At 42.1% G+C, this 115343-nt stretch carries 114 protein-coding genes and 3 tRNA genes (1 of these 117 running past the window's edge); 90 read left to right on the top strand and 27 right to left on the bottom strand.

Translation table 11 applies throughout. The features are described from left to right. The 8 genes from B5F18_RS05925 to B5F18_RS12405 form a co-directional block, all read left to right on the top strand. Positions 1 to 1087, top strand: the 3' portion of a protein-coding gene (locus B5F18_RS05925) for a beta-glucoside-specific PTS transporter subunit IIABC (protein WP_087156749.1). 818 nt of this gene lie to the left of the window's left edge; the window shows 1087 of its 1905 coding nt (coding positions 819-1905); its start codon lies off the left edge, out of view; its stop codon occupies positions 1085 to 1087. A gap of 13 nt (positions 1088 to 1100) precedes the next feature. After that, positions 1101 to 2561, top strand: coding sequence for a glycoside hydrolase family 1 protein (locus tag B5F18_RS05920; protein WP_087156748.1), 1461 nt, complete (start codon positions 1101 to 1103; stop codon positions 2559 to 2561). 174 nt (positions 2562 to 2735) lie between these two features. After that, on the top strand, positions 2736 to 3329 hold the full coding sequence (locus B5F18_RS05915) for an Ltp family lipoprotein (protein ID WP_087156747.1): 594 nt from the start codon (positions 2736 to 2738) through the stop codon (positions 3327 to 3329). Between the two features lie 290 nt (positions 3330 to 3619). Further along, positions 3620 to 3991, top strand: a complete 372-nt coding sequence (locus tag B5F18_RS05910) for a GntR family transcriptional regulator (protein ID WP_087156746.1) — start codon at positions 3620 to 3622, stop codon at positions 3989 to 3991. Between the two features lie 5 nt (positions 3992 to 3996). Continuing rightward, positions 3997 to 4848: an ATP-binding cassette domain-containing protein gene (locus B5F18_RS05905; protein ID WP_087156745.1), complete on the top strand. Its 852-nt coding sequence runs from the start codon at positions 3997 to 3999 to the stop codon at positions 4846 to 4848. Then, entirely contained in the window at positions 4845 to 5501 is a 657-nt protein-coding gene (locus tag B5F18_RS05900; RefSeq protein ID WP_087156744.1) for an ABC-2 transporter permease, read from the top strand. The genes B5F18_RS05905 and B5F18_RS05900 overlap by 4 nt, the downstream gene beginning before the upstream one ends. Positions 5502 to 5684: 183 nt before the next feature. Next, the gene (locus B5F18_RS05895; RefSeq protein ID WP_087156743.1) at positions 5685 to 5870 is read left to right on the top strand and encodes a DUF4177 domain-containing protein; all 186 of its coding nucleotides are present in this window, start codon (positions 5685 to 5687) and stop codon (positions 5868 to 5870) included. Positions 5871 to 6138: 268 nt separating this feature from the next. Continuing rightward, complete coding sequence (locus B5F18_RS12405; protein ID WP_143468376.1) at positions 6139 to 6411, top strand: hypothetical protein; 273 nt, start codon at positions 6139 to 6141, stop codon at positions 6409 to 6411. A 277-nt stretch (positions 6412 to 6688) separates the two neighbouring features. Here B5F18_RS12405 and B5F18_RS05885 read toward each other — a convergent pair whose 3' ends face one another. Continuing rightward, a complete protein-coding gene (locus tag B5F18_RS05885; protein ID WP_087156741.1) occupies positions 6689 to 7258 on the bottom strand; it encodes a cyclophilin-like fold protein in 570 nt (189 codons plus the stop codon). A gap of 194 nt (positions 7259 to 7452) precedes the next feature. Then, positions 7453 to 8013: a sugar O-acetyltransferase gene (locus tag B5F18_RS05880; RefSeq protein WP_087156740.1), complete on the bottom strand. Its 561-nt coding sequence runs from the start codon at positions 8011 to 8013 to the stop codon at positions 7453 to 7455. 183 nt (positions 8014 to 8196) lie between these two features. Between B5F18_RS05880 and B5F18_RS05875 the strand changes: the two genes are divergently transcribed. The 8 genes from B5F18_RS05875 (at position 8197) to B5F18_RS05840 (ending at position 19249) form a co-directional block, all read left to right on the top strand. Then, on the top strand, positions 8197 to 9069 hold the full coding sequence (locus B5F18_RS05875; protein ID WP_087156739.1) for a LysR family transcriptional regulator: 873 nt from the start codon (positions 8197 to 8199) through the stop codon (positions 9067 to 9069). Positions 9070 to 9196: 127 nt separating this feature from the next. Then, complete coding sequence (locus tag B5F18_RS05870; RefSeq protein WP_087156738.1) at positions 9197 to 9388, top strand: hypothetical protein; 192 nt, start codon at positions 9197 to 9199, stop codon at positions 9386 to 9388. Between the two features lie 436 nt (positions 9389 to 9824). Next, positions 9825 to 10232 (top strand): DUF2935 domain-containing protein, encoded by a 408-nt coding sequence (locus B5F18_RS05865; protein WP_162607547.1) that lies wholly within the window; start codon positions 9825 to 9827, stop codon positions 10230 to 10232. Between the two features lie 3 nt (positions 10233 to 10235). Continuing rightward, complete coding sequence (locus B5F18_RS13060) at positions 10236 to 10343, top strand: DUF2935 domain-containing protein (protein ID WP_087156781.1); 108 nt, start codon at positions 10236 to 10238, stop codon at positions 10341 to 10343. Between the two features lie 180 nt (positions 10344 to 10523). Then, positions 10524 to 12296 carry a DUF4091 domain-containing protein gene (locus tag B5F18_RS05855; RefSeq protein WP_162607546.1) on the top strand — a complete coding sequence of 591 codons (1773 nt, stop codon included), beginning with the start codon at positions 10524 to 10526 and terminating at the stop codon, positions 12294 to 12296. Positions 12297 to 12439: 143 nt separating this feature from the next. After that, complete coding sequence (locus B5F18_RS05850; RefSeq protein ID WP_087156735.1) at positions 12440 to 13309, top strand: DegV family protein; 870 nt, start codon at positions 12440 to 12442, stop codon at positions 13307 to 13309. Positions 13310 to 13469: 160 nt separating this feature from the next. Continuing rightward, positions 13470 to 14453, top strand: a complete 984-nt coding sequence (locus tag B5F18_RS05845; protein WP_087156734.1) for a DnaJ C-terminal domain-containing protein — start codon at positions 13470 to 13472, stop codon at positions 14451 to 14453. 317 nt (positions 14454 to 14770) lie between these two features. Then, positions 14771 to 19249 carry a glycoside hydrolase family 97 N-terminal domain-containing protein gene (locus B5F18_RS05840; protein ID WP_162607545.1) on the top strand — a complete coding sequence of 1493 codons (4479 nt, stop codon included), beginning with the start codon at positions 14771 to 14773 and terminating at the stop codon, positions 19247 to 19249. Between the two features lie 111 nt (positions 19250 to 19360). Here the strand turns inward: B5F18_RS05840 and B5F18_RS05835 are convergent, their stop codons facing one another. Next, positions 19361 to 20308 carry an L-lactate dehydrogenase gene (locus B5F18_RS05835; protein ID WP_087156732.1) on the bottom strand — a complete coding sequence of 316 codons (948 nt, stop codon included), beginning with the start codon at positions 20306 to 20308 and terminating at the stop codon, positions 19361 to 19363. A gap of 261 nt (positions 20309 to 20569) precedes the next feature. Here B5F18_RS05835 and efp point away from each other — a divergent pair, with 261 nt between their 5' ends. Both efp and B5F18_RS05825 read left to right on the top strand, forming a co-directional pair. Then, a complete protein-coding gene (gene efp / locus B5F18_RS05830) occupies positions 20570 to 21127 on the top strand; it encodes an elongation factor P (protein WP_087156731.1) in 558 nt (185 codons plus the stop codon). Positions 21128 to 21320: 193 nt separating this feature from the next. Next, entirely contained in the window at positions 21321 to 22199 is an 879-nt protein-coding gene (locus tag B5F18_RS05825) for a DUF5688 family protein (protein ID WP_242955813.1), read from the top strand. A gap of 125 nt (positions 22200 to 22324) precedes the next feature. Here B5F18_RS05825 and B5F18_RS05820 read toward each other — a convergent pair. Further along, positions 22325 to 22396: transfer RNA gene (locus tag B5F18_RS05820), tRNA-Arg, on the bottom strand. 151 nt (positions 22397 to 22547) lie between these two features. Here B5F18_RS05820 and B5F18_RS05815 point away from each other — a divergent pair. Together B5F18_RS05815 and B5F18_RS05810 are read left to right on the top strand one after the other, a co-directional pair. Next, positions 22548 to 23282, top strand: a complete 735-nt coding sequence (locus B5F18_RS05815; RefSeq protein WP_087156729.1) for an AzlC family ABC transporter permease — start codon at positions 22548 to 22550, stop codon at positions 23280 to 23282. Next, positions 23270 to 23605: a branched-chain amino acid transporter permease gene (locus B5F18_RS05810; protein ID WP_087156728.1), complete on the top strand. Its 336-nt coding sequence runs from the start codon at positions 23270 to 23272 to the stop codon at positions 23603 to 23605. The genes B5F18_RS05815 and B5F18_RS05810 overlap by 13 nt, the downstream gene beginning before the upstream one ends. Positions 23606 to 23665: 60 nt before the next feature. Here the strand turns inward: B5F18_RS05810 and B5F18_RS05805 are convergent, their stop codons facing one another. The 4 genes from B5F18_RS05805 to B5F18_RS05790 all read right to left on the bottom strand — a co-directional run bounded on the left by B5F18_RS05805 (position 23666) and on the right by B5F18_RS05790 (position 26587). Then, a complete protein-coding gene (locus B5F18_RS05805) occupies positions 23666 to 24493 on the bottom strand; it encodes a hypothetical protein (RefSeq protein WP_087156727.1) in 828 nt (275 codons plus the stop codon). After that, complete coding sequence (locus tag B5F18_RS05800; RefSeq protein WP_087156726.1) at positions 24487 to 25185, bottom strand: ABC transporter ATP-binding protein; 699 nt, start codon at positions 25183 to 25185, stop codon at positions 24487 to 24489. The genes B5F18_RS05805 and B5F18_RS05800 overlap by 7 nt, the downstream gene beginning before the upstream one ends. Beyond that, positions 25185 to 25553 (bottom strand): GntR family transcriptional regulator, encoded by a 369-nt coding sequence (locus tag B5F18_RS05795; RefSeq protein WP_087156725.1) that lies wholly within the window; start codon positions 25551 to 25553, stop codon positions 25185 to 25187. Before B5F18_RS05795 ends, B5F18_RS05800 begins: the two co-directional genes overlap by 1 nt. 125 nt (positions 25554 to 25678) lie before the next feature. After that, positions 25679 to 26587 (bottom strand): deoxyribonuclease IV, encoded by a 909-nt coding sequence (locus B5F18_RS05790; protein WP_087156724.1) that lies wholly within the window; start codon positions 26585 to 26587, stop codon positions 25679 to 25681. A gap of 181 nt (positions 26588 to 26768) precedes the next feature. Here B5F18_RS05790 and argS point away from each other — a divergent pair, with 181 nt between their 5' ends. Further along, positions 26769 to 28532, top strand: coding sequence for an arginine--tRNA ligase (argS, locus tag B5F18_RS05785; RefSeq protein ID WP_087156723.1), 1764 nt, complete (start codon positions 26769 to 26771; stop codon positions 28530 to 28532). Between the two features lie 4 nt (positions 28533 to 28536). Further along, positions 28537 to 29682: an alanyl-tRNA editing protein gene (locus B5F18_RS05780; protein ID WP_087156722.1), complete on the top strand. Its 1146-nt coding sequence runs from the start codon at positions 28537 to 28539 to the stop codon at positions 29680 to 29682. 68 nt (positions 29683 to 29750) lie between these two features. Here B5F18_RS05780 and B5F18_RS05775 read toward each other — a convergent pair whose 3' ends face one another. Then, a complete protein-coding gene (locus B5F18_RS05775) occupies positions 29751 to 30239 on the bottom strand; it encodes a prolyl-tRNA synthetase associated domain-containing protein (RefSeq protein WP_087156721.1) in 489 nt (162 codons plus the stop codon). Between the two features lie 164 nt (positions 30240 to 30403). On the opposite strand from B5F18_RS05775, the gene B5F18_RS05770 reads away from it, so the two are divergent. The 18 genes from B5F18_RS05770 (at position 30404) to rseP (ending at position 53296) form a co-directional block, all read left to right on the top strand. Beyond that, entirely contained in the window at positions 30404 to 31270 is an 867-nt protein-coding gene (locus B5F18_RS05770; protein ID WP_087156720.1) for a CPBP family intramembrane glutamic endopeptidase, read from the top strand. Between the two features lie 185 nt (positions 31271 to 31455). Beyond that, entirely contained in the window at positions 31456 to 32562 is a 1107-nt protein-coding gene (locus B5F18_RS05765) for a C40 family peptidase (RefSeq protein WP_087156719.1), read from the top strand. A 249-nt stretch (positions 32563 to 32811) separates the two neighbouring features. Beyond that, positions 32812 to 33573, top strand: a complete 762-nt coding sequence (rpsB, locus tag B5F18_RS05760) for a 30S ribosomal protein S2 (protein WP_162607544.1) — start codon at positions 32812 to 32814, stop codon at positions 33571 to 33573. 106 nt (positions 33574 to 33679) lie between these two features. Further along, complete coding sequence (tsf, locus tag B5F18_RS05755) at positions 33680 to 34600, top strand: translation elongation factor Ts (protein ID WP_087156717.1); 921 nt, start codon at positions 33680 to 33682, stop codon at positions 34598 to 34600. Positions 34601 to 34758: 158 nt separating this feature from the next. Next, on the top strand, positions 34759 to 35010 hold the full coding sequence (locus B5F18_RS05750; RefSeq protein WP_087156716.1) for a hypothetical protein: 252 nt from the start codon (positions 34759 to 34761) through the stop codon (positions 35008 to 35010). A gap of 158 nt (positions 35011 to 35168) precedes the next feature. After that, positions 35169 to 40355, top strand: coding sequence for an alpha-N-acetylglucosaminidase TIM-barrel domain-containing protein (locus tag B5F18_RS05745; RefSeq protein WP_087156715.1), 5187 nt, complete (start codon positions 35169 to 35171; stop codon positions 40353 to 40355). A 96-nt stretch (positions 40356 to 40451) separates the two neighbouring features. Continuing rightward, complete coding sequence (locus B5F18_RS05740) at positions 40452 to 41018, top strand: CDP-alcohol phosphatidyltransferase family protein (protein WP_087156714.1); 567 nt, start codon at positions 40452 to 40454, stop codon at positions 41016 to 41018. 62 nt (positions 41019 to 41080) lie between these two features. Then, on the top strand, positions 41081 to 41716 hold the full coding sequence (locus B5F18_RS05735; RefSeq protein WP_087156713.1) for a histidine phosphatase family protein: 636 nt from the start codon (positions 41081 to 41083) through the stop codon (positions 41714 to 41716). 1 nt (position 41717) lies between these two features. Then, a complete protein-coding gene (gene fliB, locus B5F18_RS05730; RefSeq protein WP_087156712.1) occupies positions 41718 to 42839 on the top strand; it encodes a flagellin lysine-N-methylase in 1122 nt (373 codons plus the stop codon). Between the two features lie 17 nt (positions 42840 to 42856). Beyond that, positions 42857 to 44149, top strand: a complete 1293-nt coding sequence (locus tag B5F18_RS05725; RefSeq protein ID WP_087156711.1) for a homoserine dehydrogenase — start codon at positions 42857 to 42859, stop codon at positions 44147 to 44149. Positions 44150 to 44249: 100 nt separating this feature from the next. Next, positions 44250 to 46178 carry a C69 family dipeptidase gene (locus B5F18_RS05720; protein WP_162607543.1) on the top strand — a complete coding sequence of 643 codons (1929 nt, stop codon included), beginning with the start codon at positions 44250 to 44252 and terminating at the stop codon, positions 46176 to 46178. A 343-nt stretch (positions 46179 to 46521) separates the two neighbouring features. Then, positions 46522 to 48105: a ClC family H(+)/Cl(-) exchange transporter gene (locus tag B5F18_RS05715; protein WP_087156709.1), complete on the top strand. Its 1584-nt coding sequence runs from the start codon at positions 46522 to 46524 to the stop codon at positions 48103 to 48105. Positions 48106 to 48207: 102 nt separating this feature from the next. Beyond that, positions 48208 to 48903, top strand: coding sequence for a UMP kinase (gene pyrH / locus B5F18_RS05710; protein WP_087156708.1), 696 nt, complete (start codon positions 48208 to 48210; stop codon positions 48901 to 48903). A gap of 19 nt (positions 48904 to 48922) precedes the next feature. Beyond that, a complete protein-coding gene (gene frr / locus B5F18_RS05705; protein WP_087156707.1) occupies positions 48923 to 49474 on the top strand; it encodes a ribosome recycling factor in 552 nt (183 codons plus the stop codon). A gap of 117 nt (positions 49475 to 49591) precedes the next feature. Further along, the gene (locus B5F18_RS05700; protein ID WP_087156706.1) at positions 49592 to 50299 is read left to right on the top strand and encodes an isoprenyl transferase; all 708 of its coding nucleotides are present in this window, start codon (positions 49592 to 49594) and stop codon (positions 50297 to 50299) included. A 1-nt stretch (position 50300) separates the two neighbouring features. After that, the gene (locus B5F18_RS05695; RefSeq protein ID WP_087156705.1) at positions 50301 to 51101 is read left to right on the top strand and encodes a phosphatidate cytidylyltransferase; all 801 of its coding nucleotides are present in this window, start codon (positions 50301 to 50303) and stop codon (positions 51099 to 51101) included. Positions 51102 to 51115: 14 nt separating this feature from the next. After that, positions 51116 to 52258, top strand: a complete 1143-nt coding sequence (dxr, locus tag B5F18_RS05690; protein ID WP_087156704.1) for a 1-deoxy-D-xylulose-5-phosphate reductoisomerase — start codon at positions 51116 to 51118, stop codon at positions 52256 to 52258. A 3-nt stretch (positions 52259 to 52261) separates the two neighbouring features. Beyond that, on the top strand, positions 52262 to 53296 hold the full coding sequence (rseP, locus tag B5F18_RS05685; protein WP_087156780.1) for an RIP metalloprotease RseP: 1035 nt from the start codon (positions 52262 to 52264) through the stop codon (positions 53294 to 53296). 48 nt (positions 53297 to 53344) lie between these two features. On the opposite strand, the gene B5F18_RS12495 is transcribed toward rseP, so the two are convergent. Continuing rightward, positions 53345 to 53485 carry a hypothetical protein gene (locus B5F18_RS12495; protein ID WP_162607542.1) on the bottom strand — a complete coding sequence of 47 codons (141 nt, stop codon included), beginning with the start codon at positions 53483 to 53485 and terminating at the stop codon, positions 53345 to 53347. Positions 53486 to 53797: 312 nt separating this feature from the next. On the opposite strand from B5F18_RS12495, the gene B5F18_RS05680 reads away from it, so the two are divergent. Beyond that, positions 53798 to 53882 (top strand) — tRNA-Ser (locus B5F18_RS05680). A gap of 67 nt (positions 53883 to 53949) precedes the next feature. Here the strand turns inward: B5F18_RS05680 and B5F18_RS05675 are convergent. From B5F18_RS05675 to B5F18_RS05665, 3 genes are all read right to left on the bottom strand, one after another. Next, positions 53950 to 54162 (bottom strand): hypothetical protein, encoded by a 213-nt coding sequence (locus B5F18_RS05675; protein ID WP_143468375.1) that lies wholly within the window; start codon positions 54160 to 54162, stop codon positions 53950 to 53952. A gap of 184 nt (positions 54163 to 54346) precedes the next feature. Next, positions 54347 to 55327 carry a GH25 family lysozyme gene (locus B5F18_RS05670; RefSeq protein WP_162607541.1) on the bottom strand — a complete coding sequence of 327 codons (981 nt, stop codon included), beginning with the start codon at positions 55325 to 55327 and terminating at the stop codon, positions 54347 to 54349. A 114-nt stretch (positions 55328 to 55441) separates the two neighbouring features. Continuing rightward, entirely contained in the window at positions 55442 to 56704 is a 1263-nt protein-coding gene (locus B5F18_RS05665) for a peptidoglycan-binding protein (RefSeq protein ID WP_087156701.1), read from the bottom strand. Positions 56705 to 56804: 100 nt separating this feature from the next. Between B5F18_RS05665 and B5F18_RS05660 the strand changes: the two genes are divergently transcribed. From B5F18_RS05660 to B5F18_RS05635, 6 genes are all read left to right on the top strand, one after another. Beyond that, positions 56805 to 58019 (top strand): transglutaminase domain-containing protein, encoded by a 1215-nt coding sequence (locus B5F18_RS05660; RefSeq protein ID WP_087156700.1) that lies wholly within the window; start codon positions 56805 to 56807, stop codon positions 58017 to 58019. 250 nt (positions 58020 to 58269) lie between these two features. After that, positions 58270 to 61470 carry a carbamoyl-phosphate synthase large subunit gene (gene carB, locus B5F18_RS05655; protein ID WP_087156699.1) on the top strand — a complete coding sequence of 1067 codons (3201 nt, stop codon included), beginning with the start codon at positions 58270 to 58272 and terminating at the stop codon, positions 61468 to 61470. Positions 61471 to 61555: 85 nt separating this feature from the next. Continuing rightward, the gene (locus B5F18_RS05650; protein ID WP_087156698.1) at positions 61556 to 62227 is read left to right on the top strand and encodes a response regulator transcription factor; all 672 of its coding nucleotides are present in this window, start codon (positions 61556 to 61558) and stop codon (positions 62225 to 62227) included. A gap of 17 nt (positions 62228 to 62244) precedes the next feature. Then, complete coding sequence (locus B5F18_RS05645) at positions 62245 to 63240, top strand: sensor histidine kinase (protein ID WP_242955812.1); 996 nt, start codon at positions 62245 to 62247, stop codon at positions 63238 to 63240. A gap of 119 nt (positions 63241 to 63359) precedes the next feature. Next, complete coding sequence (locus B5F18_RS05640) at positions 63360 to 64127, top strand: ABC transporter ATP-binding protein (RefSeq protein ID WP_087156697.1); 768 nt, start codon at positions 63360 to 63362, stop codon at positions 64125 to 64127. Next, a complete protein-coding gene (locus B5F18_RS05635; protein WP_087156696.1) occupies positions 64120 to 66096 on the top strand; it encodes an ABC transporter permease in 1977 nt (658 codons plus the stop codon). Before B5F18_RS05640 ends, B5F18_RS05635 begins: the two co-directional genes overlap by 8 nt. Positions 66097 to 66174: 78 nt before the next feature. Here B5F18_RS05635 and B5F18_RS05630 read toward each other — a convergent pair whose 3' ends face one another. Beyond that, positions 66175 to 67272, bottom strand: a complete 1098-nt coding sequence (locus B5F18_RS05630) for a pyridoxal phosphate-dependent aminotransferase (RefSeq protein ID WP_087156695.1) — start codon at positions 67270 to 67272, stop codon at positions 66175 to 66177. A 129-nt stretch (positions 67273 to 67401) separates the two neighbouring features. Between B5F18_RS05630 and B5F18_RS05625 the strand changes: the two genes are divergently transcribed. The 12 genes from B5F18_RS05625 (at position 67402) to B5F18_RS05570 (ending at position 80829) form a co-directional block, all read left to right on the top strand. Further along, positions 67402 to 70674 carry a DUF5717 family protein gene (locus B5F18_RS05625; protein WP_087156694.1) on the top strand — a complete coding sequence of 1091 codons (3273 nt, stop codon included), beginning with the start codon at positions 67402 to 67404 and terminating at the stop codon, positions 70672 to 70674. A gap of 20 nt (positions 70675 to 70694) precedes the next feature. Continuing rightward, entirely contained in the window at positions 70695 to 71978 is a 1284-nt protein-coding gene (locus B5F18_RS05620) for a DUF5716 family protein (RefSeq protein WP_087156693.1), read from the top strand. Beyond that, the gene (locus B5F18_RS05615) at positions 71953 to 72744 is read left to right on the top strand and encodes a hypothetical protein (RefSeq protein WP_087156692.1); all 792 of its coding nucleotides are present in this window, start codon (positions 71953 to 71955) and stop codon (positions 72742 to 72744) included. Before B5F18_RS05620 ends, B5F18_RS05615 begins: the two co-directional genes overlap by 26 nt. A 71-nt stretch (positions 72745 to 72815) precedes the next feature. Further along, entirely contained in the window at positions 72816 to 73610 is a 795-nt protein-coding gene (locus tag B5F18_RS05610; protein ID WP_087156691.1) for an amino acid ABC transporter substrate-binding protein, read from the top strand. A gap of 57 nt (positions 73611 to 73667) precedes the next feature. Next, complete coding sequence (locus B5F18_RS05605) at positions 73668 to 74318, top strand: amino acid ABC transporter permease (protein WP_087156778.1); 651 nt, start codon at positions 73668 to 73670, stop codon at positions 74316 to 74318. Positions 74319 to 74328: 10 nt separating this feature from the next. After that, positions 74329 to 75012: an amino acid ABC transporter ATP-binding protein gene (locus B5F18_RS05600; RefSeq protein ID WP_087156690.1), complete on the top strand. Its 684-nt coding sequence runs from the start codon at positions 74329 to 74331 to the stop codon at positions 75010 to 75012. Between the two features lie 197 nt (positions 75013 to 75209). Beyond that, complete coding sequence (gene purF / locus B5F18_RS05595; RefSeq protein ID WP_087156689.1) at positions 75210 to 76619, top strand: amidophosphoribosyltransferase; 1410 nt, start codon at positions 75210 to 75212, stop codon at positions 76617 to 76619. Between the two features lie 19 nt (positions 76620 to 76638). Next, on the top strand, positions 76639 to 78069 hold the full coding sequence (purB, locus tag B5F18_RS05590) for an adenylosuccinate lyase (protein WP_330394114.1): 1431 nt from the start codon (positions 76639 to 76641) through the stop codon (positions 78067 to 78069). Between the two features lie 179 nt (positions 78070 to 78248). Beyond that, positions 78249 to 79013, top strand: coding sequence for a threonine/serine exporter family protein (locus tag B5F18_RS05585; RefSeq protein WP_087156688.1), 765 nt, complete (start codon positions 78249 to 78251; stop codon positions 79011 to 79013). Positions 79014 to 79029: 16 nt separating this feature from the next. Next, positions 79030 to 79482, top strand: a complete 453-nt coding sequence (locus tag B5F18_RS05580) for a threonine/serine exporter family protein (RefSeq protein WP_242955811.1) — start codon at positions 79030 to 79032, stop codon at positions 79480 to 79482. A 58-nt stretch (positions 79483 to 79540) separates the two neighbouring features. Next, on the top strand, positions 79541 to 80383 hold the full coding sequence (locus tag B5F18_RS05575; protein WP_087156687.1) for a threonine/serine exporter family protein: 843 nt from the start codon (positions 79541 to 79543) through the stop codon (positions 80381 to 80383). Beyond that, the gene (locus B5F18_RS05570; protein ID WP_087156686.1) at positions 80380 to 80829 is read left to right on the top strand and encodes a threonine/serine exporter family protein; all 450 of its coding nucleotides are present in this window, start codon (positions 80380 to 80382) and stop codon (positions 80827 to 80829) included. Before B5F18_RS05575 ends, B5F18_RS05570 begins: the two co-directional genes overlap by 4 nt. A 43-nt stretch (positions 80830 to 80872) precedes the next feature. On the opposite strand, the gene B5F18_RS05565 is transcribed toward B5F18_RS05570, so the two are convergent. After that, positions 80873 to 82225, bottom strand: coding sequence for an MATE family efflux transporter (locus tag B5F18_RS05565; RefSeq protein WP_087156685.1), 1353 nt, complete (start codon positions 82223 to 82225; stop codon positions 80873 to 80875). Between the two features lie 184 nt (positions 82226 to 82409). Here B5F18_RS05565 and B5F18_RS05560 point away from each other — a divergent pair, with 184 nt between their 5' ends. The 3 genes from B5F18_RS05560 (at position 82410) to B5F18_RS05550 (ending at position 86692) form a co-directional block, all read left to right on the top strand. Continuing rightward, the gene (locus B5F18_RS05560) at positions 82410 to 83177 is read left to right on the top strand and encodes an SIR2 family NAD-dependent protein deacylase (RefSeq protein ID WP_087156684.1); all 768 of its coding nucleotides are present in this window, start codon (positions 82410 to 82412) and stop codon (positions 83175 to 83177) included. A gap of 162 nt (positions 83178 to 83339) precedes the next feature. After that, positions 83340 to 84791, top strand: coding sequence for a glutamate--tRNA ligase (gene gltX, locus B5F18_RS05555; RefSeq protein ID WP_087156775.1), 1452 nt, complete (start codon positions 83340 to 83342; stop codon positions 84789 to 84791). Positions 84792 to 84865: 74 nt separating this feature from the next. Beyond that, a complete protein-coding gene (locus B5F18_RS05550; protein ID WP_087156683.1) occupies positions 84866 to 86692 on the top strand; it encodes an ATP-dependent helicase in 1827 nt (608 codons plus the stop codon). Here the strand turns inward: B5F18_RS05550 and B5F18_RS05545 are convergent. Continuing rightward, entirely contained in the window at positions 86678 to 87007 is a 330-nt protein-coding gene (locus B5F18_RS05545) for a DUF1292 domain-containing protein (protein ID WP_087156682.1), read from the bottom strand. The genes B5F18_RS05550 and B5F18_RS05545 overlap by 15 nt on opposite strands. Before the next feature lie 161 nt (positions 87008 to 87168). On the opposite strand from B5F18_RS05545, the gene B5F18_RS05540 reads away from it, so the two are divergent. The 4 genes from B5F18_RS05540 to B5F18_RS05525 all read left to right on the top strand — a co-directional run bounded on the left by B5F18_RS05540 (position 87169) and on the right by B5F18_RS05525 (position 91183). Next, positions 87169 to 88161, top strand: coding sequence for a sugar ABC transporter substrate-binding protein (locus B5F18_RS05540; RefSeq protein ID WP_087156681.1), 993 nt, complete (start codon positions 87169 to 87171; stop codon positions 88159 to 88161). A 101-nt stretch (positions 88162 to 88262) separates the two neighbouring features. Continuing rightward, a complete protein-coding gene (locus B5F18_RS05535; RefSeq protein WP_087156680.1) occupies positions 88263 to 89954 on the top strand; it encodes an alpha-amylase family glycosyl hydrolase in 1692 nt (563 codons plus the stop codon). Then, positions 89951 to 90595 (top strand): TraX family protein, encoded by a 645-nt coding sequence (locus B5F18_RS05530; protein ID WP_087156679.1) that lies wholly within the window; start codon positions 89951 to 89953, stop codon positions 90593 to 90595. The genes B5F18_RS05535 and B5F18_RS05530 overlap by 4 nt, the downstream gene beginning before the upstream one ends. Before the next feature lie 30 nt (positions 90596 to 90625). Next, positions 90626 to 91183: a DUF5662 family protein gene (locus tag B5F18_RS05525; protein WP_087156678.1), complete on the top strand. Its 558-nt coding sequence runs from the start codon at positions 90626 to 90628 to the stop codon at positions 91181 to 91183. Between the two features lie 41 nt (positions 91184 to 91224). Here B5F18_RS05525 and B5F18_RS05520 read toward each other — a convergent pair whose 3' ends face one another. Together B5F18_RS05520 and B5F18_RS05515 are read right to left on the bottom strand one after the other, a co-directional pair. Then, positions 91225 to 91707, bottom strand: a complete 483-nt coding sequence (locus tag B5F18_RS05520) for an S-ribosylhomocysteine lyase (protein ID WP_087156677.1) — start codon at positions 91705 to 91707, stop codon at positions 91225 to 91227. Between the two features lie 23 nt (positions 91708 to 91730). Further along, a complete protein-coding gene (locus tag B5F18_RS05515; protein WP_087156676.1) occupies positions 91731 to 93362 on the bottom strand; it encodes an ABC-F family ATP-binding cassette domain-containing protein in 1632 nt (543 codons plus the stop codon). A 201-nt stretch (positions 93363 to 93563) separates the two neighbouring features. Between B5F18_RS05515 and B5F18_RS05510 the strand changes: the two genes are divergently transcribed. Next, on the top strand, positions 93564 to 94421 hold the full coding sequence (locus B5F18_RS05510; RefSeq protein ID WP_087156675.1) for a patatin-like phospholipase family protein: 858 nt from the start codon (positions 93564 to 93566) through the stop codon (positions 94419 to 94421). Here B5F18_RS05510 and B5F18_RS05505 read toward each other — a convergent pair. Next, positions 94418 to 95170 carry a tRNA pseudouridine synthase A gene (locus tag B5F18_RS05505; RefSeq protein WP_087156674.1) on the bottom strand — a complete coding sequence of 251 codons (753 nt, stop codon included), beginning with the start codon at positions 95168 to 95170 and terminating at the stop codon, positions 94418 to 94420. The two genes, B5F18_RS05510 and B5F18_RS05505, sit on opposite strands and share 4 nt — an antisense overlap. A 127-nt stretch (positions 95171 to 95297) precedes the next feature. Here B5F18_RS05505 and B5F18_RS05500 point away from each other — a divergent pair, with 127 nt between their 5' ends. Further along, positions 95298 to 95771, top strand: coding sequence for an acyl-CoA thioesterase (locus tag B5F18_RS05500; RefSeq protein ID WP_087156673.1), 474 nt, complete (start codon positions 95298 to 95300; stop codon positions 95769 to 95771). Between the two features lie 18 nt (positions 95772 to 95789). Here B5F18_RS05500 and B5F18_RS05495 read toward each other — a convergent pair whose 3' ends face one another. Continuing rightward, positions 95790 to 96080, bottom strand: coding sequence for a hypothetical protein (locus tag B5F18_RS05495; RefSeq protein WP_087156672.1), 291 nt, complete (start codon positions 96078 to 96080; stop codon positions 95790 to 95792). Beyond that, the gene (locus tag B5F18_RS05490; RefSeq protein ID WP_087156671.1) at positions 96025 to 96540 is read right to left on the bottom strand and encodes a hypothetical protein; all 516 of its coding nucleotides are present in this window, start codon (positions 96538 to 96540) and stop codon (positions 96025 to 96027) included. The genes B5F18_RS05495 and B5F18_RS05490 overlap by 56 nt, the downstream gene beginning before the upstream one ends. 105 nt (positions 96541 to 96645) lie before the next feature. Between B5F18_RS05490 and B5F18_RS12585 the strand changes: the two genes are divergently transcribed. Further along, a complete protein-coding gene (locus B5F18_RS12585; RefSeq protein WP_204217080.1) occupies positions 96646 to 96807 on the top strand; it encodes a hypothetical protein in 162 nt (53 codons plus the stop codon). Positions 96808 to 96889: 82 nt separating this feature from the next. On the opposite strand, the gene B5F18_RS05485 is transcribed toward B5F18_RS12585, so the two are convergent. Continuing rightward, positions 96890 to 97114: a chorion class high-cysteine HCB protein 13 gene (locus B5F18_RS05485; RefSeq protein WP_087156670.1), complete on the bottom strand. Its 225-nt coding sequence runs from the start codon at positions 97112 to 97114 to the stop codon at positions 96890 to 96892. A gap of 100 nt (positions 97115 to 97214) precedes the next feature. After that, positions 97215 to 98582, bottom strand: a complete 1368-nt coding sequence (locus tag B5F18_RS05480) for a sodium-dependent transporter (protein WP_087156669.1) — start codon at positions 98580 to 98582, stop codon at positions 97215 to 97217. 141 nt (positions 98583 to 98723) lie between these two features. Between B5F18_RS05480 and B5F18_RS05475 the strand changes: the two genes are divergently transcribed. The 18 genes from B5F18_RS05475 (at position 98724) to B5F18_RS05390 (ending at position 110867) form a co-directional block, all read left to right on the top strand. Further along, the gene (locus B5F18_RS05475) at positions 98724 to 99644 is read left to right on the top strand and encodes a S8 family peptidase (protein ID WP_087156774.1); all 921 of its coding nucleotides are present in this window, start codon (positions 98724 to 98726) and stop codon (positions 99642 to 99644) included. A gap of 65 nt (positions 99645 to 99709) precedes the next feature. Then, positions 99710 to 100054, top strand: coding sequence for a YlxM family DNA-binding protein (gene ylxM / locus B5F18_RS05470; protein ID WP_087156668.1), 345 nt, complete (start codon positions 99710 to 99712; stop codon positions 100052 to 100054). Positions 100055 to 100057: 3 nt separating this feature from the next. Continuing rightward, positions 100058 to 101404, top strand: coding sequence for a signal recognition particle protein (gene ffh / locus B5F18_RS05465; protein ID WP_087156667.1), 1347 nt, complete (start codon positions 100058 to 100060; stop codon positions 101402 to 101404). Positions 101405 to 101438: 34 nt separating this feature from the next. Continuing rightward, positions 101439 to 101684: a 30S ribosomal protein S16 gene (rpsP, locus tag B5F18_RS05460; RefSeq protein WP_087156666.1), complete on the top strand. Its 246-nt coding sequence runs from the start codon at positions 101439 to 101441 to the stop codon at positions 101682 to 101684. A 23-nt stretch (positions 101685 to 101707) separates the two neighbouring features. Further along, the gene (locus B5F18_RS05455; protein WP_087156665.1) at positions 101708 to 101938 is read left to right on the top strand and encodes a KH domain-containing protein; all 231 of its coding nucleotides are present in this window, start codon (positions 101708 to 101710) and stop codon (positions 101936 to 101938) included. 104 nt (positions 101939 to 102042) lie between these two features. Beyond that, a complete protein-coding gene (rimM, locus tag B5F18_RS05450) occupies positions 102043 to 102549 on the top strand; it encodes a ribosome maturation factor RimM (RefSeq protein WP_087156664.1) in 507 nt (168 codons plus the stop codon). After that, complete coding sequence (gene trmD, locus B5F18_RS05445) at positions 102549 to 103346, top strand: tRNA (guanosine(37)-N1)-methyltransferase TrmD (RefSeq protein WP_087156663.1); 798 nt, start codon at positions 102549 to 102551, stop codon at positions 103344 to 103346. The genes rimM and trmD overlap by 1 nt, the downstream gene beginning before the upstream one ends. Positions 103347 to 103460: 114 nt before the next feature. Further along, positions 103461 to 103808, top strand: a complete 348-nt coding sequence (gene rplS / locus B5F18_RS05440) for a 50S ribosomal protein L19 (RefSeq protein WP_087156662.1) — start codon at positions 103461 to 103463, stop codon at positions 103806 to 103808. Between the two features lie 86 nt (positions 103809 to 103894). After that, the gene (ylqF, locus tag B5F18_RS05435) at positions 103895 to 104746 is read left to right on the top strand and encodes a ribosome biogenesis GTPase YlqF (protein ID WP_087156661.1); all 852 of its coding nucleotides are present in this window, start codon (positions 103895 to 103897) and stop codon (positions 104744 to 104746) included. A gap of 34 nt (positions 104747 to 104780) precedes the next feature. Beyond that, a complete protein-coding gene (gene lepB / locus B5F18_RS05430; protein WP_087156660.1) occupies positions 104781 to 105338 on the top strand; it encodes a signal peptidase I in 558 nt (185 codons plus the stop codon). Further along, positions 105331 to 106095: a ribonuclease HII gene (locus tag B5F18_RS05425; RefSeq protein ID WP_087156659.1), complete on the top strand. Its 765-nt coding sequence runs from the start codon at positions 105331 to 105333 to the stop codon at positions 106093 to 106095. The genes lepB and B5F18_RS05425 overlap by 8 nt, the downstream gene beginning before the upstream one ends. Positions 106096 to 106122: 27 nt before the next feature. Further along, the gene (locus B5F18_RS05420) at positions 106123 to 106482 is read left to right on the top strand and encodes a YraN family protein (RefSeq protein WP_087156658.1); all 360 of its coding nucleotides are present in this window, start codon (positions 106123 to 106125) and stop codon (positions 106480 to 106482) included. Positions 106483 to 106496: 14 nt separating this feature from the next. Then, positions 106497 to 107345, top strand: coding sequence for a peptidoglycan editing factor PgeF (gene pgeF / locus B5F18_RS05415; RefSeq protein WP_087156657.1), 849 nt, complete (start codon positions 106497 to 106499; stop codon positions 107343 to 107345). 21 nt (positions 107346 to 107366) lie between these two features. Beyond that, positions 107367 to 108284 carry a mechanosensitive ion channel family protein gene (locus B5F18_RS05410; RefSeq protein ID WP_087156656.1) on the top strand — a complete coding sequence of 306 codons (918 nt, stop codon included), beginning with the start codon at positions 107367 to 107369 and terminating at the stop codon, positions 108282 to 108284. Between the two features lie 72 nt (positions 108285 to 108356). Continuing rightward, a tRNA-Thr gene (locus B5F18_RS05405) sits at positions 108357 to 108429 on the top strand. 339 nt (positions 108430 to 108768) lie between these two features. Beyond that, positions 108769 to 109638, top strand: coding sequence for a hypothetical protein (locus tag B5F18_RS05400; protein ID WP_242955810.1), 870 nt, complete (start codon positions 108769 to 108771; stop codon positions 109636 to 109638). 163 nt (positions 109639 to 109801) lie between these two features. Beyond that, complete coding sequence (locus tag B5F18_RS05395; RefSeq protein WP_087156655.1) at positions 109802 to 110167, top strand: hypothetical protein; 366 nt, start codon at positions 109802 to 109804, stop codon at positions 110165 to 110167. Beyond that, a complete protein-coding gene (locus B5F18_RS05390; RefSeq protein ID WP_087156654.1) occupies positions 110160 to 110867 on the top strand; it encodes a hypothetical protein in 708 nt (235 codons plus the stop codon). Before B5F18_RS05395 ends, B5F18_RS05390 begins: the two co-directional genes overlap by 8 nt. A 40-nt stretch (positions 110868 to 110907) precedes the next feature. On the opposite strand, the gene B5F18_RS05385 is transcribed toward B5F18_RS05390, so the two are convergent. The 3 genes from B5F18_RS05385 to B5F18_RS05375 form a co-directional block, all read right to left on the bottom strand. After that, a complete protein-coding gene (locus tag B5F18_RS05385; protein WP_087156653.1) occupies positions 110908 to 112086 on the bottom strand; it encodes a hypothetical protein in 1179 nt (392 codons plus the stop codon). A gap of 116 nt (positions 112087 to 112202) precedes the next feature. Next, positions 112203 to 112820 carry a helix-turn-helix domain-containing protein gene (locus B5F18_RS05380; RefSeq protein ID WP_087156652.1) on the bottom strand — a complete coding sequence of 206 codons (618 nt, stop codon included), beginning with the start codon at positions 112818 to 112820 and terminating at the stop codon, positions 112203 to 112205. Between the two features lie 145 nt (positions 112821 to 112965). After that, positions 112966 to 113565, bottom strand: a complete 600-nt coding sequence (locus B5F18_RS05375; RefSeq protein WP_162607540.1) for a helix-turn-helix domain-containing protein — start codon at positions 113563 to 113565, stop codon at positions 112966 to 112968. Between the two features lie 162 nt (positions 113566 to 113727). Between B5F18_RS05375 and B5F18_RS05370 the strand changes: the two genes are divergently transcribed. Continuing rightward, positions 113728 to 113988 carry a helix-turn-helix transcriptional regulator gene (locus B5F18_RS05370; RefSeq protein ID WP_087156650.1) on the top strand — a complete coding sequence of 87 codons (261 nt, stop codon included), beginning with the start codon at positions 113728 to 113730 and terminating at the stop codon, positions 113986 to 113988. Positions 113989 to 114086: 98 nt separating this feature from the next. On the opposite strand, the gene B5F18_RS05365 is transcribed toward B5F18_RS05370, so the two are convergent. Continuing rightward, positions 114087 to 114485, bottom strand: a complete 399-nt coding sequence (locus tag B5F18_RS05365; protein ID WP_242955814.1) for a helix-turn-helix domain-containing protein — start codon at positions 114483 to 114485, stop codon at positions 114087 to 114089. 152 nt (positions 114486 to 114637) lie between these two features. Between B5F18_RS05365 and B5F18_RS12580 the strand changes: the two genes are divergently transcribed. Together B5F18_RS12580 and B5F18_RS05360 are read left to right on the top strand one after the other, a co-directional pair. Then, positions 114638 to 114781 carry a hypothetical protein gene (locus B5F18_RS12580; RefSeq protein ID WP_204217078.1) on the top strand — a complete coding sequence of 48 codons (144 nt, stop codon included), beginning with the start codon at positions 114638 to 114640 and terminating at the stop codon, positions 114779 to 114781. Between the two features lie 59 nt (positions 114782 to 114840). Further along, positions 114841 to 115134 carry a hypothetical protein gene (locus tag B5F18_RS05360; RefSeq protein ID WP_087156648.1) on the top strand — a complete coding sequence of 98 codons (294 nt, stop codon included), beginning with the start codon at positions 114841 to 114843 and terminating at the stop codon, positions 115132 to 115134. Positions 115135 to 115343 lie beyond the last annotated feature (209 nt).

Below are 115343 nucleotides of genomic sequence, written 5' to 3'. Positions count from 1 at the left end.
TGGAAATGTACTGTCAGATATTGTATATTTTGTTCATGACCAGTTAGGATTCATTGCAATCGGAATTGTGGCAGGTATTTATCCGTTTGTAGTTATGGCGGGTATGCACCATGCATTTACACCGATCAAACTTGGAATGATCGCGACAACCGGATATGAAAACTTTATCTGTATCGGAGAACTTTGCTCCAATATGGCACAGGGGGCAGCGTCACTTGCAGTATCCATCAAGAGTAAAAATAAAGACTTTAAACAGGTTGCCGGTTCTTCTGCATTTTCCGCATTGTTTGCAGGGATCACGGAGCCAGCCTTGTATGGTGTCACACTCAGATTGAAACGTCCGATGTTAGGCGCTTGTATCGGTGCTGCTGTGGGTGGATTATTCGGAGGATTTTTCCAGATGAAATGCTTTGGAATAGCCACGCCTGCAATTGTGACGATCGTGCAGTATGTGGAGGAAGACCGTGCAGTCAGTCTGCTGATCGCAGCACTTACGATTCTTCTGACTGTAGTTGTCACATTTATCGCAACCATGATCATTGGATTTAAAGATATTGTGGATGAAGATGATGAATTGGAAGAAACAACAGAGGAGACACCGGAAACATTGAATGTAAAACCGATTCTGAAAGGGCAGGAAATTCATGTGCTAAGTCCGATGCAGGGAAAAGTGATTCCGTTAGAGAAAGTAAAAGATGCAACATTTTCCCAGGGTATTCTTGGAAAAGGGACAGCGATCGTGCCGGAAAAAGGCGAGGTGGTTGCTCCGTTTGACGGGAAAATCCAGGTCATGTTTGAAACCGGACATGCAGCCGGACTTGTCAGTGAGGATGGAGTGGAACTTTTGATCCATATTGGCATGGACACTGTGGAACTGGAAGGAAACTATTTCCATCCGAAAAAAGCGTCAGGAGATGTGGTGAAAAAAGGGGAAGTGATTCTGGAATTTGACAAAGATGAGATTGTAAAAGCAGGATATGATATCACAACACCGATTATTATTTCCAATACGGATAAGTTTGCGGATGTCTCTGCAAATGCAGAAGGAGAAGTAAAAGAACTGGAAGAGATTCTGATTATCAAATAAAGGAGGAAACATCATGGAACAGATGAAAGCAAAAGGATTTCCGGGAGATTTTCTCTGGGGAAGTGCTTCCGCAGCATACCAGATCGAAGGAGGATGGAATGAAGGCGGCAAAGGAGTGACAAACTGGGATACCTTTGTGCGCATTCCGGGAAAAACATACATGGCAACCACAGGAGATGTGGCTGTAGATCATTATCACAGATATAAAGAAGATATTACACTGATGGCAGAAATGGGTCTGAAAACATACCGTTTTTCCATTTCCTGGGCAAGGATCTATCCGGAAGGAACAGGAACAGTGAATGAAGAAGGGATTGCATTTTACGAAAATATCATTGATGAGTGCCTGAAATACAATATTGAGCCAATGGTGACTATTTATCACTGGGATCTGCCGCAGGCTCTTGTGGATGCTTACCAGGGATGGGAAAGTCCCCAGATCATTGATGATTATGTAAATTATGCAAAAACACTGTTTTCCAGATTTGGAAATAAGGTCAAATACTGGATCACATTAAATGAGCAGAATATTTTTACTTCCCTGGGATGGCTCACAGCGCAACATCCGCCTGGAAAATTCGATGATCAGAAAATGTTCTACCAGGTGAACCACCATGCATTTATGGCGCATGCAAAAGCAGTGCTTGCATACAGAGAAATGGGAGGAACCGGACAGATCGGTGCAAGTTTTGCCTACACCCCTTCCTATGCATTGGACTGTAAACCGATCAATGCAATGGCAAAGGCAAATTACGATGATCTGAAAAATTACTGGTGGATGGATGTCTACGCATATGGACGTTATCCGATCGCAGCAATGACCTATTTACAGAAAAAAGGAATCGCACCAAAGATGGCTCCGGGAGACGAGGAGATCCTTAGAAAAGCAGCATCTGAGATCACATTTATGGGAGTAAATTATTATCAAAGCTGTGTGTGTGAATACAATCCAATGGATGGAGTGACTCCATACGGAACAATGAACACAAGCGGTGTCAAAGGTTCCGCACAAGAAGTGGGTATGCAGGGAATTTATAAAAATCCTGCAAACCCCTACTTGTTGACCACAGACTGGGATTGGAGTATTGACCCGTCAGGTCTTCGGTTCTGCTGCAGGGAGATCACAAGCCGGTATGCACTGCCGATCATTATCTCTGAAAACGGGCTTGGAGCTTTTGACAAGAAGACAGAAGATGATCAGATCCATGACGAATACAGAATCTGCTATCTGCAGGAACATTTAAAAGCTTTGGGGGAGGCAGTGGAAGAGGGATGTCGTGTACTTGCATACTGTACATGGTCTTTCACAGATCTTTTGAGCTGGCTGAACGGATATCAGAAACGATATGGATTTGTCTATGTAGACAGGGAAGAAGAGGAAGGTGGTACATTGAACCGCTATAAAAAGGACAGTTTTTACTGGTACCAGGATGTGATCCGGACAAATGGAGAGTCGTTGTTTACCGAGGAATAAGGAATGCCAGAGAAGCAAAATCAGACACAATGTTCGAGCTGAAGCAGTGGAACTAAAAAACAGGCAGGTTTAAGACATCCGAAAGGGTGTCTTTTACGTTCTATAATAAATCTGCTTGATTTTTAGGGGGGGGGGTAAAGTATAATATAAAAAAACGAAAGAGAGGAAAAGGAAATGGAAAACGAAACAAAGAAATGTAAACATTGTAAAACAGATATTCTGAAGGACGCAAAGGTATGTCCAAATTGTAAAAAGAAACAAGGGGGAAAATTGAAATGGATCATCATTGCAGTTGTTGTTCTTGGAGTTATTGGTGCTGCAATGGGTGGTGGAAAAGGCAGCACAACTACACAAGAGCCAAAGGTTTCCGATAATAAGGACAAAAGCGATAATGATAAAGTAAACGAAACGAAGGAAGAAACCAAAGAAGAAACGAAAGATCAAACTGCAGAACCGGAAGTTTCTACAGAATTCAAAAATGCTTTGAAAAAAGCGGAACAATACAGTGATACAATGCACATGTCAAAACAAGGAATTTATGATCAATTAACTTCTGAATATGGAGAAAAATTCAGCGCAGAAGCTGCTCAGTATGCGGTAGATAATTTGCAGGCAGATTATAAGAAAAATGCATTAGAAAAAGCAAAAGAATATCAGGAAACAATGAGTATGTCACTTGAAGCAATAAAAGATCAGCTTATATCAGAGTATGGAGAAAAATTTACACAAGAGGAGGCTGATTATGCAATAGCAAATCTCCCTCAGTAGGAAATAGGAATTAATAAAAAAATGATTACCGCCCCTACGCCAGGAACGGAAAGATAGAAAAGGTTCTGGTGGAGTGGGCGGTAATTATTTTTTTAAAACTTATTGTACGATTTGAACGTGGTATTTTTTCCAGCCAATAATTTAACTGGCTACCCATATTTACATGTTTACAATTTTTAGCAGATACGTTTTTCTTTTACTAAAAAAATGAAGTAAACACTATATAACACTTGAAAACAGTTACAAACTGTTATATACTGTTATCAGGATAAAGGAGGAAAGATATAGAAATGAAAATTATAATCAATACTTCCTTAATGGTTCCCATTTATGAGCAGATTGTAGACCAGATTAAAATGCTTATACGCAACGGAGAACTAAAGGAAAATGATAATCTTCCGTCAGTTCGTACTCTATCCAAAGAATTAAAAATTAGTGCTTTAACCGTAAAAAAAGCATACGATAATTTGGAAAGTGAGGGTTTTACTGTAACGGTACATGGCAAAGGGACATATGTAGCGGCAACAAATACAGAGTTTCTTTTGGAAGAACAGAAAAAAGAACTGGAAGCTGATTTGGAACAGGCTATCCAAAAAGGCAGACGTTGTGGAATTAGTGACGAAGATATAAAAAGTTTATTTGAGTTGATTTTGGAGGGCTAATATATATGTTAAAAATTGAGCATTTAAAAAAGCATTATAATAATTTCTTTCTTGATTGTTCTTTAGAAATTATGCAAGGTTGTGTGACTGGTCTAATCGGGCAAAATGGAGCAGGAAAAAGCACGACATTTAAGTCAATATTAGGATTGATTTCAATCGACGGTGGGAATATCACAATATTTGGGAAAGACATCAAAGACTTTACAACAAAGGATAAAGAAGAATTAGGGATTGTATTGTCTGACTCCGGTTTTAGTGGATATTTGAGAATAAAAGATATTATTCCGGTATTGCAGAATATGTATTCAAAATTCGACAAGTCTTTCTTTATTGAGCAGGTTCAGAGATTTCAATTACCTCTGGATAAAAAGATAAAAGATTTTTCAACAGGGATGAAAGCAAAACTTAAAGTGTTGATTGCTATTTCACATAACGCAAAATTGTTGATATTAGATGAGCCTACGGCAGGCTTGGACGTAATCGCAAGAGATGAATTACTGGAAATGCTAAGAGAATTTTTAGAGAAAGATGAAGAACGTTCCATTTTGATTAGTTCTCATATATCCAGTGATTTAGAGTCATTGTGTGATGATCTTTATATGATACATGATGGAAAAATCATTCTGCATGAAGATACGGACGTATTATTGAGTGATTACGCTTTGTTAAAAGTAGATGAGAAACAATATGGCGAACTGGATAAACAGTTTATCTTACGTTCAAAAAAAGAAGTATATGGATACAGTTGCTTAACAAATCAAAAGCAGTATTATATGGAGAACTATCCTAAAATAGCGATTCAAAAAGGCACAATAGACGAAGTTATTACCATGATGGTAAGGGGGAACGAGCAATGAAAGGATTGTTAGTAAAAGACTTTAAATTAATGAAGTTGCAAAAAAATTTCTTTTTGTTAATTTTAGTGATTGCAATCGGAATGATTGTATTTACAAATGATGTGACATTTCCGTTAGCTTTTTTGATTTTTATTGTATCGTTGTTTACATTAAGTACAGTAAGTTATGATGAATTTGATAATGGTAATGCATTTTTATTCACATTGCCTATTACCCGTACCAGCTATGTAATGGAAAAATATTGCCTTGGGTTGTTGGCCGGGTGTGGTACATGGATTTTTGCAACCATATTAGGAATGATAGCGACGGTATTTAAAGGGACATTAACTATTACAGATTTAATAATGATTGCGTTGCTAATCTTGCCTATCATGATTGTAATTCAAGCAATAATGCTTCCTTTCCAGCTTAAATTTGGTGGTGAAAAAGGAAGAATTGCTATGATTGGAGCATTCGGAATTTTAGCTATTATCGGTATTATGGTTGTAAAAGGAGCAAAAGCTATTTTCAATGTTGATATAGTTAATGTATTTAATACATTACCAACAGTAAGCATGGGCATGGCAGTTATATTTGCAATCATTATTGCTCTGGCAATTTTATTAGTATCTATGAAAATTAGTATTTCTATTATGAATAAGAAAGAACTTTAAAGAGGAGGTCGCTTTATGGATTTGACAATATTAGCTGTCGTATTGCTGTTATGTGGAGGTATTCCATTAAGAAATAAGATATATAAAGAACGCAAGAAGAAAAAAGAACAAGAAATTAAAAAAGGTATTTAAAGGGAGTTGGGGGATGGATAACATTTGGATAATCGAAAGGTGGTATCTGATATGAAAGAGTATAAATATGTTGAAGTGAAATATAAATCAAAAGGTGTCTTATTTCTTTGCATTTCTGAACCAAAAGAAATTATAAACAAATATGCAGAACAGGGATATTCTTATGTAGGTTTTATCCCTACGGAAATTGACGCACATGGCAGTCTTAGAAAGATTGAGTTGATTTTTGAAAAATAAAACTTTTATAATATTAGGAACCTTGTTCCAAGCTGAGATTACACAAGAGGGTAAGGCAGTAACAGAAACAGTATTGAAAGCAAGAATAATGAAAAGAAAACAATTTTATCAGGCTTATTTGTGAGCAGAGACTATGGAAATACTTATTGGTATCTGACAGCAGTTGAGATGTGCGGAGTTGGAGGAATGATGGCAGGCGGGGTTCTGTGCATTGCCTGGGGGATCAAAAGTCGAAATAACACCTTGCTTACAGGAGTGTGTGTATTTCATGGCAGATGTCATGCCATTACAATGGATCATAGTCGGCTCCGGCATTGCACTGATTTTCATATCATCTTGTTTTTTCGCACATAGATTTTTTGTATTTACGCATACTATCTTTGAGGTGGTAGGTGTGAACAAAAAGCAGAAGGAAAGGCAGAGCAGGCAAAAGAGCCTGGAAAAGTTCAACAGTATAACACAAAAGGTAAAGCCAGAGAACCAGAACCAGACACACAATGTCCGATCTGAAGCAGTGGAACCTAAGAACAGGCAAGTTTAAGGCATCCGAGAGGGTGCCTTTTGCATAAAAAAGCAGTATTGTCTTGTTGAAAAGATTTACTGTCTTAAGAATGCGGAAGATAATTACCGATTTCAAAAAGGAGTAAAAGAGATATCAGAAAAGTATCTGGAAATTGCAGGTAAAGTTGTGGTATCAGTCAGAGAAGAGGGGATCAAAGTTCGGGATACGCTTTATGTGACGTTGACGGATTACATCAATTCTACATGAAAGTGCTGTTGAGAATAATATAAAAGAGAAAGAGGGACAACTGAATGATTTAATCAGATAAAGAAAGGACAATGGTTATATCTTTGGTCCCAAGAGCTTCTTTCCAGTTTGACAAATCATCTATTTTTCCAAGTCTTGTATAACTCCAGGAATTTGTGCCATAAAACAGAACAATATGATCTCCATTATATAAAACAATATCACCGGAATGAGTAGTGGTAGGTTCATTGGTGGCAGTAAGAGTTGCACCAAGAGGACCTACTTTTTCCATACCTGCATAATCTGTCATTTCAATCGTAATCGGTTCCTCTTCCAGCAAATCAATCAGCTCCTTTGTGGCAGTGTTATTTTCTAATGTTGCTGTAAAAATGAAATTGTCAATTTGAACCTTGATCTTTTTAGTTTCCATTTCTTCATTTCCTTTCGTTTTTTCAGACGCCTTGGCTTTGGACAAGGGCTCTGCCCTTAAGTGGGATTCCTGCTGTTCTGGGTGAGAAACCCCACATGAAGAAAGAAGAAAAATGAGTGCTGTGAGAATCATAAAATATGACTTTTTCAATTGTGGCCACTCCTTCAAAATAACAGAAAATTTTTTATGAAAGCTCTTTTCCCATTTCATACGCTTTTTTCATAGCTGAATGGTTCTCGTTGATTTCTCCGGGATTTGTAACGCCGCCTCCAAAAACAACGCCGGCAAGATGGGACTTATCAAAACATTCGATCCAGCCCTCCAGTCCACTTACGGCACGGCTCCAGGCGTGAACTTGTAGAAATGATCAATATTTTTTTATTCATTGCTTTGCTCCTGTATATTTATTTTTTTATCAGTTTTGCCGGTACACCACCGACTACCGTATTATCAGGCACATCTTTATTGACTACAGCTCCGGCGGCAATGATGGCCCCATCGCCGATAATTACACCGGGACAGATTGTTGCGTTTGCACCTATCCAGACATTCTTTCCGATTTTGATAGGAGCGGGGAGTAAGTTTCCTCGTTTTGCCGCATCCTGACTGTGATTGAGCGTGGCGAGGACAACGTTATGCCCGATCAGTGTGCCGTCCCCTATGCTGATGCCGCCCTGGTCCTGAAACTTACAGCCGGAATTGATGAAAACGTGTTTCCCGATTTTCAAGTTTTTCCCGCAGTCTGTATAGAATGGCGGGAACATGGAAAAGGATTCATCGATATGTCTTCCGGTCAGGTCTCTCATAATTGTCAAAAGTTCTTCCGGAGTATGATAGCGATTGTTTAAATCAGCCGTAATTTGGAGTGCCTTTTGGGAAAGTTCTGTCATGTACTGGTGGACTTCGGAGCCTGCGGTTACTTCCTTTCCGCTGTCCATATATGAAAGAAACTCTTTTGTCTCCATGGGAAATTCCTCCTTGCATTTGTTTGTGATTTACAAGATTATTATAAAAAAGATCATTAGTAATGTCGAATACCTATTTATTATTACCAGATATTCTTGAAAGGCATATCTGTACCTGCTATGATTGACATAGGTTAATTGAAATTTTACGGTGTAAAAAGAATACAAGGAAGGGAAAAGAGAATGGAGATCAGGGTTTTAAGATATTTTATGGAAACAGCAAAAGAAGGAAGCATGACTCGGGCAGCAGAGAACCTTCATGTGACACAGCCTACTTTATCCAGGCAGCTTAAAGGGTTGGAGGAAGAACTGGGACAAAAACTCTTTATTCGGGGAAATTATAATATCCATCTGACTGAGGAAGGCAAAATATTATATAAACGTGCGGAAGATATCCTGAGTATGGTTGACAAAACAGCGGCAGAGTTTGAAATGATGAATGATTTTGATGGGGGAGATATTTATATTGGTTGTGCAGAATCTGAAGGAATGTCCTACGTAGCAAAAGCGATCCGGGAGGTACAGATGCGGTTTCCGAAGATTCAGTATCATTTATACAGCGGAAACGCAGAAAGAGTGACGGAGCGGCTGGATAAGGGGCTGCTGGATTTTGCGGTTGTTGTCCAGAATGTGGATGTTTCTAAATATGCCCATCTGGAAATTCCGTATAGAGATAACTGGGGGCTGATCATGAGAAAGGACAGTCCGCTGGTTGCGAAAAATGTGATTGAACTGGACGAGCTTTTGGAACTTCCGCTGATTCTTTCCAGACAGGGAATTACAAGTGAACTGCCGGATTGGTTTCGGAAAAATAAAGAAAAATTAAACGTAGCAGCAACTTATGACCTATTGTTTAATGCGTCCATCCTCGTAAGAGAAGGTGTTGGATATGCGCTGGGGTTTGATAAATTGATACACACAGGCTCCGACAGTATTTTGTGTTTCCGTCCAATCCATCCAGCTATGGAGTCTCCAATGCGTATCATTTGGAAACATAACCAGGTGTTTTCCAGAGAGGCGGAGATATTTCTGAAAGAGCTCAAAAATTTTTTATGAATGAACAACTTTTTGCATAGCCGATTGGTTCGATATTTGATCCGCAAGTCGAAAACAGCATTCCACAATGTCGGTGATAAAATTTATATTGACAATAAAACCTTTATGCGTTTTCAGGAAATAGGAAGTGTCAGGAAACCAAATCAAAAAAATATTTGGGGACACACTGACTATTGATCTGAGAAAAAAGAAAGTGGGACATACTTTCACCGGTTGTGCAAGCCCGGACAGAACTTTATGGATAAACCTTGGTACAACGGCTGCAAATTATGAACATCCGAAATTTGGAATCACAGTATCTACGGGCAGCCAAAACTGAAGCGAAGAAATTTATGCGGACTTTGACTGTGTTCGTTTTGATTATGAGCCGCAGACAGCACAAGTTGATCTTGAGGGAATGAATCCGGTTCGGAAGGTTGCACAGGAAACTCTGGCATCTATGACGCCGCAGATTTATCCGACACAGGATGGTGTGGAAGGACGTTATTTCACAAACTGTGTAAAAGGAGAAGAAGTGGCTTGCCAGGTAAATGTATAGAATGCAGGGAGACAAAACAAATCTCCAGAAAGTGTCCTGATTATCGGGAAAAGAGAAAATAAGCTATAAAGCAGTTCGGACTGCGTCGTGTGGAAAAGCCGGGAAGTAATAATTTGCGAAGTTTATTGCGCGCAAGATGGTTACCGAGTTTACCCTTTTTGCCGAAAAGAAGACAGAGGCATTAACCGGAATTCCTATTAACAGCAAAATTACAGAAATGACACGGCAATTGGAATGCAGTCATATACGGCATGAAAATCGTTCTCTGTTTCAGTCGGTTATGAGAATCGATGAACGCGCATTCCGTCTGCTGAATGAATTCATCCACTTTAAGGAGTGTATACTTGGCAAAGTAAACAACGGGCAGCTTTTTACTGCCAGCTATCCGTTTCTCATCCAGCATATTATCCGGGAAACCAAGTTGTACCGTGAAATCGTAGAGCAGCTGCTTGGAAATAGGAATATTTGCTATCAGAGTTTGTACGAAACAGCCCACAATTTTTCGAAAGATTATGCAAAACTTCTTGAAATGGCATGCCGGCAGGATTCACGTGCCAATAACATGAGTGAAAGAATATTAAGAGAAACATTGAAATACCGCGATTTTAAAGCAGCTGGCACATAGGGGATCCTGGACTGTCAGATTTCTTCTATCATTCTTCCGTTTCTGTCAGATCATATACTCAGGGAAGCCAACCACTATATACGTGTGCTGGAAAACGGGCAGACACGATAGATGATGAGAAAATGTATATTGGCAGGAACGGATCGCAAAGACGCCTGCCAGTGTACTTACATACTGCATAAATAAATTGTGCAGCTGATATAGTATTGAATTTATCTTTGACGGCTCTTATACTGATATTAATGGACAAAGAGTGTTGCTTAGTTATATTCAGGGAAAGGAATGGATATCATGATGAAAGCGTGCTGCACTTATATTTCAAAAGAAAGGCTGGCAGATCCAAAGCAATACCATGCGTATGCAAAGCATGTAAATACAGAAAATAGTATGGTGCTGTGGAAAAACGACAGGGGAAATGCTGCAGCCATACTTCTTGCGGAGAGAGGAATCAAAGAGGCGCATATTACAGTTACAGAGGTTGTTGATGAAACAGGGAAAAAAGCAGCAGAAATCCTGGTGAAAGCTAGTTTTCAAAAATATATCAGTACCTATACAGGCAGCAACTGGATACCGAATCCCCGTCCATTTGAATTGCCGGAAGTGCCTGAGGGGAATAGGAGTTACAGTGCAGATGTTATTTACGGGCCGGATATAGAGGAAAACCTGATGTTAGAAACAGGTGGAAACGTGGTACAGCCGGTTTGGATTACAGTTACTGTATCAAAAAACGCAATCCCCGGTATTTATAAGGGGAAAATTAAGATTTTTCTTGGAAACGGCGAGGAACTGGAGCTGATTTTGAATATCAGGGTTTTGAATCTGATATTGAAAGAATCGGAGGATTATTACCTGAATTTATGGCAGTATCCTTATGCAAGTGCAGATTACTATCATGTTACTCCCTTTTCCGACGAGCATCTGTCTATTATGAAAAACCAGATGAAACCCTACATAGAAAACGGCGGGAAAACAGGGACTGCCTCGATTGTGGAAGAGCCCTGGTATCACCAGACTTATTGTGAGTATCCTTCCATGGTAAAATGGAAAAAAGAGGGGAAGACATGGAAGTTTGACTATCATGACTTTGATAAATGGGCAGAATTTTTATTTCGGGAAGTCAAGGTCTCTTATATAGAATGCTATTCGATTGTTCCGTGGGAAAATATTTTGCGGTATACGCAAGACGGGGAGGAAAAAGTACAAAAGGCAGCGCCGGGGACACAAATCTGGAAAAATGCCTGGGAGTCCTTTCTAAAAGATTTTGTAAAACATCTGGAACAAAAGGGATGGTTTGAACGGATCATACTTGCCATGGATGAGAGGCCGATGACGGAAATGGAAACAGCGTTGGGTTTGATTGAGAGTATTCAAAATGAGAAAGGGAAATCATTGAAGGTAGGTGGCGCTGTGGAACACTACAACAAAGAAATATGGGACAGGCTGTTTACTGTGACACCCCATATCTCCAGTATACAGGAAGATAAGATTCCTCTGTCTCTTTTCCGGGACGTGACAGTCAAGAGGCGGGCACAAGGGAAACTTACGAGTATTTACAGTATGATCGGGGATTATCCCGGAATTTTTTCAATGAGTGACCCAGGAGAGGCTGCATGGACGATCTGGTATGCTGAATCCTGCGGGACGGATGGGTTCCTAAAGTGGGCCTATGACGCATGGTGTGAAAAACCATTGGAAGATAACGCACATCCATATTTTGAGGCTGGAGATATGTTTTTCGTATATCCGGGAGAATATGAGGGAGAAAACACAAGGGTAAGGATGTCTCCCAGATTTCAGGTGATGGCTGAGGCGATCAGTGATGTGCGAAAACTGCGTCAGATGAAAAGGGAAAACAAGGAATATGAAGAAAGAATCGCAAGCTTGCTTACAAGTGTCAAGCCATTCTATGGAACCGGTGTAAGCAATGGGATTGGCACGGCAGGATTCAGAACAGCGGAGGAACAGATCAAAGCAGAACTGGAACAAGAGGTCAAACGGCTGCATCAGGAAACGGTTGGGCTGGCCTTAGAGTATGCCGGTGCAAAAAATACGGAAGTAAGATAGTTTATGGAGCGGTTCAGTTTGCCGGAAGAAGGGAAAAGAAGAGTCTTAGAGTATCAGATGCAAGAAAAACATATCAATACTATTGAAAGAACTAAACACAATCATTTTAAAAGAAAAAAGAAATGAACAGGAGAGTAGATAATATGGATTATAGGATTACAACGGATTCCAACTCCGATTTGCGGCCGGAATTTATTGCAGAGCACAACATTCCGATCATACCGCAATATTATTCCTTTGGTGAAGAGGTATTTGGGGATGAGAAGAACATGTCCCCAAAAGAATTTTATGAAACCATGAGAAAGGGAGAATTGCCCAAATCAATGGCAAATAATCCGGCGGTCATTCACGAAAAATTTGAGACAATATTAAAGGAAGGTAAGGACATTTTGCATATCGCATTTTCAAGCGCTCTTAGCGGCAGCTGCAACAATGTCATGGTTGAGGCTCGTCAGCTGATGGACAAGTATCCTGAAAGGAAGATTTTGGTGTTTGATTCCCTGAATGCATCTCTTGGGGAAGGCGTATCTGTGTACCGCGCAGTGGAGCTGCAAAAAGAGGGAAAAAGCTTGGAGCAGGCATATGAGCTTTTGATGGCAGAGAGAGAACATGTCAATGTCTGGTTTACGGTGGACAACCTTCACCACCTGCAAAGGGGAGGAAGAATTTCAAAGACAACGGCAATCGTGGGAAGTGTGATCAATATCAAGCCGCTTTTATGTGTGACAAAAGAAGGGCAACTGCAGTCCTCTGGCACAGTGCGGGGCAGAAAGAAAGCATTGAAAGCACTTGTGTCCAACATGGAACAAGCTCTTGAACTGGACAATTATGGGAAAGACAGAATTGTAGGGATCGTCCATGGGGATTGTATGGAAGATGCAGTTTATGTCAAAGAATTGGTGAATCAGCTTGGCTTTAAAAAGGTAATCATCAATGATGTCAGCCCAAGTATTGGAACGCATGCAGGTCCGGGCGTAGTAGGGCTTATATTCTATGGAAAAGAAGTAAAATAATTTACTTGACACCTAATGTTATTGCTGTTATATTATATATAGAACAAATCATTCCTCCGGATTTCCGGAGGAATTTTACAAAATAGGACCTTTCTTGGAAACATTGTAGAATTGGCAGTTTGAAACACTGTCTTGGGAATGGAAAGTGAAGGTGTTGGATATGACAGCAAAAAGAGATTATTACGAAGTGCTTGGCGTAGATAAAAATGCGGATGAAAATACGATTAAAAAAGCTTATAGAAAATTGGCGAAGAAATATCATCCGGATACAAACGGCGGCAATGCCAGTGCAGAGCAGCGGTTTAAAGAAGTGACAGAAGCATATGGTGTGTTGAGTGACCCGGAAAAGAAAAAAATGTATGACCGATTTGGTCATGCAGCTTTTGATGGAAGCGGTACAAGCGCACAGGGCGGATATGGAAATTATGGAGATTTTGGTGGGTTTGGAAATCAGGGCGGCGGATATCGTGAGTATCATTTTGAAGGCAGTGATATGGGTGACATTTTTGATGATCTGTTTGGAAATGTCTTTCACGGAAAAGGACCATCCGGGAGTCATTTTGATCGGGGTTTTGGCAGAAAAACATTCCGGCAAAAGGGATCAGATATCCAAAGTGAAATTACGGTTGGATTTGACGAGGCTGCCTTTGGATGTGAAAAAGTGGTTCAGCTGCAGAGAGAGGATGGAAGTGTACAGTCGTTGAAGGTACACATCCCCGCAGGAATTGACACAGGGAAAAGTATTCGTTTAAGGGGAAAGGGCATGCCGGGAGTAAACGGCGGCAGTCCCGGAGATTTGTTTTTGAAGGTGACAGTTGCCACTAAACCTGGATTTGAGAGAAAAGGCATGGATGTGTATTCCAGTGTGTCAATCCCATTTGTGACCGCGGTGCTTGGCGGTGAAACGATGGTGGAGACATTAAGTGGAAAAGTGTTGTGTAAGATCAAAAAGGGAACACAGTCCGGTACGAAAATCCGGCTGAGGGGGAAAGGAATTGTTTCCATGAGCAACCCAAATGTGCACGGAGATCAGTACGTGACAGTCCAGATTCAGGTTCCGGTAAACTTAAACAAAGAGGCAGAGCAGAAATTAAGAGAATTTGAGAAGACATGTGGAACAGGAAGAAAGAGTCACGTGGCATGAAAGAAAAAATATTTTTGATATAAGAAACTATTTTAAGGTACAGGAACTAGATTCTTGTGCCTTTTTTTGTCAAGGAAATGAAGGTGATAGTTTTCTAAAAATGAAAAGTTGGATTATTTTGCTAAAAAATTGAACTATATTATCAATAAATAGAATATTATAATAACAAAGTGAAATATTGTATTTATTAACAGATAATTTGTGATTATACTAAAATAGAATATATAGTAACTTTATAAAAAGCAGTAATGTCCCGCAAAGGAGGTGGCAAGTGGGATTTAAGGAATGAAAATTTTTACAAGGAGGAAAAAGAAAAGATGAAAAATGGAATCAAAAGATCAATATCCTTTTTGCTTGTTGCAGCAATGGGATTAGGGTTGACATCACCTGTTATGGCGGCAGATGGATTTTCATCTGCCAATGATGAAGCTAGAAATGTAAAAGCAGATGAAATCGTTTTGGAATCACCGGATGAGAACGACGGATTATCCATGAAAATTTGGCTGGAAGATGGAACGCCTTATTACACGGTTACACTCAATGGCTATAATCTAGTGGAAAAATCCAAACTGGGAATGAATACAAATGATATTGGAAGTTTTGAAAATGGGTTCTCCATGGGAGAAGTGAAAATTAAAGATGTGGAAAATGAGCCATGGGAGCCGGTGGTGGGCGATTATGCGTCCGTGGAAGACAAGTATCAGGAAGCAGTTATTCCGCTCACGAATGAAAATGGTACTTTAACGGTTGAGGCACGTATTTACGACACCGGAGTGGCATTTCGCTATGATCTGCCGGATGTTCCGGACGGTAAAGAAGATTATATAATTGGCAGCAGTGATGAAAAGACGCAGTTTGCCTTTCCGGAAGGAACGTATGCGTACCGTCATATAGATCAGAATCAAACAAAACCCTCCAAGACCTCGGTTGACAATTTAGGGGGGAATATTTATCGTCCGATGACGTTGACTTATGAAAACGGGTATGCAATGACAATCTGCGAGGCAAATTTGGACAATTATTCTATCTTGAAATTGGAAAATGACAGTTCCAATCCAAGAACTGCAAAAGTAAAACTTGGAGGGGACGTTACTGTACGCGCCAATGAAACTTACCTGGAAAGCAAACATTGCACAGCGCCTGCGGGACCGGACGTGTCTCCTTGGCGAGTGATGGTCATTGGAGAGTCTTTGACGGATCTGGCAGGAAATGCAACGCTTTCCCAGCTTCTCAATGAACCGGCAGATGAAAACACGTATGCATTTTCTGATTGGGTGGAGGCAGGATCTGCGAATCGTTTGATGCATAGTGATAAAAATGGCGGAGACGCGAACGCGTTGAACAATGAATTTTTGGAACAGGCTGTGGATGAGGCTGCAAGACGTGGCTATCGCTACTTGCTTTTAGATACTGGATGGCAGGGCCCGGAAAATGATCCAAACTGTGACCCACGTCTGGATCCTTCCAAACTTGAGCCAGATAAGTATGAGAGTGATAAAATCCTTAAGGAACAGTATTTTGCACGACCGGAAGAATATGAAAATACTTTTCTAAAAAACGGTGAAGGTTGTTTTTATACGAGAGGGCAAGGATTCAATAAATATGGAAGTTTGGGCGATGGAGGGAACATGCAGGTGGACCTGGATATTCCTGCTGCATGCGACTATGCGAACAAAAAAGGTGTCGGTATTATTCTCTATGTAAACGGGACAAGATTTTTCCCAGATGATATGTCTGGAGAAGGAGGACGTTACCGTTTCACTCCGGATGAATTGTTTGAATACTTTGAGCGCTGGGGTGTTGCAGGAGTCAAGCCAGGATTTGTACATTGCGACAGCCAGGATGATGAGTTATATATGCAGCAAGTCGTAGAGGCAGCAGCGAGACATCATCTTGTATTAACCGTACATGATAAATGGGTTCCATCAGGAATTGAACGTACATATCCAAATCTTCTTTCCGCTGAGGGTATATATGGGGACGAGGAGAAAGGAAATGTCAGTATTCCGGAAGATATTTCTACAATTTTTACCAGAACCATTCAAGGACCGGCAGACCATACATTTTGTTGGCCTGGAAAAGCAACAAAAGGGTATGCACTTGCATCTCCTTTGATGTTCCGCACAGGTGTGAATCTTTTATTTTGGTATACAAACACAATGGAAATCCCAGAAAAGGATAAGTCTGTCGTAGACTTCTTTGATAATATGCCAGCCACGTGGAAAAATACACTTTATTTGGAAGGCAAGATGCAGGAATATGCAACAATTGCCAGACAAAGTTTTGCCGATACGAAAAATGATGGAACAGTTATTCCAAGCCGATGGTACATTGGCAGTCTCTCGGCAGTGGACAGAACCTTAAATATCCCGTTGGATTTTCTGGACGAAGGCCAGTATGTAGCAGAAATCTATTTTGATGGATCGGATGCAGATCCGAATGCAGGATTTAACAGTTCCTCCAAAGAAACGCAAACCTTACTCAAAGAGGTATATTTAGTTGACAGAGATACAACTTTGATCTATAACATGAAAGAAAAATACGGATACTCTGTGCGCCTTACAAAGGCAGAAGATTTTGGCGATGTAAGTGAAATTCCATCTTACGATAAAGCAGCGCTTCAAAATTTATTGAGAACAGTCGATGCGCTTGAAACTCCGGGTTATGAAACAGAAACATGGAGAGTATTACAGAAGAAAAAAGAAACTGCCCAGGCAGTCATGGACAATACAGCTGCAACTGAGGAAGAAATCTCACAGGCATTGGCAATTTTGAATCAGGCATATAATACTTATAATTTAACAGTGCCTTTGATGGATGCCATTTCCGAAACAAACCATCTGGTTCCGGGTTATTATACAAAAGAAAGCTGGGCAGTTCTTGAAAAAGCGGTAGAAAAAGGAGAAACCCTTTTGGAAAATGCACAGCCAGAGCAGTCTGAGATTGCTGCGGCTACAAAGGAAATCCAAGATGCGCTCAAAAATCTGGTAGAGGATTTGATGGCAACAAAAGAATTGGCAGCATATGTAAGTGATTTGGATTATGATTCAGAAAAATCCTGGAATGGTGATACTTACGATCCATCCACTGGTGAAGGAAATAAGATGGACAAAGTTCAAAAGGATAAAAACCGCGATGGCAGCGACATGCACCTGATCATTGGAGGAAAGACGCAAACATATGAAAAAGGTATGGGTATGGATGCGCCTGGAGAATTGTACTATGATTTGACAGACAAAGGATATGAATTTTTTGAGGCTACAGTCGGTGTAGATGCCACAAAGCAAGATAAAAGTAATGGAATGACTTTCTATGTTTACGGTGATGGGAAACTATTGAAAGAAACTGTGATCACCGGATCTAAAGAACCACAAAAGATTTCTGTTCCGATCGCAGGTGTAAAAGAACTTGTGCTTGCCACAGATCCGAATGGAAACAGCAGTCATGACTGGGCAGACTGGGCGGACGCCAAATTTATGACTGTGAAAAACAGTGAAGGCAACTATGATTATATAAATGTAGCGTTGAACAAATCCGTGGAAGTAACTTCCATTGAAAAACCGGAAAATGACAAATCCTATATCAACGATGGAAATGATTCAACCCGCTGGGCTGCATCTAGCAGCAACTATCCGCAAAGTGCGGTGATTGATTTGGGAGAAGAGTATAATCTTCTTCAATTTGTCACAAATTTCTACAATAAAAATGCGGATCGTTATTATACATATAAGATCTATACAAGCAATGATAAGGAGACATGGCAGCTTGTTGTAGATAAGAATGACAATACAAATGCCGGATTAAATAAGGACAGAGCGCCCGAAAATACGAAGGGGCGCTATGTGAAATTAGAAGTCACAGGCAGCAGCAATACAAGTGCCTATGCAAGTGTATTTGAATTCCAGGCCATTGCAGCAACTGAAAAACCGGAAGAGTTAAGGCTGGATATTTTGCAGTATGCGATTGAGCTTGCAAAGAAAGCAGACACAGAAGGCGTGATCGACTCTGTAAAAGCAACCTTTGAACAGGCACTTGCAGATGCAGAAAACATGCTTGAAGATGTAAATGAAGGTGTTACCGGAATCACACAGATAGATGTGGATACATGTTGGCAGAACCTGATCAAAGCAATGCAGTATCTTTCTTTCAAACAAGGGGACAAAGCGGATCTTGAAAAAGTAGTTGCCCTGGCAGCCGACATCGAGGGAAGACTGGATTCCTACTTGGATGATGGAAAACAGGTGTTTATAGATGCTCTCAAAGCTGCAAGAGAAACATTGGAAGATGGAAATGCAATGCAGGAGGAAGTAAACCAGGCATGGAGAGGACTTCTTGAGGCAATGGCAAACTTGAGACTGAAACCGGATAAGAGCGCGTTAGAGATTTTGATCAATGAGGCATCCGCACTTTCCGAAGACGCATATGAGGCAGAAAGCTTTGGAGCGATGAGGACGGCCCTTGCAAGAGCACAGGAAGTATTTGCTGATGAAAATGCAGATCAGAAAACTGTGACAGCGGCAGAAGAAAATTTAAAAGATGCAGTTGCAAAACTGGTATCCGTATCTGAAGATAGAAAGACCGAAAAAAACGATATCTTAAAGACAGCACAAGGCAAGCAAGCAAATGCCGGACAGAATGATACAAGCGCTGCATCAGATCATGCAGATAAAAATGCATCTGTAAAATCCGCAAAAACAGGAGATACATCCTTGGCCGTTCTTTACGTATTGATTTGCATGGGAGCAATCAGTTCCGCAGCAGTTATGGGCGTAATGAAGAGAAAGAACAGGAAATAATAATGAGTAAATAGTAAGACATAAAAAGGATGTGTTGAACTTTGAACCGATCTCCCAAAAAAGTTAGACAAGAAATCTAAAGATTGGGAGGTCGGTTCACTTTGCATAACTTTAAAAAATCCCCTCATAATTTTCCTGCAAAGTATCGCAGGAGTCTTTTAATTTCTTCAGCTCTTCATCGGTCAGTGAAAGTGGGAAGATCTGTTGAATCCCGTTTTGATTGATAATACAAGGAACACCTGCAAATACATCTCTTTGTCCATATTCGCCTCGCAACATGGCAGATACAGTGAGGACACTGTGTTCGTTTCCGAGAATTGCTTTTGTGATTCTGGCAAGTGCCATTCCAATGCCATAATAAGTGGCCTGTTTGGCATCGATGATCTTGTAGGCTGCTGTGCGCACTTCCGTCTCAATATTTTGAAGACTCTCTCTTGAAATGGGATACATTTCGTTCCCACAAAATTTAAGGATAGGTGTGGTTGCCAGGAGCGCCTGGCTCCAAGGGACAAATTCACTGTCTCCGTGTTCCCCTATCACATAGGCATGGACATTTCTTGGATCCACGTCTAATTTTTCCCCGAGGAGATAGCGCAGCCTTGCTGTATCAAGTGCGGTCCCGCTTCCGAGGACCCGTCTTGGATTGAATCCGGACAGTGTACAAGTGATTCTGGTCATAATATCGACTGGGTTCGTGGCAACCAGGAAAACACCATTGAAACCAGACGATGTCACTGGTTCAATGATAGAGCGGAAGACTTCTGCGTTCCGTTTTAAAAGGTTGAGCCTTGTCTCGGAAGGTTTTTGTGCAACACCAGCGCAAATGACCACAATATCCGCGTCAGCACAATCCTTATATTCCCCGGCAAAAATGGTCATGTTAGAATTAGCGAAAGCGAGACCGTGGTTTAAATCCATAGCCTCTCCTTTGGCGCGCTTTTTATCAATGTCAATCAGCACTAGCTCATCGCAGAGAGATTGATTTAAAAGGCTGTACGCATAACTCATTCCAACCATGCCAGTGCCGACGATCACAATTTTTCGTTTATCGATGATCATATGTTTTACAGCTCCTTTCCGTTATTTTGTTAGTTTATCTGGAATGTGTGGAACTATTCATGATTGGAACGGACAAATCATAAAAATGTGAGTTCCACATAGAAAAAGAGACCAGATAAATCGGGAATAAACAGGAAATCCTGAAAGTAATGGTTGAAAAAACCAGGCAGATATTATAGAATTATTATCGGTAAGAGTATGTATATACTTGGAAAGGCTTACTATGGAATGTAGTAAAGTACGATTAAGGAGGATTTTTAGATGATTTCAGCAGGAGATTTCAGAAATGGTATTACCATTGAAATTGAAGGAAATATTTATCAGGTAATTGAATTTCAGCATGTAAAGCCGGGAAAGGGCGCTGCATTCGTAAGAACAAAATTAAAAAATATTATCAGCGGTGGTGTGGTTGAAAAAACATTCAGACCAACTGAAAAATTCCCGAAAGCGCACATCGAAAGAAAAGACATGCAGTATCTCTATTCAGACGGCGAATTGTACCATTTCATGGATGTTGAGACATATGACCAGATTGCATTGAACGAGGACGCTATCGGCGATTCTTTGAAATTTGTAAAAGAAAATGAGATGGTAAAAATCTGTTCCCACAATGGCAATGTATTTGCAGTAGAACCGCCGTTGTTTGTTGAACTTGCTATTACAGAGACAGAGCCGGGATTCAAAGGTGATACAGCTACAGGAGCTACTAAACCTGCAGTGGTTGAGACAGGTGCAACTGTCATGGTACCTCTGTTTGTTGAGCAGGGCGATGTTTTGAAGATTGATACACGTACAGGAGAATATCTGTCCCGCGTATAATAAATATGCAAAGGATTATAAGGGGAATGTCAGATGAGGCAATCTATGTTTGCTGTATCTGACATTCTCTTGCTTTTTCTTGATGGATTGAGTATAATTAAAAAATAATATTCATTTCAAATCACTTTAAATTTCCAGTACATTCGTACAAATTTTTCCACAAACGGGCGCTTGAAAATGAGAGGAGATTTTAATGAATTACCAGAGATTTGTAAGCGCAGTAAGAGAGGGCATCAGGCATTCTGTGAAGGCAGATGTGGACGTGCAGATTCAGACAGTAGTTAAAAATAATGGAATAGAGAGGAGGGGGCTTACCTTTCAGGAAAAAGAGATCAATATCTCTCCCACGATTTATCTGGAAGAATACTATGAGCAGTTTCAGAGGGGAGAGAGTATGGACGAGATCATCCGGCATATCCTGGAATTGTATTATGAGGTGCGGTTTCGGAAGTCGTGGGAAATGGACTATCTGAAAGACTATGAGGCGGTCAGGGAAAGAGCGGTCATGAAACTGATCAACCGGGAGCAAAACATGTCTCTTTTAAAGGGGATACCCTATGTATCTTATCTTGATTTTGCGGTTGTATTCTATATTCTTCTGAGTACAAAGGAAAATGAAAGTGCGACGGTCACGATTACCAATGACCATCTCAGGTACTGGGGAGTAGAAAAAGAAGAGCTGTATGAAGATGCCATGAAAAACAGTCCCCATCTTCTGCCATGTACAATAAAAACGATGAAACAGGCGGTTGCTGAGATGCTTGGCACTGATGCACCGGAAAATGATGTGGACAACATGTACATTGTGTCAAATGAAACAAAAAATCTTGGAGCCAGCTGTATTTTATATCCGCATGTTATGGAGAAGGTGTACGAAAGAATTGGTGAAAATTTCTATATTCTTCCAAGCAGCATCCATGAAGTGATCGTGATTCCGGAGAGTAAAAGCCCGATGAGGCCGCAGCTGGACTGCATGATACAGGAGGTGAATGAGACTCAGGTGGAAGAGGAGGAAGTGTTGTCTTCCCATGCGTACTACTACAGCCATAAGGAGGGAAGAATTTTTCTGTAGAAACTATGAGAAAAACTACGTGGACAGTCTTTCCCAAAATTTTTTATAATACAGGAAAGTAAAAAACATTTCTGGATTATAAAAAGGCTCTGTATCTCTCATAGATAAGATACAGAGCCTTTATACGTGTCTAGACGGATTCGAACCGCCGCACATGCCTCCGGAGGGCATTGCTCTATCCCCTGAGCTATAGACACAAACGCTACTTTACAAGACTATCACATTATGATGAAAAATACAAGTGGGAAGTTGATTTCTTGACAAAAAGAGCGGAAAACAGTATGCTTTTTAAAGATGCGTTTTTTCTGACGCTCTGTGAAATCTGACGGAAGAGAAAGAGGGAAAAAGATGGGTGGATATGGAAAGGCATTTCGAAAGGCGTTTCCGTACACAGTACCAGTGCTCACAGGGTATCTGTTCATAGGGATTGCGTTTGGTGTGATGTATGCGGAAAAAGGATATTCTTTTCTCTGGGCAGGGCTTATGAGCCTTCTTGTGTATGCTGGCTCTGGACAATATTTGGCAGTGAATTTTTTTGTGCCCGGCATTTCGCTGTTTCAGGTAATATTTTTGACATTGATGGTGAATATCAGACACATTTTTTATGGGATTTCTCTTTTGGAGAAATTTAATCGAATAGGAAAGAAACGTTGGTATATGATTTTCGGACTGACGGATGAGACGTACTCACTTTTGTGTACAACAAAGGTTCCAAAAGAGGTGGATGAGGAAAAGTTTTTGTTTGCCATTGCGCTTTTGGATCAACTTTACTGGATCATGGGGTCCATCATAGGGGCACTGGCGGGAGCTCTGATTCCGTTCAATTCCGAAGGGATTGATTTTGCCATGACCGCACTTTTCCTTGTCATTTTCGTGGAACAGTGGGGGAATAGGCAAAATCGTATCCCGGCGGTTATTGGAGTCGTGGCAGCGGTTGTCTGCCTTTTGGTTTTTGGTGCTGATAGTTTTGCTTTGCCCACGATGCTCTGTATTGTGGTTGTTCTGTTTATCGGGAAAAGCCGGTTGGACAAGACGGAAATTAAATATGAGTCAGAAGAGGAGGAAGAAACATGCTCCCAATAAGTGTGGGAATGTCATTCTTGATTATTGTTGTAGTTGCGTTGACTACCTTTGGGACAAGGGTCGTGCCGTTTTTATTGTTTCCAAAAGGTAAGACGATCCCGCCTATAGTGAGGTATTTGGGAAGAGTTTTGACACCGGCTGTTATAGGGATGCTTGTCATCTATTGCCTGAAATCAGTATCATTGATGAAGAATCCTCACGGGCTGCCGGAATTGATTGCCTGTGCAATGGTGGTGATTTTGCATGTATGGAAACGGAATAATTTTTTGAGCATCGGAGTGGGGACTGTATTGTATATGTTTTTGGTACAGGTCGTTTTTTAGAAAAAAAGCAGGACTGCGGATTTTGTGTGATCCGCAGTTCCTGCTTTTTGAATCTTAATATTAATGAAGATTGATTTTTTTTCTCATACACCAATTGGAAAAGAAATATCCCAAAACCCCAAAAGCTGCACAAAGTATCGTAGATAGTATGAATAGACCCTTCATGCCAGGTAAAGGTGTTGTTGCATAAGGAGTTCCGGCAAAAATTTCTGCGGAATTTGCGGTGGATGCCATTTGATAACCCATATAGCCGGATGCAACAATCTGTACTAGGAAGTAATAACAAAAATAGGTCACTACAGCAATCAAAATCCGGTTTTTGCTGAAGAGCTGTCCAAGGCAGAGTGCACCCAAAATTATGCATGGGGCAGTGATAGCATTGACCAGTGTACTGCCCATAAAGTACGCGATAATCTCAGAAAAACTCATTCCAAAAAAACTTTGAAAGAAATCTTTTGGGAGTTTCTGCATTTCATCCAGAATGAGTGACATGGTGTTGGTTCCGGCAATACAGATTGCACAGCTGAGATAGATGACAACCTGATCAATCAGAATCCATGTTGTACCGGAGAGTACTTTTGCTCCCACTTGTTGCGCCGGTGTTGCCGGAAGGGTCAATGTAAGATAGCCCTGATCGGAAAAAAGGTTTTTGTAAGTATAATAGGCAAAGTAAACTTCTGTCAAAAAAGCAACTACAGCCAGATAGCAGAAAAATAAAACCAATAAAGCGCCGGCTAAGATTGCAAAACTGTCATTGGTTTCCAAGTGAGAAAGCGCATCCACGATAGTAAAGCGGAGGAGAAATGCCAGCAATATAAGAGGAATGTGTGCGATGATCAGCAGCTTGGAGAGCGCTCTCATATCATATACAAATAATTTTTTTAACATTGGAACACCTCCCTGAATAATGCATCCACAGATTTCCCGTATTTCATCCGTACATCATCCACAGATTCATTCAGAACAAGGTTTCCATTTTGAATAAAGACAGCACGGTCCAAAATGTTTTCGATATCCGAAATCAGATGCGTGGATATGAGAATTGTGGCATTTTCATTATAGTTTGTAATGATAGTGTTTAAAATGTAATCCCTTGCTGCAGGATCCACACCCCCGATAGGCTCGTCGAGCACATACAAATCCGCATCTCTGCTCATGACAAGGATCAACTGAACTTTTTCTTTCGTGCCTTTGGAAAGTGTGCGAAGCCGGGCAGATGGATTGATCTGAAGTTTTTCCAGCATTTTGTATGCACGGTGCATGTCAAAATTATCGTAGAAATCATCGAAATAGGAGATGATTTCTTTGACGCGCATCCTTGTATTGAGATACTCTCTTTCCGGAAGATAGGAGACAATTTTTTTTGTCTGTGTGCAAGGATCCATCTGATTGATGAGCACATGCCCGGAAGTTGGCGTGAGAAGCCCGTTGATAAGTTTGATAAGCGTAGTTTTTCCGCTGCCGTTTGGCCCGAGAAGGCCGACAATCTGCCCTTTTTCCAGAGAGAGAGTCAGATTGGAGAGTGCAAAGAAATTTCCATATTTTTTAGAAAGATTTTGGCAATCCAATATCGGTTCCATCATTTCCCCTCCTTTAAGGTGTGTTCGATCAATTCCAGCATTTCTGATTCCTGAAAGCCAAGTTGTTTCATTTTTTTCAAAAATTCAATAATATGTTCATGTGCAAGAGATGTTTTTAATTCCTTTAACATTGTATCATCCTCCGTGATAAAACGTCCGCTTGTACGCTGTGAGTAGACAAGACCTATCCTTTCCAACTCTGACAACGCTTTTTGCATGGTATTGGGATTCACTGCAGCGTCAAGAGCCAGTTCCCTGACAGAGGGGAGCTTTTCCCCTGGTTTATATTTCCCGGAGACAATGTCTGTCTGGATGCGCTCCATGAGCTGAAGATAGATAGGGCGGTCATTGTTTAAAGCCCATGCCATGAAATCTCACCTCGTTTCTAATAATTATAATCCACAACTGTATTACTTACTTAATACAATTATGGAGTGAAAAAAAGCAAAAGTCAAGAGGAAGAGGAGGCGCAGTTCATTTTTTTAGAAATCTTTTAGAATTTCTCCTGTTCATTTCGTATATGCGAGGCTAAATCCGGATCAAACTGGTTTTTCCGTAGCATTTCTATTTCATGCCGGTACGGAGCGTAAGATTTCTTTGGAAATTTTTCTGAAGGAATATAAGGAGTTTCCAAAATTTTCGGAACGTGCTGGAAATCCGGGTGATGAACGATATAGGAAATGGCGTCAAAACCGATGTTTCCGAATCCGATATTTGCATGCCGATCCTTTGCAGCTCCCGGCACGTTTTTGCTGTCATTGATGTGAAAGACTGCAATCTGGTTTTTGCCGAGGATTTGATCAAATTCATCCATGACATCGTCAAAATGATGGATGATGTCGTAACCGCTGTCGCTTGTATGGCAGGTGTCAAAACAAACGCGCAGCTTATCATTGAAGATGACTCCGTCGTAAATTCGCGCCAGCTGCTCAAAAGTTTTTCCGATTTCAGAACCCTTCCCGGCCATGGTTTCCAGCGCAATGTTGCACTGGATATCGCGTGTGAGGACTTTGTTGAGACCTTTTACGATCTGTGCGATCCCGGCATCCTCCCCAGCTCCTACATGGGAGCCTGGGTGCAGGATCAAAGTCCGGCTTTTGCAAGCTTGGGCGCGTGTAAGTTCCAGGGTAAGAAATTCCACTGCCAGTTCATAAGTCTCTGGTTTCACCGTGTTGGCAAGGTTGATGATATACGGGGCGTGGACAATGATGTCGTTGATGCCGTGCAGGCGCATATATTCCCATGCCTCGTCAATGCGAAGAGCATTTATTTCTTTTCTTTTTGTGTTCTGCGGAGCTCCGGTGTAGAACATAAAGGTGTCTGCGCCGTAGGAGACCGCCTCCTTGGCAGAGCCAAGAAGCATTTCCTTTCCGCTCATTCCCACATGAGAACCAAGTATCATAAAAAACCTCCTAATTTTAATAATGATTACTGTTATTTGATTATAGATGCAGGAGATCGATTTTGCAACAGAAAAAGTGGGCGAATTTCTAAAATTAAGGAGTTGTTGCATGAACAAGGCTATGCTAGAATAGAAAAGATAAACAGTGATTGAAACCAAAGATTAGGAGGATGAAAAATATATGAAACAATTGGCAGAACTCCTGACAGAAGAATTGGAGAATGCGTTTGAAAAGGCTGGATACAGCGGAGAATACGCAAAAGTAACATTGTCAAACAGACCGGATTTGTGTGAATATCAGTGCAATGGCGCTATGGCAGGTGCAAAAGCATATAAAAAAGCGCCTTTTATGATCGCTCAGGATGTAGTGGACAGACTGGGAGAGAGTGTCTGTATTGAGTCTGCACAGATGGTAAAACCGGGATTTATCAATATTACATTGAAAAAGTCTTTTGTGGCTGATTATCTGAATCAGATGCAGGCTGATGAGAGATTGGGCGCAGCTGCAAAAGAAAGAAGAAAGATTTTAATGGATTACGGCGGACCAAATGTGGCAAAGCCGCTTCATGTAGGACATCTTCGCTCCGCAGTGATTGGGGAGAGCATCAAAAGAACTGCAAGATTTCTCGGTCATGAGGTGATCAGCGACGTTCATCTTGGGGACTGGGGCTATCAGATGGGTCTTATCATCACGGAGTTGAAAAAACGCAAACCAGAACTTCCATATTTTGATGAAACTTTTACAGGTAAGTATCCAGAGGAGGCGCCGTTTACGATCAGTGAACTGGAGGAAATCTACCCTACAGCCAGCGCGTATGCAAAAGAACATGCGGATTATAAAGAAGAGGCTTTGCATGCAACCTTCCTGTTGCAGAACGGGCACAGAGGTTACCGTGCTATCTGGGATCACATCATGCGCATTTCCGTGGAAGATTTAAAGAAGAATTATGGAAAACTGGACGTAACTTTTGATCTGTGGAAAGGGGAGTCCGATGCGCAGAAATATATCCCGGATATGGTAGAAAAGATGAAAAAAGACGGATATGCACACCTGGATGACGGCGCGCTTGTTGTGGATGTCAAGGAAGAGACAGACACAAAGGAAATCCCTCCGTGTATGATCTTGAAATCAGACGGGGCTGCCCTTTATGACACGACCGATCTTGCCACTTTGGTGGAGAGAGAAGAGCAGTATAAACCGGATGAGATTATCTATATTGTGGATAAGCGTCAGGAGCTTCATTTTATCCAGGTGTTCCGTTGTGCGAAAAAGACAGGTATTGTTGGCGAGGATACCAAACTTACCTTTTTAGGATTTGGAACCATGAATGGAAAGGATGGCAAACCATTTAAGACAAGAGACGGCGGCGTGATGCGGTTGGAGAATCTGATCCGTGAGATAGATGAGGAGATGTACAAAAAAATTGCAGAAAACCGCACAGTTTCTGAGGAGGAAGGAAGAAGGACAGCAGAAATCGTAGGACTGTCAGCTTTAAAATACGGAGATTTATCAAATCAGGCGTCCAAAGATTATATTTTTGACGTGGACAGATTTACATCTTTTGAAGGGAACACAGGGCCGTATATTTTGTATACGATTGTGCGCATCAAATCTATTTTGGCAAAATATGAGGAGATGGGCGGCTCTTTAGAAGGACTGAAAGTGAAAGAGGCTGTGACAGACTGTGAAAAAGCCCTGATGCTGGAAAATGCAAAATTCAACAGCGTGATCGAAAATGCTCACGAAGAACTGGCTCCTCACAAAATCTGCGCTTACATTTATGATCTGGCAAATACATTCAACCGTTTTTATCATGGGGTGAAGATCATCGGCGAGGAGAATGAGGAGACAAGAAAGGGATATATTGCCCTTCTGCTTGTGACAAAGAGAATTCTGGAGACAAGCATTGAACTGCTGGGATTTGAGGCTCCGGAAAGGATGTAAGGCCATGACGGAAAAATTATTTTATCAGGACAGTCATATGAGCACATTCACGGCAAAAGTGGAGTCCTGCATGCCATTAAAAGAGGGATATCAAATCGTGCTTGACAGGACTGCTTTTTTCCCGGAAGGCGGAGGTCAAGGCGCGGATACAGGGATGATTTCTTCTGTCCGCGTGCTGGATGTACAGGAAAAGGATGGGATTATTTTTCATTTTACGGATGCTCCCCTTAAGATGGGCCAGGAAGTGGAAGGGAGCATTGACTGGGAAAAGAGATTTTCCAAAATGCAGCAGCATACAGGAGAGCACATTGTATCCGGTATCGTGCATTCCAGGTTTGGATATAATAATGTAGGATTTCATTTGGGAGAGGAGAATGTGACCTTGGATTTCAACGGTGTGCTCACAACAGAGGAATTAAGGGAAGTGGAGTACGCGGCCAACGAGGCGGTGGCAGCCAATGTGGATGTTCTCGTGTCCTATCCGGATGACAAAGAGTTGGAGACATTAAAATATAGAAGTAAGATCGAGATTGAAGGGCAGACAAGGATCGTTACCATACCAGGATACGATGTGTGTGCCTGCTGTGCGCCACACGTGAGAAGGACAGGGGAAATCGGCATCATCAAGCTTGTCCAGATGCAAAAGTATAAAGGCGGAGTGAGGATAGCCATGAAATGTGGTTTTAGAGCTCTTGAAGATTACAATAAAAAAGAGACGACCGTGAAGGCGCTCTCCGCTCTGCTTTCCGCAAAAGAGGAGGAGCTTACAGATTTTGTAGAACGTTTAAAAGAAGAGATCTTTGAACTCAAAGGAAAAATTTTGGGGCTGAATCAGAAAATTTTTCAATCTAAGGTAGAAAAATTGGAGGATGGCTGTGACAAAGTGATTTTCTTTGAAGACACAGATGCAGTTGGTATGCGTAATCTTATGAATCTGGCACTTGAAAAAAAGGGAAAGATGTGTGCCGTGTTTTCCGGAAAAGACGGTGAATACAAATACGTCATTGGGAGCAAAGAGAAAGATGTACGGCAGATTGCCAATAATTTGAATGAAATGTTTCAAGGAAGAGGGGGCGGAAAGCCGGACATGGTGCAAGGCTCTCTAAAAGGGACAAAAGAACAGATTGAAAAAATGTGGGATAAGTTATAATAACAAAAGAAGGATGCGCGCAGTAAATGCAGCATCCTTCTTAAGTTTATGCATGAAATTTTTGAAGTTTACAAGCGGATTTTGTTGATATCCACATCCAAATTCCATAAGAATTTATCCAGGTCTTTATAGGATAAAAAGACAGTGGCTGTGTTTTCCAGAGGATGGATACCAAGACTTTTTTCTTTTGTAAGACTGCTGTCAATGAAAAACTCTACGGCATGATCTTTGTCGTTCATCAGACCGAACGGAGTCACTGCCCCCTGTTTTAAGCCGAGGTATTTGTCCAGTCTTTCTTCAGATGCAAAGCTTAAATTGCCTGCTCCAAGGGTTTTGCCAAGCTTTTTCAAATCAACGCTTTTCTTCTCATCCAAAGTTACGAGAAAATGCCGTTTCCCTTTGGAATCACGCAAAAAAAGATTTTTACATAATGTTCCTTTAGCCGGTAGACCAAGACGGTCCATGTCTTCCATGGTGTAAACCGGTTCATGCTCAACGACCTCATATTTGATTCCGTATTTGTCTAAAGTATCGTACACATCTTGCTTTGTAGCCACTGTGATCACTCCTCTTCTTGTTTATATAACAAGATTATAGTGTAAATCTGTTTCCCTGTAAAGCGATAAAGTTTATAGTTTTTTAAGTTGAATCTTGAAGGTGGGAGAAGTACAATAGAAAAAGTGACAGAAATTGAATGTTTTTTATGGAAAGGATTTGAGAAATGCAAAAGAATGGTTTGAGAATGATACTGCGGATGTTTGGCCCGCTTTTGATAGCATATTTGATATCAGGGTTTGTTACGTCCGCTTTTTCTATGTGGTATATGGGGCAGATGTGGCCGGAGATTCAGAAGGCTCAGGAACAAGGCATGGACGCGATGGCCATTACAGAGCAGGTCATGGAAAAACTGCTCCCGCATACAAATGAGATCATGGCTGCGGCTGCGCTGGTTACGATTCCGGTCATGATTATTTTATTTTTGAGAGATATAAAAAAGCGGAAAGCAGCAGGGATCCCGCAGCCGAAAAAAGAAAAAATTTGGAAGTATGGTGCAATCATTGTTCTGGCTGCGGCTGCGTGCATTGCTTTAAATAATCTGATGCTCATTGCCAATGTGACCGCTGTGGATGAACAGTATCAGCAGACAGCCAGGGCGCTGTATTCCTCGGCGTTTTGGATCCGGATTATAGGGAATGGTTTTCTGGTACCTATATCAGAAGAACTTGTCTTCCGGGGAGTGTTTTACAATCGCCTGAAAGAAGTTGCGAGTATCAAAAAGGCGGCTGTTATTACGTGTCTGATCTTTGCGGTATATCACGGAAATTTGGTCCAAATGATTTATGCGGGTATCATGAGTGCCATGATGATTTTTGTCTATGAAAAGTATGGTTCTGTCAAAGCACCGATAGCAGCGCATATTGTGGCAAATCTTGTTTCTGTCATCTTCTCTGAATTTGGAGTTTTTGATGCGATGTTTACAGATGTTATGTATGCTGGCATCTTCACGGTAATCTGTGCAACTTTATGTACTGCAACCGTTTTATTTATCCAGAAGATTACGGAGCCTTCCTTAGAAGAAACAAAATAAATGTTACAAAAATATTAAAAAATATTGCAAATAAATAAGAAACCAATTATAATAAGAGCATTGATAAAAATAAATATTTAAAGATTCTTATTGCAAATTTAAGAAGAATCATGTATCCTTGGGATGGACGTTCCAAGAATAGTTTGGAAACAGATAATTTTATTAAGGACAGGTGAAAGAAAAAAATGAATAGACTGAACAAGCTTACACGGATGCTGGTAATTTCTCTTCTTGCCGGCTCTATGGTCATTACGCCGGTATTGGCAGCTCCGGATGTAGACAGTATTCAGCAACAGAAGGATGCTGCACAGAGTCAGGTGGACTCCTTGCAGAAACAGTTGAATGAGACGATCTCCAAGATTAACAGTCTGGAAGAAGATTTGGTCAAGACAGGTGAAGAGATTACAAAAGCTACAGATGATCTGGCTGCGGCAGAGAAGAAAGCAGATCAGCAGTATGAAGATATGAAACTTCGTATTAAATACATGTATGAGAACGGCTCTGGGGCAGATTTGGAAAAGATTTTTGAATCAGAATCTTTTGCAGATGCATTAAGTCAGGCTGAATATGTTCAGAACGTACATAAATATGACCGTCAGCAGCTTGAAGAATACATAGAAACAAAAGAGCAAATTGAAGAATTAAAAAAGACAAAAGAAGAGCAGATGAATAACCTGGAAAAACAGCAGGCTGAGTATGACAGTCAGAAAGCATCCCTTGATAAGACTTTGACAGAAAAAAAAGATCAGGTGAGCAATCTGGATGCACAGCTGCAGGCAGCTGTTGCACAGGCCGAGGCGGAGAGAAGGGCAGCTGAGGAAAAAGCTGCGGCAGAACAGACTGCAAAGGAAACTTCTTCCACAAACAGAAACGATAACAACGATAATGATGACACTACAGTCGCTCCACCGGCAAATAAACCAAGCGGCGGAAACAGCGGCTCAACAGGCGGCAGTGGAAATACAAGCGTAGCTGCTGCGATTGTCAGTGCAGCTTATAGCTGTCTTGGAACCCCGTATGTTTGGGGCGGAAATACTCCGGGTGTGGGACTTGATTGTTCAGGACTTGTCGCATATGCGTATGCTCAGGCTGGTATCAGTGTTCCGAGATTTTCAGGAAGTCTTGGAGCAGGACCAAGGGTTTCCAATCCTCAGCCGGGCGATGTATTCTGTCAGCCAGGTCATGTAGGAATCTACATTGGAAATGGGCAGGTTATTCACGCGCCAACAGAAGGCGAAGTCGTTAAGATTTCAAATGTCTGGGGTAACTATTGGTTTACCAGATGGTGGTAAGATTAATAAATGTATATGCAGGGATGTCATGAAAATATGACATCCCTTTTGTGTGTGTTGTGACAATAGAAAGTTGCAAAGCGTATTTTCTATTGTTGGGCTTGCATGCAGGAAAAACTTATGGTATACTACAACCGTTGCGAAAAAACACATATGTGGATACTGCGGTGGTGCTGAAGTCTTTTTAGAAACCAGTTCCGCAGAGTGAGAAGAAACATATGGAAGAAAAACCAAATGGAGGAACAAAAAATGAGCGTTATTTCAATGAAACAGCTTTTGGAAGCAGGTGTTCATTTCGGACATCAGACAAGAAGATGGAACCCTAAGATGGCTCCTTATATCTACACAGAGAGAAATGGTATCTATATCATCGACCTTCAGAAATCTGTAGGAAAAGTAGATGAGGCGTACAAAGCAATCTCTGACATTGCAGCAGACGGAGGTACAATCCTTTTCGTTGGTACAAAGAAACAGGCTCAGGATGCAATCAAAACTGAGGCAGAGCGCTGCGGAATGTTCTATGTAAATGAGAGATGGCTTGGAGGTATGCTCACAAACTTCAAGACAATCCAGAGCAGAGTAAACCGTCTGAAAGAGATCGAGGCAATGTCTGAAGACGGAACATTTGATGTATTGCCAAAGAAAGAAGTTATCGCACTGAAAAAAGAGTGGGAGAAACTTGAGAAAAACCTTGGCGGAATCAAAGAGATGAAAAAGATTCCGGACGCAATCTTTGTTGTTGACCCGAAAAAAGAAAGAATCTGCGTACAGGAAGCACATACACTTGGAATTCCGTTGATCGGAATTGCTGATACAAACTGCGATCCGGAAGAATTAGATTACGTGATCCCAGGAAACGACGATGCTATCAGAGCCGTAAAATTGATCGTAGCTAAAATGGCAGATGCTGTCATCGAGGCAAACCAGGGAGCTACAGGAGTAGAAGAAGTATACGAAGAAGCAACTGAAGAAACTGAAGTAGAAACAGAAGAGGCTGCTGAAGAAGAATAATTGGGATGAGAATGCTTCAGCCTGAAACATGCAGGTTGGAGCATTTTTGTAAACGTGACAAAAGGCAGAGTATAATAGAGAAAATCAATCGATGGAGGAGAAAATCATGGCAATTACAGCAAGCATGGTAAAAGAATTGAGAGAAATGACAGGCGCTGGAATGATGGACTGCAAAAAGGCGCTGAACGAGACAAACGGAGATATGGAAGCAGCAGTAGAATTCTTGAGAAAAAATGGTCAGGCAAAAGCTGAGAAAAAAGCGAACAGAATTGCTGCAGAAGGTCTTGTAAAAGCAGTGGTAAAAGATGACAAAACAGCTGCTATCGTAGAAGTAAACTCTGAGACAGACTTTGTTGCAAAGAATGAAGAGTTCCAGAAATTCGTGGAAGGTGTTGCAAATCAGGCGCTCGCATCAAATGCGGCAGATATGGATGTATTTATGGCAGAGGCTTGGAATGAAGATACAAGCAAAACAGTTGCGGACGCTCTGACAGAGAAAGTCGCAGTGATCGGAGAAAAACTGAGCATCAGAAGATTTGAAAAGATCGAGACAGAGGGATGTGTCGTATCCTACATCCACGGCGGTGGAAGAATCGGTGTTCTTGTACAGGCTGATACAGATGTTGTAAACGATGAAATCAAAACATGCCTTAGAAACGTAGCAATGCAGGTAGCAGCTATGTATCCGAAGTATGTATCCCGTGATGAAGTGTCTCAGGAGTATCTGGATCATGAAAAAGAAATCCTTCTTGCTCAGGCAAAACAGGAAAATCCAAACAAACCAGACAACATCATCGAGAAGATGATCATTGGACGTCTGAACAAAGAATTGAAAGAAGTTTGCCTCTTAGACCAGGCTTACGTACAGGACAGCGATCTTACAGTAGCTCAGTACGTAGAAAAAGTCGGAAAAGAGAACAATGCAAATCTTTCTGTTAAGAAATTTGTTCGTTTTGAGACAGGCGAAGGTATTGAGAAGAAAGAAGAGAACTTTGCTGAAGAAGTTGCAAAACAGATGAATATGTAATTTCATAAGCCGTAAGGTGCTTGAGGCCCTTGAAAATCCCGTAAAACGGGCGTTTTCAAGGGTTTTTTGTTTGCCGTAAGTCGTCAGAAACACAGAATGTTCCCAATATCAAAGAAATTTTGAAACATTGGAAAAAATCCAAAACTTGGGGAGCATCCATGTATGCATTTGCACTGGCGATTATAGGAACCGCTTTTATCGCTGGTTCCACCTTTGCCGTTATAGCTCAGCCCCCGCGTATCCTATTGTGTGTATTACTGGCCATTCCCGGATTCATTGGATGGATAGTCCCTTATTTTTTGTATAAAAAAGTTGTGAGAAGACGGACAGAACGGCTCACACCACTAATAGAAAAAAAGTATGATGAAATTTATGAAATATGCGAAAAAGGAAATAAGTTGTTAGGATGATATGTGTATTTAATTTATCGTCAAAATCCATCATAGATAAAAAAATATATATTAAAGATAAAATAGATAAATAAGTAATTGATATAGTGTAAAAGTTTATCTATAATAGTTAAAGGCCAATGAAAAAAGATAAATGAAAAGAAAGAAAGGTGAGAGAAGTGAAAAAGAAAATTTATAACAAGGCACAAAGACTATTGGCTCTATTTTTTGCCTTGGTACTGGTGATCTCTTCTATACAGCTGCCGTCAGCAGCTGCGGAGAAAAAGGAAGGGAAAAATGGCAACCTGGTAAATATTGCTGCAGACTGTGATATTTCAGTGGCCAGCGAACAGTATCCAAAGGGAAATATGGTGGACGGAGATGACGAGACGCTGTGGGTACAAAACGGCGGACAATGGCCGAGTGAAGTTTCCTTACGTCTTCCAATGGACAACACCAAAAAAGTGAAAAAGGTTGTTGTTAAATTTGAAAAGGGACATCCCAATTGGAGCGTGGACGTAAAACTATCGCACGCGCTCAACAATGTCACAAGCGATTTGGTTGTGGACGATGTAAAAGAAGGACATCCTTTTGATGAGACGTATGAGTATGTGTATGACACTGCTTTGAATTTTACACATACATACATTACACTTTCCAATCCAACAGACAATGGACAGGTAGGCGGTTTCTGGCCGGCGATCGCTGAAGTGGAGATATGGGCAGAAGAGGAGACTGGAGAATCCGATCTACTCAATGTAGCCTCTTCTGCAAATATTACTTCTGTGGGCGGTGATGCAGGAGTGAAGGGAAATCTGGTGGACGAGAATTATGATACGCTGTATGTGTTCAACAATGGAGGAATGTCCACACTTCCGGACGGAGCATGGATTGAGATGGAATTGGACAGAGAGTATCCGGTGCAGTCCATGGAGGCGGCCTTTGAGCTTTTGGATCCGGACAGCAATGATTTCCATTTTACGTTTGATGTACTGGGAAAGAGCAGTGCAGATACCCAGTGGCAGACATTGTTTGCAGGGGTCGAGGCAACAAGACTTAAAGATGGGCATATTCAGGAATTAAAGCTGGATGCTGCGAAAAATTTAAAAAGTGTGCGCATCAATATCACAGACATCAAAAGCAGCGGCGGGGACCCGTGGCCGGCTTTGGCAGAGTTTAAGATCTTTGCAGATGCAGGAGCAGGAGATGTTGTGGACACGGAAAGTATTGCGTACAAGAAACCAGTACATACGAATGCAGGACAAAGCACAGTTTCCCGCATAAACGATGGCTCTACGGTCAATGTATGGTCAGGGGAAAGATACCCGGCATACATCGATATTGATCTTGAGAAAAATTACAATCTGGATGAAATTCAGGTATTTACGCCTTCGGCTGGATACTCTCAGTATTCTATTTATACCAGTATGGATGGCAGAGATTTTGATAAACTTGCAGAAAAGACAAGCAAAGATAGTTGTCCAAAAGAGGGAGAAAGCTATCAGGCAAAGGGGAAAGAGGCAAGGATCGTAAGGCTGTATATCGAATATCAGTCGGAATCTTCCAAATCTCTGGTAAACGAAGTAAGGGTTCTTGGAAAAGAGAGCAAAACGCCGGTGATGGAAACGCCGGAGGTAGTTGTGGAAGATTTTGAAGGCTCTGCATATGATGTGGACATTACAAATGAAGACACAATAGAAGAAGTTCAGGGAATTGTAGAAAGGCAGATCGGAGCAGAATATGTAGATTGGTTTACCTTTGAGCTTGCGGATGCGGACAATGGCTATGACTATTTTGACATCAGCCAGAACGGGGACAAGATCCATATCAAAGGAAATGACGGAGTATCTCTTGCAACTGGTCTGAACCATTATTTGAAATATTTCTGTAATGTAAATATTTCACAGGTGGGAGACCAGGTGAAAATGCCAAAAGAGATTGTTCCGGTTCAGGGAACCATTCACAAAGAAACAAAATTCCCGGTTCGTTATTCTTACAATTATTGTACGCTTTCCTACTCCATGGCATTTTGGGGCGAAGAGGAATGGAGAAATGAGCTTGACTGGCTGGCGCTAAATGGTGTGAATGTTGTATTGGATGCAACAGCACAGGAGGAAGTATGGCGCAGATTTTTAGGTGAACTTGGCTATACACATGAAGAGGCAAAAGACTTTATTGCCGGCCCGGCTTATTATGCGTGGGCGTATATGGCAAATCTCTCCGGATTTGGCGGCCCGGTGCATGACAATTGGTTTGTGGAGCGCACTGATCTTGCCAGGAAGAATCAGCTTGCCATGAGAAAACTTGGTATGCAGCCTGCACTGCAGGGATACAGCGGTATGGTCCCTGTTGATATTACGGACAAGGATCCAAGTGCTCAGGTCATTAAGCAGGGAACTTGGTGTTCTTTCCAACGACCAAGTATGTTAAAGACGGACAGTGAAACTTTTGACAAGTACGCGCAGATTTTCTATAAAGTGCAAAAACAGGTATTTGGTGACGTTTCCGATTATTATGCAACAGATCCATTCCACGAAGGTGGAAATACAGGTGGAATGAATCCGACTGTCATATCAGAAAGAGTGCTTGCAAATATGATGCAGGCGGACAAAGACGCTGTCTGGATCATCCAGTCCTGGCAGGGAAATCCGACAACCGCTCTTTTGCAGGGACTTGAAGGGAACAGAGAGCACGCACTGGTACTGGATCTGTATGCTGAGAAGACTCCTCACTGGAATGAACAAGATCCAAACGCATATGGCGGAGGAGAATTTATGGATACGCCATGGGTATATTGCATGCTCAACAACTTTGGAGGACGTCTTGGACTTCACGGACATATCCAAAATTTTGTGGATGGTGTCGTAGAGGCGGCCGACCAGGCTGAACATATGCAGGGAATTGGCATCACGCCGGAGGCATCCGGGAATAATCCTGTGCTGTATGATCTGTTCTTTGAGACTATCTGGACTGACGATGCAGACAATCTTCAGAAAATAGATCTGGATGAATGGTTTAAAGATTATACGACAAGGAGATACGGAGCTGAAAGCGAATCTGCTTATGAGGCAATGCAGATTTTGAACGACACGGTATACAATCCACAATTGAACATGAAAGGCCAGGGAGCTCCGGAATCTGTAGTGAATGCAAGGCCGAAACTGGATGTGAGCGCGGCATCCACATGGGGAAATGCAGTCATTGATTATGACAAAGAAGATTTGGAAGAAGCAGCCAGACTCCTTCTGAGTGATTATGACCAATTGAAAGGCAGTGCCGGATATCAGTATGATCTGGCAAACGTCCTTGAACAGGTACTTTCCAACACTGCACAGGAATATCAGAAAAAGATGGCCAGTGCATTTCGTGAGGGCGACGGTGAGAAATTTGAGCAGATGTCAGACACATTTCTTGAGATTATTTCCAAGGTGGAGGAAGTGACAGGTACTCAGGAAGAATTTATGGTAGGAACTTGGATTGAGTCTGCCAAAGAACTGGCAAAAAATTCAGATGACTTTACAAAAGACCTCTATGAGCTGAATGCGAGAAGTCTTATCACGACATGGGGAAGTATTGAGCAGGCGAACAGCGGTGGATTAAGTGACTACTCCAACCGTCAATGGGCAGGACTTACGAAAGATTACTATCAGCCGCGCTGGGAAAAATGGATTGCAGAACGCAAAAAAGAGCTGGCAGGCGAGGAGTCAAAAGAGTTCTCTTTGGAAGACTGGTTCGAGATGGAATGGGAATGGGCAAGAGCAAACAACGAATATCCGACAAAACCAAATGGACTGGATCTTGAGAAACTTGGAAATGAGATTCTTGAGAAATATTCTGTGACAGCCATCCCAAAAGATCCGGCAGAGGATGACACTTATGATATTCCTGTGGAAGGTATAACAGCAACAGCGGGCAGCGAACAGGCGGTTTCCGGAAGTGAGGGACCGGCATCCAATGTACTGGATGGAAATACAAGCACAATCTGGCATTCTGTTTGGAGTGGTACAGAAAGAGAAAACCTGTGGATCGATCTTAAGTTACAAGAAAAACAGATGGTGGACGGTGTGCGCGTGCTCCCAAGACAAGAAGGGGGCACAAATGGAATCATCACGAAGTACAGAATTGAAGTGAGCACGGATGGTGAGAACTACACCAAAGTAAGCGAAGGAACGTGGAATAGCGGAAATGGATGGAAGATGGCAAAATTTAGTCCTGTGGAGGCAACAAATATCCGCATCTATGCAGTGGAATCCCTTACTACAGACAGCAATAATTATGCGTCTGCAGCTGAGATTCGTGTGATGGCACCGAAACAGGAGACACAGAAAATCTCCACAGAAATTCTGGAATATGCCATTGAGCTGGCAGAGAAAGCAGGCACACAAGATGTTATCCCGGTAATCGCAGAGGAATTCGAGGCAAGACTTGCAGCTGCAAATACAATCCTGGACAAAGTAAACAGTGGTGATACAAAAGTTACCCAGGAACAAGTGGATGATACATGGAAAGCACTCATCAATATCATGCAGTACCTGGAATTCAAACAAGGCGACAAGACAGACCTTGAGAAAGCTATTGAATTTGCGGAAAGTCTGGACATGAACGACTATGAGGACAATGAAAAGATGGATGCATTCCTTGAGGCCCTGGATGCAGCGAAGGATGTAAGAGATGATGAGAATGCAATGCAGGATGAGATCGATGACGCATGGAAGGCGCTCATCAAAGCAACTGCAGAGCTGAACCGCAAGATGGCGGACATGACAGACTTAAACAAAGTGATCGAATGGACAAGTGCGCTGGATCTTAGCAAATATCTGGAGGAAGGACAGGACACCTTCCGGGCAGCCCTTGAGGCGGCAAGGGATGTGTCAGGGGATATCCTCTCCACACAAAAAGAAGTTGACGATGCCTGGAAAGCACTCATGGATGCAGCGAGCGCATTGAGACTGAAACCGGATAAGGGGGCTTTGGAGGAGCTGCTCGAAACAGCCAAGAGCTATCTGGCAAAAGAAGGCGAGTATGCGGCAGAGGCATTTGCTGCATTCAGAAACGCATATGCTGATGCGGCAGCAGTGTTAGGAAACGAGCAGGCGTCCGCAGAACAGGTAAGAACAGCCCAGAAAAACCTTGGGGATGCGATCGTCAAACTGGACAGGAGTACAGTTTCCGCAGATCAAACAGCAGAGGCTGTTGCAAATTCAGCTGAATCTAAGACAAATGATCTGACGGAACAGTCAGATGCAGCGAAAAAAGATACAGTAAAATCCGCAAAGACTGGAGATGAAACTGCGATTTTCATGTTGTTCCTTGCAATGGCAGGGGCAGCTCTAATAGCAGGCGCAAAACTTAGAAAGAAAAATTAAAAACTAAATTGGGAACCAGCATGGTATGCTGGTTCCTTTTGCTTTTTACAGGGTAACATGGTATGCTGGAAAAAACAGAAGAGGAGAGTGGGAGAAATGAAAATACCGGACAAAAAGGAAATGTTTTCGATTCCAAACTGCATGGGATATTTTAGGATCCTGTTGATTCCTGTGTTTTGCACAGTGTATTTGAAGGCCCATACGATAGGGGAGCAGTATTTGGCGGCCGGGATACTTCTTGTCTCTACGATCACAGATTTTCTGGACGGCCAGGTTGCCAGAAGATGCAATATGATTACAGAATTTGGCAAGATGCTGGATCCTGTGGCAGATAAGCTGACTCACGCAGCACTTGCAGTCTGTCTTGCATTCCGGTATCCGGCAATGAAGTATCTCATAGCCCTGATGGTTGTGAAAGAAGGGTTTATGGCAGTGATGGGAGTCGTGAATATGCGCCATGGATGTAAGCTAAAAGGAGCAAAATGGTTTGGAAAGGTCTGTACAGCAACGCTGTTCTTTTTGATGCTCGCGCTTGTTGTATTTCCGGAAATAGACAGAAGGCTTGCAAGGAACCTGATTATAGCCGAGATGGTGATCATGTTCCTTACATTGATATTTTACATCCCTGTGTTTTACAAAATGAAACAGGAGTGGAAAAAATAGAAGAAAGTTTTCATCTATTTTCAGGAAAGTAGTATAATGAAACAGGCGAGGAGGCAGAAAAAATGAAGTTATATTTGGTAAGACATGGAGAGACAGATTGGAATAAAGTAAGGAAACTGCAGGGACAGGTAGATATCCCGCTCAATGAATTTGGAAGAGAGCTTGCAAGGGAGACAAAAAAAGGACTGGCGGATATTCCGTTTGCAGTATGTTACACAAGTCCTTTAAAGCGGGCGAAGGAGACAGCAGAACTAATTTTGGAAGGCCGGGATGTCCCTATCATCGAAGATAAAAGAATTATGGAAATGGCGTTTGGAGTCTTTGAGGGGAAATGCTGTTCTAAGGAAGGATGGGAGCTGCCGGATGACTTCCAAAAGTTCTTTGACGATCCTGCTGCTTATGAGGCTCCGGAGGGCGGAGAAAATTTTGCAGACTTAAAAAGACGCTTGTCCAGCTTTTTATCTGAATTATATGAAAAGGAAGAGTACAAAGACAGCAATATTTTGATTACTACACATGGAGCCGCGCTTGCAGGAATACTCAATGTTATCCGGGAGGACCCATTAGAAAAATATTGGGGAATCGGAGTTCAAAAAAACTGTGCTGTGAGCCAAGTCGAGGTAAAAAATAAAGTTCCAAGGATCATCTCAGAAAACGTAGTGTATTACAAGGTAAAAGTGGAGGATTGGAAGAGATAATATGCAAAAGATCAGACCGAATTATTATGACAGATTTTCTTGTATTGCAGGAGAATGTCCGGATACCTGCTGCGTGGGATGGCAGATTGTAATCGATGAACAATCCTTGGAAACTTATGCACATGTGCCGGGAGAGTTTGGTAAAAGACTGAAGAAGTCGATTGACTGGATGGAGGAGTGTTTTGGCCAGGTCGATGGAAGATGCTGCTTTTTAAATGAGCGGAATTTGTGCGAAATCTATGGAGAGCTTGGGCCCAAAATGCTCTGTCAGACGTGCAGAAATTATCCAAGACATGTGGAGGAATTTGAAGGAAGAAGAGAGTTTTCACTTTCTTTGTCCTGCCCGGTGGCTGCAAAACTGATCTTGACAGGTGAAGAAAAAGTAGAGTTTTTGATGGAAGAGACGCCGGAGGAGGAAGAATTTGAAGAGTTTGACTTTTTATTGTTTACAAAATTAGAGGATGCCAGGGAATGGATGATAGAAATTTTACAGGAAGAAACATGGAGCGCCGAAGAAAAGATGCAGGCAATCCTTTTTCTGGCAAAAGAGATGCAGACTTGTGTGGATGCAGGGACATTCTTTGAAATTGACGATAGGATTGAAAGCTGTAAAAAACAAAAATGGGAAACAAAAAACAATATTTCCGGGAGATTCCGGTTTATGAAGAGCAGTGTAAGTTTGTTCGAGGAACTGGAAATTCTGCGCAGTGAATGGAAGATAACGATAGAGAAAACGAAAAGGCTGTATCACGGAGAAGAGGACTATAAAAAAATACGCATGGCCTTTGAAGAGGAATATATAGAAAAAAATAAAGAAAGCTTTGAGAGAATACAGGAAAAACTCTTGCTGTTTTGGATTTATACATATTTTTGCGGGGCAGTGTACGATGATGAAATCTATGCAAAGGCTATGCTGGCGGTGTTCAGTACCCTTTGGATAGAGGAGATCAATATGATGCTGTGGCTGGAAAACGAAAGAGAGCTTACAGAAGATGAGATGATCCGGACAGCATGGAGGTATGCAAGAGAGATCGAGCATTCCGATCCAAATCTTATTGTGCTGGATGAAATTTTTTCCCGGGATGAAAGATTTGAGTTTGAAAAAGTACAGGAGGCACTTTAAAAGGAGGAAGGGACAATATGGAGAATAAAAAGATAAAAATAGCATTGCTCGGGATTGGCACTGTAGGCGGAGGAGTCTACAAACTTATAAAGAAAAGAAAGGATATGATGGAGAATCTTATCGGAACACAGCTGGAAGTGTCAAAGATCCTGGTGCACAATAAAAGAAAGAAACGGGAGGGAATAGACGAGGCTCTGATCACGGATGATTGGAAGGAAATACTGGAGGACAAAGAGATTAGGATTGTGGTGGAGCTTATGGGAGGAATTGAGCCTGCCAAAACGATGATACTGGAGGCATTAAAAGCAGGAAAACAGGTAGTGACCGCAAACAAGGATCTTTTGGCTGAGTATGGACAGGAACTTTTGGAAACTGCTGCAGAGAACAGGGTAGATCTGATGTTTGAAGCCGCGGTGGCAGGAGGGATTCCTATCATCCGTCCGTTAAAACAGTGTCTGGCAGGAAATGAGATTACCGAGATCATGGGAATTGTAAACGGGACAACCAATTTTATTTTGACCAAAATGTTTGAGGAAGGAATGGAGTTTGAGGACGCTCTTGCCATGGCGACAAAGCTTGGATACGCAGAGGCAGATCCGACAGCGGACATCAAAGGATATGATGCGGGAAGAAAGGTCGCCATCATGGCGTCCATCGCATTTCATTCAAGAGTACGGTTTGCTGACGTGTATACAGAAGGTATTACAAAGATTTCGGCGAAGGATATTGCCTATGCAAAAGAGTTGGACTGTGTGATCAAACTACTGGGAATTGCTCACAATACACAGGATGGAATTGAAGTGGGAGTTTACCCTGTCATGCTGGACAAAGGACATCCTCTGGCATCTGTGAGGGATTCTTTTAATGCAGTCTATGTGGAAGGAGACGCGGTCGGAGACGCTATGTTTTATGGACGTGGAGCAGGAGAGTTTCCGACAGCCAGCGCGGTGATGGGCGACCTGATAGAAACTGCCCGAAACTTAGAAAGCGGATGCAGCGGAAGGATTGGCTGCACCTGTTATAAACAGATACCGATCAAACCTTTTGAGGAGGTAAAAAACAGTTTCTTTTTGCGCATACAGGTAAAAAATGAACCGGGTGTGCTTGCAAGGATCGCGAATGTTTTTGGAAGCCACAAAGTAAGCATTGCCAGGGTTGTACAAAAGAATTCGAAGAATAAAAGTGCAGAGCTTGTCATTGTGACGGAGAAAGTAAAAGAGTACCATATGCAGGATGCACTGGATGAATTGGAAGGCATGGATATCACGGAGAGTGTCTGCAGTGTCATCAGGGAATACGATGGAAGATAAAATTTTATATTGACAGAATGCGAAAGGAGGATTATAATCAAATACATGTTTTGTATATTTATGCAAAATAATGTATATTAAAGGAATGGAGGAAAAGGAAATGTGGAAGAAATCAATTGCCGCTCTTGTCCTTACAGGCGCGGTGGTTTTAGGAAGTACAATGAATGTGTCGGCATGTATGGGGATTTATGTTGGAAAAGAAGTTTCCGAAACAGGCTCCTCCTATATAGGGCGTTCTGAAGATATTGGAAATAATTATACAAAAATCTATACAGTACATCCGGCAGAGGACCATGAGCCGGGAGAGATGTTTACGGATTCTTATGGTTTTTCCATGGAGTATCCGGCACATACATATCGGTATACACTGGCAAAAGACTCACCGTTACAGGGTGAAGGAGACGAGGCTTTTGCGGAAGTGGGTATCAACGAAAATGAAGTGGCGGTGACAGCGACTGTGTCCACATATTATAATGAGGAGGCAAAAGCTGCGGACCCTCTGGTTTCAAATGGAATCTGTGAGATTTCCATGGGGACTATTTTACTGGGACAGGCCAAAAGCGCGCGCCATGGAGTAGAACTTTTGGGTGATATCATTGATAAGTATGGTACCGGGGAATGCAATATCATTATGATAAGCGATCCGAATGAGACGTGGTATATGGAGACTGTATCCGGACACGAGTATGCAGCGGTGAAACTTCCGGACGACAAGGTGGCGGCGATTCCAAACATGATGCTGCTTGGAACCATTGATGTGAATGATAAAGAAAATGTGATCGTATCTGACGGACTGGTGTCTCTTGCAGAGGAAAATGGATTTCTGAAGACAGAAAACGGCATGATCCATGTTGCCAAGACATACGGAGCAAAGGACCCGGGAAGAGGACAGCTCACCCGTCTTTGGCAGGGAGTATATTATCTGAACGCAGAGAAAGCAGATGAAATAAGCATTGAGCCGAACAAAGACGGCAGCTTTGGGCCATATGACCTTTTATTTGCTCCATCCAAGAAACTTTCCTCACAGGATATCATGAAATTTTTAGCATTTCGCGGAGAAGGAACAAAGTTTGATTCCAACAAGGACGCCGGCATTTATCCTATCGGAAATTCCAACCAGGCAGAGTGCCATGTGCTGGAGATGAGAGAGGGAATGTATGACGGAATGTCTGGCATAGAGTGGATCGCGATGTCAAGAGCAGAATACTCCCTTTACCTTCCATACTATGCTGCCATGATCACAGAGACATGGGAAGGATACCACAACGAGGAAATGACATCTGTGCCGGGCTCCATGTACTGGTTATTCTGTGATCTAAATAATCTGGCTGATGACAACCGTGATCTGTACGGGAAAAATGTCCGCACCTATCTTGATAAATATCAGTCAGCGCTCATTGAGCAGCAGGACCAGGTGGACAAAGACATGGCAAAATTGTACGAAAAGAGTCCGGTTTTGGCACAGGAGAAAGCCACAGAGCTTGGAAAGCTCATCGCGAAGGAAACATATGAACATGTGGACAGCATCCGCACAGAGTTGAAAGCGTTCATTGCAGAAGGAAAAACCGGAGAATTCATGCCATCTGTTTTGGAAAAGAATGTAATGCCAAACTACAGTGTGGAACGTGTGATGGAACCGGTGGACAAGACTGTCTTGGAAAAGATGCTCGGAGAGGTTAAAGAACTGTTGAGCCAAATTGATGCGGCAGCATATACAGAAGAATCATATAATGCACTGAAAAGTGCGGCGGCAGAGGCTGAAGAATTGTTGGCAGACATCACAGCAGATCAGACACAGATTGATGAAATGGTCGAGAAGTTAAAAAATGCAAAAGAGAATCTGACAAAGCTTGCAGTCCAGAAACCGGATAATGAGGAGAAAACAGACAGCACAAAGAAACCGACAGTGAGTGTATCCAAAAAACCGACGAAATCTGTGAAAACCGGAGATGAAACAGATGTATCCTGGATGCTTGTAATGGCAGCGGCAGGAGTATCTGCATTGGCTATGTCCAAGAAACGCCGTTAATAAGAAGGCCTGCGGGATGGTGATTCCGGCAGGTCTTTTGCATCATGGGAAACAGCGAAAACCCGTTAACCTTCCGGCTAACGGGTTTCGTTGTTTTTATAGTTATCTAAAGGAATGAGAGTAAAGTGTATGCTCCAAACTGGAGCTTAACTTTATGAGGGGGGATGATAGTTGTCTTTCAACTATCATGGTTATAGTATATAATTGAATTATGTCTAAAATATGTTCTTTCTATAAAAGAAAAATAATATTTCTTAAAAAAAGATTAAATCCAGATGAGGATATTCTAAATCTGGCATTTTTCGACAAAGACAAGAGAAAAGATTGAGAGAAGGAAGAAAAAATGAAAGAGAAAAAAGATACATCCCACACAATAAAAAGGGCAGAAAAGCTCCACACGATCATGATAGGAGAAGGATTGGCCGTGGGGATTGTTGCAGGGCTTACAGTGCTTGCCTACAGAATCGCCCTGTCATATGCGGATACATGGCTGCAGGGAATTATAAAATGGGTGGGAGATCATCCGCTGAGAATGGCGGCGTGGATAGCGGTGCTTTTGGCGATGGCGGTGATGGTCAGCGTTCTGGTAAAATGGGAGCCCATGATCTCGGGCAGCGGTATCCCCCAGTTGGAAGGAGAGATGACAGGAAAATTAGAGCAGACGTGGTGGAAGGTTCTTCCGGCAAAATTTGCGGGTGGATTTTTGTGTCTCCTGGGCGGACTTTCTCTTGGAAGGGAAGGCCCATCCATTCAGCTTGGCGCGATGACGGCAAAGGGGCTTTCCAGAGGCATGAAAAGAGGGATGACAGAAGAAAAGTTTCTGCTCACATGCGGAGCAAGCGCAGGGCTGTCAGCGGCATTTCACGCCCCGCTTGCGGGAGTGATGTTCTCCCTGGAGGAGATACACAAAAACTTTTCCGCGACTGCGCTTGTATCTGTGATGACTGCGTCTTTGAGTGCGGACTTTATAGCCTCCAATTTTATTGGGATTGAACCGGTATTTCAGTTTGAAATTGGAAACGTACTGCCGCATCGCTATTATTGGATGCTGATCCTTTTGGGAATCCTGCTTGGAATTTTGGGGGCCGTTTACAACTGGTCAACTCTGAAAGTGAAAGGGATTTTTGAAAAAATGAAAAAAGTCCCTCTGTGTGTGAAACTGATGGTACCGTTTTTGTGTGCGGGTGTACTTGGGTTTGCAAATCCACAGTTTCTCGGAAGCGGCCACAACCTGATCATTTCACTCACAAACCACGAATGGATGCTGGGCAGTGTGATAGTAGTATTTGCAGTTAAATTTCTGTTTTCTGTTGTAAGTTTTGGCTCCGGAGCGCCGGGCGGCATCTTTTTTCCGATGCTCGTGCTTGGTTCGCTGATCGGGGGAACTTTTGGGCTTGCAGGCGTGGAATGGTTTGGTATGGATATGGATTATGTAAACAATCTTGTCCTTTTGTCCATGGCAGGTTATTTTACTGCGATCGTACGGGCTCCGCTCACAGGGATCATCCTTATATTTGAGATGACAGGAAATGTCAATCAAATGCTTTCGCTTTCTGTGATTTCCATTGTGGCGTATATTACGGCGGAACTTTTAAAATCAGAGCCTATATACGAAAGCCTTCTCAAAAACCAGCTTGCGTCCATGGGATATGTACAGCCGGAGGGAAAAGGAGCTGAAAAAGTGCTGAGTGAATACGCGGTGATGTACGGATCAACACTTGACGGTGTGAAAGTAAAGGATATTACATGGCCGAAAAATTGTCTTCTCGTGTCTGTAAAAAGGGAGGGAAGAGAACTGATCCCAAGGGGCAATACGACGATTCTGGCAAGTGACATTTTAACGATCATGACAGATGTAAAAGATATGGGAAAGGTGTACGATGCGATGAATAGACTGCGCAGTGAAAAAGGGATCCGGGGCGCATAAAACTTTTGTTTTCTTTTTATTACACATATGCTATAATTTCTACAGAATAAACGATAGACACTTTCTGTGACTGTCTGTTGTTATAATAAAGGAGTCAGACATATGAAAAGAGTACTGTTGAAACTGAGTGGAGAAGCACTGGCAGGAGATAAAAAAACAGGATTTGATGAGGCTACCTGTATTGCAGTTGCAAAACAGGTGAAAGAGCTTGTGGATGACGGGATTCAGGTTGCGATCGTCACAGGCGGGGGCAACTTTTGGAGAGGAAGAACAAGTGAGACGATCGACCGTGTAAAGGCAGATCAGATCGGCATGCTTGCCACAGTGATGAACTGTATCTATGTATCCGATATTTTCCGTTATGTTGGGATGGATACAGAAATTTTCACACCGTTTGTGTGCGGTGCATTTACTACATTATTTTCAAAAGATGCGGCTGTTGCCGCCCTGGAACAGGGAAAGGTGATTTTCCTTGCAGGAGGAACTGGGCATCCATATTTCTCAACAGATACCGGAGCTGTGCTCAGGGCGATCGAGATTGAGGCAGATGCGATGCTGCTTGCAAAGGCCATCGATGGAATCTATGACAGCGATCCAAAAGTAAATCCGGACGCAAAAAAATATGATGAGATCACAATCGATGATGTGATCGCACAAGGATTGGCAGCAGTGGATATGACAGCCTCCATTCTCTGTAAAGAGAATAAAATGCCAATGCTTGTATTCGGATTGAATGAAGAGAACAGCATTGTGGAGACTATGAAAGGAACATTTACAGGAACAAAGGTGACTGTATAAGAAAGTGGAGGAAGATAGAATGAACGAAAAACTGAAAGTATACGACGAAAAAATGACAAAATCACTGAAGAGCTTATATTCTGAGCTTTCTACTATCCGGGCAGGACGTGCAAATCCGCATGTGCTGGACAGAATCATGGTAAACTACTATGGAACACCGACACCGATCCAGCAGGTGGGAAATATTTCTGTACCGGAAGCCCGGATGATCCAGATCCAGCCATGGGAGAAGAGCATGGTAAAAGAGATTGAGAAAGCAATCCTGACATCAGACCTTGGAATCAATCCGACAAACGATGGTACGGTTATCCGCCTTGTGTTCCCTGAGCTTACAGAGGACCGCCGTAAAGAACTTGCAAAAGACGTAAAGAAAAAGGGGGAGGCAGCAAAAGTTGCTGTCCGCAATATCAGAAGAGATGGAAATGACGCATTTAAAAAATTAAAGGGAAGCGATATTTCCGAAGATGAGATCAAAGATTTGGAAGATGAACTGCAGAAATTGACAGATAAATACATCAAAGAAGTGGATAAAGCAGTGGACGAAAAGACAAAAGAGGTTATGACGGTATAATTAAAGAACTTTCCATGAAAGATAAGCAAGGTTAGAGGAGCGGAAAACATCTGGCCTTGCTTATCTTTCATGTTAAAATGCGTATAAAAATGTGCAAAAAGATGAAGGAGGATTCCGATGAATGTACCACAACATATAGCGATCATCATGGATGGAAACGGGCGGTGGGCAAAGGCAAAAGGGATGCCCCGCAATTACGGCCATGCACAGGGAAGTAAAAATGTGGAGAGAATCTGTGAGGATGCATATAAGATGGGAGTGAAATATCTTACGGTGTATGCATTTTCAACAGAAAACTGGAGCAGGCCCGCAGGCGAGGTCAATGCTCTGATGAAACTTTTGAGAAATTATATGAAAACATGTCTGAAGACAGCGGAAAAAAACAGGATGAAAGTCAGGGTTATCGGAGACATTACCGGACTGGATGACGATATCCGCAATAGAATCCTGGAACTTGAGGAAGCGTCAAAGAACAATGATGGATTGAATTTCCAGATTGCCATCAATTATGGCAGCAGGGATGAGATTCTCCGCGCAGTCCGAAAGTTGGCAGAGGACGTAAAAGAAGGGAAACTTGTTCCTGAGGAGATTACAGAGCAGTGTTTTGAAAGTTATTTGGATACGCACGATATTCCGGATCCGGATCTTTTGATCCGAACAAGCGGGGAACTGAGGCTTTCCAATTATCTTTTGTGGCAGCTTGCCTATACAGAGTTTTATTTTACAGATGTGCCGTGGCCTGATTTTACAAAAGAAGAGCTGATAAAGGCGATAGAACATTACAACAACAGGGACAGGCGCTATGGCGGCGTAAAGGAGGAGTAAGATGTTTAGGACAAGATTAATCAGCGGGATCATACTTGTGATCATTGCGCTGATCACCGTTATAAGCGGAGGTCCGTTATTGTTTGGCACGCTTTTGATCATCAGTATGATCGGGATGAGCGAATTGTACCGCGTTTTGAATGTGCATAATCAGCTTTTGGGCGGCGTAGGATATTTAGGAGCCATTGGTTATTATGTCCTGCTGTGGCTTGGAAAGATGGAATATGTTCTGCCGCTTACAATCGCATGTATCATAACATTGATGGCGGTGTATGTGTTTTCTTACCCGGGATTTAAGGCAGAGCAGGTCATGTTGGTATTTTTTGGTATATTTTATGTGGCAGTGATGCTCTCCTATATTTATCAGACAAGGAATCTGGAACAGGGAGCATTTCTCGTATGGCTTGTATTCCTCTGTTCCTGGGGATGTGATACATGTGCTTATTGCGTGGGAATGCTGATCGGAAAGCATAAGATGGCTCCAAGACTCAGCCCGAAAAAATCGGTAGAAGGCGGTATTGGAGGTATCGTTGGAGCCGCTCTTTTAGGAGTAATTTATGCGTTGTGTATCAACCGGTTTGCAAATGTTGGAGCTAATATTTTGAATTATGCATTGATTTGCGGTGTCGGAGCTATCATTTCTCAGGTGGGAGATTTGGCTGCCTCTGCGATCAAGAGAAACCATGCAATCAAAGATTATGGAAGATTGATTCCTGGACATGGGGGTATTCTGGACCGTTTTGACAGTGTGATCTTCACAGCGCCGATCATATTTTATCTTGCAGCAGCGCTGATCAAATAGGGAGAGAGTTCGATATGAAAAAAATAGCAATATTGGGTTCCACAGGTTCGATCGGAACGCAGACGCTTGAAGTGGTGAGAGAAAATAAAGATATTGAAGTGACGGCGCTTGCAGCCGGAAACAATATCAAACTTCTGGAAGAGCAGATCCGCGAATTTCATCCTGCCAAAGCAGCGGTGTGGGATGAAAAGAGGGCCTGGGAGCTCAAAGAAAAAGTCAAAGATTTAGAAGTAAAGATCGTGTCGGGTATGGAAGGCCTGATAGAAGTGGCAACAGATGAAAGGATGGAAATTCTGGTGACAGCTATTGTAGGGATGATTGGGCTTCGCCCTACCATTGCTGCCATTCAGCGCGGGAAGGATATTGCACTTGCAAACAAGGAGACTCTTGTCACAGCAGGGCACTTGATCATGCCGCTTGCAAAAGAGTACGACAGTGCAATCCTTCCGGTGGACAGTGAGCACAGTGCGATTTTTCAATCCATGCAGGGCAGTAACAGGAGTGAAGTGAAAAAAATCCTTTTGACTGCTTCAGGAGGTCCGTTTCGGGGAATGAAAAAAGAAGAATTGACAAAGATTAAGGTGGAGGATGCGCTGAAACATCCAAACTGGAGTATGGGCAGGAAGATTACGATCGACTCCTCCACCATGGTGAACAAGGGACTGGAAGTGATAGAGGCAAAGTGGCTGTTTGGAGTTTCTGTGGATGATGTACAGGTCGTGGTACAGCCTCAGAGCGTGATTCATTCCATGGTGGAATTTGTGGATGGAGCAGTGATGGCCCAGCTTGGAACACCGGATATGAAACTACCGATCCAGTATGCCCTGTATTATCCAAAAAGACGTCTTCTTTCAGGTGACAGACTGGATTTTTGGAAAATTGGAAAACTGGATTTTGAGAAACCGGATATGGATACCTTCTATGGACTGAGACTTGCATATGAGGCGGGGAGAGAAGACAGTACACTTTCCACAGTGTTCAATGCAGCGAATGAGAAGGCTGTGAGCCTGTTTCTTGACAGAAAGATTTCGTATCTTCAAATACCAGAGATTATTCAACGATGTATGGAAAACCACAGATCGGTCTTTCATCCTTCTGTGGAAGAGATATTGGAGGCGGAAAGGGAAACCTACGAGTATATAGAAGGAAGGTGGTAGTTGTTGGGTATTATATTTGCACTGCTGATTTTTTCAGCGATCATCACGATTCATGAGTTTGGACATTTCATTATTGCAAAAAAGAACCACATCGATGTCATGGAATTTGCGATCGGAATGGGACCGAAACTCATAGGAAAAGAATATAAAGGGACCTTGTACTCCATCAGGTTGCTGCCGATAGGCGGTTTCTGCGCTATGGGCGAGGATGATACGGATGTGGAGAATCTGACGGAGAACAGTTTTAACAATAAATCCGTGTGGGCCAGAATGGCTGTGATTTTTGCAGGGCCTGCTGCTAATTTTATTCTGGCATTCCTCTTGTCCGTAATTTTGGTTGGATGGCTTGGCTATGACCAGCCTGTAGCAGGGGGGATTGTAGAAAATTCACCGGCCTGGGAGGCAGGACTTCAGGAAGGTGACAGGATTGTGAAGATGGATAATAAAACAATCCATATTTTCCGTGAGATTACTGTGTATAATCAAATGAATGCAGGGAAAGAAGTAAAGGTGACATATGAAAGAGATGGAAAGCGTGACACAGTCGCCATTCAGCCACAAAAAAGTGAGGATGGGAGCTATCTGTTTGGGATTTCCGGAAACGGGAATACAAAGGCGAATCCATTGACTGCGCTGCAGTATGGGTTATATGAGGTAAAATACTGGATCAGCACAACCATTGACAGTCTCAAGATGTTGTTTACCGGTGCAGTTGGTGTGGATCAGTTGTCAGGACCGGTTGGGATTGTGAATCTGGTGGACGATTCCTATGATGCAAATAAAGTATATGGGATTGGGGCGGTCGTCTCTACATTTATGAATATCGCCATACTCATCTCCGCAAACTTGGGAGTCATGAATCTTTTGCCGATTCCGGCTTTAGACGGTGGAAGGCTGTTGTTTTTGATCGTGGAGGCGATAAGAGGAAAGAAATGGAGCCAGGAGAAGGAAAGTATGATAAACTTTGCAGGATTTGCCCTGCTGATGGCGTTGATGGTCTTTGTCATGTTTAATGATATAAAGAGAATATTATTCTGATGATAGGGAGGGATTGAAGAACTTGGATTTCAATCCCTTCTTTTTTATTTATTTTTGAAGTGCGGAAATATCAATTCCAAGTTTTTTTAAAAAATCTTTGACCTCGTAATTTGGATACGCATGCTTTTTGATTTCTTTTTTATTAAATATTTTCTTGGGTGTTGAAAAGTCTGATTTTTGTGCTGTCATAGTTTACAACCTCCTGTTTTGGTTCATAAAATTTTCAAAAGCTCATCACATTTTTATCACAATTTCGGGGTATATTAATATATGAAAAGTAAATAGATACTTTTCTTTTTCATAACTTTTCCAAAGCCGGGGAACCCGCCCCGGCTACCTTTATGTCCGGACTCAGGATGAAAATAGAAAGGCCAAAGCCCTTTTCTAATATATGCGGGAGTGATTGTCCGGGATTCCAGGTTTTTAAATATGTATCAAAATTTGAAAGAAGAACTGGAAGAAAGAGATGCTTTGTGATATAATATTTTCGGTTTTGAATGAGCTGCAGTGCCAGAGAGGCTGAATGGCACGGTCTCGAAATCCGTTGGTCCGTCAGGGCACGGGGGTTCGAATCCCTCCTGCAGCGCTCCAGCAACAAAATAACAGTCGGCGATTTCCAGCAAAACTGGATTTTCCGGCTGTTATTTTTTCGTTTATTCGTCCATATGGGTATATATTTGGATGATTTTAACTCCATCGCGGTAGGTGGTTTTTGAGGTCCCCATATAGGAGTAGATTTCTGTCCCGTCTGTGTCATAGATTTCCACCATGGTGACGGGTTCTGTATTGATTTCTATGGATGCAGGCTCGTCAGCTGCTTTTGGTTTTTGGTTTTTACATCCTGTGAACAGAAATAACGCAAGCATGAGGCATATTCCGATTTTGGGTAAGATTTTTTTCATTTTACATATTCCTTCCTGTTTGATTCTATCAGTTTGTCCATCTTATATTGTTATATGCAAAAAAGTGCTGAATTAGAACCAGGAATTGGAAAATGAAAGACCGGCAAAGGGATACCGGCGATTATTTGCGGTATCCCTTGCCGGATCATTATGACTCGATCATATAGTACCAGTCTGTACCGCCAAGATATCCAACACCCAATCCATAGGCATTTTGAAACCTGGCGATCCCGTTCATGGTTGGACTTTCAGCGTAGCCGTCAGCATAACCGGCATCGTAACCTAAATCGTTGAGGCGCTCCTGTGTCCAACGGATGAGGTTGCCACGGTCTTTTTCGTGTACCGTGTAATTTTTTGATAGAAAAGTATAGAGAGTATCCTCTGCAACCCCATCTGTTCTGCCGGTATAACCTGCATTTTCTTTGAGAATGATCTGTAATTTCTGCACCCTGCTGTCGTAGAGCATGCTGTACTTCCGCACAGGGGTTGGTCCCCGTTGTCCCATCATATTTGTTTTAAGGGCAGGAGAAGGGACGGCTCCAAGAAGACTTTCATCGTAGAGATAATTCATATCTACATTGCCCGAAATTCCAGGAACGGATCCTTTTGACGTGTACTGCCAGATGTCAAATTTCCTGCCCTCTGGTTTTGCGGCTGCATATCTTGCAATCCATACAGAGTCTCTTCCAAAAACATCTCCTTTTAGTTTTGTCTTAAAATTGTTGTCATTGGAATAAATTCCTACTTTGCAGGAGATGGATTTTTGAATTTGACTGCGAAAAATTTGGTAGAAGTCTTCCAGCTGCCTTGTGGTTAATTTGGCGATCGTGTCTTCCTCCATATCCCAGTAGACAGGAAGAGAAAGATGTTTTCCTTTTATCAGACGAAGAACATGTGCGGCTTCGGATGCGGCCTGCTTTTGAGTGGCTGCATAAGAGTAGAGGTATACTCCGTAGGGGATGCCAAGTTTTTCGCACTGGGCACTGTTTCTGCTCCACTGTGTGTCATCCTGGGAAGAGATATCGTCCCCGTAACCACAACGGATAATGGCACCTGCAATATGAGGTTTGACCAAATTCCAATCAATCTCCCCGTTGTGATGGGACACATCGATGATCTGCTTTTGCATGACGTATCCTCCTTTCAATAGAGTTTTATTTGGTATTATATGCAGCATTTTAAAATTTGGCATAAAAACAGGGATGCCTGGTAGGGCATCCCTGCCGGAAGAGAAACAAAAAAATCAGCTAAGCTCCGCGATGCGTGATACGCCGACATAAATTTCTGATATTTTATACCAGGTGCGGTAGTCGACAGTTCCGGTTTCCGGCAGACCGAAAACGGATTGGAATACCCGTACAGCCTCAGCTGTGGCAGGACCATAGATTCCGTCTGCAGAGATTTTCGGAATCAAAGGATATGCGCCTGCGATGACGTTCAGTTGTTCCTGCATCTGCCGCACTTTGTCACCTGAAGAGCCGATATCCAGTGTGTATCCAGGCCATGAGGCGGGTATGCCGGATATCTCCTGGGCTGTGTTGATGTACATATCATCTCCGTAGTAGTATCTTAAGATTTCAATGGCGGAATATCCCTGGTCACCAAGACTTTTGGAGCCCCATTGTGTCATCCAATTCGGACACTGGACACGCCTTCCGTCGCAGTACTGTGTGAGGATAGGCTGGCGGACATTTGGCCTTGAGAGATAGTTGGAGAACAGTTCATCAACAACCTGTGAAATAGGTTCAAAGATATTTCGGTTTGGGATCCATTTGTGGTCAAAAGCCGTGGAGGAGGTGATGGTGAAATCATATCCTTGATTTCTGTACCACTCTGTATAGACACGGTTTAGTGTAAATGACATAATAGCCAGCACATTTGCGCGGATGGTGTTTTGCGGCCAGGTCGCATAGATTTCACTGGATGCAACGTTTTTGATATAGTCTTTATATTTTACATAATGATTTTGGGCGGTATTATCCCGTGGGGAGCCGTCATGGACAACAATATATTCCGGAATGACAACACGGCTTAAGACAATCTCTCCGGTTTCATCTACTGGTTTGATTTCATCCTCTGCGATTTTGGGAGGATAATAGCCATACAAAGTGTGGGCAGGTATAGAGTACACAAAGTCAGGATTGCTGGAGCTGTCCATTGGCCGCAGTACTACATTTTGAATGGCAGCTGTTTCCGGCAGGATTTCAATTCCAGATATGGTGACGGGAAAATAGCCGGGTGCAGTCACCTGAATCGTATATTCGGAATAAGGCTGCTGGTCTGAGTTTACGTCGAGACTGTATTCCAGCGGCGGGGTTTCAAGCGAAAGGGTTTCACTCTGCCCAAGGCTGTCCGTGGTCAGTTCTTCCAGTGTATTCTCGGGAACCCCAGTGTAGGACAAAAGTATGCGGGCGTCGGAGATGGGATAGGAAGTGACAGCAGAAGTCAGATTGATTTTTAACGTACCTATATCCGGGGTGTCCGCCTGTATCATTTTGCGTTTCATAAAAGCACCTCAATTTCATATATTACTATATAGCTTATGCATTTTTGTTTACAATGTGTCTGAAAAAAGGTATTTTTTAAGAGAGAAAAGGAGCTGATATATGAAAAAAAGACAGAGGAGAAAAGGTTGCGCGCTGATTCGGATGCTGATTTGTGTTTTTGGGATTCTTCTGTTTGCGCTGGCTGGCGTCAAGGGCATACATGATTGTTTTGAGAGGCTTGACCAAAAGAAGGCAAAGGAAGTGTCCCAGGCAGTGGAGAGGATACCGGATTCCATGCACAGGCAGATAAAAGAAAATTTTTATTATAATATACTGCGGACAGACGAGGAAAAAGTGGCGTACGAAGAAATTCTTGCCGGGATTGAAAACGAGGAGGAGAAGATCACGGTTCATTTAAACGATCCTAAGCGGGTCAACCGCATCTATCAGATGGTGCTTATGGATTATCCAAAGTATTTTTGGTGCACAGGAAACAGTGAAACCGCCGGGTATGAGAGCGAAGACAGCTCATCTATTTTGACACCTGAATACAGCTGTTATGGGGAGGAGCGTGCAAAAAAGAAGGAAGAACTGAAAAAGGCGGCCGCGGAATTGAAAAGCCGGATCACCATTTTGGGAGATTCTTATGAGACGATAAAGTCTGTGTTTGAGGAAATCATACGCTGGACAGAGTATGAGCTGGATTCACCGGATAATCAGAATATTTATAGTGCGCTCGTAAACCGGAAGTCTGTCTGCGCAGGATACGCAAAGACGACAAAGTATCTTCTGGATATGTTTGGGATCCCATGTATTTATGTGGTGGGATCCGTATCCGGACAGGGAGCGCATGCCTGGAATATCGTAGAATGTCAGGGAGAGTATTATCATGTGGATACAACATGGGGAGAGCCGGTGTTTTTAAGGGAAGAGGGAACGGAAACTTACGGAAGCATTGTCTATGATTATCTGTGCTGCTCAGATGAGGAGCTTTTTAAGACCCACACAGAAAGTGAAGAGTATGACTATCCTGCATGTGTTTCTGAGAAGAACAATTATTATCGGTTAAACGGTATGTATTACGAAACTGCAGATGCAGAGGATATGAGGAAGGCCATGAGGGCATCCATTCAGCAAAAAAAGGAGTCGGTCTCTTTCAAATTTCATGATAGAACACAGTACGAAAACGCGCATGAGCTTTTATTTGACTCTCTTTTGGAGGAGTCAGTGCAGTATCTTGGAAAACTTTACGGACTGGATGTTGTGACTTACAGCTATGAGGAAGCAGAAGAGTCAAACAGGCTCACGGTATACTGGAAATACGGAGGCGATTAAATTTCTGTGTATCCATGCCCGAAAAAGTGTTGAAAAATGACACAACTTATGTTACACTTTTTACAATTTGAGAATGAGGGCGCTCTAGAAAGACTTCTGCTAGAGCGTCTTTTTTTGCGGAGGAGACTTGCGCAAAGCTTCAAGGAATTTTGAAGCCTTCACAAAGGAATAAAAGAAAGGAACAAAAACTTGTTCCTTCTATTTTTGTGTCACTATGAAGACTTTAAAAAATGAATGGAGGAAGTAAATAATGCCAAAGAATAAAGAAATCAAGAAAGTACTTGTCATTGGCTCCGGTCCAATTGTTATCGGTCAGGCAGCGGAATTTGACTATGCGGGCACACAGGCATGCCGTTCACTTAAAGAGGAAGGAATGGAAGTTGTACTCGTCAATTCCAACCCGGCAACGATTATGACAGACAAAGATATTGCAGACCGCGTATATATTGAACCATTGACTGTAGAAGTAGTAGAGCAGATTATCAAGAAAGAAAGGCCAGACAGTGTACTTCCTACATTGGGAGGCCAGGCGGGCTTAAACCTTGCCATGGAGCTTGAAGAGAAAGGGTTTTTGAAGGAAAATAACGTAAGATTGATCGGTACAACGAGCGAGACGATCAAAAAGGCAGAAGACCGATTGGAATTTAAAGAGACGATGGAAAAAATCGGCGAGCCGATCGCAGCGTCTTTAGTTGTGGAGAATGTGGAAGACGGACGTGATTTTGCTGCGAAAATCGGATATCCGGTTGTGTTAAGACCAGCTTATACACTGGGAGGAAGCGGCGGCGGAATTGCCCACAATGAAGAGGAGCTGGTGGAGATCCTGGAAAATGGTCTGCGTCTTTCCCGTGTAGGACAAGTTCTCGTAGAGAGATGTATCGCAGGATGGAAAGAGGTAGAGTATGAGGTGATGAGGGACAGCGCTGGCAACTGTATTACAATCTGTAATATGGAGAATATTGATCCGGTTGGCGTACACACAGGAGACAGTATCGTAGTGGCACCGTCCCAGACACTTGGAGATAAAGAATATCAGATGCTTCGTACATCCGCTCTGAATATCATCACTGAGCTGAAGATTACAGGAGGATGTAACGTACAGTTTGCGCTTCATCCGGACAGCTTTGAGTATTGCGTTATTGAGGTAAATCCTAGGGTGAGCCGTTCTTCAGCGCTTGCGTCAAAAGCGACAGGATATCCGATCGCAAAGGTAGCTGCAAAGATCGCACTCGGGTATACATTGGATGAGATTCCGAATGCCATCACAAAGACAACATTCTCAAGCTATGAGCCGACACTGGATTACTGCGTTGTAAAACTTCCAAGACTTCCGTTTGATAAATTTATCAGTGCAAAGAGAACATTGACAACGCAGATGAAGGCGACCGGAGAAGTAATGAGTATCTGTGACAATTTTGAGGGTGGACTTATGAAAGCCATCCGTTCTTTGGAGCAGCATGTGGACAGCCTGATGTCCTATGGCTTTACGGCTCTTTCAAGGGACGAGCTCATTGAACAGCTCCACGTGGTGGACGACAGAAGAATCTGGGTGATCGCAGAAGCACTCAGAAAAGGAATCTCCTACGATGAGATTTTCAACATCACAAAGATTGACAGATGGTTTATTGATAAAATCCATAATCTTGTCAAGATGGAAGATGCATTGAGGAAAGAAGAGCTTACGCCGGAGCTTTTAAAAGAGGCAAAACGGATGGAATTTCCGGATTATCTGATCGCCTCCTTAAGCGGCAGGACGACAGAAGAAGTGCGCAAGATGAGAAAAGACAATGACATCATACCAGCTTACAAGATGGTAGATACCTGTGCAGCAGAATTTGAGGCATCCACACCGTATTACTATTCTGTATACGGAGGAAAGAATGAGGCGCTGCCGTCCAATGACAAAAAGAAAGTACTTGTCCTTGGTTCCGGCCCAATCCGTATCGGACAGGGAATCGAATTTGACTTCTGTTCTGTTCATTGTACATGGGCATTTGAAAAAGAAGGTTATGAGACGATCATCATCAACAATAATCCGGAAACAGTAAGTACAGACTTTGACATTGCAGATAAACTTTACTTCGAGCCATTGACTCCGGAAGATGTGGAGGCGATCGTGGACTTGGAGAAACCGGACGGAGCGGTCGTACAGTTTGGCGGCCAGACAGCGATCAAATTGACAGAGGCGCTCATGAAAATGGGTGTACAGATCCTTGGAACATCCGCTGAGAACGTGGACGCTGCAGAAGATAGAGAACTTTTTGACGAAATTCTTGAAAAATGCGGAATCCCTCGTCCAAAGGGAGGTACTGTGTTCACAGCGGAAGAAGGAAAGGAAGTCGCAAACAGACTGGGCTATCCGGTGCTTGTAAGACCTTCTTATGTTCTCGGCGGACAGGGTATGCAGATTGCCATCAATGACCATGATATTGAAGAGTTTATCGGAATCATCAACCGCATTGCACAGGATCACCCGATTCTTGTAGACAAGTACCTGGTAGGAAAAGAGATTGAAGTTGATGCGGTCTGTGACGGGGAGGATATCCTGATTCCTGGAATCATGGAACACATTGAACGTGCAGGTATTCACTCCGGAGACAGTATCTCCGTTTACCCGGCAAAAAGTATCAGCGAGACGACAAAGAAGAAAATCGAAGAATACACAAAAAGGCTGGCGAAGTCTTTGCATGTGATCGGACTGATCAACATCCAGTTCATTGTGTGCGGAGAAGAGGTGTATGTCATCGAGGTAAACCCTCGTTCCAGCCGTACAGTTCCATATATCAGCAAAGTGACCGGAATCCCGATCGTTCCGCTGGCAACAAAAGTGATCACCGGAAAGAAGATAAAAGAACTTGGCTACACACCTGGACTCCAAAAAGAGGCAGAATATTTTGCGATCAAGATGCCGGTATTTTCCTTTGAGAAAATCCGCGGCGCGGACATCAGCCTTGGACCTGAGATGAAATCAACAGGAGAATGCCTTGGAATTGCAAAGACTTTTGATGAGGCTCTCTATAAAGCGTTTTTAGGAGCAGGCATCAATCTTCCGAAACATAAAAATATGATCATGACGATCCGCGACTCTGAAAAAGCGGAGGCTGTGGAGATCGGTCGCAGATTTGCAAACATCGGGTACCGTATTTTTGCGACAAGAGGAACTGCAGATGCGCTGAACGCAGCTGGAGTGAAGGCAATCCCTGTCAATAAGATCGAGCAGGAATCCCCGAACCTGATGGATTTGATCTTAGGACATGAAATCGATCTTATCATTGACCTGCCGCCGCAGGGTGCGGACAGAGCAAGGGATGGTTTTGTCATCCGCAGAAATGCAATTGAGACAGGTGTCAATGTTTTGACAGCCATGGATACAGCGGAAGCACTCATCACCAGTCTGGAAGATAACACAGTGGATAAACTTACTCTTGTGGATATCGCCACAATCGAATAGAAAAACCACAGATGGCAGGGTGTCAAAAAGAGAGGAAACTTTTTGGCATCCTGCCAAGTTCTGTATTTTGAGAGGAGAAGAAGACATGTACAAAATACTGATCGTGGAAGATGATGTGACAATTGCACGAATCCTGAAGGGGCATCTGAAGAAATGGAATTACGAAGTCGATTATGTGGAAGATTTCAAAAATGTGATGGCAAAAGTAAGCGCTTTTAGTCCGGATCTGATCCTGATGGATATCAGTCTCCCATTTTTCAATGGTTTTCATTGGTGTCAGGAGATAAGAAAAGTTAGTACGATCCCTGTCATTTTCATCTCCTCATCCTCGGACAATATGAATATTGTGATGGCTATGAATATGGGAGGAGACGATTTCATTGAAAAACCGTTTGATCTGGATGTGATCACCGCCAAAATCCAGGCTATGGTAAGGCGCAGTTATGCTTATCAGGGTACCATGAATATCATTGAACACAGAGGACTTGTGCTCAGTCTGAAAGATGCAACATTCTTATATAAAGAGGAAAAAGTGGAACTGACAAAAAATGAATTCCGGATTCTGGAGGTTCTCCTGGAAAACAGTGGAAAAATTGTCTCCAGGGATGAATTGATGAAACGTCTCTGGGAGACGGAGAGTTTTGTTGATGATAATACCTTGACCGTGAATGTGACAAGGCTTAGAAAAAAACTTGCCAATGTTGGGCTTGTGGATTATGTCAGGACAAAAAAAGGGATCGGCTATACAGTTGACTAGAATCAGGGGGAAAAAATATGGGGCAAAATACTATGCTGCGCTATATCGGAGAATATAAAAGAAGTTGGATCAGGGTGGCAATATTTTTTGTGGCGGTGGCACTCATTGGCTATCTATACCGGATATCTGCAGAAAGTTTTGTCTACATGGTACTGATATTTTTGGCGATAGAGACAGGGACTCTGTTTCTGGAATATCCTAAGTGGAAAGAGAAAATGTCCAGTCTAAACAGTGTAGAGGACGGGAATATTCTTGTTCTGGACGAGTTTCCGGAGACAGAGTCAGCACTTGAGGGGGCATACCGGAACGCTTTGCGCGCCATAGACAGACAGGGAAGACAAAATCTGGAGAGGGAAGTTCAGAAGAAAAAAGATGCGCTGGATTACTACACTCTCTGGGCGCACCAAATAAAAACACCGATCGCAGCAATGCGCCTGATGGTGCAGTCCGATGAAGAGATTTCCAGAGAGGAAATGCAGGATGAACTTTTTCGCACAGAACAGTATGTGGAGATGGTTCTCCAGTATGCACGGCTTGGAGATATGTCGCAGGATCTTGTACTTAAAAAAACAGATTTATTCGAGATGACAAAGACGGCTGTAAAAAAATACAGTGGCTCCTTTATACGGAAGAGGATACGCTTGGATATGGATGAATTTTGGACAGAAGTGCTGACAGATGAGAAGTGGAGCTCCTTTGTTCTGGAGCAGATTCTCTCCAATGCACTGAAATATACCAAGAGGGGTGGGATCATCCATATCCGGAACGAAGGGATGAAATTGATCGTGGAAGATGAAGGCATAGGAATTGCACCGGAAGATCTTCCGCGGGTATTTGAAAGAGGGTTTACCGGCTACAACGGAAGGGAAGAAAAAAGAGCCAGCGGTATCGGACTATATCTTTGTAAAGAAATTTTATCTGGTCTGTCCCACAAAATAGAGATTACATCGGCTCCTGGGGAGGGCACAAAAGTTTCCATTGACTTTACAATGCGCAAAGTAGAAATTGAATAGCCGTCCTTACAGGGAACCTTTCAAAAGTGTAAGGTTAAAACAAAGAAATGTAACGAGAAACAATGGTGTTGCATTTCTTTTTTTCGGTATACTGTTAACAGAAAAAGGAGGCAGAAGAGATGAGCATTTTAAAAGTCAATCATGTAAAAAAGATATACACAACGAGGTTTGGAAAACAAAGGGTAAATGCGCTGGAAGATGTTACTTTTTCTGTGGAAAAAGGAGAGTACGTGGCGATCATGGGCGAGTCCGGCTCAGGAAAGACAACGCTTTTGAACATTTTGGCAGCGCTTGACAAGGCCACATCCGGGCAAGTATTGCTGAATGGAATGGATCTTTCAACAATCAGGGAAAAGGAGATAGCAGCATTCCGGAGAGAAAACCTGGGGTTTGTATTCCAGGATTTTAATCTTTTGGATACCTTTTCTCTTCAGGATAATATTTTCCTTCCCCTTGTTTTGGCGGGAGTCAAATACGATGAGATGCAAAAAAGACTTTTCCCTATAGCGAGAAAATTAGAGATTGGAAATATTCTTTCTAAATATCCTTATGAAGTTTCCGGAGGGCAGAAACAGAGAACAGCGGTGGCAAGGGCACTGATCACAAATCCAAAACTTATTTTGGCGGACGAACCGACAGGAGCACTGGACTCCCGGTCATCAGATCAGCTTTTGGGATTGTTTTCGGACATCAATGCAGAAGGACAGACCATTTTGATGGTGACGCACAGTACGAAAGCAGCGAGCCATGCGGGCAGAGTTTTATTTATCAAAGACGGCCAGGTGTATCATCAGATATACCGCGGAAATCTCACCAATGAAGAGCTGTATCAGAAGATTTCAGATACTCTGACCATGATAGCGACAGGTGGTGGAAGATATGAATAAAGGATTTTTTTGGAAACTGGCGCGCGAGAATATGAAAAAGAACAGAAAGGATTATGTTCCTTATATGCTTACCTGTGTTGGAACGATCGCGATGTTTTATATTATCTATGCTCTTACATTTTCAAAGAGCATGGATACTCTTCCGGAAGCGAGTACAATCCGCACGTTACTGTTTTATGGGGTGATCATTGTCGGACTGTTTGCAGTGATCTTCCTGTTTTATACAAATAGTTTTCTTATAAAGAGAAGGAAAAAAGAATTTGGGCTTTACAATATTCTGGGAATGGAGAAAAAACATATCGCAAAAATGATGTTTTTTGAGACCGTGTACATTGCATTTGTCAGCTTTGCGGGCGGAATCATCTTTGGAATATTTTTAAGCAAACTAGTCTTGCTTTTGCTGTTGCGCATCATGGATTTCCATGTTGTATTTGGGATTGAGATCAATATTCATGGAATCTTAGTTTCGGCGTGCATGTTTGGGGTTATTTTTCTTTTCATTTATGCAAATGCAGTCCGTCAGATCCATCTTTCCAATCCAGTGGAGCTTTTAAAGGGAGGGCAGGTTGGAGAAAAGGAGCCAAAAACAAAATGGATCACTGGAATTTTGGGGTTTTTGTTTGTGGGAATTGGATATTATATTGCGAACACGGTGGAATCTCCGGTGGAGGCCATGTTTAAATTTTTTATTTCCGTCCTGTTTGTGATCGTGGGAACCTATTTCGTCTTCAGTGCAGGCAGCATTCTTTTGTTGAAATTCCTAAAAAAGAATAAAAAATTTTATTATAAACCAAATCATTTTACAATGGTTTCCGGAATGATATACCGAATGAAACAAAATGCAGTGGGATTGGCAAACATCTGTATTCTTTCCACAATGGTGCTTGTCATGGTATCGACAACGGTCAGCATGAATGTGGGAATTGAAGACATTATCCATACCCGTTATCCGGCAAGCTTAAGTATAGAGGTAAAAAATGTAAGCAGGGAAGAGGCAGACAAACTGTCAAAGACAGTTGATAATATTTTAACCGACAGCCATTTAGAAAAGAAAACGGAAATCTCTTACCGCAGTTATTCGTTGACAACTGTTGTAAAAGACGGAAGGATCAAGAATTTCAACAAACTGGGTGATATGACGAACCTGACGGGGATTTTGCTTTTGGAGATTGGAGATTACAATCGAATCTGTGGAGATGATCTAAAGCTGAACAAAGGACAGATCGGAGTCTTTGCCTTAAGGGGAGAAAAACTGGATGGTGTGATCAGCTACGAAGACAAAAGCTGGAAGATTGTAAAACAGATTTCAAAGGTTCCGGTTGCCGGGGAGTATGCGGCTTTCATGGGAGATGTGTACATCTTTGTGATGAACCAGGAGGATGCTATGGAGTTTGCCGCAAAATATTATGAGGGCACAGATGTCAATACGGAAGGTATGGAATATTATAAAGGCATCACACTTGTCAATGACACGAAAGAGACGGAGAAACAGGTGTCCGCACAGGTATCTGCTTATCTTCGGGAACATGGACTTGCCGGAAGTGTTGAGGGAAGGGAAGAAAACAGAGAAACTTTTTCCCAGTTTTACGGGGGATTTTTGTTCCTTGGGCTGTTCCTAGGAGCCATCTTTATCATGGCCACAGTGCTGATCATCTACTATAAACAGATATCGGAAGGACATGATGACAAGGCAAGATTTGAGATTATGAAAAAGGTAGGAATGAGTGAAAAAGAAATCAGGGCCAGCATCAGAAGCCAGACACTGATGGTATTCTTTATACCTCTTGTGTGCGCATGTATCCATGTGGTGGCGGCATTTAGCATGATGAAGAAAATACTTGCGGTGATGAATTTGAATAATGCAGAGATGTTCGTGAAGGGAACCGTGGGAACAGTGTTCGTTTTTGCCGCTGTTTATGCAGTGGTATATATGGCTACAGCGAGAGAATATTACAGAATTGTCAAATAGAAAAAGCGGTCCGGAAAATGATATGATCCCTCTTAAGTAGAAAAGGTAAATAACCAAAATCTACTTAAGGGGGTTTTTCTATGTCTCAAGAAATGTCTTCAAATGCTGCAAAAGCCGGTCATTTTCTTTCGGAAGCATAATGCAGAAACGGATGAATTCTCCGTCAAGACCCGGAAATGAGCTGCAGTCCCTCACCATCAGATGGTTTTGGATCAGATATTCAAACACGTCATACGATGTGGTGTGAGGCTTTGTGATTTCAATCAGGATAAAGTTTGCATAGGCAGGATACAGCCTGATATTTTTCCAACTGGACAGTTCCCGCATCATACGGCTGCGCTCCTCCTCGATAAGTGAACGCACATTGCCGATATAGCTTGTGTCGTCAAAGAGGACTTCCCCGGCAAAGGCAGCAGCGCTGTTGACGCTCCACGGGTTTTGGACTTCCCGCATCTGTCTTAGAAGATATGGACTGCTTGTCACGCCGTATCCAAGCCGAAGTCCAGGGGCTGCAAAAAATTTGGACAGGCCCCGTAAAACGAGAAGGTTTTTAAAGGAAACAACAAGCGGTACTGCGCTGATATTTTTTGGAGAAAATTCACAGTATGTTTCATCGATCATGACAAATACATTATGTTTTTGGCATGTCTTTAGAAGAATGCGGATTTCGTCAACTGTCAGTGCGGATGAAGTTGGGTTGTTTGGATTGCACAAAATTATAAAATCCACCTCAGGGTGTTCTGAAAGTGTTTTCAAAAAGTCATCCATGTCAAGACGGAAATCCTGCCTTTTTTTCAGATAGTAGCTTTTGTAAGAGCAGCCGGCAAGTGTAAGTTCTCTTGTGTATTCGGAATAAGAAGGACCAAGCAGCAAGGCATGTTTTGGACCCAGAACAGAGATTGCAAGCGTGATAAGCTCTGTCGTTCCGTTTCCGGGGACAATATATTCGTCAGATGTATTGCAGTAACGTGCAGCATGCATGCGCAATGATCTGTACTCACGGTCCGGATAGGAACTTAGGATATCCAGATTTTGACATAAAAGATCTTTTAGATGTTCGGAAAGACCGAGTGGATTTACATTTGCGCTGTAGCAGACAATTTTATCCCGGGGAATGTGATAGTATTCTGCAACTTTTTCTAGATCACTTCCATGGAAGGATGGTTTTATGTTCATCTTATCGACCTCATTTCTTATTTATGTAAGATACGGCATTGCTTTTGGTATCACAGTAATGCTATAATAATCCATTATAGCGCAATTGGATAAAAATGCAAAGTACGGGTAGGGGAAGCAAAAGATACTATGAAGAATAAAATAAATAAATTTGCAAAAGGAAATTTCCAGATGACGCATCCGGATATTATTTTTCCTAAGACACAGATCATCATACATGTGGAAGAGGGAAAACAGTATAGAGGAAATTTTGAGATCAAAGGGAAGGGAGGAGGAAAGATAAGGGGGCTTGTCTATACCTCTTCCTTGAGAGTGCGTTTTAAAGAACAGGGATTTGAGGGGACTGCAGTGAAACTGGAGTTTGTTTATGATGGAAGAGGACTGATGCCTGGCAATGTTGAGTGCGGGGCTTTCACTGTTGTGTGCAATGGCGGAGAGTATGACATCAAATTCACGGCTGTGATCGAAAAACCCTATTTGATGACAGAGTATGGGAAAATTCAGAGCATCAGAGATTTTAAAAATCTTGCCATGCAGGATTATGATGTGGCACATCGCCTGTTCCGCTCCAGAGAATTTTACGGGCTGCTCAAGCATGAAGAGCCAAGGATTTACAATTTATACGGCAATATGAGAAGGTGGTCTCTTGGCGAGCAGGCTATGGAAGAGTTTTTGGTCGGAATCAAACAAAAAGAGAGGATTTTTCTCACTCTTAAGGAGAATGAAAAGAAATTTTCCAATATATCTGAGCCGGTGAAAGAATTGATTCCAATTGAGAAAAATACATGGGGATATATGAAGATAAAGGCAGAGACTGTCGGAGAATTTTTGTCAACAGAGCGGGAGGAGTTCTGCACAGAACATTTTATTTCAAATGTATATGATTTTGCGTATACAATTGATGACAAGAAACTGCATGCGGGTCACAATTACGGGAAAATCATTTTTTATACTCCATACGAGGAGCTTGTGTATCAGGTGGATGTGTGGAAAGAACCAAAGGAACAGGTTTCTTGCGGGGAGCGTCTTGTTCTGGCAAACATCTTGAAAAATCTTCTTAAATGCGACCGGGGAGATCTGGGAAAAGAGGTATGGCTGAAAGATTCGCTGGAAAGTCTGAAAAAGCTGTATGAGGAGAGCAGAAATGAAATCTATCTTTTCATGCAGGCACATGCATGTCTGTATGCAGGAAAAGAAGAGAAGGCTAAATGGATTTTGGAAAACTATGATTACAATCGGTTGCAATTGAGCGAATGGCCGGAGAAAAATTCATATTATCTCTTTTTAACAGCCTGCATCCGCAAAGAAGGAAGCCATGTGCAACGGGTGATAGAGGAGATAGAAAAAGCATATTCTCAGAACACAGATTCCTGGAGTCTTTTCTGTATGATGCTCAATATCCATCCGGAGTACAAAACACCGGAGAAGAGACTGAAGGCGATCAAAACACAGGCACCGATCGGGGCGAATGAAATTTTGTTTTACAGAGAGTGTTACCGTTGTTACAGGGAGAAAAAGGAAACTCTCAAACGACTGGGAGCATTTGAAATCCAGGTTCTGAATTTTGCGGCAAAATACCGACTTATCTCATCTGAGATGGCCTTTTACATTGCAAATCTCGCTAGCCAGAAAAAGGAATTCAACCGGATGCTGCTGCGTCTTTTGATGCGTCTGTATGGGGAATACAAGGAAAAATCACTCCTGTTTGCAATCTGCACGATGCTGATTAAAGACAACAGAACTTCCGGAGAATACTTTAAATGGTATGAAATGGCTGTGCAGGAAGGATTAAAGATTGCCCAGCTCTACGAATACTATATGCTGTCTTTGGATGTCAGGAAGTTTCGGGGAAGGCTGCAGAAGAGTGTCCATCTTTACTTTATGTACGGCAACACACTTCCATATAAAAAAGCTGCGTTTCTGTATGCAGATATAATTCAAAACGAGGATGAAGAAGGGCAGATTTACAGACATTACAGAGAAGAAATGGAAAAGTTTGCATGGAGCCAGCTGTCGAAACGTCATATCAATGAGCAGCTGCGCATTATATACCGGAAATTCTTAAATGTGAGGTATCTGGATGCAAAGCGGATGAATGCGCTCAATGACATATGCCATGCCTATGAGGTGAAGACAAAAAATCCACGGATGAAGTGGATTCTTGTGATAGAAAAAGACGGAAAAGTAAACCAGCATATCCCATACAAAGGGGAAGGGACAAAAGTCTATCTCTATGACAAAGAGGCACGGATTGTGTGGGAGTCAAAGGACGGGATGTACTATACGGATTCCATTGGCTATGATACGGAAAGACTGTTTTATGAGCCAATCTACATTGAACTTTGTAAAACCTACATGGATGGATCCGGAGACAGGAAAGGGGCACAGGAGATAGAAGAAGTGACCTTTGACAGCGTAAAACAAAAAGGACCGGATGCCTATGAACTGGCTGATGTATTGAAGGTATGTACAGGGAAGATTCAAGAAACGGAGTACGCAGAGGACGATTATTTAACCTTTTTAGCTTTTTGGCTGTTTGAAAGGGGTCAGTATGATCAGGTGAGCCTTGCTTATCTGGCGCAGTATTATTGCGGGGCTACCAAAAAGATGAAAAGACTTTGGCATGCTGCTGTGGAAAAGAAAATTTCCGCACAAAATCTGGCAGAGAAAATTATTACACAGATGCTGTTTGCAGAGGAAGTGACAGGAAGCGAAGAAATTTTTCAGTATTACTATGAGAGAGAGCCGTATTTCAGGATCAAACAGGCATATTTGGCTTATATGGCACAGGAATATGTCGTGAAGGAAAGGATTGTGTCCTCCTGTATTTTTGAAATCATGGAAAAAGAGTTTGGGCAAGGAGAAGAGCTTGCGCAGGTTTGCAGGATTGCTCTTCTTAAATTCTATGCAGGAAAAGAGTTATCCGAAACGCTGGGCTCCATGCTCAAAGGATTCATGAAGGAAATGCGCTTAAAGAGCATTCTCTTTCCGTTCTATCTGAAATATCCAAAACAGTGGCTGCAGGAACTGATGCTACACGATAAGGTGATGGTGGAATACCATGCAAAATTTGGAGGAAAAGTAAAGCTTTATTATCAGATTGGCCCGGAAGAGCTGGAGGGGGCAGTGTATCAGTCTGAGATTTTGGAGCCGGTGTTTGAGAATATTTATGTAAAGGAGATTGTTGTATTTTCGGACGAATGTCTTCGCTATCAGTGGAAAGAGATAAGGGAAGAAAAAGAAAGTGTGAGTGAAAAAATGTCTTATCTTCCAAAAGATACTGATGCGGAGGGAAGGTACGGAAGAATCAATCAAATGTGCAAAGAAAAAGGCTCGATAAAAGGGATGGACGGCTATCAGTCAGAAGAAATGGCAGCAGAAGAGATGTTTGTATTGTACTAAAGAATGGAGGAAGGGAAAACATGAGGAAAGGCAGTATCATAGGATATGATTTGAATGACAGAGGCTGCCAAATCAGCTATTATGATGAAATAACGCAGGAGCCCCTTACATTGGAAGCGGAAGATGATTATGACCAGATTCCGATGGTGCTCGGCTATTCCCATGACACATGGAGTTATGGCAAGGATGCTGTTGAGATGGAAAGGCTTGGAAAAGGGGTCACGGTATCCGGTCTTCTCTCCCTTGTCATGCTTCAGGAAAAAATAGAAATAGAAGGAAACATATATGAGTCTGTCTGGCTTCTTGCAAAATTTGTCCAGCTTTCCCTGCAGAAATTTCAAAAGATTGATGGGATTACCTTCTCTGTCCCAAAGATGAACATTGATCTTGCAAAGATTTTAAAAGGTGTGGCCCAGAGGATTGGTGTCAGAAAAGAGAATGTTTATGTCCAGGATTACAAGGAAAGTTTCTGTCAGTACATGTTTTACCAGCCAAAGGAGCTGTGGCAGTATGAGGCGGCGCTTTTTTACTGTGACCATACAGAAATCCGTGCTTTTATGCTTAGAAAAGTGAAAAGTCCAAAGACCACAGATGAGAGAGTGTTTGTGACTGTGGATGAAGTGGCAGGAGCACAGATTTCGGAGATGGAAACTGTCTACTCCATGGTGGACAAAGAAGCTGCCAAGAATGCAGATCTGCAGTTTAAACGCTTTATTGAAGGGGTCTTTGAAAAAAAGCTGATCTCTTCCGTGTATTTGACAGGAGAGGGATTTGATACACGCTGGTTTCCGGATTCTTTAAAAGTGTTGTGCAATGGAAGAAAAGCGTTTGCCGGAAACAATCTTTACAGCAAAGGAGCCTGCTATACTGCATTTCGAAGACATTGCGGGTTCTGGGACGGGGCTGTATACCTGGATGAGACAAAGATGATGGAGCAGATTTCCGTGAAGGTGCGCAAAGGTGAAGGAGAATTCTGGCAGCCACTTGTTTTTTGGGGTGCGAGATGGTATGAATCAGACGGCGAGTGGGAGGCTATTGCAGATGATCTGGATGAAATCAACATAATCGTTGAATCCTTGGTGACAGGTGAAAAGAGACACTATCCGCTCAGTCTGAAAGGTTTTCCAAGGAGAAAAGGCTATTCTGTGCGTCTGAAGATCCAGGTCATTTTTGAGAATGAAAAGATGTGTAAAATATCAGTGGAAGATATTGGATTTGGAGAGTTTTTTGCACCTGCGGGGCGGAAGACAGAGAGGAAGATCCAGTTAGGAGGCAGCAATGGGCAGTTTAATTCTTTGCTATAGCCAAAAGGCATCCCAGCCGTATGAACTGGCAGGAATACACCGGAAGGTTTATACGTTGGAGGAGCTTGGATACTATTTGAATGAATATTTATATATGGTTGATGAGGGTATCTTAAATGAGGGACTCTGTTCATGGATTTTTGAGGAACTTGGAATGGAGGCATTGGCGGGAAGGCTCTTTCGGATATGCAGGTCTTGCGGTTCTCCGGAACAGTTTGTCATGCTCATTCTAAAAAGCATCCCGCTCTATACGGAAAAGGAATTGGAAAAGGTTGCATCCGTTCTGGAGAAACTGAAAAATCAAAATGAGACAGAGCGCAAAAAATTCAAGGCAGACAGCCTGGCTGATGATGGCCAGCTGGAGGAGGCAATGCTCGTGTACATGGAGATTCTCAAAGACATCAGGGAAAAAGAGGAAACAAAAAAAGAGTTTGAGGGAAGAGTTTATGCGTGTATGGGGGCCTTGTACGGAAAACAGTTCTTGTATGAACAGGCGGCAGCAATGTACGAGAAGGCATACGAAGTATGGAAGGAAGAGTCACTGCTCGCCCCTTATCTTTACTGCTGCAGAAAATATATGGATAAACAAGCGTATGAAACGCTGATAAAGGGAAAAGAGGCATATGGGAAAATTGAGGAGGAGCTGAAAAAGCGCCTGCAAGATGAGAAAATGAAACTGCAGCCTGCCGGGCCATCCTTGCTGGAAGACTTAAAGGAGCGTTACCGGGCCGGGGAAATGTTTGACAAACAGGAAAAAGTGTGCTAGAATTACCGCATGATTTAGTCTGGTAGAGTAGTCAATTACTAAAATAATAAAGCGGTCTGGAGGAATGAAAAATGAAAAAGAAATTAGCAGTTGCACTCTCAGCAGTGCTTGTTGCATCGGCAATTCTGTCAGGATGCGGCAATAAAAACAGCGGGGGAGAAGAGAAAGCCAAGACGGATGAATTTATTGTAGGTTTTGATCAGAATTTTCCGCCGATGGGATTTGTCGGAGATGACGGAGAGTACACAGGCTTTGATCTTGAGCTGGCAAAAGAGGTGGCAGACAGGCTGGATATGAAGTTTGTGGAAAAGCCGATCGAGTGGGATGTCAAGGACGCAGAGCTGGAGGCAGGAGGAATTACCTGTATCTGGAATGGATTTACCATGCAGGGAAGAGAGGATGCATATGCATGGACAGAACCATATCTGGATAATGAGCAGGTGTTTGTCGTAAAAGCGGATTCCGGGATTTCATCTGCCAAGGATCTGGAAGGCAAGATTGTGGATGTACAGACAGAATCATCTGCCCAGGCAGCTCTTGAGGAAAACACAGAACTTTCCAATACTTTTACCATGCAGGTAGTACCGGATTACAACACCGGTTTGATGGAGCTTGAGTCAGGGGCTGTGGATGCAGTTGCTATGGACAGCGTAGTTGCGGCATATCAGATACAGAAAAGAGGAGACGGATTTAAGATCCTTGATGATGTGATTGCAACCGAGGAGTACGGAGTAGCCTTTAAAAAGGGCAACGAGGAGCTGAGGGATAAAGTTCAGGACACATTGGAGGAGATGGCAAAAGACGGCACAATGGGCAAAATCTCCGAAAAATGGTTTGGTGAGGATATCACAATAATAGGAAAATAGCAGATGAGGAGGGTGTTGGAGGCAGCGCCCTCATTTTCTGTGAGAAGGAGTAAGATCATGGAAATATCAATTATGCTGGACAAGCTGATAGACGGAATGTGGGTGTCTTTGCTGATTTTTGGCACTACGCTTATTTTTTCTCTTCCTTTGGGGCTTTTGATCTCATTTGGAAGAATGGCAAAAAATCCGGCTGTGCGCACCATTTTCAAGTTGTACATCTCCATTATGCGCGGAACCCCTTTGATGCTGCAGCTCATGGTCATCTATTTTGGACCGCATTATATTCTGGGAATGCAGATTTCCCCTACATATAAAAATACAGCGGCTGCCATTGGATTTATTTTGAATTATGCGGCGTATTTTGCAGAAATATACAGAGGGGGAATCGAGTCCATGCCGGTAGGACAATATGAGGCAGCAAAGATTCTCGGATACAATAAAATACAGACGTTTATGAGAATCATTTTCCCACAGGTTGTGAAGAGGATTCTGCCGTCAGTGACAAATGAGACGATCACTCTTGTCAAAGACACTTCTTTAGCCTTCACTATTGGAGTTATGGAAATGTTTACGGTTTCCAAGGCGCTTGTGTCTTCCCAGGCATCCATGCTGCCGTTTTTGTTCGCTGGAATTTTCTACTATCTGTTCAATCTGATAGTTGCATTTTTGATGGAGCGTCTGGAAAAGAAATTGAATTATTACAGATAGGAGAGTAGCTATGAGTCTGTTGAAAATAAGCCATCTCAGAAAACAATTTGATGATTTGGAAGTGTTGAAGGATATTTCACTGGAAGTGGAGAAGGGCGAAGTGCTCTCTATCATCGGCCCTTCCGGTTCTGGAAAATCAACTCTTTTGCGCTGTGCAACCGGACTTGAGAAACCGGACGGCGGAGAGATCATATATCAAGGAACATTTGGCCTTGTGTTCCAGAATTTTAATTTGTTTCCGCATTATTCTGTTTTGAAGAATATTACGGATGCGCCTTTGAAAGTACAAAAGAGAAAAAAGGATGAAGTTTTGAAAGAAGCAAGGGAACTTCTAAAGAAGATGGGCTTGGCGGACAAGGAGAAGGCCTATCCGTTTCAGCTTTCAGGAGGACAGCAGCAGAGAGTCTCTATTGCAAGAGCCCTTGCCATGAATCCGGATATTTTGTTTTTTGATGAACCTACTTCGGCCTTGGACCCGGAGCTTACAGGTGAAATCTTGAAGGTGATCAAAGATTTGGCAGCAGAACATATGACGATGGTGATCGTAACCCATGAGATGAATTTTGCAAAAAATGTTTCGGATAAAGTGATTTTTATGGATAAGGGCGTAATTGCCGAGGAGGGGACGCCGGAGGAGGTCTTTGGATCTGACAATGTGCGAATGAAAGAATTTCTCGGAAAATTTGCAGAATAAATTCATCCAAAAAATGTGTGTATTTAGAGCCATATCTAATAAATAATTCACATATATAAGTTGTACTAATAAAGTATCGCATTAATAAATAATGAGTGAACGCGCCGCAGGGCGGGTGGGAATATTGCTTTTCCACCCGCCTTGTACTATAATTTCACATAGAAGTGCTCAAATTTCATTCAATAAGGAGAAAGAAAATGCAGGAAAATCATCAGATGGAAAGCGGACTCCATGAGGAGTGCGGGGTATTTGGGGCGTATGAATTGACAGGTGAGGATGTCACATCCTCCATTTATTATGCATTGTTTGCACTGCAGCATCGCGGACAGCAGACATGCGGGATCGCTGTGACGGACACAACGGACGATGTGAAGATGAAAGTCATAAAGGATCAGGGGCTTGTCAATGAAGTGTTCAATGAAGAAATGCTGGACCAGTTGAAGGGGAACTTAGGAGTCGGTCATGTACAGTACTCGGCTGACAAAGGAGCCGGTGTGAGTGCACAGCCGCTTGTGATCAATTACATAAAAGGCACGCTTGCGATTTCTTACAATGGCAGCCTTGTGAATGCAGAAGAGTTGAGAGATGAATTGACAAAGACAGGAGCGATCTTCCAGTCAAGGAATGACTCAGAGGTCATTGCTTACCATGTAGCAAGAGAGCGTATTCATTCCCACACAGTGGAAAATGCCGTCAAGAGCGCCATGGGCAAAATGAAAGGGGCCTATGCTCTGGTGATCGCAAGCCCGAGAAAGCTGATCGGAGCACGCGACCCATACGGACTGAAACCTCTATGTATCGGGAAGACGGAACACGGATATTATCTGGCATCGGAAAGCTGCGCGCTTTCCGCAATCGGCGCTGAATTTGTGCGTGATGTGGAGCCGGGAGAAGTTGTAACGATTACAAAGGATGGCCTGTTGTCAGACAAAACTATGGCTATTCCAAAAGAAAAACAGGCAAGATGTATTTTTGAGTATATCTACTTTGCGCGTCCGGACAGCACGATTGATGGGATGAATGTATATCATTCCAGAATTCTGGCCGGAAAAGCGCTTGCAAAATCTTATCCTGTGGAAGCAGATTTGGTTGTGGGGGTTCCGGATTCCGGAATTGCAGCAGCAAAAGGATATGCAGAAGGGTCAGGGATTCCTTATGGAATCGCATTCCACAAAAACAGCTATGTGGGAAGGACATTCATCAAGCCAAAGCAGAGCCAGAGAGAGTCCAGTGTAAAGATTAAACTCAATGTTCTCTCCGAGGTGGTAAAAGGCAAGAGGATTGTCATGGTAGATGACTCCATTGTGCGCGGGACGACTTGCGCGAACATCATTAAGATGTTAAAATCAGCAGGAGCAACAGAAGTGCACGTAAGAATCAGTTCCCCTCCGTTTTTGTATCCTTGCTATTTTGGGACAGATGTGCCGTCCAATGATGTCCTGATTGCACACACGCACACACAGGAGGAGATCCAGAAGATGATTGGAGCGGACTCCTTAGGGTACATGGAGTTGGACAAATTGCAGGAGACAGTCGGGGATATCTGTTACTGCGATGCATGTTTTACAGGAAACTATCCGATGGAGATTCCTGGAAGAGAAGAATAAAAGAACCGGAGGAATGAATGTGAATAACAAATATAAAAGTCCATTATCGGAGAGATACGCAAGCAAGGAGATGCAGTATATTTTTTCACCGGATATGAAATTCCGCACATGGAGAAAACTTTGGATCGCGCTTGCCCAGACAGAAAAAGAATTAGGATTGAATATCACAGACGAGCAGATTGAAGAGCTGAAAGCACATGCGGACGACATCAATTATGAAGTTGCAAAAGAGAGAGAAAAAGTTGTCCGTCACGATGTGATGGCGCATGTGTATGCATATGGGCAGCAATGTCCGAAAGCCAAGGGAATCATCCACCTGGGAGCAACTTCCTGCTATGTGGGAGACAACACGGATATGATCCTCATGCGCGAGGCACTGAAACTGGTGAAAAAGAAACTTGTCAATGTGCTCGCAGAGCTTGCGGATTTTGCAGATAAATACAAAGATCTTCCAACACTGGCGTTCACACATTTCCAGCCTGCACAGCCGACAACTGTTGGAAAAAGAGCAACGCTTTGGATGCAGGAATTTTTGATGGATCTGGAAGATCTGGATTATGTACTGGGCAGCCTGAAACTTTTGGGTTCAAAAGGGACAACAGGTACACAGGCAAGTTTCCAGGAGCTGTTTGACGGAGATCAGAAAAAAATAGAAAAGATTGAGCCTATGATCGCAGAGAAAATGGGATTTAAAGAGTGTTATCCTGTCTCTGGTCAGACTTACTCCAGAAAGGTAGATTCAAGAGTAGTCAACATTCTTGCTGGGATCGCTGCAAGTGCCCACAAATTCTCCAACGATATCCGTCTTTTACAGCATTTAAAAGAAGTGGAGGAACCGTTCGAGAAATCTCAGATCGGCTCTTCTGCCATGGCTTATAAGAGAAATCCAATGAGAAGTGAGAGAATTGCATCCCTTTCCCGATATGTGATGGTGGATGCCCTGAATCCGGCAATCACATCCGCGACACAGTGGTTTGAGAGAACACTTGACGATTCTGCAAATAAAAGGCTGAGTGTTCCGGAAGGATTTTTGGCAGTGGACGGAATTCTGGATTTGTGTTTGAACGTGGTGGACGGCCTTGTCGTATATCCAAAGGTGATTGAAAAGCATCTGATGGCGGAGCTGCCGTTTATGGCTACAGAAAATATCATGATGGATGCCGTGAAAGCAGGCGGAGACCGTCAGGAGCTGCACGAAAAGATCAGGGAGCTTTCCATGGAAGCCGGCAAAAACGTCAAAGTGAATGGAAAAGAAAACAATCTTTTGGAGCTGATCGCAGCGGAGCCGGCATTCAATCTTACTCTGGAAGATTTAAAGAAAACAATGGAGCCTTCCAGGTATACAGGACGTGCAAAAGAGCAGGTGGATGCATTTTTGGATCATGTGATAAGACCTGTGTTGGAAAAGAATAAAGAGATGCTTGGAATGAAAGCAGAAATCAACGTATAGATGAGAGCGGGAAGAGCACGGTGAGAACTGACCCCCATAAATCAGATTTTATGTCCGATTTATGGGGGCGCTGTTTTCTCCAGTAAAAAGAATTCCTTCTTTGTCAGAAAGAAGTGGCAATTACAGGAAGGAATGTGTATAATATCTCCGGTAGAATATTCATTTGAAAGGATAAAGATATGAAGAAGGATTATAAACTTCTGATGGAGACAGCTATGCTGGCCGGCGAACTTATGCTCAAAAGCGGAGCGGAAACCTACCGGACAGAGGACACAATGAAGAGAATTTTAGAGACATCAGGACTTCAGAAAGTTGAGGCGTATGTCACAGTGACAGGAATGATGGCGACCATGAATGACGAGAGGCTTACACAGCCTATGACAGCCATCTACCGGGTCAGTGAAAGAGGCACCTGCCTGTATCGAGTGATGAGAGTGAATGCTATTTCGAGAGAGTATTGTTCCGGGAAACTGAGCCTGGAAGACGCCTATGCCAAATTATCGAATATGCCAAAAAAACAATATTCCATATTACAGTACAACCTTGCGATCATCTGTATCGCCTTTGGATTTGCGATGTTCTCAAAAGGGACATTGACAGATGTGCTGGCAGCTGCAGTGGCTGGGGCAGTGCTTTCAGCCATGATCACAGTGTGTAAGCGGCTGAAAATGAATGCGGTCATCTATGATATCATTACATCTATGAGTATTTCGGCATCTGTCTGCCTTTTGATGGAATACGTATGGCCTTCGATAAATATGGATATTGTCATCATCAGTGCCATGATGCCCCTGGTGCCGGGGGTGGCGATCACCAACGCCATCAGAGACACACTCCAGGGCGACTATGTGTCAGGAGGAGCAAGGATGCTGGAGGCATTTTTGAAAGCTGCAGCCATCGCACTGGGCGTGGGAGTCGGACTGGCTGTGATGGGAAACTTGTGATAAGGAGGGAGAAAACATGCTGGTAGAGGGAATGATCGGAGCCTTGATCTCTGCAATCGGATTTGCCATGATGCTGGATACGCCAAAAAAATATCTTCCGCATGTAGGACTTGTGGGAATTATCGGCGGTGCCATTTATCTTTTGAGTGTGCAGATGTCACTTGGGAATGTGGCGGCATCTTTTTTGTCTGCATTTTCCGTTTCACTGGTATCCCAGATTCTGGCAAGGGTTGTGAAGACTCCTGTGACTATATTCTTGATCGCTGGAATCTTTCCAACAGTTCCTGGGGCAGGTATGTACCGGATTGTCCACTATGTGATTGCAGGAGATAACAGTATGGCCAGTTATTATTTCTTTGAGACACTGAAGGTAGCTGGAGTCATAGCGCTTGGAATCTTTTTTGCAGACGCTATTTTTAGAATTTTTACAAAAAAGAAGAGCATTTTTCAAAGAAGAGAGTTGACATAGACATTTGAATAGAATAGATTAAAGTTATAACGTAGAAAAGTGATAAAGCTGGTGTGAGATGAAAGAAAAAAAGATGTTAAAGGAAAAGGAAAGAACAGAAATCCATGTACAGGATACATCAGATAAGATGAGCAAAGTACTGGAATTTGCTATGGAGGCCAGCAGGGTTCTGCTGTGCAACGGAGCAGAGATTTTCCGTGTCGAGGAGACTGTGGAGCATATCTGCAGGAGGTTTGATATCAAAGGGGTGGATACATTTGTCCTGAGCAATGGAATTTTTATTACAGCGCACGATGGAACAAAAGAGGTATTTGCCCGTGTCAAGCATGTTCCGATGAGAGGAATCAATCTTGGCATTGTGACAGAAGTCAACAACCTTTCAAGGGAGATTTCGAGTGGGAAGGTTGATTTGGATGAAGCGTGGATGATCTTGAAGAAAATTGAAAAGATGCCTCCGAATAACAATTGGTTTCGTATTATAGCGTCAGGTGTGGGCAGTGCAACCTTTGCATACCTTTTGGGAGCTAATTTCTGGGAATGCATGCTGACCGTGCTAAGCGGTATGCTCTTGTTTGCAGGCGTGATCTTTGCAGAAAAGCACAATATTTCAAAAATTCTTGTCAATTTGCTTGGAGGAGCGTTTATCACCATTTTAGCTCTTATCTACTGTAATATAGGATTACCGTTCGTTTTAAGACAGGATAAGCTGCTTGTGGGTTCCATTCTGCCCCTGGTGCCGGGAGTGGCATTCACCAACTCTATAAGGGATATCGCTCGGAGCGACTTTTTGTCAGGAACCGTTAAAATGATCGATGCACTGCTTGTGTTTGTGTATATCGCAATCGGAGTGGGAACAGTGTTAGCCGGATTTGACGGTTTGAGGGGAGGGATGCTGCAGTGATAGCGAGTATTTTGTGTTCCTTTGTCGGGACGATCGCATTTTCTGTACTGTTTAATGTGCAGAAAAAATATTATCTGGGATGCGGCCTTGCAGGAATGCTCGGATGGCTTGTGTATTGCCTGATGATCCAATGGATGACGCCGTCTATGTCCTCGTTTTTCGGGACAGTTGCTGTAGTTTTGTGTTCCAGGATACTGGCAGTGTATATGAAGTGTCCGATCACGGTTTTTTTGGTATCAGGAATCTTCCCACTTGTTCCGGGAGCTGGAGTGTACTATACAGCGTATTATATTGTGGAAAACAATATGGTGCTGGCAGCGGAAAAAGGGCTTTCGTCTTTGAAGATCGCATTTGCGATCGTGCTTGGGATTACTTTTGTAGTATCTATCCCTAAAAGATATTTTCAGATGGATTACTGGAAAAACAGGGGTAAATTGAAAAGCTGACAGCAGGAATGGATAAAAAAAAGGATGCGTAAAGCATCCTTTTTTAACGGTTTGGCAACTTTCTCCAGACTGTGAAATACATGGTGAAAAAGCTGGCACTTCCGCCGATAAAGTTGGAAATTGGCTCTGCAAGGAAGACGCCGTCTGTTCCAAGATTGAAAAGTGACGGAAGAAAAAGCGTGAGTGGTATGACAATAATGACTTTGCGAAACAGGGAGAAGAAAACCGCCTGTTTTGATTTACCAAGAGCAACAAAGGTGGATTGGCCGGAAAACTGCAGTGACATCATAAAGATGCCGAAAAAGTAAAGTTTCATTGCAGGCACGCCTTCTTTTAAAAGAGCAGGGTCACTGTTGAATAGATGGATGAATCCCTGCGGGAAAAAGAAAAGGAAAGCCCACATCAGAGTTGTAAAGACAATACAGAATACAGACATAAAACGGATGGCTGATTTCACTCTTTTGTATTCCCCGGCTCCGTAGTTGAATCCAATCACCGGCTGGGCAGCATTGGTAAGGCCGGTGACAGGCATGGTGATCAGTTCCCTCACAGAGTTTAATACGGTCATGATTCCAACATACAAATCCCCTCCAAAACGGGAGAGTACTGCATTGCACACAATTTGTACAGAGCCATTGGTGACTGACATTACAAACCCGGAAAGTCCCAACCCGGAAATTTCTTTTAACAAAGAAATTTCAATTTTGACAGAAGACTTTGTAAGCTGAAACAGAGTTTTTTTCCCGCGCAGAAAAGAGAAAACAAAGACAGAAGAAACTCCCTGGGAAATCACGGTCGCAATGGCTGCTCCTTCTACACCCATATGGAAAACAAAGATAAAGACCGGGTCCAAAATAATATTCATAACAGCACCAATAAGGACTGTACACATACCAGTACGGCCGAACCCCTGGGCATTGATAAAGCTGTTCATCCCCAGGCTTACCATGACAAACAAAGTTCCGAAAAGATAAATATTCAGATAACTGTCCGCATAAGGTAAAGTGGAGCTGCTGGCTCCGAAAAGAATGAGAAGAGGTCGTTTCCAGATAAAGAACACTGCCATGAGAACAAAGGAAGTGAGCACCAGCATGGAGAAGGAGGTGCCCATGATTTTTTTTGCCCGTTCGTCTTCACCAGCGCCCCTGGCGATGGAAAAGAGAGGAGCCCCACCCATTCCGAAAAGATTTGCAAACGCAGTGATAATGGTGATGATCGGCAAGGTCAGACCAATGCCTGTCAGAGCCTGTGTGGAGGCATCTGGGATATGTCCGATATAGATGCGGTCCACAACACTGTACAGTACATTGATAAGCTGGGCAATGGTCATGGGAATGGCAAGGGACATGATGTTTTTCCAGATACTTCCTGTGCCGAAATTATGTTCTGAGTTCATATGATGCAACCTCTTTTCCTGATAAAATCTACCCTATTATTATAATACAAATAAAAAACTTGTAAAGTTTTCCAATGATACTGTGAAAAATACATAAAAAATCAAATGCTTTAGATCAAATATTGAACATAATTACTATATGTGGTAAAATGGAAATAATTTAAAACAGGAAGGTGGGAACTGTATGGCATTGGAAAAAAAGGTATTGGAGAAATTGGCAGAAATACTCGAGAACAGTAAGTATACAGTTGTCCTGAGCGGCTATGGTATGATTATCGAGAGCGGGTATCCAGCCTTAAGAGATGGAGATATCTCTTATGATATTGAGCAAAAGTATGGATATTCCCTTGAAGAGTTGCTCCACAGTTCTTTCTATTCTACGAGAAAAGAACTATTCTTTGATTTTTATCGGAATGAGATTCTGAAACCTTTGGATATTCCGCCTGGAAAAGGATTTCAGATCTTAAAAGAGATGGAGGATGAAGGACTGGTTGGACAGATTATCACGAGAAGGATTTTTGGACTTCCGCAGAGGGCAGGGTGTAAAAATGTCATTAATTTGCATGGAAGTGTATACAACAACCATTGTCCTCATTGTGGCAAAGCATATCCAATGGAATATATTCGTGATTCAACAAAAGTTCCGTTGTGTGAAGTGTGCAATACTCCGATCAAGCCGGATATTGTATTGTTTGGAGAACAGGTGGATAACAGCGTGATCACCAGAGCTGCGGAGGAAGTATCCAAGGCGGATGTACTGCTCGTACTGGGAACAAAATTGTCTTCTGCACTTTGCAGGCAGCTGACCGGCTACTATGAGGGCTCGAAACTGATCCTGATCACTCTGTATCCGCATTACTCGGACAAGTTGGCGGATATGGTCATAAATCAGCGAGTGGATGACACTCTTGAGGAGCTTATAACCTATATGAAAAAGAAAAGAAACGATTAGAGAAGAATAAGCATGTGATGGCACTGTGCGATCCTGTCAGGGATTTTGTACAGTGCCATTTTTGATATACAAGAAATTCTTACTGGAAAAGAGAGGAGGAATATTATATAATGATAAGCAATGAGGCTCTTTGGCCTTAATACTGAATTAGGAGTGGAGAAAATGAGTAAAGTAAGAACAAGATTTGCCCCAAGCCCTACCGGAAGGATGCATGTAGGAAATCTGAGAACAGCGCTCTATGCATATTTGATCGCAAAGCATGAAGATGGAGATTTTGTGCTCCGCATTGAGGATACGGACCAGGAGCGTTATGTAGAGGGCGCTCTTGATATTATATATCGAACACTGGAAAAAACAGGACTGAAACATGATGAGGGCCCGGATATGGAAGGGGAATACGGACCATATGTTCAGAGCGAGAGAAACGCACAGGGATTGTATTTGAAATACGCAAAACAGTTGATCGAGCAGGGAGATGCCTACTACTGTTTTTGTGACAAAGAAAGGCTGGATTCCTTAAAAAGGACAGTCAACGGTGAAGAGATCGTTGCCTATGACAAGCACTGCCTGCATCTTAGCAAAGAGGAGATTGAGGCAAATCTTGCAGCTGGCAAACCGTATGTCATCCGTATCAATATGCCGACAGAGGGAACGACAACGTTCCACGATGAGATTTACGGAGATATCACAGTGGATAACAGCGAGCTGGATGACATGATCCTTATAAAGTCTGACGGATATCCAACATATAATTTTGCAAACGTAGTGGATGATCATCTTCAGAAAATTACGCATGTTGTGAGAGGAAATGAATACCTCTCCTCAGCTCCGAAATACAATCGTCTGTATGAGGCTTTTGGATGGGAAGTACCTGTCTATGTCCATTGCCCGTTGATCACAAACGAAGAGCACAAAAAACTGAGCAAACGAAGCGGGCATTCCTCCTATGAGGATTTGATCGAACAGGGATTTGTCTCAGAGGCAGTTGTCAATTATGTGGCTTTGCTTGGATGGAGCCCTTCTGACAATACAGAGATTTTTTCTCTGGAAGAGCTGGTAAAAGCTTTTGATTATCATCATATCAGCAAATCTCCGGCTGTCTTTGATATTGTAAAACTGAAATGGATGAATAGCGAATATTTAAAGGCCATGGATTTTGACAGATTTTACGAGATGGCAAAACCGTATCTTGAGGAGTGTATCACAAAAGATTATGATCTCAAGAAGATAGCAGCCCTTGTGAAGACAAGAATTGAAGTATTCCCTGACATCAAAGAGCTGGTGGATTTCTTTGAAGAGCTGCCAGAGTATGATACGGCAATGTATGCGCATAAGAAGATGAAGACAACAGAGGAGTCGTCTCTGGAAGTGCTAAAAGAACTTCTCCCGATCTTTGAAGAGCAGGAAGATTACAGCAATGATGCTTTGTTTGAGCGATTGAAACAGTATGTGGCGGAAAAAGGATGCAAAAACGGATACGTGATGTGGCCGATCCGGACAGCGGTGTCCGGAAAGCAGAATACACCGGGAGGTGCCACAGAGATTATGGAGATTATCGGAAAAGAGGAATCCCTTGCCCGTATCCGCAAAGGAATTGAACTGTTAAGCAAATAAAAAAAGAGACGAAAAGAAGAGGGTGCTGCCAGTTTGGTGCAGCGCCCCTTCTGATTCATGGAAAGGTGGAAGATTTGGAGTTAAGCGACATTCAAAAGAAAGCAGTCACACACAAAGACGGGGCATGCCTTGTATTGGCAGGACCAGGATCCGGGAAAACACTTACCATTGTAAAGAGGATTGAATATCTGATAAAACAATACAAAGTCCCGCCAGAGGACATTCTTGTTGTGACGTTTACAAAGGCAGCGGCAAGGGAGATGAAGGAAAGATTCCTTTCCCTCAAAAATGGAAAAAAGGGGGTTACTTTTGGCACCTTTCACGGGGTATATTACGGAATACTAAAATGGGCGTACCGGATGGATGCGGGTAACATTCTTTCCGAGGAAGAAAAAAGAGCTATGATCTGTGAAACACTGGCCCAGGAGAAGATAGAGGCTGAAGAAGAAAAGGAATTTGTGGAGGGCATTGTCAATGAGATCAGTCTGATAAAAAACAACAGACTAAATCCAAAAGAGTATGAATGCCATACGTGCGGAAAAGAAAATTTTCTGAAAGTGTATACCTCTTATGAGAGAAAGAGAAAACAGAAGAGAAAGCTGGATTTTGACGATATTTTAACTACTTGCTATGAATTGTTCCGCACAAGGGAGGATGTGTTGAATCTTTGGAGGAAAAAATTCCGATATATCCTGGTGGATGAATTTCAGGATATCAATCAGATACAGTACGATACGATCCGTCTTTTGGCTGCACCTTTTAATAATCTTTTTGTGGTCGGAGATGATGATCAGTCTATCTACGGATTCCGCGGGGCAAGGCCGGAGATTATCCTGAATTTTGAGAAAGATTATCCGGGGGCGAAAAAGTGGATTCTGGACCAGAATTTCCGTTCTACAAAATCGATAGCGAGCGCTGCAGCGCGGGTCATAGAGAACAATGAGAACAGATATCAAAAGAAGATCGCTGCGCCCGGAGAAAGAGGGGATACCGTGCATATTCAGGAAGTGAGGGATGCGTCCGAGGAGGCAACCTTTGTTGCCAACAGAATAGAGAAGGCCTATGAGTCAGGAACCCCTTACAGAGAAATGGCAGCACTGTTCCGGACGAATAAAGATGCAGGGGTACTCACAGAAGTCTTGATGGAGCGAGGAATTCCGTTTTGGATGAAGGAGTTCATTCCGAATATGTACGAACATTTTACGGCAAAAGATATACAAAGCTATCTTCGCATGGCCATAGGAGGCAGAGAGAGGAAAGATTTATTTTCTGTGATGAATAAGCCTTTACGTTATCTGGAGCGTGGCTGTGTCGACGGAAGTATTTTTTCCTTTGAAGAAATCCGCAGATTTTACTGCGATAAGGACTGGATGCAAAAAAGGATCGATCAGCTGGAGTGGGATTTAAAGCTGCTGCAGAAGATGACCCCATATGCGGCCATCCGTTATATCCGAAAAACAGTAGGCTATGATGAGTATTTGAGAGAGTACGCAAAGTCCAGGGGTATCAAAAAGGATGAACTGTACGAGAGGCTTGATGAGGTGCAGGAGCGTTCCAAGCAGTTTGGGACAATTGAAGAATGGTTTGTACATATTGAAAGGTATGGCCAGGAAATGAAAGAGTGGGCAAAACATTATCAGGAAAAAGAAGATGCCGTGAGAATCCTGACCATGCACGGGGCAAAAGGGCTGGAATTTGACAGAGTGTTTTTGATGCATGCCAATGAGGACATCATTCCTTACAAAAAAGCGGAAGTAAAAGCAGAGATTGAGGAGGAGAGAAGACTTTTCTATGTGGCGATGACAAGAGCAAAGCGAAATCTTGTCGTTAGTTATGTAAAAACAAAAAACGGAAAGGACCGATATCCTTCCCGTTTCGTAGAGGAATTACTCTTGTGTTGATTCTTCAAACTCCATCTCATCGAGCCACTGGTCAAACAAATCCGCGGCGATTTCGTATTCATCGTCTTCTTCAATGTTTTCAAGTTCAGGTTCACTGTCTGCATGCTCAATATAGCGGTAGAGGTAAACATCGTCTCCGGCCTGCTCTCCATTTTCATCAAGAGGAAGAAGAGCGATGTAGTCATTTCCGGTTTCCTCAGAAGAGAGGATGACGAGCACTGCGCATTCCACATCCTGTCCATTGTCCAGAGAGAGTGTTACGGTTACCTCGTCTTCGCAGCATCCGCAGCTGCAGTTTTCATCGTGTTTTTCCATTGAAATAATCTCCTTTTTGTACATTCGTATTATAAACCTACTCTATCAGACAAGAGGAAGAAATGCAAGTTAAAACTAAAACTATTGACTTTGTACCTAAAAAGGATAGAATATAATACTGAATACTTACAAGACAGTGATTATTATATGGGAGGATACCGATGAAAAGGAGATTATGGAAAGCATGTATTTTGATTTTTGCCTTTTCTTTTATGATGATGGGGTGTAAAAAGAATGTGGGAACCCCTGAGGATAATGCAATACCAAAAGAGAAAGAAGAAGAGCCTGTGGCACATATATATGGATTTTCTGCGATCACGATGGATAATCCGTTTTATAAAGCGCTGGAAGGAACAGTCCGCAACGAGGTGGAGATGCTTGGCAGCACACTGATCACGGAGGATCCAAAAGGGGATGCAAATACGCAGGCACAGCAGATTCAAAACATGATTGACAGAGGCGTGGAGGCGATTTTTTTAAGTCCGGTGGATTGGGAAAAAATTACTCCAAGCCTGAATTCTTTAAAAGAAGCAGATGTAAAAATCATCAATATTGATACACAGGTAAAAGAGATTGAGGCTGTGGATACATATATTGGTTCTGACAACCTCAAGGCAGGGGAACTGTGCGGAGAATATATGATCGAGGATTTCTCTGAGGGCGGAGCAATAGGAATCCTGGAGTGTCAGGCTGTCAATTCCATAAAAGAGCGAATCAAAAGCTTTGAGGAGACAATCGCAAAGGCTGACTGCGGATTTGAGATTGTTGGAAGGGCAGAGACAGATGGTGACAGAGAAAAGGCAAAGGAAGAGTGTCAGAAAATTTTACAGGCCCACCCAGAATTGAAAGCCTTGATGTGCGGCAATGACCAGATTGCTCTTGGAGCCGAACAGGCGGCAAAAGAAATTGGCAGAAATGACATACGTATCTACAGTGTGGACGCGTCTCCACAGCTGAAACAGGCAATGATGGAGGAAGGCAGTCTGATCGCGGGAACAGTGGCTCAGTCCCCGATTAGTATTGGGAAGAAGGCTGTTGAAATCGGGCAGGGTCTTCTGAACGGAGAGCGCCCTGAGGAGAAAGAGATTTTTGAGGATGTCAATTATATCAATGAAGAGAATATAAATCTGTTTGGAGAAGACGGATGGCAATAGAGAAAAAGCTGCAGAAGTTTCTGCGGCTTTTTCTATGAAAACAAAAGGATATCATGTATAATAGAATTATCAGATGATACGAGAGCAGAAAGGAAAAAGACATGAAGAGATTAAAAGGGAACCCATTGCCGATAGGAATTTTGATAAAAGAAGGGGGAGTCAATTTTTCCATTGTGGCAGAAAAGGGGAAAGAATGCAGTCTTCTTCTCTATAGAGTGGGCAGCACAAAACCTGCCTATACATTTGAAATGAAAGAAGAAGATGCAATTGGGAACGTCAGGTTTCTGGAAGTTCAGGGAATCGACATAAAAAAATATGAATACAATTATCTGATCGATGGAGAGATCGTGACAGATAACTGTGCGAAAGCGGTTGCAGGAAAAGAAATATGGGGGAAAGAGGCTGACAGAAGTGCACACGAAATCCGTGGCAGGTTTGTCTCATCCGATTATGACTGGGAAGATGACGAATGGTTGAAGATTCCATATGAGGATGTGGTTGCCTATGAACTCCATGTCAGAGGTTTTACAAGACACAGTTCATCAAAAGTCAAAAAGAAAGGGACATTTGCGGGGGTAATTGAGAAGATTCCATATTTAAAGGAATTGGGGATCAACCAAATTCACTGCATGCCGGTCTATGAGTTTGAGGAGTGCCTGGAGGACAAAGTGAACTACTGGGGGTATGGGCCTGCCTTTTATTTTGCGCCAAAAGCATCCTATTCATCATCAAAAGATCCGGTGAACGAATTGAAAGATATGGTGAAGGCATGCCATAAGGCCGGAATAGAGGTTATCCTTGAGATGGCATTTGAGTATGGATATTCTGTGCATATGATGAACGAATGTCTGAGATATTACATGTTGGAATACCATGTGGATGGTTTTATCGTCAATCCGGCTGTGCTCTCACCGGAGGACGTAAGAAAAGATGCACTTTTGAAGGATATCAAGATTATGAAATACCAGGATACCTTCCAGGCAGTCATGAGAAGATTTCTAAAAGGTGACGAGGGAATGGTTGGAGAAGTCATCGGACGGCTCAAACAAGTATCCTTTCAGGATGGGGTTTTTAATTATATGACAAGCCATAACGGTTTTACTCTCTGTGACCTGGTTTCCTATGACCGGAAACACAATGAAGAGAACGGAGAGAGAAACGAAGACGGGCCGGATTACAATTTTAGCTGGAACTGCGGAGTGGAGGGGCCAAGCAGGAAAAAATCAATTGTCCAGATGAGAGAAAAACAGATGAGAAATGCGTTTGTATTTCTTTTGCTGGCCCAAGGAACTCCTTGTATTCTTGCAGGAGATGAGTTTGGAAATTCCCAAAATGGAAATAATAATGCTTACTGCCAAGACAATGCGACAGGCTGGTTGGACTGGAGAAAGCTGGAAAAGGAACAAGAGTTGTTTTCTTTTGTCAAAAATCTGATCGCATTCCGCAAAAAATATAAAGTATTTCACCCATCAGATGAGTTCTTAGGGATTGACCGCACAAGCTGTGGCCTACCGGATGTATCCTATCACGGAGAGAGCGCCTGGCATGTGCCGGATGAGTATGTAAGCCGTCAGCTTGGAGTTTTCTATTGTAAGGAAGAAAAACTCTTTGTGGCTTACAATATGCACTGGGAGGAGCATACATTTGGCTTGCCAAGTCTTGCGAAAGAGGAGCACTGGCGCCAGCTTTTGAGTACCCAGGACGGAATGTTTGAAGAGACACCCCTGGAATCTGAGCGCGGTGTCAAAGTAGGAGCAAGAGCTGTAGCTGTCTTGCAGGCAGTCAAAGAATGAGTGCTTACCAATTGAAATGGGCAGCGGCAGCAGCCATGGTCGTGGATCATGTCGGTATTTTGTTCTTTCCCTCATGCGCCTGGTTTCGGATTATTGGAAGAATATCATTTCCGGTGTTTGCCTTTCTCATTGTGGAGGGAGTGTTGCATACAGGAGATATCCGCTGCTATGCAAAAAGACTTGGAATATTTGCTTTGTTCTCTGAAATCCCATATGATTTGGCGTTTTCAGGTACTGTATTGGAATGGAAAGATCAAAATGTGTTTTTTACGTTGCTCATTTGCGTTTGCCTGCTCTGGATGATAGAGTGGGAACAGAGTGGGGCAAATAAAGTGTTGTGGTGTGTGTTTGCATCGTGGCTGGCAGAATTTATCCGTGCAGACTATGGATTCAGAGGAGTTGTTCTTGTGCTGCTGTTTTATTGGTTTAGGGAGAGGAAGGCAGTAAAGACTGTGCTTTCCTGTGCATGGATGGTTGTGGCTGATGTCTGCCTTAGAAATGTATGGCAGAGATATGCAGTGATAGGAGTATTTCTCACATGGACTTACAATGGGAAAGAGGGCAGGAAAAGACAGAAACTTTTTTATTGTTTTTATCCCGTACATTTGCTGATTCTGTATATACTGCAAAAAATGATATAAGACGGATTTGAAGAAAGGAAGATACAGAGAATGAAAGCGTGGAAACATTTCCGCACGATCAATCATCACAAATGGCTGGTGATGAAAGGTTGTTTTAGAGTAGGACTTTACCGGCAGGGACTGATGCACGATTTATCGAAATATTCACCTACAGAATTTTTGGTGGGCTGTAAATATTATCAGGGAAACAGAAGTCCCAACAATGCAGAGAGAGAGACAAAGGGGTATTCTTCTGCGTGGCTTCACCATAAAGGAAGGAATAAGCACCATCTGGAGTATTGGCTGGATTATGGGATCGGAGAGGAAAAAGGCATTTCCGGAATGAAGATGCCGGTGCAGTATGTGGTGGAAATGTTTATGGACAGAATCGCTGCCTCGAAGACCTATATGAAGGAAAAATATACGGACTGCTCTCCACTGGAATATTATCAGAGGGGAGCTGCATACCATATCCTGCACAAGGAGACAAGAGCGCTGCTGGAAAAACTTCTCTTTATGCTGGCAAAAGAAGGGGAGGATAAGACATTTGCCTATATCAGAAAAAAAGTGTTGAAGAAAAAAAGAAGGAGGATATTCCCCAAGTTATAAAATGACTTGGGAACATCCTCCTTTTTAAAGTTAAATTTGTATCAGGAGTTTGGATAGATCAACCTGGAATCATCTATCTTTTCCAACACTTCTGTCAGGTATTTTCTGGAAATATATTTTGCCATTCGAAGGTTCATGTCCAGATAATTGCCGCAGTCTTTTGCAGATGCCCCAGGCACTTCACCTTCAAAGTCAGCCATAAAAGAAAATAATTCTTTTATCAAAGGGACAATGTCGCGGGATTCGTACTTTCCTGCGAGCAGAAGATAAAAACCAGTGCGGCATCCCATAGGTCCAAAATAGAGAGTCTTTGAACCGTATTCTTTGTGGTTCCGCAAAAACGTAGCGCCAAGGTGTTCCATTGTGTGGACTTCCGCAGTGTTGAGAACGGGTTCTTCATTTGGGTTGGTAATGCGGATGTCAAAGGTTGTGACCGGGAAACCGTTTACCAAGTCTATGCGCGAAACGTACAGACCAGGAACGAGTTTTAAATGGTCGATTGTAAAACTTGTGATTTTTTCCATCAGGATCCCTCCAAATTTTTTGATTAATTGTCTTCTTCTGTTACAGAATATATCTGGCGTTTTCTTGCCATTTCATCGCTCTCCAGATATTCGTCGTATGTTGTGACTTTGTCGATCATTTTTCCGCCAGGAAGAATTTCCATAATTCTGTTTGCGGTTGTCTGCACAACTTGATGGTCATGGGATGTAAAAAGGATAACACCAGGGAATTTTATCATACCGTTATTTAAGGCAGTGATGGATTCCATATCCAGATGGTTGGTCGGCTCATCCATAATGAGAATATTTGCACCGGAAATCATCATTTTGGAGAGCAGGCAGCGCACCTTTTCCCCTCCTGAGAGCACCTTTACCTTTTTGACACCGTCATCTCCGGAGAAAAGCATCCTTCCGAGGAAACCGCGCACATAAGTGGCATCCTTTTCTTCAGAATACTGGGTCAGCCAATCCACGATGGTGTACTCATTGTCAAATTCCTTTGTGCTGTCTTTTGGAAAATATGCCTGTGTGGTGGTAACACCCCATTTGTATGTCCCTTCGTCCGGCTCCATCTCTCCGGTCAAAATTTTAAAGAGTGTTGTCTTGGCAAGCTCATTCCCGCCTACAAACGCCACTTTATCCTCACGATTCAAGGTAAAGGAAACGTGGTCGAGCACAAGTTCTCCGTCAATAGTCTTTGTCAGATCTTCCACAAAAAGAACCTCGTTTCCGATTTCACGGTTTGGCTTAAAATCAATGTAAGGATATTTTCTGCTGGAAGGTCGGATCTCGTCCAACTGAATTTTTTCAAGCGCACGTTTTCTGGAAGTCGCCTGTTTGGACTTGGATGCATTGGCGCTGAAACGGGAGATAAAATCCTGCAGTTCTTTGATTTTTTCCTCTTTCTTTTTGTTCGCCTCTTTCATCTGGCGGATCAAAAGCTGGCTGGACTCATACCAGAAGTCGTAGTTTCCGGCGAAAAGCTGAATCTTTCCGTAGTCGATGTCTGCAATCTGGGTACAGACTTTATTGAGAAAATAGCGGTCGTGAGATACAACGATGACCGTGTTGTCAAAGTTGATCAAAAATTCTTCCAGCCATGCAATGGCATCCAGATCCAGGTGGTTGGTCGGCTCGTCCAAAAGAAGGATGTCCGGGTTTCCGAACAGGGCCTGGGCAAGAAGAACCTTTACCTTTTCCGGACCTGTAAGCTCTTTTAGATATTTGTAGTGAAGTTCAGTCTCGATACCAAGACCGTTGAGCAAAGTGGCAGCATCGGATTCAGCCTCCCAGCCGTTCATTGCCGCAAATTCACCTTCCAGTTCACTGGCTTTCATACCGTCCTCATCGGTGAAATCTTCCTTTGCATAGATGGCTTCTTTCTCTTTCATGATCTCATAAAGGCGTTTATTCCCCATGATGACAGTATCCAACACCGGAAATTCATCGTACTGAAAGTGGTCCTGCTGAAGGAAGGAAAGACGTTCCCCTGGAGTGATGCATACATCTCCGTTTGTCGGTTCCAGCTGGCCGGATAGAATCTTCAAAAATGTGGATTTTCCGGCTCCATTTGCACCGATAAGTCCATAGCAGTTTCCCTCTGTGAATTTAATATTGACATCTTCAAACAATGCTTTTTTTCCAACACGCAATGTAATGTTATTTGCACTAATCATGAAAAAATCTCCTTGATAATTATTGTTAAGCTTTCTTGTTCTTTACCAACGCTTATATTATCATAAGTAGAAAATGGTTGCAAGGACAGGGCGAGGATTCCCTTTGACTTAAGAAATTTTCTTTTGTTGCATCCTTCACAAAAAGGTATATAATTAGTAAATATGGAATGAGAAGAAGAATTCAGAAAGTAGGTATGATATATGATAAAAGCGACAATGGTTCTGGAAGGCGGAGCCAAGAGAGGAGTGTTTACTGCGGGGGCGTTGGATTTTCTGATGGACAATGACCTGTATGTTTCCCATGTTGTGGGTGTATCCGCAGGATCGTGCAATGCGATCGATTATGTCTCCAGACAGCCGGGGCGTTCCAAGGACTGTATGATTCAAAGAGAAAAAGAATACAGCTATATTGCAGATTTTCGCACGATCGTGAAGGAGAGGACTTTGATTGATATGGAAAAACTGTTTCACCGATTTCCGATGGAGGATTTTCCGTTTGATTTTGAGACATATTTTTCTTCTGATGCAGTCTGTGAATGTGTTGTGACAAACTGTATGACAGGAAAAGCGGAATATCTGACAGAAGATAAAGACAAGGAAAAACTGATGAAAATCTGCCGGGCATCCAGCAGCATGCCGCTAGTTTCTCCAATCGTAAAAATCGACGGAATCCCGTATCTGGACGGGGGATTGGCGGATTCCATTCCTGTTAAAAGAGCAGTTGAGATTGGAAATAAGAAGATCATTCTTATTTTGACAAGACAAAAAGGTTACAGGAAAAAACCGGTTTCAAAGGCAGAGGCAAATATTTACCGAAGAGCTTATCGTAGATATCCGGAATTGGTAAAGAGTATTCTGAGACGTCCGATCGTGTATAACCGGACAGCGCAGTGGATCGAAAAGCTGGAAGAGGAGGGGAAAATCTTTGTTCTCCGGCCAAGTATGCCAACCATTGGCCGGATGGAAAAAGACTATGAGAAACTGCTCACGTTCTATGAACACGGATATGACAGTATGAAAGAGCAGGCGGACAGACTGACGAAGTTTTTGGAAATTTAATCAGATGGCTGACGGTAGACAACTTCTTTCAGGTAAAGTGCATGGGCAGGGGCAAAAGGAATTTTATGTTTCTGCTGTTTTGCAAGGGCAAGTCGGATGTCTTCCAGAGTAAGCTCGTCTTTCGCATATGCAAGGATAGCGCCGGGAATGGCAAGTGCCATACCGGGAAGGAAGTCGTTGGCCTCAAAAGAAAGAGTGGCTCCGTGCGCATTCAGATGAATGTCACAGCGAAAAACGGTCTTCTCATTTCCCTTCTTTTTGCGGGATATAGAGAAGGCCGAAAAATCGTGCTTTCCAGCGAACAGCTGTGCGGCAGCACGAAGTTTCTCCAAAGGAAGAGGTTCATCAAAAAGGTACTGAAAGTCTTTTGCAAAAGGAAAGAAAGACTTGTCCGTACATATGCGGTATTCAAAACATTTTTTCGAGATGTAGAGATCCGCGCGGAAAGCAGGAGGAGCCTCCTTCGCAGAGAGTAATGTTATGTCAGCGGGCAGATAGGTATTGATATAGTCCGCAAGTTCTTTGGGGGAATGAGAGCCGGAAAAAGGAAAACTCACACATTGGGAAAGAGCGTGAACGCCTTTTTCTGTTTTTTGGGAGCAGTACAATGTGGCAGGGAAAACAGAGAGTTTTTCTATAATGTTGGCAAGCCGTACAGATATAAAACGAGGAGAGTCAGACTTTTTTCCATCTGACCAGCCAAGATATCTTGATCCATCGTACTGCAGATATAATTTTATATTTTTCATATGCGTCTCCTTTGTTCATGACGATTGAAAGTAAGCTAAGCCTGCTTTCAATTGTTTTGTAAAACTGGTTTTAGTATAGCAGAGGGTGTGGTACAATAAAAGTACTTTAGAAAAAGAGGAGAAAACTATGCAGGAAAAAAGAAAAGTGGCTGATTCCAGAGTGGAGACCATGCATTTGATTCGTCCGAACCATCTAAACAGTGCAGGAAGATTGTTTGGCGGTATCCTGATGCAGTGGATTGACGAGGTAGCAGGGCTTGTGGCGAAACGTCATTCCCGCTCCAATATTACGACTGCATCCGTGGATAATTTAAGATTTATCAAAGGAGCGTATCAGGGAGATACACTGGTTGTGATCGGATACCTGACATTTGTGGGAAATACATCCATGGAAGTGCGGGTGGATACTTATGTTGAGAATATTGCAGGGGAGAGGAGGCCCATCAACAGAGCTTATGTTACGCTGGTGGCTCTTGATGAAAATGATACACCAAAACAAGTTCCGGGACTCCTGATTGAGTCAAAGACTGAGATGGCAGAGTGGGAGGGCGCGAAAAAAAGGCGCCAGATGAGAAAGATGAGAAAAGAAGAAGGATTTTAGAAGGGGAATATATCCCCTTCATTTTTCTTTTGTTTGGGTTTTCATGAGTGATGATACCATGGCAATTGTCTGGTCGATCTGTTGCTTTTCAGCCTCAGATTTGCCCTCTTTCATTAAAGACAGAATCAGATCCATTTCCTCGGATGTAAAACGAACTCCCTTTTGGTTTGCCGCATGAATCAGAGCCATCATCACAGGAGCAAGAGATTTCCCGTTTTTTCCGCGGGTCTGCTCAGCTGCTTTTTTGATCAGCTCAAGTTTGAGAGGATCCAGGTTCTCCATCGCCGGGTGATTTATCCATTCGTTCATCTTCGGTGTCACCTCCTTTCTGGAAGTCTCCAATATCAGAAAACATAGAACTGTAAGTTTCAAACATTTCCTTGTCCTCAGGTTTCATCATACTCATGATCATGTCCATGGGATTTGCATTTTCCTCAGACTGCATATGTCCAATCAAGTCCAGCATCTGCATCATCTGTGCAGCCTGTTCCAGGGCGGCAGCTGTCTGCTCGGGCAAATAAGGCCGAATTTCTTCCAAAATGGAGAAAAAAGAGGGGGGAGCCGGAGGTAGAGACTGCGTATGCATAGCTTTTATGGGAAAAGACAGGACCGTAAGCGTATGCTGAAGCTCCTGAAACTTGATGTAGATGCCAAGCATTTTTTGATAAGAAGGAGGGAGATACGGGAGAAACAATTTCATCATCCGTAGAGAATCATCCGTAGTTTCAAGATCAAAAGGAGTCATTGGGTATGTCTTGTTTTCTTTCATAGAGCTCCTCCTTCCTTTGATAATACTGAATCATATATATGTATAAAAAGGCCAAAATATGAAATCCTCATATAATAAAGAGAGAAAAGAGAGGATTGAAAACATATGAAACGAAAATTGATCATTGATGGAAATGCTGTTTTTGAGCTGGACGAGGAATGTATGTTGAAAAAGCAGCTGGATGCGGAAAAAAATATGGAGGATACCAAAAGAGAGACGAGGAATTTGAAAGAGTGGAAAGAAACTTATTATAACCATCGAAGATAAAGGAAAACGGCTGCAGCTTGAAAAGCTGCAGCCGTTTTCTTTGTTTCATCTGTTAGTTGATCAGTTGTTTCCTATTCTGTTTCTAGCAGCATCCATTGTTGAATGTGTTGCCGCATCCGCCACAGAAGATCAGCAGAAGGATGATCCAAAGACAGCTGTTGTCTCCACATCCGCCGAATCCGCTAAATCCACTGCCGCCGCATCCGCCGCAGCAAGCCAACAAAAGAATGATCCAAAGACAGTTGTTTCCTCCGTTAGAAGCTGTTTCGCATCCACATCCACAGTTTGTTGCAGTTAAATCACTCATTGTAAAACCTCCAGGTTTAATGTTTACAATGTATCATATGTAGAAGGGCTTGCACAAGTTTCCGAAAAATTTATGTTTTTTCTGCTGAGGAAATCTGCACTTAAAAAAACTTGTCTTTGATTCCGATTGCAAAAAGAACAAGGACAATGACTGGAAGAATATAGGTAAAGTACCCTCTCATCCATTTTGCCACCTTTAAGCCTTTTCCAGTGTTGGCCTCATCTGTATAGTTTTTCCATCCCCATCCATATCTGGACACGCAGAAGAGCAGATATACAAAGGAGCCGAGCGGAAGAAGGATATTGCTTACAAGGAAATCCTCCAGGTCCATGATCGTGGACCCCTTCCCAAATGGCTGGAAGGAGGAGAAAACATTATATCCGAGTACACAAGGAAGGGAGAGGAAGAACATTGCGATTCCGTTGATAAAAGCTGCCTTCTTTCTTGTACATCCGGTCAGGTCCATGCCGCACGAGATGATGTTCTCAAACACAGCAAGCACAGTGGAGAATGCCGCAAACGCCATAAAGATAAAGAAAAGGCTTCCCCACAATCTTCCAAGAGGAATATGATTAAAAATATTTGGCAAAGTCAGGAAGATCAGACTCGGTCCGCTGTCTGCCTCCACGCCAAAGGAAAAACATGCCGGAAAGATGATCATTCCGGATACCAGAGCTACAAAAGTGTCTAAAATAGCCACGTTCACTGCTTCGCCAAGAAGTGCTCTCTCTTTTCCGATATAGCTGCCGAAAATGGCCATAGCGCCGATACCAAGGCTTAGCGTAAAGAATGCCTGGTTCATTGCTCCTACAATGGTGGTGCCGATACCAATCTCTTTCATTTTTTCAAAATTAGGTGCCAGATAAAATTGGAGGCCTTCTTTTGCTCCATCCATAAAAACGCTGTTTACTGCCAGCACAACCATGATGACGAGCAGTGCGATCATCATCACTTTTGTGATGCGCTCAAGTCCTTTTTGCAGTCCAAAAGAGCAGATCCCAAATCCCAAGATGACTACAATGAGCATCCAGAAAACCATCACTTTCGGCTGTCCGAGCATATCGGAGAAGATGGAGGATACTTGTTCTGCGTCAGCATTTACAAAATGTCCGGTTGCAGTCAGGTAGAAGTAGTGCAGCATCCATCCGGAAACTGTTGTGTAGAACATCATCAGCAGATAATTGCCAAGGAGCGCCACATATCCATGAAGATGCCATTTTTGGCCTTTCTTTTCCAACACATTGTACGCCTTGACCGGACTTTTGCGGCTGGCACGTCCGATTGCAAATTCCATACTCATGATCGGAAGACCAAGGATGAGCAGGAAGAAAATATAAAACAGGACGAAAGCGCCCCCTCCGTACTGACCTGCCATGTATGGAAATTTCCATACATTTCCAATACCTATAGCACATCCTGCGGAGAGCAGAATGAAACCAAGGCGGGAACCAAGTTTTTCTCTTTCCATAAAAATAAATCTCCATTCTTTTAGATTTGTATTTCACACAGATATACTGAATTTAAATACGTCAACAGTATATTAAAGAAGGATTATGATTGTCAATCCATCTTTGTGAGGAATATGATAAATGAAAAAGGTTCGAAATATATGAGACGTGTAAAACAATTGGTAGGATACTGGTGTCAGGATATTGTAAAAAATAGATATATTGGAAAACATATAGGGATTGCAGTGCTTGACACAGGGGTTGTAAAGCATCCGGATTTAAATGGAAGGATCGTGCTGTTCAAAGATTTTCTTGACGGGAGGAGGGACCCTTACGATGACTGTGGACATGGTACGCATGTGTGCGGGATTCTGGCAGGGAGCGGGCGAATGTCAAACGGTGTGTATGCAGGTATGGCACCGGAATGTGATTTGATCGCACTAAAAGTGCTGGACAAAAGTGGAAATGGAGAAATGAAGGATGTATTAAAAGGGATAGAATGGATTTTGGAGAATAAAGACCAGTACCATATCCGCATTGTAAATATTTCGATAGGTACACTTCCAAACAGAGAGGATAGTATGGAGAAAAGGCTTTTAAGAGCAGTAGAGCGGCTTTGGGATGCAGGCCTTATCGTTGTCACGGCGGCAGGAAATTACGGGCCGGGAAAAGGAAGCGTGACAGTGCCTGGTAGCAGCAGGAAAGTGATAACAGTGGGCGCCAGCGATGATGAAGAGCCTTTATACCCACAGAAAAATACGCGGAAAAATTATTCTGGAAGAGGCCCGACGCAGGAATGTATTTGCAAACCGGATTTGTCTGCTCCGGGGTCAGGTATTTTTTCATGTAATGCTGAGTATAGGAAGACCCAAAAAGCGTATGTGCGAAAAAGCGGCACGTCCATGGCAACTCCCGTGGTGTCAGGAGCGGTCGCTTGTTTCTTATCCAAATACCCGGATGCATCCAATGTGGAAGTAAAATTGAAACTCAGGGACAGCTGTGAAGAGATTGCAGGTGATCATAAACAGCACGGATGGGGAATGCTACATGTGGGGAAGTTGATGCAGTATGAAAAATTTTAAAAGGTGTAAAGAAAAAATACTTGACAGGAAAAAGCGTATGGTATATGATACCAAAGGTGATAGAAATGAATGAACTTTTAGAGCAGTCGCTTTTATACGACTTTTATGGTGAATTACTGACAAAACATCAGAAAGAGATTTACGAACAGTTTGTCATGGAGGATTTGTCGCTGGGGGAGATTGCCGCTGAAAAAGGTATCAGCCGTCAGGGGGTCCATGATTTGATCAAACGGTGCGTAAAGACGCTGGAAGGATATGAGGAAAAATTACACCTCGTGAAAAAGTTCTTATCTATCAAAGAGAAAGTACACCGTATTGACAGTTTGCTGGAGGAATACCGAAGTCAGAAGGACGAGGTATTGCTTGTGCAGATAGAAGAAATCTCGGCAGAGATCATAGAGGAGTTATAAAGTATGGCATTTGACAGTTTGACAGAAAAACTTCAGAATGTATTTAAAAACTTAAGAGGAAAAGGCAGACTGACAGAGGACGATGTCAAAACAGCACTGAAGGAAGTCAAGATGGCGCTCCTGGAGGCAGATGTAAACTTTAAAGTGGTTAAAAGTTTTGTAAAAGATGTACAGGAGAGGGCGATCGGGCAGGATGTGATGAACGGTCTGAACCCTGGTCAGATGGTGATCAAGATCGTAAACGAGGAGCTTGTAAAGCTGATGGGTTCCGAGACGACGGAGATTGCCCTGCAGCCTGGAAAGGCGATCACAGTCATCATGATGGCAGGACTTCAAGGTGCCGGTAAGACGACGACCACAGCAAAGCTTGCAGGGAAGTTTAAGCTGAAAGGAAAGAAACCTTTGCTTGTAGCCTGTGATGTATACCGTCCGGCAGCAATTAAGCAGCTGCAGATCAACGGGGAAAAGCAGGGAGTGGAAGTATTTTCCATGGGAGAGAACCACAGGCCTGCAGATATAGCGAAGGCAGCGCTGGAACATGCAGTGAAAAATAACAACAATCTTGTGATCCTGGATACAGCGGGACGTCTTCACATTGACGAGGACATGATGCGGGAACTTCAGGAGATCAAAGAAACTGTGGAAGTGCATCAGACTATTCTCGTGGTGGATGCCATGACAGGTCAGGATGCGGTCAATGTTGCCTCAACATTTAACGATAAGATAGGCATTGACGGAGTCATAGTCACAAAGCTGGATGGCGACACGAGAGGTGGTGCTGCGCTTTCCATCAAGGCTGTGACAGGAAGACCGATTCTCTATGTGGGAATGGGTGAGAAATTATCTGATTTGGAACAGTTTTATCCGGACAGAATGGCCTCAAGAATTCTTGGGATGGGGGATGTACTCACTCTGATTGAGAAGGCCGGACAGGAGATGGATGCAGAGAAAGCCAGAGAGATGACCCAGAAACTCAAGAAAGCTCAGTTTGATTTTGAAGATTTCCTTGAGAGTATGAAACAGATGAAAAAAATGGGTGGTCTTACAAGTATCCTTGGCATGATGCCAGGCATGGGTGCACAGCTTTCCGATTCCGATGCGGAGAACGGAGAGAAAAAGATGGCTCAGATGGAGGCTATGATCTATTCCATGACCGTGGAAGAGAGAAGGAATCCTTCCCTTTTGAATCCGTCCAGAAAGCACAGGATAGCAAGGGGTGCGGGAGTGGATATCTCTGAAGTCAACAGGATGGTAAAACAGTTTGAACAGTCCAGGAAGATGATGAAACAGCTCCCTGGAATGCTGGGTGGTAAATTCGGTAAAAAGGGTAAATTTAAATTTCCTTTTTAAATAAATGATCATCATATTTAAGGAGGTGAGTGAGATGGCAGTAAAAATCAGATTGAGAAGAATGGGACAGAAAAAAGCTCCTTTCTATAGAATCATTGTGGCTGATGGAAGAGCTCCAAGAGATGGTAAATTCATCGAAGAAATCGGAACATATGATCCGAATCAGGAGCCAAGCGCATTCAAAGTTGACGAAGAAGCAGCGAAGAGATGGCTTAACAACGGAGCACAGCCTACAGAAGTAGTAAGCAAAATTTTTAAAGCAGCCGGTATTGAAAAATAGTACCCGGGAGGTGCTCAAAGAGTATGAAAGAATTAGTTGAAGTCATTGCGAAAGCATTGGTAGACGATCCGACGAGCGTTGTTGTCAATGAGCGTACAGAAGGGAAAACAACCATTCTGGAGGTCCATGTGGCGGATTCCGATATGGGAAAAGTCATTGGAAAACAGGGAAGGATTGCAAAAGCGATCCGTTCTGTTGTAAAGGCAGCGGCAGCAAAGGAAGAGAAAAAAGTTGTAGTAGACATATTACAGTAGAAAAAGGGGGATGTTTCAGCATCCTCTTTTTTCTTCTATAGGAAAATCCTTTTGTTTTGAATATACAGGATATCCGCCAGGTTAGGCGGAGAAAGCGAGGAAAAATGGAAGACAGATTTCAGGTGGGAGTGATTTCCTCCACCCACGGTATCAGAGGGGAAGTGAAGGTATTTCCGACAACCGATGATGCCGCGAGGTTTAAAGCATTGAAAAATGTGCTGTTGGATACAGGAAAAGAACAGATTGCCTTGGAGATTGAGAGGGTGAAGTTTTTTAAACAGTTTGTCATCGTAAAGTTTAAAGGCATCGATAATATAAATGAAATTGAAAAATACAAAGGCAAATCTCTTTTAGTCAAGAGAGAGGACGCAGTCCCGCTGGAAAAAGATGAATATTACGTGGCGGACATGATCGGGATGGATGTGGTTACTGAGGATGGGCAGCATTTCGGGAAGTTGAAGGATGTGATGCCGACAGGAGCCAATGATGTGTATGTGATCATGACGGACGACGGCAAGGAAGTGCTCTTTCCGGCCATCAAACAATGCATTCTGGATGTGAATGTAAAAGAGGGACAGATGACAGTCCATATCATGGAGGGATTGCTGTAATGAATTTTCATATTATGACACTGTTTCCGGATATGGTAAGAGAGGGACTGCACACGAGTATCACAGGGCGGGCAGCTGCAAAAGGCCTGCTTTCTATAGAGGCTGTCAATATCAGGGATTATGCATTTAATAAACATCAAAGTGTAGATGACTATCCATACGGAGGCGGAGCAGGGATGCTCATGCAGGCAGAGCCGGTTTACCAGACCTATCAGGCTATTATGGAAAAGATTGCCTATGAGACAGCAGGAGACGGGGCAGGCTGTGAGGAGCCGGAACAAAAAAAAGTCCGGGTCGTATATTTGTCTCCACAGGGGCGGACATTTGACCAGAAGATGGCAGAAGAGTTTGCAAAAGAGGAAGATTTGATTTTGTTGTGCGGACATTATGAGGGAATCGACGAGCGGGTTCTTGAGGAAATAGTCACAGATTATGTTTCTATCGGCGACTATGTGCTCACAGGAGGAGAGCTTCCGGCTATGGTCATGGTGGATGCGATTTCCAGGCTGGTTCCGGGAGTATTGCACAATGATGTATCCGCAGAGTTTGAAAGTTTTCAGGACAATCTTCTGGAATATCCGCAATATTCCAGACCGGAAGTCTGGCATGAAAAAAAAGTGCCGGAAGTTCTGATGTCGGGTCATCATGCGAACATAGAAAAATGGCGCAGAGAACAGTCGGTCATCCGAACAGCGAAAAGGCGGCCGGATCTTCTTTGGAAGGCAGAGCTTACGGAAAAAGAGAAGGAACTTGTAAAAGAATATCTCCCAGAGAAAGAAACGTGGAAATCTCAATAAAAGGCTTGCCAATGCAGGCAGAATATGATAAAATGCGAATGTTGTGAAAGAAAACAGATGGTCCTCTGGTACAAAATATGTATTAAGAACGTCGGAATATGAAGGAGGCACACAATGAACGAAATCATCAAAAAAATCGAGGCAGAACAGTTAAAAGCAGAAGTACCACAGTTCAATGTAGGAGATACTGTAAGAGTACACGCTTTGATCAAAGAAGGAAACCGTGAAAGAATCCAGGTGTTTGAAGGAACTGTTTTGAAAAAACAGGGCGGAAGCACAAGAGCTACATTTACGGTAAGAAAGAATTCCAACGGAATCGGAGTAGAGAAAACTTGGCCATTACATTCCCCACACGTTGTAAAAGTGGATGTTGTAAGAAGAGGTAAAGTAAGAAGAGCGAAACTGAACTACTTAAGAGGACGTATCGGAAAAGCTGCTAAGGTAAAAGAATTAGTAAAATAAGAATGAGGGAAGGGACAGATACAGACAATGTATATTGTCCCTTTTTGATATCATAGAGTATTTAACAGGGAAAAGGAGAGAAAGGCATGCATTTTCAGTGGTATCCTGGTCATATGACAAAAGCAAAACGTATGATGCAGGAAAATATAAAACTTATTGATCTTGTCATAGAACTGGTGGATGCGAGGGTGCCGATGAGCAGCCGGAATCCGGATATTGATGAACTTGGTAAGAACAAGGCAAGATTGATACTTTTGAACAAGGCAGATCTTGCGGAAGATAAAAAAAATGAAGAGTGGCTGCAATTTTTCCGGGAAAAAGGATATTCTGCCGTCACTGTGAACTCCAGAAAGGGAGGAGGAATGAAATCCATTCACAGTGTCATTCAGGAGGCATGCAGAGAGAAGATTGAGCGTGACAGAAAAAGGGGAATTTTAAACCGTCCGGTACGAGCTATGGTTGCAGGAATTCCAAATGTAGGAAAGTCTACGTTTATCAACAGCCTGGCAGGTAAGGCTTGTACAAAGACAGGAAACCGTCCCGGAGTGACAAAGGGAAAACAATGGATCCGTTTGAACAAGAATGTAGAGCTTTTGGACACGCCGGGAATCTTGTGGCCGAAGTTTGAGGACCAGGAGGTTGGAAGAAAACTGGCATTTATCGGTTCTATTAAGGATGAGATTCTCAACAGTGAGGAGCTGGCTGCACAGATGATAGGCTTTATGGAGCAGCATTATCCTGGTGTTCTGGAAGAAAAATATGGTATCCAGGAAACGGAGGATGCATACGCTTGCCTGAGTGCAATAGCAAAGAGCAGACATTGTCTTTTAAAAGGGAATGAGTTAGATACAAAAAAAGCTGCTGCGCTGTTCATCGATGATTTCCGGGATGGAAGGCTTGGAAAAATTACGCTTGAATTTCCGGAGGAATATCAATAAAATAGAACTAAGACTGGAAAAGAGGGATGTATGGATGCCAGAAGAGACAGAAAAGAAGACAGATATAAAACGGGAAGTGATAAGCTGGGTCATTTACCTGGCAGTGATTGTTGCGTTGACTTTTTTCATTGTGACATATGTGGGACAGAGGACAAGAGTGAGCGGGCAGTCTATGGAGAATACACTTCATGATGGTGATAATTTGATCGTGGACAAGATTTCCTATCGGTTCCGCGATCCGAAGAGATATGAAATCATTGTATTTCCATATCAGTATGAGAAGAATACATATTATATCAAGAGAATCATCGGACTTCCGGGTGAGACTGTTCAGGTCAAAGATGGATATGTGTACATTGACGGAGAAAAGTTAGATGAACATTATGGAAAAGAAGTCATGAATTCGGCAGGGATTGCAGAAAATCCGATCAAACTTGGCGAAGATGAGTATTTTGTACTGGGCGATAATCGGAATCACAGTTCGGACAGCAGAGATCCAAGCGTTGGTGTTCTGCACCGGAAGGATTTGATCGGGCGCGCGTGGGTTCGGATATGGCCACTGGATAGTATAGGAGTGATACAGCATGAGTAAAAACAAATCGATTGCTGATATAAAGAAAGAATTTGAACAGGCTGACAGCGCAAAGCTTTGTATGTTGTATGAACAGTACGGCGAAGATGACAGGGCTGGCGTTGCCAGCCTGATTGCTAAATACAAAAAGATGCAGGAAAAGCAAGGGGAGGAGCTTTTGCGTCTGGAGAAGATGTGCTGCTATGAAAAAAGGTATGAGGAATACGGGGTCATATGCGGTATTGATGAGGTTGGTAGAGGCCCTCTTGCCGGTCCTGTGGTGGCCGGGGCTGTCATTCTGCCCAAAGGAGAGAAGATTTTCTACCTGAATGACTCCAAAAAACTTTCTGCAAAAAAAAGAGAAGAGCTTTACGAAGAAATCATGGAAAAGGCGATTGCCACCGGAATTGGAATGGCGAGTCCTGCAAGAATCGATGAGATCAATATTTTGCAAGCAACATATGAGGCGATGCGCCAGGCCATAGCAAATCTGAATGTAAAGCCGGATGTGCTTTTGAACGATGCAGTGACAATCCCGGATATCACGATGATGCAGGTCCCGATCATCAAAGGGGATGCAAAGAGCGTTTCGATTGCTGCGGCAAGTATCATCGCAAAAGTGACAAGAGACAGGTTGATGGAACAGTATGAAGAAATTCTTCCGGGATATGGTTTTGCATCTAATAAGGGATATGGAAGTGCGGAACACATCAAAGCATTGAAAGAACTTGGACCGACACCGATCCACAGAAAGACATTTATTAAAAATTTCGTGTAAGTTTCCATCCGATGTGCCAGTAAAAAGATGGAGAATAAAAATAAAAGACAAATCGGAACATGTTATGAAAAAATGGCGGCCACATATCTGCGGCAAAAGGGGCTTGAAATTGTTGTATGCAATTACAGATGCAGATTTGGAGAGATAGATATCATTGCGAAAGAGAAAGATGTGATCGTATTCTTTGAGATCAAGTACAGAAAAGATGCGGACAAAGGACTGCCGCTGGAGGCTGTGACAAAAAAGAAACAGCGAATAATTTCCAGATGTGCGGCAGCATATCTTGGGCATACAAGGTGCACAGATTGTGCGGTACGGTTTGATGTCATCGGAATTTTGGGAGAAGAGATCGTGTGGCTCAGGAACGCATTTGAATACCAGGGATAGCAAGGAGGGGAACAATGGAAAAATTTCACTATAAAGATAATAGAAAAATCTTTCATGAGAATCGTAAAGGAGATGTTTTATATCTTACCTTTCCGTTGATCGAGGAAACCAATGTTGTCAGACATGGATTTTCCACAAGGATCGGCGGCGTCAGTCAAGGAATATATGCGAGTATGAATTTAAGTTTCCAAAGAGGGGACGATGAGCATGATGTGAGAGAGAATTTTAAAAGGATTGCGGCAGCGATTGGAGTGAAAGAAGAGGAAATTACGTTTTCCAAACAGACGCATACTGCAAACGTGCGGGAAGTTTCGTTGGAGGACAAAGGAAAAGGGCTTACAAAGCAGATGGATTACGATAATGTAGATGGCCTGGTGACCAATGTTCCGGGCATTTGCCTTGCCACATTCTATGCGGACTGTGTACCTCTTTTCTTTGTGGATCCCAAAAAACGGGCAATTGGGCTGTCGCACTCCGGTTGGAGAGGAACTGTAGAAAAAATAGGGAAAAGAACAGTGGAAAAGATGTCCCAGTTATATGGGAGCAGAACGGAGGATATTTATGCCGCGGTAGGGCCGTCCATCTGCCAGGATTGTTATGAAGTGACAGGAGATGTCATAGAAGGATTTCAAAAGAATTTTCGGGAAGAATACTGGAAAGAACTTTTTTATAAGAAAGAAAATGGAAGATATCAGTTAAATCTTTGGAAAGCAAATGAGTTTGTACTGCGGGAGGCAGGGATTTTAGAAGAGCATCTGGCAGTCACCAATCTTTGTACGTGTTGCAATCCGGAACTTTTGTTTTCTCACAGGGCATCGTACGGAAAAAGAGGAAATCTTGGAGCATTTCTTCAGTTAAAGTAAAAATACGAAAGAAGGTGTTTTATGAACCAGATACTATTTTTTTTGGCTGATCTTGAGAGTGGCGATACACTCAAAGAGACGGCTGAGGCGGTTGAGGAAGTGACTGGTGAAGTCACCAGCCAGGTTGGACAACTGCAAAAATATGTCAATGACCATATCCCGGATTTGATTGCATTTGGAATGAAAATTTTGTTTTCTATTATTTTCTTCCTGATCGGGATGAAGATTATCAGTATTTTGAGAAAAATGGTGAGAAAGTCACTGGAGCGTTCCAACGCAGATGCCGGCGTAAAACAGTTTGTAGACTCATTTTTAAAAGCAGGTCTGTATGCGCTCCTTTTGATCATGATTGTGACCAGCCTCGGTGTGGAGCCTGCCTCCATTGCAGCTCTTTTGGCATCCGGAGGTGTAGCCATAGGTCTTGCCCTGCAGGGAAGTCTTTCCAACTTTGCAGGAGGGGTTCTTATTTTGCTGTTGAAACCATTTGTGGTAGGAGACTATATTATTGAGGATACGAACAAAAATGAAGGGACAGTAAAGGAAATCCAGATTTTCTACACCAAACTTGCAACCGTGGACAATAAGACGATCGTGATTCCAAATGGAACACTTGCCAACACCAGTCTTACCAATGTGACAGCCAAAGATGAACGCAGACTTGATCTGACTGTAGGAATCAGTTATGAGGCGGATTTGAAAGCGGCAAAAGAGACGATAGAGAAAATTTTGAGAGAAGACGAATCGGTCCTTCAGACAGAAGAGCTGATCGTGTATGTGGACAGCCTGGCAGACAGTGCTGTGATGATCGGTTCCAGATGTTGGGTTAAGACAAATGAATATTGGCCTGCAAGGTGGAGGATTCTTGAAAAGATCAAATTAACGCTTGATGAAAATGAGATTGTAATTCCTTATCCTCAACTCGTTGTTCATCAAAAATAAAAGAAAAGGGAAGAAAGTAGTTGCATAATCACAAGTTTATGATATAATAGTCGTTGTGACATGCAGTTACAAGCTGGAATAGCTCAGTCGGTAGAGCACTTCACTCGTAATGAAGGGGTCGAGGGTTCAAGTCCCTTTTCCAGCTTTAAAGAGAAAACACCGCAATCTCAAGGAATCCTAAGGATTTCAAGAGGTTGCGGTGTTTTTGTGTATAGTATTCTAAAAGAGAGATTTGTTAAAATGGAGCTAAATTTGCTGAGATTTGCTGAAAAAAAGTAGTCAAAAAAATAGTCAGAATAGCTAGAGATCAAAATAGGTTTTTAATTTGTGTATTGAAACTCAGTATGGTTGTATTTGAAATTGAGGTTTTTACTAAATATAACAAAAATGTAGAAAACTGCGTAATTTATTACTTATTTATAGCTTTTTATTATTATATCAAGTATAATCAGAATAAAGATATACATAGGAAAAGAGTGGTTATATGCAGGAAAAAAATTATTTAGAGTATTTAAAAAAAACAGTAATAGCTTATCCAGATAAAGTTAAACGGCATTTGATAAAAAAATTTATTGAGGAAGGGATTGCAACGAAACAAGTAGATACATCTGGACAATTATACTTGGATGGGATGGAAATTGTAGATATTTCCGAAAAAGTATTATCAGACCAGTTTTTAGCTTGTTTTAATCAAAGTCAGCGCGCACGTCAATATTTAGAAAAATGGGAGTTTTTGAAAGACTACAAATATTCAGTTATTTTTACTTGTAATGATTTTTCTGCTGTTTTAAAAAAGGTAAAAGAAATTTCTCCTTCTAAAGATTGTTACGAAAATGAGTACGTTTATACTTCGTTTATAAGACCAGTCACATATGCTCAAGAGGGTTACTTTTTTTTGAAATTTAATTTAGCGTATGCAGCCATTCATCCTTTGACACAAGAAGAGTTTTTAACTAAATATCCATTTTTAGTGGTTTTTCATGAGAAAGGTGAACTAATAGAATTTCGTTTTGATGTTTTAAAGAGAGTATTTTTGTCTGATAAAAAAGAGGTAACCATATATTCTAGCTTAATTGATGAAATGATAGATTATTTGAAGGAACATTTTGAGTGTGATTTAATTCCTTTGGACTTAGATTTTATGCTTAATGTATGTAAACATGATGAAACCGTAAAGTTAATTGCTCAATCTATGATATTACCTAGTGGAGGAAATGCGCAGCTAGAAGTTGGAAATAATCAAGAATATGTACTTCCTTTTATTGGAGAACTTCGATCATTACTAAACGATAAACAAGCTGAGCTAGAAAAAGTACCTGATTTTAGAGTGGCAATAGAACAATTTATGTTTTAAATGGAAGAGATGTCTGATTATCCTTGGATCGAATTGTTATGGGAAAATGAAATAAAGACCAGAAGTAATCATATTAAATTGATTACTAACTATATGAATAAATCATATTCTTTAATTCAATATTATTATAGTAACGTGCTAATTGGAATGGAGCGGATGAATTATGTTATTGAATACATTATCAGCCATAGAAATGACGATACAGCAAAAACTGAATAAGAACGTAGATAATACCGCTTTAATTAATTTCTTTAGAAATTATAAGAAAAATATGTGGATTTATCCAGGGGTTTTAAAGAGAAAATTTTCTCTATCTATTTCAGAAATTTATGATTTTTTATCAGCATTAGAAGAACAAGGAATTTTACAAAGTTATTATGAGTTATATTGTAGTAACTGCCAAAAATCTATGGGGGTTGTGCGATTATTTAATGAATTACCGGATTTTTTTGAGTGTGAACTTTGTCATTGTGAACTTTCAACATTAGAAAATTCATTTTTAATATATTTGGTGGTACGTGATGATTAATCTTGAAGAACGAGAAATTTCTAAAGCATTGAATATACTTAATTCTCTTTCTGATGAATTTAGATATGAAAAAATTTGTCAATTAAGCGATTGTCAAATACATACTTATAAAACTTTACTTAATGAATTTAAGAAATTTCATTTTATATCATCTGAAGATAAGGCGGTTAAAAATTCACATAATTTAAAGGGAGATGCTTTAGAAAGGCTAGTATCATATCTGTTGTCTATTTCTGGAGGAATTTTTTGTGTAGATACAAATTTGAGAACCTCAACAAATGAGATAGATCAAGTTATTTCTTTAACGCCAAAAGGGAAAATTTTATTAGGGAATCATATAATTGATAAAAGATTGAAAACTTTTATAGGGGAATGTAAAAATTACCAAAAAGCAGTTAGCGTTACATATGTAGGAAAATTTTGTAGCTTACTATTGACAAATCATATAAAATTAGGGATTTTATTTTCATATCATGGTATTAGTGGAACAGGATGGAATAATGGTGCGGGATTGATTAAGAAATTCTATCTTCATAAGGAAAGAATAGAAGATAGATATTGCATAATTGATTTTTCTATTAAGGAATTTGAATCTATTCTTGAAGGGAAGAATCTTTTACAAATTATAGATGAACAGCTTAAATCACTACAATTTGATACTGATTATTCAAGATATTTATCAAAGCATCCAGCAGAATAGAAAAAAATTAAAAATGTTTATCATTAGACATTTAGTTTCTCTATGATTCCCAATACTGTTTATTTCTAAAGAGTGAACAAAGAGTGTAAGTTGGATGTGAGTGACTGCAGTGTTTAATGATTATACGACAACGCTTAGGCTTTTTCGCAATAAACTCGGAAACACATAAGTTGGAATTCAATTTTTTCTTAAAGTAATACCAAACACGACTTCGGATCTTCAGGATATCGGAGTCTTTTTTTATGATTGATTCAGAAGAGAGCTTTGACAATATAAGTTGAAACTCAGAATCCTGGAAAAATTCTCGTGTAAATTTTTGATCATCAATTTTAATGTTGTAGTCATTAAAACAGCATAAGAAAGGTAGAAGCATGAGTGTAGTCCAGGAATTGAAAGTTGATGCAAAGACAGCAATTTTATAAGGATAAAATTGTAAAAGTGCTTGTTCATAGCGCCCATACATCTGATAAAAATCAAGAATATAAGAAAAGATAATTAGGACGGTCAATAAGAAAAAAATAATCGAAAAATGATGTTTTGGTAGTAGGTTGATTGCTTGTAACAAAAATAATACAGCTATACTCCAAAGAATAAGTAGTAAAGAGAGGTCATTATACCAATGTCTGTGACGAAAAAGGGAATATGAATATATAAAAAATGGGCTCCAAAATAGAAAATAAGATGCAAGTAAAGAAACTACGATGGGAATAAGTTCAGACTGTAGTAGATTTTTATTTATAAAAAGAAGGGGACAGAGATATAACACAAGTCCAAAAGGTATGATGACTTTGGAATGTACTTCCCTTTTAGAACGTTCCCAATCAAATTTCAATAATAGTGAGATCATTTCAACCATACGTTCTTTTTTCTGTAAAAATTCTTTTGAAGACATAGAGGACAGATTAGTTTGGATCTCGTCCATTTCTGCCCATAAATGTTCATCTTTCAAATAATCCAGTTTTATTTGGAATGGATAGTTTCCAGAAGGGTGCAACCCGTAACTGTTCAGATTTACCTTTAATTCAGTAAAAACAGAACCGATTGTTCTTTTATCGGATTTATATAATTTGACAGAGATATCCTTCAGGCTTTTTCTCCATTCAGCTCGGTTATTGGTAATGTGCTGCAGATAATTAGATTTGTTTTTTGATATCCATTCAATCAATGCTACAATGACAGCAGAGGATAGAAGGATATTTAATAATTCAGATGTAGTCATAGGTTTTTCTCCTTTGCATCTTAATATAGAAACCATACCGAAATTCGGTACGCTTATTTATAATAGAATAAATTTTAAAGATAAAAAATTATTTTCGGAAGGCTGAAAAGTATTTGCTATTCTTTTGGATTTTGTATAGAAGTACTTTTTTCTCCTTTTTTGATTAAATCAACCATTTGTCCAACTATCCATCGTTTATTCATTAGGGAGAGAGAATGATAGTATTTTAACAGTTCTTCTTCCTCATCTGTGAGTAATGCAACGTTAGGAAAAAGGGAAACAATTTCATTCCAGGATGGAGATGTTTTACCTGTATGATTGTTCTTGTACTCTAATCCCAGTAGATAATCAGCGCTAACATGGAAAATTTGTGTAAGTTTGATCAACATATCAGCTGGAGGAATTCGCTGATCATGCTCATAGAAGGAAATCATCTTGGGAGTCAAAAAAAGTTTTTGAGCTAGCTCGTATTGTGTCAGATGTTCCTTTTCTCTTAAACAGCGAATTTTTTGACCTAAAGTAAAAGCTGAAGGTTCGGATATATCGTTTTCTTCATAAGGCTCAATACCTAATAATTGATCTGTAGACACATGAAACAGCTCAGCAAGTTGTAAGAGTGTATCTAAATCGGGTGAACGACGGTTTTGTTCGTACATTCCTATTGTACTTGTAGAAAGATTCAAGTAGGTTGCCAGTTCTTCCGTGTATATTGATTTTTCATTCTCAACTTGCAAATCATATTCCCTATCATATGAAAACCTCCAGGTATAAAAGTTAAGCTTTCAGTCAGTGTGCAAATCAGGTGTACCGAAATTCGGTACACCTTTTATAAAGTAAATCTAAAACTACGAATAGATTATTGGCGTTTAAAAAAATTAATTATTTCCCCATAGCCTTTTTAGATTCAGAATCGTTTTCTTCAGATCGCTTGATTAAATCGATTATCTGTCCCATAATCCAACGCTGATTAGTAAGCGATAATTGATGATAGTAGTTCAAGATATCTTGTTCTTCAGCTGTTAGTGCTGCAGTATCGAATTTTGAATCTGCTGGAATTCGACCCAGAAGAAAATCTGTAGATACGTCAAAATAGTCCGCAAGTTTTATCAATATTTCCATATCAGGTTTTCTTTTATTGATTTCCAAGTTTGTGATTGCCTCACGGCTGATTCCAATATACTTGGCTAACTCGTGTTGAGAAATTCCTTTTTCTTTTCGTAAATGAGAAAGAATTTTACAAAAATGTTGACCATTTGAAGAAAGAGAAGAGGGAATATTCATTGTTTCTTCGGCGAGCAATTCGTCAATGGAGATTTGGAAATATTTCGATATGAGTAAAAGTGTCTTTATATTGGGCTCAATGGAATTTGACTCATATTTTGAAATATTGGATTTTGATGTATCCAGTTTTATAGCAAGTTCACTTTGAGTTAATCCGTTGTTTTGTCGTAATTCTTTTAGTTTTGCACCAAATGTCATAATCTGTACCTCATATATTCTCTTGATAAGTTTCATTATAAGGTTTCAAAAAATGAAATCAATGAAGGTTTCCAAAAATGAAAATATCTGTTGACAAATTCAAAAAAAGAAACTATGATAAAATCAAAAGGTTTCCAAAAATGAAACAGAAAGGAGGAACAGATGGTAACAACAGTACGAGTGTTTCGCGAAAGCAAAGGGCTTAAACAGGAAGATTTTGCGGCAATCATACATACATCAAAAGTAAATTATAGTAAAAAAGAAAAAGGATCTGTGAAATTCTCTTTAAATGAGGCAAGAGCAATTTCCAATAACTTTGGAGAATCCATAGAGCAAATTTTTTTTGCACATGAAGTTTCCAAAAATGAAACAAGAGAAAAGAGAAATAAAAGATGTACCGAAATTCGGTACGAGAAAAGATGACGTTTCAGAACTTGAAAGTAGAAAGTAAAAGGAGATGTGTGAAAAATAAAAACCCCGGTAATTAGAAATTACCAGAGCTATAGAAAGGAAAAGATGTATTAAAGTGATTGTTCGGAATGAGGAGATTTTTTCGTTTTACCGCTGACGTCAAGGAAAGTATTGATCACATGCTCCAATGCAAGTAAATCTTCTTCATCTAAACGGGCAAAGGTTTTAAAGAGGTTTTTATGAAACTCATTTTCACCAGCCATGATGCGGTCGATTGTTTCCATGATTTCATCATCAGAGTCTAAAAACATTTCACCCTCACCTGAATCCAACCAGGTGTAGTTGACATTGAATTCACGACAGATTGATTTTTTCATATGTTCAGTAAGGTTACGATGACCTGATTCTATGCCAGATATTGTAGTTTTAGCAACCCCTATTCGTTCTCCAAATTTTTCCATAGTTAAATCACAGGCTTTTCTTATTGTACGTACTCGTTCATTTTGCATCAAGAACAATACCTCCTTTAAACAAAACTATAGCATAAAAGTAAAATAAAAACAATAAAATGTACGCAATGCGAACAAAAAACATTGAAAAAGTACTATAAGAGTATTAATATGTACTCAAATGAAACAAAAAAGAAAGAGAGGCGACAAATATGACGAAAGAAGAACGTAAAGAATTCATCGAGAAATTGATAAAAAAGTTTATAAAGTTACCAGAGTCAGAAAAGTCTTTTGTGGCCGGATATATGGCAGGAAAAGAAGAAGAGAGAGCTAAATGGAAGAAGAAAATGGCATGAGATAAACGGGATGAGAGCGTACCGAATTTCGGTACAAAAAGTAGAAGGGAGTGAAATATATGTCTGATCAGGAAATTATGGAAGTGGTAAATAGAATTGCAGACGCAGTGAAAAAGAAGTCGCTCCCAGAGTTCGGGGTAGGAGGCGTTCCAATGCAAGTAGCGGAAAAAGTATTGGGAATGAATCGAACAACGATTTTAAATCTGATGGAAATTGGTCAGTTGGATATCGGAATTGTAACAACAGCTGCCAGAAAAAAGGGAGTGCGATCATACCGGAACTCTTATATTAGTCCGAAAAAATTCTATGAATTGACAGGATATATCTGGAAAGGAAAAGAAACGAAAAAATAAAATGTACCGAATTTCGGTACGGTACGAGGAGAGGGGGATTCATGTAATGGCAAAAAAATATAAAAAACGAGCAGATGGTCGTTATGCAACTACAGTGGTATTGTACTGGTCAAGCATTTTTGTAACACTTTGTTCGATAAATATCTAACTGTAACGGGCCTCCATTGGTGTTAAATAATTATTGTAGGAATGAGGCCGAACATAATTGT

It is taken from the genome of Lachnoclostridium sp. An181, from assembly GCF_002160325.1.
Classification (GTDB): domain Bacteria; phylum Bacillota; class Clostridia; order Lachnospirales; family Lachnospiraceae; genus An181.
This window is presented reverse-complemented; position numbering and strand designations above follow the sequence as displayed.

Coding starts and splice junctions, on each gene's coding strand:
- pyrH (WP_087156708.1), top strand. CDS start 48,208: ATGAAAAGAGTACTGTTGAAACTGAGTGGAGAAGCACTGGCAGGAGAT.
- B5F18_RS05735 (WP_087156713.1), top strand. CDS start 41,081: ATGAAGTTATATTTGGTAAGACATGGAGAGACAGATTGGAATAAAGTA.
- B5F18_RS05740 (WP_087156714.1), top strand. CDS start 40,452: ATGAAAATACCGGACAAAAAGGAAATGTTTTCGATTCCAAACTGCATG.
- efp (WP_087156731.1), top strand. CDS start 20,570: ATGATTTCAGCAGGAGATTTCAGAAATGGTATTACCATTGAAATTGAA.
- B5F18_RS05585 (WP_087156688.1), top strand. CDS start 78,249: ATGAAGAAGGATTATAAACTTCTGATGGAGACAGCTATGCTGGCCGGC.
- B5F18_RS12585 (WP_204217080.1), top strand. CDS start 96,646: ATGAAACGAAAATTGATCATTGATGGAAATGCTGTTTTTGAGCTGGAC.
- B5F18_RS05640 (WP_087156697.1), top strand. CDS start 63,360: ATGAGCATTTTAAAAGTCAATCATGTAAAAAAGATATACACAACGAGG.
- B5F18_RS05565 (WP_087156685.1), bottom strand. CDS start 82,225: ATGAACTCAGAACATAATTTCGGCACAGGAAGTATCTGGAAAAACATC.
- B5F18_RS05500 (WP_087156673.1), top strand. CDS start 95,298: ATGCAGGAAAAAAGAAAAGTGGCTGATTCCAGAGTGGAGACCATGCAT.
- B5F18_RS05815 (WP_087156729.1), top strand. CDS start 22,548: ATGGGTGGATATGGAAAGGCATTTCGAAAGGCGTTTCCGTACACAGTA.
- B5F18_RS05915 (WP_087156747.1), top strand. CDS start 2,736: ATGGAAAACGAAACAAAGAAATGTAAACATTGTAAAACAGATATTCTG.
- rpsB (WP_162607544.1), top strand. CDS start 32,812: ATGAGCGTTATTTCAATGAAACAGCTTTTGGAAGCAGGTGTTCATTTC.
- B5F18_RS05665 (WP_087156701.1), bottom strand. CDS start 56,704: ATGAAACGCAAAATGATACAGGCGGACACCCCGGATATAGGTACGTTA.
- purF (WP_087156689.1), top strand. CDS start 75,210: ATGCAGGAAAATCATCAGATGGAAAGCGGACTCCATGAGGAGTGCGGG.
- B5F18_RS05750 (WP_087156716.1), top strand. CDS start 34,759: ATGTATGCATTTGCACTGGCGATTATAGGAACCGCTTTTATCGCTGGT.
- rpsP (WP_087156666.1), top strand. CDS start 101,439: ATGGCAGTAAAAATCAGATTGAGAAGAATGGGACAGAAAAAAGCTCCT.
- B5F18_RS05770 (WP_087156720.1), top strand. CDS start 30,404: ATGCAAAAGAATGGTTTGAGAATGATACTGCGGATGTTTGGCCCGCTT.
- dxr (WP_087156704.1), top strand. CDS start 51,116: ATGAAAAAAATAGCAATATTGGGTTCCACAGGTTCGATCGGAACGCAG.
- B5F18_RS05525 (WP_087156678.1), top strand. CDS start 90,626: ATGAAAGCGTGGAAACATTTCCGCACGATCAATCATCACAAATGGCTG.
- B5F18_RS05540 (WP_087156681.1), top strand. CDS start 87,169: ATGAAAAGGAGATTATGGAAAGCATGTATTTTGATTTTTGCCTTTTCT.
- B5F18_RS05885 (WP_087156741.1), bottom strand. CDS start 7,258: ATGAAATGGGAAAAGAGCTTTCATAAAAAATTTTCTGTTATTTTGAAG.
- B5F18_RS05375 (WP_162607540.1), bottom strand. CDS start 113,565: ATGACATTTGGTGCAAAACTAAAAGAATTACGACAAAACAACGGATTA.
- B5F18_RS05480 (WP_087156669.1), bottom strand. CDS start 98,582: ATGGAAAGAGAAAAACTTGGTTCCCGCCTTGGTTTCATTCTGCTCTCC.
- gltX (WP_087156775.1), top strand. CDS start 83,340: ATGAGTAAAGTAAGAACAAGATTTGCCCCAAGCCCTACCGGAAGGATG.
- B5F18_RS05650 (WP_087156698.1), top strand. CDS start 61,556: ATGTACAAAATACTGATCGTGGAAGATGATGTGACAATTGCACGAATC.
- B5F18_RS05600 (WP_087156690.1), top strand. CDS start 74,329: ATGAGTCTGTTGAAAATAAGCCATCTCAGAAAACAATTTGATGATTTG.
- B5F18_RS05615 (WP_087156692.1), top strand. CDS start 71,953: ATGGGCAGTTTAATTCTTTGCTATAGCCAAAAGGCATCCCAGCCGTAT.
- B5F18_RS05530 (WP_087156679.1), top strand. CDS start 89,951: ATGAGTGCTTACCAATTGAAATGGGCAGCGGCAGCAGCCATGGTCGTG.
- B5F18_RS12405 (WP_143468376.1), top strand. CDS start 6,139: ATGGCAGATGTCATGCCATTACAATGGATCATAGTCGGCTCCGGCATT.
- lepB (WP_087156660.1), top strand. CDS start 104,781: ATGCCAGAAGAGACAGAAAAGAAGACAGATATAAAACGGGAAGTGATA.
- argS (WP_087156723.1), top strand. CDS start 26,769: ATGAAACAATTGGCAGAACTCCTGACAGAAGAATTGGAGAATGCGTTT.
- rplS (WP_087156662.1), top strand. CDS start 103,461: ATGAACGAAATCATCAAAAAAATCGAGGCAGAACAGTTAAAAGCAGAA.
- frr (WP_087156707.1), top strand. CDS start 48,923: ATGAACGAAAAACTGAAAGTATACGACGAAAAAATGACAAAATCACTG.
- B5F18_RS05795 (WP_087156725.1), bottom strand. CDS start 25,553: ATGGCATGGGCTTTAAACAATGACCGCCCTATCTATCTTCAGCTCATG.
- B5F18_RS05645 (WP_242955812.1), top strand. CDS start 62,245: ATGGGGCAAAATACTATGCTGCGCTATATCGGAGAATATAAAAGAAGT.
- B5F18_RS05675 (WP_143468375.1), bottom strand. CDS start 54,162: ATGCTTGCGTTATTTCTGTTCACAGGATGTAAAAACCAAAAACCAAAA.
- B5F18_RS05630 (WP_087156695.1), bottom strand. CDS start 67,272: ATGAACATAAAACCATCCTTCCATGGAAGTGATCTAGAAAAAGTTGCA.
- fliB (WP_087156712.1), top strand. CDS start 41,718: ATGCAAAAGATCAGACCGAATTATTATGACAGATTTTCTTGTATTGCA.
- B5F18_RS05395 (WP_087156655.1), top strand. CDS start 109,802: ATGTTATTGAATACATTATCAGCCATAGAAATGACGATACAGCAAAAA.
- ffh (WP_087156667.1), top strand. CDS start 100,058: ATGGCATTTGACAGTTTGACAGAAAAACTTCAGAATGTATTTAAAAAC.
- B5F18_RS05845 (WP_087156734.1), top strand. CDS start 13,470: ATGACAGCAAAAAGAGATTATTACGAAGTGCTTGGCGTAGATAAAAAT.
- rimM (WP_087156664.1), top strand. CDS start 102,043: ATGGAAGACAGATTTCAGGTGGGAGTGATTTCCTCCACCCACGGTATC.
- B5F18_RS05560 (WP_087156684.1), top strand. CDS start 82,410: ATGGCATTGGAAAAAAAGGTATTGGAGAAATTGGCAGAAATACTCGAG.
- B5F18_RS05495 (WP_087156672.1), bottom strand. CDS start 96,080: ATGAACGAATGGATAAATCACCCGGCGATGGAGAACCTGGATCCTCTC.
- B5F18_RS05765 (WP_087156719.1), top strand. CDS start 31,456: ATGAATAGACTGAACAAGCTTACACGGATGCTGGTAATTTCTCTTCTT.
- B5F18_RS05365 (WP_242955814.1), bottom strand. CDS start 114,485: ATGCAAAATGAACGAGTACGTACAATAAGAAAAGCCTGTGATTTAACT.
- B5F18_RS05505 (WP_087156674.1), bottom strand. CDS start 95,170: ATGAAAAATATAAAATTATATCTGCAGTACGATGGATCAAGATATCTT.
- B5F18_RS05575 (WP_087156687.1), top strand. CDS start 79,541: ATGAAAGAAAAAAAGATGTTAAAGGAAAAGGAAAGAACAGAAATCCAT.
- B5F18_RS05840 (WP_162607545.1), top strand. CDS start 14,771: ATGAAAAATGGAATCAAAAGATCAATATCCTTTTTGCTTGTTGCAGCA.
- pgeF (WP_087156657.1), top strand. CDS start 106,497: ATGGAAAAATTTCACTATAAAGATAATAGAAAAATCTTTCATGAGAAT.
- trmD (WP_087156663.1), top strand. CDS start 102,549: ATGAATTTTCATATTATGACACTGTTTCCGGATATGGTAAGAGAGGGA.
- B5F18_RS05825 (WP_242955813.1), top strand. CDS start 21,321: ATGAATTACCAGAGATTTGTAAGCGCAGTAAGAGAGGGCATCAGGCAT.
- B5F18_RS05635 (WP_087156696.1), top strand. CDS start 64,120: ATGAATAAAGGATTTTTTTGGAAACTGGCGCGCGAGAATATGAAAAAG.
- B5F18_RS05905 (WP_087156745.1), top strand. CDS start 3,997: ATGTTAAAAATTGAGCATTTAAAAAAGCATTATAATAATTTCTTTCTT.
- B5F18_RS05910 (WP_087156746.1), top strand. CDS start 3,620: ATGAAAATTATAATCAATACTTCCTTAATGGTTCCCATTTATGAGCAG.
- B5F18_RS05605 (WP_087156778.1), top strand. CDS start 73,668: ATGGAAATATCAATTATGCTGGACAAGCTGATAGACGGAATGTGGGTG.
- B5F18_RS05400 (WP_242955810.1), top strand. CDS start 108,769: ATGCAGGAAAAAAATTATTTAGAGTATTTAAAAAAAACAGTAATAGCT.
- B5F18_RS05360 (WP_087156648.1), top strand. CDS start 114,841: ATGTCTGATCAGGAAATTATGGAAGTGGTAAATAGAATTGCAGACGCA.
- B5F18_RS05425 (WP_087156659.1), top strand. CDS start 105,331: ATGAGTAAAAACAAATCGATTGCTGATATAAAGAAAGAATTTGAACAG.
- carB (WP_087156699.1), top strand. CDS start 58,270: ATGCCAAAGAATAAAGAAATCAAGAAAGTACTTGTCATTGGCTCCGGT.
- ylqF (WP_087156661.1), top strand. CDS start 103,895: ATGCATTTTCAGTGGTATCCTGGTCATATGACAAAAGCAAAACGTATG.
- B5F18_RS05810 (WP_087156728.1), top strand. CDS start 23,270: ATGCTCCCAATAAGTGTGGGAATGTCATTCTTGATTATTGTTGTAGTT.
- B5F18_RS05385 (WP_087156653.1), bottom strand. CDS start 112,086: ATGACTACATCTGAATTATTAAATATCCTTCTATCCTCTGCTGTCATT.
- B5F18_RS05410 (WP_087156656.1), top strand. CDS start 107,367: ATGAACCAGATACTATTTTTTTTGGCTGATCTTGAGAGTGGCGATACA.
- B5F18_RS05895 (WP_087156743.1), top strand. CDS start 5,685: ATGAAAGAGTATAAATATGTTGAAGTGAAATATAAATCAAAAGGTGTC.
- B5F18_RS05625 (WP_087156694.1), top strand. CDS start 67,402: ATGAAGAATAAAATAAATAAATTTGCAAAAGGAAATTTCCAGATGACG.
- B5F18_RS05880 (WP_087156740.1), bottom strand. CDS start 8,013: ATGGAGACAAAAGAGTTTCTTTCATATATGGACAGCGGAAAGGAAGTA.
- B5F18_RS05535 (WP_087156680.1), top strand. CDS start 88,263: ATGAAGAGATTAAAAGGGAACCCATTGCCGATAGGAATTTTGATAAAA.
- B5F18_RS05875 (WP_087156739.1), top strand. CDS start 8,197: ATGGAGATCAGGGTTTTAAGATATTTTATGGAAACAGCAAAAGAAGGA.
- B5F18_RS05370 (WP_087156650.1), top strand. CDS start 113,728: ATGGTAACAACAGTACGAGTGTTTCGCGAAAGCAAAGGGCTTAAACAG.
- B5F18_RS05720 (WP_162607543.1), top strand. CDS start 44,250: ATGTGGAAGAAATCAATTGCCGCTCTTGTCCTTACAGGCGCGGTGGTT.
- B5F18_RS05850 (WP_087156735.1), top strand. CDS start 12,440: ATGGATTATAGGATTACAACGGATTCCAACTCCGATTTGCGGCCGGAA.
- B5F18_RS05695 (WP_087156705.1), top strand. CDS start 50,301: ATGTTTAGGACAAGATTAATCAGCGGGATCATACTTGTGATCATTGCG.
- B5F18_RS05780 (WP_087156722.1), top strand. CDS start 28,537: ATGACGGAAAAATTATTTTATCAGGACAGTCATATGAGCACATTCACG.
- tsf (WP_087156717.1), top strand. CDS start 33,680: ATGGCAATTACAGCAAGCATGGTAAAAGAATTGAGAGAAATGACAGGC.
- B5F18_RS05455 (WP_087156665.1), top strand. CDS start 101,708: ATGAAAGAATTAGTTGAAGTCATTGCGAAAGCATTGGTAGACGATCCG.
- B5F18_RS05805 (WP_087156727.1), bottom strand. CDS start 24,493: ATGTTAAAAAAATTATTTGTATATGATATGAGAGCGCTCTCCAAGCTG.
- B5F18_RS05790 (WP_087156724.1), bottom strand. CDS start 26,587: ATGATACTTGGTTCTCATGTGGGAATGAGCGGAAAGGAAATGCTTCTT.
- ylxM (WP_087156668.1), top strand. CDS start 99,710: ATGAATGAACTTTTAGAGCAGTCGCTTTTATACGACTTTTATGGTGAA.
- B5F18_RS05485 (WP_087156670.1), bottom strand. CDS start 97,114: ATGAGTGATTTAACTGCAACAAACTGTGGATGTGGATGCGAAACAGCT.
- B5F18_RS05865 (WP_162607547.1), top strand. CDS start 9,825: ATGACACGGCAATTGGAATGCAGTCATATACGGCATGAAAATCGTTCT.
- B5F18_RS12580 (WP_204217078.1), top strand. CDS start 114,638: ATGACGAAAGAAGAACGTAAAGAATTCATCGAGAAATTGATAAAAAAG.
- B5F18_RS05515 (WP_087156676.1), bottom strand. CDS start 93,362: ATGATTAGTGCAAATAACATTACATTGCGTGTTGGAAAAAAAGCATTG.
- B5F18_RS05715 (WP_087156709.1), top strand. CDS start 46,522: ATGAAAGAGAAAAAAGATACATCCCACACAATAAAAAGGGCAGAAAAG.
- B5F18_RS05725 (WP_087156711.1), top strand. CDS start 42,857: ATGGAGAATAAAAAGATAAAAATAGCATTGCTCGGGATTGGCACTGTA.
- B5F18_RS05670 (WP_162607541.1), bottom strand. CDS start 55,327: ATGCAAAAGCAGATCATCGATGTGTCCCATCACAACGGGGAGATTGAT.
- B5F18_RS05835 (WP_087156732.1), bottom strand. CDS start 20,308: ATGATCATCGATAAACGAAAAATTGTGATCGTCGGCACTGGCATGGTT.
- B5F18_RS05545 (WP_087156682.1), bottom strand. CDS start 87,007: ATGGAAAAACACGATGAAAACTGCAGCTGCGGATGCTGCGAAGACGAG.
- B5F18_RS05475 (WP_087156774.1), top strand. CDS start 98,724: ATGAGACGTGTAAAACAATTGGTAGGATACTGGTGTCAGGATATTGTA.
- B5F18_RS05660 (WP_087156700.1), top strand. CDS start 56,805: ATGAAAAAAAGACAGAGGAGAAAAGGTTGCGCGCTGATTCGGATGCTG.
- B5F18_RS05510 (WP_087156675.1), top strand. CDS start 93,564: ATGATAAAAGCGACAATGGTTCTGGAAGGCGGAGCCAAGAGAGGAGTG.
- B5F18_RS05520 (WP_087156677.1), bottom strand. CDS start 91,707: ATGGAAAAAATCACAAGTTTTACAATCGACCATTTAAAACTCGTTCCT.
- B5F18_RS05610 (WP_087156691.1), top strand. CDS start 72,816: ATGAAAAAGAAATTAGCAGTTGCACTCTCAGCAGTGCTTGTTGCATCG.
- B5F18_RS05580 (WP_242955811.1), top strand. CDS start 79,030: ATGCTGGTAGAGGGAATGATCGGAGCCTTGATCTCTGCAATCGGATTT.
- B5F18_RS05855 (WP_162607546.1), top strand. CDS start 10,524: ATGATGAAAGCGTGCTGCACTTATATTTCAAAAGAAAGGCTGGCAGAT.
- B5F18_RS05620 (WP_087156693.1), top strand. CDS start 70,695: ATGAGGAAAGGCAGTATCATAGGATATGATTTGAATGACAGAGGCTGC.
- B5F18_RS12495 (WP_162607542.1), bottom strand. CDS start 53,485: ATGACAGCACAAAAATCAGACTTTTCAACACCCAAGAAAATATTTAAT.
- B5F18_RS05800 (WP_087156726.1), bottom strand. CDS start 25,185: ATGGAACCGATATTGGATTGCCAAAATCTTTCTAAAAAATATGGAAAT.
- B5F18_RS05390 (WP_087156654.1), top strand. CDS start 110,160: ATGATTAATCTTGAAGAACGAGAAATTTCTAAAGCATTGAATATACTT.
- B5F18_RS05900 (WP_087156744.1), top strand. CDS start 4,845: ATGAAAGGATTGTTAGTAAAAGACTTTAAATTAATGAAGTTGCAAAAA.
- B5F18_RS05920 (WP_087156748.1), top strand. CDS start 1,101: ATGGAACAGATGAAAGCAAAAGGATTTCCGGGAGATTTTCTCTGGGGA.
- B5F18_RS05700 (WP_087156706.1), top strand. CDS start 49,592: ATGAATGTACCACAACATATAGCGATCATCATGGATGGAAACGGGCGG.
- B5F18_RS05420 (WP_087156658.1), top strand. CDS start 106,123: ATGGAGAATAAAAATAAAAGACAAATCGGAACATGTTATGAAAAAATG.
- B5F18_RS05490 (WP_087156671.1), bottom strand. CDS start 96,540: ATGAAAGAAAACAAGACATACCCAATGACTCCTTTTGATCTTGAAACT.